General features: G+C 63.2%; 103 protein-coding genes and 1 pseudogene (1 of these 104 cut by a window edge). 68 read left to right on the plus strand and 36 right to left on the minus strand.

The genetic code is table 11. The features are described from left to right. Window positions 1-307: 307 nt before the first annotated feature. Entirely contained in the window at window positions 308-2170 is a 1863-nt protein-coding gene (locus OX460_RS05065) for an amidohydrolase (protein WP_289897890.1), read from the plus strand. A gap of 77 nt (window positions 2171-2247) precedes the next feature. Here OX460_RS05065 and OX460_RS05070 read toward each other — a convergent pair whose 3' ends face one another. The 5 genes from OX460_RS05070 to OX460_RS05090 form a co-directional block, all read right to left on the minus strand. Next, complete coding sequence (locus OX460_RS05070) at window positions 2248-4197, minus strand: cytochrome c/FTR1 family iron permease (protein WP_289897891.1); 1950 nt, start codon at window positions 4195-4197, stop codon at window positions 2248-2250. A 155-nt stretch (window positions 4198-4352) separates the two neighbouring features. Then, window positions 4353-5057 (minus strand): hypothetical protein, encoded by a 705-nt coding sequence (locus OX460_RS05075; RefSeq protein WP_289897892.1) that lies wholly within the window; start codon window positions 5055-5057, stop codon window positions 4353-4355. Between the two features lie 100 nt (window positions 5058-5157). Then, window positions 5158-6192: a zinc-dependent alcohol dehydrogenase gene (locus tag OX460_RS05080; protein ID WP_218965372.1), complete on the minus strand. Its 1035-nt coding sequence runs from the start codon at window positions 6190-6192 to the stop codon at window positions 5158-5160. A gap of 196 nt (window positions 6193-6388) precedes the next feature. Beyond that, window positions 6389-7399, minus strand: a complete 1011-nt coding sequence (locus OX460_RS05085; protein ID WP_289897893.1) for an acetoacetate decarboxylase (ADC) — start codon at window positions 7397-7399, stop codon at window positions 6389-6391. A gap of 38 nt (window positions 7400-7437) precedes the next feature. Continuing rightward, a complete protein-coding gene (locus OX460_RS05090; protein ID WP_289897894.1) occupies window positions 7438-8667 on the minus strand; it encodes an NADH:flavin oxidoreductase/NADH oxidase family protein in 1230 nt (409 codons plus the stop codon). A gap of 252 nt (window positions 8668-8919) precedes the next feature. On the opposite strand from OX460_RS05090, the gene OX460_RS05095 reads away from it, so the two are divergent. From OX460_RS05095 to OX460_RS05115, 5 genes are all read left to right on the plus strand, one after another. After that, the gene (locus OX460_RS05095) at window positions 8920-9729 is read left to right on the plus strand and encodes a type 1 glutamine amidotransferase domain-containing protein (RefSeq protein ID WP_289897895.1); all 810 of its coding nucleotides are present in this window, start codon (window positions 8920-8922) and stop codon (window positions 9727-9729) included. Further along, window positions 9729-10142: a MerR family transcriptional regulator gene (locus tag OX460_RS05100; RefSeq protein ID WP_289897896.1), complete on the plus strand. Its 414-nt coding sequence runs from the start codon at window positions 9729-9731 to the stop codon at window positions 10140-10142. Before OX460_RS05095 ends, OX460_RS05100 begins: the two co-directional genes overlap by 1 nt. A 141-nt stretch (window positions 10143-10283) precedes the next feature. Continuing rightward, entirely contained in the window at window positions 10284-10625 is a 342-nt protein-coding gene (locus tag OX460_RS05105; RefSeq protein ID WP_289897897.1) for a hypothetical protein, read from the plus strand. A gap of 40 nt (window positions 10626-10665) precedes the next feature. Further along, entirely contained in the window at window positions 10666-10947 is a 282-nt protein-coding gene (locus tag OX460_RS05110; RefSeq protein ID WP_289897898.1) for a hypothetical protein, read from the plus strand. A gap of 65 nt (window positions 10948-11012) precedes the next feature. Further along, on the plus strand, window positions 11013-11882 hold the full coding sequence (locus OX460_RS05115; protein WP_289897899.1) for a hypothetical protein: 870 nt from the start codon (window positions 11013-11015) through the stop codon (window positions 11880-11882). A gap of 129 nt (window positions 11883-12011) precedes the next feature. On the opposite strand, the gene OX460_RS05120 is transcribed toward OX460_RS05115, so the two are convergent. Next, entirely contained in the window at window positions 12012-12680 is a 669-nt protein-coding gene (locus OX460_RS05120) for an NAD(P)H-binding protein (protein WP_289897900.1), read from the minus strand. A 46-nt stretch (window positions 12681-12726) separates the two neighbouring features. On the opposite strand from OX460_RS05120, the gene OX460_RS05125 reads away from it, so the two are divergent. Together OX460_RS05125 and OX460_RS05130 are read left to right on the plus strand one after the other, a co-directional pair. Continuing rightward, window positions 12727-14277 carry a PA domain protein gene (locus OX460_RS05125; protein ID WP_289897901.1) on the plus strand — a complete coding sequence of 517 codons (1551 nt, stop codon included), beginning with the start codon at window positions 12727-12729 and terminating at the stop codon, window positions 14275-14277. A gap of 263 nt (window positions 14278-14540) precedes the next feature. Next, window positions 14541-15887: a glycosyl hydrolase family 18 protein gene (locus tag OX460_RS05130; RefSeq protein WP_289897902.1), complete on the plus strand. Its 1347-nt coding sequence runs from the start codon at window positions 14541-14543 to the stop codon at window positions 15885-15887. A 36-nt stretch (window positions 15888-15923) separates the two neighbouring features. On the opposite strand, the gene OX460_RS05135 is transcribed toward OX460_RS05130, so the two are convergent. After that, window positions 15924-16508, minus strand: a complete 585-nt coding sequence (locus OX460_RS05135; protein ID WP_289897903.1) for a TetR family transcriptional regulator — start codon at window positions 16506-16508, stop codon at window positions 15924-15926. Between the two features lie 92 nt (window positions 16509-16600). On the opposite strand from OX460_RS05135, the gene OX460_RS05140 reads away from it, so the two are divergent. Both OX460_RS05140 and OX460_RS05145 read left to right on the plus strand, forming a co-directional pair. Next, window positions 16601-16999 (plus strand): nuclear transport factor 2 family protein, encoded by a 399-nt coding sequence (locus OX460_RS05140; RefSeq protein ID WP_289897904.1) that lies wholly within the window; start codon window positions 16601-16603, stop codon window positions 16997-16999. A gap of 164 nt (window positions 17000-17163) precedes the next feature. Then, window positions 17164-17586: a DUF2061 domain-containing protein gene (locus tag OX460_RS05145; protein ID WP_289897905.1), complete on the plus strand. Its 423-nt coding sequence runs from the start codon at window positions 17164-17166 to the stop codon at window positions 17584-17586. Window positions 17587-17606: 20 nt separating this feature from the next. On the opposite strand, the gene OX460_RS05150 is transcribed toward OX460_RS05145, so the two are convergent. Then, window positions 17607-19052, minus strand: a complete 1446-nt coding sequence (locus OX460_RS05150) for an amidase (protein WP_289897906.1) — start codon at window positions 19050-19052, stop codon at window positions 17607-17609. 101 nt (window positions 19053-19153) lie between these two features. Between OX460_RS05150 and OX460_RS05155 the strand changes: the two genes are divergently transcribed. The 7 genes from OX460_RS05155 (at window position 19154) to OX460_RS05185 (ending at window position 27634) form a co-directional block, all read left to right on the plus strand. Continuing rightward, entirely contained in the window at window positions 19154-20077 is a 924-nt protein-coding gene (locus tag OX460_RS05155) for a LysR family transcriptional regulator (protein ID WP_289897907.1), read from the plus strand. Window positions 20078-20207: 130 nt separating this feature from the next. Beyond that, on the plus strand, window positions 20208-21557 hold the full coding sequence (locus tag OX460_RS05160) for an MFS transporter (RefSeq protein WP_289897908.1): 1350 nt from the start codon (window positions 20208-20210) through the stop codon (window positions 21555-21557). Further along, window positions 21550-22062: a MarR family transcriptional regulator gene (locus OX460_RS05165; protein WP_289897909.1), complete on the plus strand. Its 513-nt coding sequence runs from the start codon at window positions 21550-21552 to the stop codon at window positions 22060-22062. Before OX460_RS05160 ends, OX460_RS05165 begins: the two co-directional genes overlap by 8 nt. Then, complete coding sequence (locus OX460_RS05170) at window positions 22059-23258, plus strand: FAD-dependent monooxygenase (RefSeq protein WP_289897910.1); 1200 nt, start codon at window positions 22059-22061, stop codon at window positions 23256-23258. Before OX460_RS05165 ends, OX460_RS05170 begins: the two co-directional genes overlap by 4 nt. Window positions 23259-23492: 234 nt before the next feature. Continuing rightward, entirely contained in the window at window positions 23493-25490 is a 1998-nt protein-coding gene (locus OX460_RS05175) for a c-type cytochrome (RefSeq protein WP_289898413.1), read from the plus strand. 59 nt (window positions 25491-25549) lie between these two features. Then, window positions 25550-26326 (plus strand): class I SAM-dependent methyltransferase, encoded by a 777-nt coding sequence (locus tag OX460_RS05180; protein ID WP_289897911.1) that lies wholly within the window; start codon window positions 25550-25552, stop codon window positions 26324-26326. After that, the gene (locus OX460_RS05185; RefSeq protein WP_289897912.1) at window positions 26327-27634 is read left to right on the plus strand and encodes a divalent metal cation transporter; all 1308 of its coding nucleotides are present in this window, start codon (window positions 26327-26329) and stop codon (window positions 27632-27634) included. A gap of 6 nt (window positions 27635-27640) precedes the next feature. On the opposite strand, the gene OX460_RS05190 is transcribed toward OX460_RS05185, so the two are convergent. Further along, a complete protein-coding gene (locus OX460_RS05190; RefSeq protein ID WP_289897913.1) occupies window positions 27641-28432 on the minus strand; it encodes an SDR family oxidoreductase in 792 nt (263 codons plus the stop codon). 190 nt (window positions 28433-28622) lie between these two features. Between OX460_RS05190 and OX460_RS05195 the strand changes: the two genes are divergently transcribed. The 7 genes from OX460_RS05195 to OX460_RS05225 all read left to right on the plus strand — a co-directional run bounded on the left by OX460_RS05195 (window position 28623) and on the right by OX460_RS05225 (window position 33587). After that, a complete protein-coding gene (locus OX460_RS05195; protein WP_251348745.1) occupies window positions 28623-29030 on the plus strand; it encodes a MerR family transcriptional regulator in 408 nt (135 codons plus the stop codon). Further along, a complete protein-coding gene (locus OX460_RS05200) occupies window positions 29027-29680 on the plus strand; it encodes an SMI1/KNR4 family protein (protein WP_289897914.1) in 654 nt (217 codons plus the stop codon). The genes OX460_RS05195 and OX460_RS05200 overlap by 4 nt, the downstream gene beginning before the upstream one ends. A gap of 100 nt (window positions 29681-29780) precedes the next feature. After that, on the plus strand, window positions 29781-30332 hold the full coding sequence (locus OX460_RS05205; protein WP_289897915.1) for a DUF4142 domain-containing protein: 552 nt from the start codon (window positions 29781-29783) through the stop codon (window positions 30330-30332). Window positions 30333-30435: 103 nt separating this feature from the next. After that, window positions 30436-30816, plus strand: a complete 381-nt coding sequence (locus tag OX460_RS05210; protein ID WP_099667984.1) for a hypothetical protein — start codon at window positions 30436-30438, stop codon at window positions 30814-30816. A gap of 13 nt (window positions 30817-30829) precedes the next feature. After that, window positions 30830-31267, plus strand: coding sequence for a hypothetical protein (locus OX460_RS05215; protein ID WP_289897916.1), 438 nt, complete (start codon window positions 30830-30832; stop codon window positions 31265-31267). A 240-nt stretch (window positions 31268-31507) separates the two neighbouring features. Beyond that, complete coding sequence (locus tag OX460_RS05220) at window positions 31508-31975, plus strand: cache domain-containing protein (protein WP_289897917.1); 468 nt, start codon at window positions 31508-31510, stop codon at window positions 31973-31975. A gap of 79 nt (window positions 31976-32054) precedes the next feature. Further along, window positions 32055-33587, plus strand: coding sequence for a methyl-accepting chemotaxis protein (locus OX460_RS05225; RefSeq protein WP_289898414.1), 1533 nt, complete (start codon window positions 32055-32057; stop codon window positions 33585-33587). On the opposite strand, the gene OX460_RS05230 is transcribed toward OX460_RS05225, so the two are convergent. Both OX460_RS05230 and cadR read right to left on the minus strand, forming a co-directional pair. After that, window positions 33584-34666: a hypothetical protein gene (locus tag OX460_RS05230; protein ID WP_289897918.1), complete on the minus strand. Its 1083-nt coding sequence runs from the start codon at window positions 34664-34666 to the stop codon at window positions 33584-33586. The genes OX460_RS05225 and OX460_RS05230 overlap by 4 nt on opposite strands. Before the next feature lie 10 nt (window positions 34667-34676). After that, the gene (cadR, locus tag OX460_RS05235; RefSeq protein ID WP_086136775.1) at window positions 34677-35108 is read right to left on the minus strand and encodes a Cd(II)/Pb(II)-responsive transcriptional regulator; all 432 of its coding nucleotides are present in this window, start codon (window positions 35106-35108) and stop codon (window positions 34677-34679) included. A 100-nt stretch (window positions 35109-35208) separates the two neighbouring features. Here cadR and OX460_RS05240 point away from each other — a divergent pair, with 100 nt between their 5' ends. From OX460_RS05240 to OX460_RS05250, 3 genes are all read left to right on the plus strand, one after another. Next, a complete protein-coding gene (locus tag OX460_RS05240; protein ID WP_289897919.1) occupies window positions 35209-37494 on the plus strand; it encodes a heavy metal translocating P-type ATPase in 2286 nt (761 codons plus the stop codon). A gap of 85 nt (window positions 37495-37579) precedes the next feature. Next, a complete protein-coding gene (locus tag OX460_RS05245) occupies window positions 37580-39043 on the plus strand; it encodes an alpha/beta fold hydrolase (protein ID WP_289897920.1) in 1464 nt (487 codons plus the stop codon). 9 nt (window positions 39044-39052) lie between these two features. After that, window positions 39053-40102: an alpha/beta hydrolase gene (locus tag OX460_RS05250; protein WP_289897921.1), complete on the plus strand. Its 1050-nt coding sequence runs from the start codon at window positions 39053-39055 to the stop codon at window positions 40100-40102. 19 nt (window positions 40103-40121) lie between these two features. On the opposite strand, the gene OX460_RS05255 is transcribed toward OX460_RS05250, so the two are convergent. Next, the gene (locus tag OX460_RS05255; RefSeq protein ID WP_289897922.1) at window positions 40122-40940 is read right to left on the minus strand and encodes an anti-sigma factor; all 819 of its coding nucleotides are present in this window, start codon (window positions 40938-40940) and stop codon (window positions 40122-40124) included. Continuing rightward, complete coding sequence (locus OX460_RS05260; RefSeq protein ID WP_289897923.1) at window positions 40927-41418, minus strand: sigma-70 family RNA polymerase sigma factor; 492 nt, start codon at window positions 41416-41418, stop codon at window positions 40927-40929. The genes OX460_RS05255 and OX460_RS05260 overlap by 14 nt, the downstream gene beginning before the upstream one ends. 234 nt (window positions 41419-41652) lie before the next feature. On the opposite strand from OX460_RS05260, the gene OX460_RS05265 reads away from it, so the two are divergent. From OX460_RS05265 to OX460_RS05275, 3 genes are read left to right on the plus strand one after another with little or no spacing between them, the layout of a single operon-like run. After that, window positions 41653-42051, plus strand: a complete 399-nt coding sequence (locus OX460_RS05265) for a c-type cytochrome (protein ID WP_289897924.1) — start codon at window positions 41653-41655, stop codon at window positions 42049-42051. 58 nt (window positions 42052-42109) lie between these two features. Further along, window positions 42110-43003, plus strand: coding sequence for a metallophosphoesterase (locus tag OX460_RS05270; protein WP_289898415.1), 894 nt, complete (start codon window positions 42110-42112; stop codon window positions 43001-43003). Between the two features lie 3 nt (window positions 43004-43006). Then, window positions 43007-43390, plus strand: coding sequence for a cupredoxin domain-containing protein (locus tag OX460_RS05275; protein ID WP_289897925.1), 384 nt, complete (start codon window positions 43007-43009; stop codon window positions 43388-43390). A gap of 125 nt (window positions 43391-43515) precedes the next feature. Here the strand turns inward: OX460_RS05275 and OX460_RS05280 are convergent, their stop codons facing one another. The 3 genes from OX460_RS05280 to OX460_RS05290 all read right to left on the minus strand — a co-directional run bounded on the left by OX460_RS05280 (window position 43516) and on the right by OX460_RS05290 (window position 47172). Next, window positions 43516-44595 (minus strand): suppressor of fused domain protein, encoded by a 1080-nt coding sequence (locus tag OX460_RS05280; RefSeq protein WP_289897926.1) that lies wholly within the window; start codon window positions 44593-44595, stop codon window positions 43516-43518. A 385-nt stretch (window positions 44596-44980) separates the two neighbouring features. Next, window positions 44981-46459 carry an MFS transporter gene (locus OX460_RS05285; RefSeq protein WP_285817064.1) on the minus strand — a complete coding sequence of 493 codons (1479 nt, stop codon included), beginning with the start codon at window positions 46457-46459 and terminating at the stop codon, window positions 44981-44983. A gap of 128 nt (window positions 46460-46587) precedes the next feature. Then, on the minus strand, window positions 46588-47172 hold the full coding sequence (locus OX460_RS05290; protein WP_289897927.1) for a GNAT family N-acetyltransferase: 585 nt from the start codon (window positions 47170-47172) through the stop codon (window positions 46588-46590). A gap of 97 nt (window positions 47173-47269) precedes the next feature. Between OX460_RS05290 and OX460_RS05295 the strand changes: the two genes are divergently transcribed. The 6 genes from OX460_RS05295 to OX460_RS05320 all read left to right on the plus strand — a co-directional run bounded on the left by OX460_RS05295 (window position 47270) and on the right by OX460_RS05320 (window position 52206). Next, window positions 47270-48151, plus strand: coding sequence for a LysR family transcriptional regulator (locus tag OX460_RS05295; protein ID WP_251348762.1), 882 nt, complete (start codon window positions 47270-47272; stop codon window positions 48149-48151). Window positions 48152-48449: 298 nt separating this feature from the next. Beyond that, entirely contained in the window at window positions 48450-49667 is a 1218-nt protein-coding gene (locus OX460_RS05300) for a hypothetical protein (RefSeq protein ID WP_289897928.1), read from the plus strand. A 68-nt stretch (window positions 49668-49735) separates the two neighbouring features. After that, complete coding sequence (locus tag OX460_RS05305; protein WP_289897929.1) at window positions 49736-50107, plus strand: hypothetical protein; 372 nt, start codon at window positions 49736-49738, stop codon at window positions 50105-50107. A gap of 481 nt (window positions 50108-50588) precedes the next feature. Beyond that, window positions 50589-51008 carry an NTF2 fold immunity protein gene (locus OX460_RS05310; protein WP_289897930.1) on the plus strand — a complete coding sequence of 140 codons (420 nt, stop codon included), beginning with the start codon at window positions 50589-50591 and terminating at the stop codon, window positions 51006-51008. A 117-nt stretch (window positions 51009-51125) separates the two neighbouring features. Beyond that, window positions 51126-51743, plus strand: a complete 618-nt coding sequence (locus OX460_RS05315) for a hypothetical protein (protein ID WP_289897931.1) — start codon at window positions 51126-51128, stop codon at window positions 51741-51743. Window positions 51744-51747: 4 nt separating this feature from the next. Further along, window positions 51748-52206: a hypothetical protein gene (locus OX460_RS05320; protein ID WP_289897932.1), complete on the plus strand. Its 459-nt coding sequence runs from the start codon at window positions 51748-51750 to the stop codon at window positions 52204-52206. 31 nt (window positions 52207-52237) lie between these two features. Here the strand turns inward: OX460_RS05320 and OX460_RS05325 are convergent, their stop codons facing one another. Together OX460_RS05325 and OX460_RS05330 are read right to left on the minus strand one after the other, a co-directional pair. After that, window positions 52238-53290, minus strand: a complete 1053-nt coding sequence (locus OX460_RS05325; protein ID WP_289897933.1) for an FAD-binding oxidoreductase — start codon at window positions 53288-53290, stop codon at window positions 52238-52240. Between the two features lie 22 nt (window positions 53291-53312). Beyond that, on the minus strand, window positions 53313-53855 hold the full coding sequence (locus tag OX460_RS05330) for a GNAT family N-acetyltransferase (RefSeq protein ID WP_289897934.1): 543 nt from the start codon (window positions 53853-53855) through the stop codon (window positions 53313-53315). 76 nt (window positions 53856-53931) lie between these two features. On the opposite strand from OX460_RS05330, the gene OX460_RS05335 reads away from it, so the two are divergent. The 7 genes from OX460_RS05335 to OX460_RS05365 all read left to right on the plus strand — a co-directional run bounded on the left by OX460_RS05335 (window position 53932) and on the right by OX460_RS05365 (window position 58205). Further along, on the plus strand, window positions 53932-55128 hold the full coding sequence (locus OX460_RS05335) for a citrate synthase (protein WP_289897935.1): 1197 nt from the start codon (window positions 53932-53934) through the stop codon (window positions 55126-55128). A gap of 45 nt (window positions 55129-55173) precedes the next feature. Continuing rightward, window positions 55174-55665: a MarR family winged helix-turn-helix transcriptional regulator gene (locus tag OX460_RS05340; RefSeq protein ID WP_289897936.1), complete on the plus strand. Its 492-nt coding sequence runs from the start codon at window positions 55174-55176 to the stop codon at window positions 55663-55665. 43 nt (window positions 55666-55708) lie between these two features. Beyond that, window positions 55709-56167 (plus strand): PaaI family thioesterase, encoded by a 459-nt coding sequence (locus tag OX460_RS05345; protein WP_099668007.1) that lies wholly within the window; start codon window positions 55709-55711, stop codon window positions 56165-56167. Continuing rightward, window positions 56164-56601: a GNAT family N-acetyltransferase gene (locus OX460_RS05350; RefSeq protein ID WP_289897937.1), complete on the plus strand. Its 438-nt coding sequence runs from the start codon at window positions 56164-56166 to the stop codon at window positions 56599-56601. The genes OX460_RS05345 and OX460_RS05350 overlap by 4 nt, the downstream gene beginning before the upstream one ends. Before the next feature lie 38 nt (window positions 56602-56639). Next, on the plus strand, window positions 56640-57263 hold the full coding sequence (locus OX460_RS05355) for a hypothetical protein (RefSeq protein ID WP_289897938.1): 624 nt from the start codon (window positions 56640-56642) through the stop codon (window positions 57261-57263). Window positions 57264-57337: 74 nt separating this feature from the next. After that, window positions 57338-57751 (plus strand): hypothetical protein, encoded by a 414-nt coding sequence (locus OX460_RS05360; RefSeq protein WP_289897939.1) that lies wholly within the window; start codon window positions 57338-57340, stop codon window positions 57749-57751. 82 nt (window positions 57752-57833) lie between these two features. Continuing rightward, window positions 57834-58205, plus strand: a complete 372-nt coding sequence (locus tag OX460_RS05365; protein WP_289897940.1) for a hypothetical protein — start codon at window positions 57834-57836, stop codon at window positions 58203-58205. 67 nt (window positions 58206-58272) lie between these two features. On the opposite strand, the gene OX460_RS05370 is transcribed toward OX460_RS05365, so the two are convergent. Further along, the gene (locus tag OX460_RS05370) at window positions 58273-59229 is read right to left on the minus strand and encodes a tyrosine-type recombinase/integrase (protein ID WP_289897941.1); all 957 of its coding nucleotides are present in this window, start codon (window positions 59227-59229) and stop codon (window positions 58273-58275) included. A 284-nt stretch (window positions 59230-59513) separates the two neighbouring features. Between OX460_RS05370 and OX460_RS05375 the strand changes: the two genes are divergently transcribed. Further along, window positions 59514-60536 (plus strand): DNA-binding protein, encoded by a 1023-nt coding sequence (locus OX460_RS05375; protein WP_289897942.1) that lies wholly within the window; start codon window positions 59514-59516, stop codon window positions 60534-60536. A 155-nt stretch (window positions 60537-60691) separates the two neighbouring features. On the opposite strand, the gene OX460_RS05380 is transcribed toward OX460_RS05375, so the two are convergent. The 5 genes from OX460_RS05380 to OX460_RS05400 form a co-directional block, all read right to left on the minus strand. After that, window positions 60692-61225, minus strand: a complete 534-nt coding sequence (locus OX460_RS05380; protein ID WP_289897943.1) for a DUF3592 domain-containing protein — start codon at window positions 61223-61225, stop codon at window positions 60692-60694. Next, window positions 61222-61671 (minus strand): GNAT family N-acetyltransferase, encoded by a 450-nt coding sequence (locus tag OX460_RS05385; RefSeq protein WP_289897944.1) that lies wholly within the window; start codon window positions 61669-61671, stop codon window positions 61222-61224. The genes OX460_RS05380 and OX460_RS05385 overlap by 4 nt, the downstream gene beginning before the upstream one ends. An 88-nt stretch (window positions 61672-61759) precedes the next feature. Then, window positions 61760-62320 carry a hypothetical protein gene (locus tag OX460_RS05390; protein WP_289897945.1) on the minus strand — a complete coding sequence of 187 codons (561 nt, stop codon included), beginning with the start codon at window positions 62318-62320 and terminating at the stop codon, window positions 61760-61762. Further along, complete coding sequence (locus OX460_RS05395) at window positions 62317-62751, minus strand: DUF1801 domain-containing protein (protein WP_099668017.1); 435 nt, start codon at window positions 62749-62751, stop codon at window positions 62317-62319. Before OX460_RS05395 ends, OX460_RS05390 begins: the two co-directional genes overlap by 4 nt. Before the next feature lie 47 nt (window positions 62752-62798). Further along, a complete protein-coding gene (locus OX460_RS05400; RefSeq protein WP_289897946.1) occupies window positions 62799-63407 on the minus strand; it encodes a hypothetical protein in 609 nt (202 codons plus the stop codon). Window positions 63408-63596: 189 nt separating this feature from the next. On the opposite strand from OX460_RS05400, the gene OX460_RS05405 reads away from it, so the two are divergent. Further along, complete coding sequence (locus OX460_RS05405; protein ID WP_289897947.1) at window positions 63597-64505, plus strand: DUF535 family protein; 909 nt, start codon at window positions 63597-63599, stop codon at window positions 64503-64505. 137 nt (window positions 64506-64642) lie between these two features. Continuing rightward, window positions 64643-65995 carry a serine hydrolase gene (locus OX460_RS05410; protein WP_289897948.1) on the plus strand — a complete coding sequence of 451 codons (1353 nt, stop codon included), beginning with the start codon at window positions 64643-64645 and terminating at the stop codon, window positions 65993-65995. Window positions 65996-66165: 170 nt separating this feature from the next. On the opposite strand, the gene OX460_RS05415 is transcribed toward OX460_RS05410, so the two are convergent. The 4 genes and pseudogenes from OX460_RS05415 to OX460_RS05430 form a co-directional block, all read right to left on the minus strand. Next, complete coding sequence (locus OX460_RS05415) at window positions 66166-67881, minus strand: DUF262 domain-containing protein (RefSeq protein ID WP_289897949.1); 1716 nt, start codon at window positions 67879-67881, stop codon at window positions 66166-66168. Between the two features lie 57 nt (window positions 67882-67938). Then, on the minus strand, window positions 67939-68307 hold the full coding sequence (locus OX460_RS05420) for a hypothetical protein (protein WP_143451577.1): 369 nt from the start codon (window positions 68305-68307) through the stop codon (window positions 67939-67941). Then, entirely contained in the window at window positions 68304-69872 is a 1569-nt protein-coding gene (locus OX460_RS05425; RefSeq protein ID WP_289897950.1) for an EAL domain-containing protein, read from the minus strand. Before OX460_RS05425 ends, OX460_RS05420 begins: the two co-directional genes overlap by 4 nt. Window positions 69873-70090: 218 nt before the next feature. Next, window positions 70091-71590: pseudogene (locus tag OX460_RS05430) on the minus strand (MFS transporter); the annotation flags it as partial. A gap of 81 nt (window positions 71591-71671) precedes the next feature. Here OX460_RS05430 and OX460_RS05435 point away from each other — a divergent pair. Next, window positions 71672-72547, plus strand: coding sequence for a LysR substrate-binding domain-containing protein (locus OX460_RS05435; protein WP_289897951.1), 876 nt, complete (start codon window positions 71672-71674; stop codon window positions 72545-72547). A 2-nt stretch (window positions 72548-72549) separates the two neighbouring features. Here the strand turns inward: OX460_RS05435 and OX460_RS05440 are convergent, their stop codons facing one another. After that, a complete protein-coding gene (locus OX460_RS05440; RefSeq protein WP_289897952.1) occupies window positions 72550-73119 on the minus strand; it encodes an XRE family transcriptional regulator in 570 nt (189 codons plus the stop codon). Between the two features lie 80 nt (window positions 73120-73199). Here OX460_RS05440 and OX460_RS05445 point away from each other — a divergent pair, with 80 nt between their 5' ends. Further along, complete coding sequence (locus OX460_RS05445; RefSeq protein ID WP_289897953.1) at window positions 73200-73736, plus strand: GNAT family N-acetyltransferase; 537 nt, start codon at window positions 73200-73202, stop codon at window positions 73734-73736. A gap of 8 nt (window positions 73737-73744) precedes the next feature. Here the strand turns inward: OX460_RS05445 and OX460_RS05450 are convergent, their stop codons facing one another. Next, window positions 73745-74935 carry a low temperature requirement protein A gene (locus tag OX460_RS05450; protein WP_289897954.1) on the minus strand — a complete coding sequence of 397 codons (1191 nt, stop codon included), beginning with the start codon at window positions 74933-74935 and terminating at the stop codon, window positions 73745-73747. A gap of 168 nt (window positions 74936-75103) precedes the next feature. Here OX460_RS05450 and OX460_RS05455 point away from each other — a divergent pair, with 168 nt between their 5' ends. The 5 genes from OX460_RS05455 (at window position 75104) to OX460_RS05475 (ending at window position 92351) form a co-directional block, all read left to right on the plus strand. Next, window positions 75104-75562: a hypothetical protein gene (locus OX460_RS05455; protein ID WP_289897955.1), complete on the plus strand. Its 459-nt coding sequence runs from the start codon at window positions 75104-75106 to the stop codon at window positions 75560-75562. Between the two features lie 460 nt (window positions 75563-76022). After that, window positions 76023-76400 (plus strand): hypothetical protein, encoded by a 378-nt coding sequence (locus tag OX460_RS05460; protein WP_251348792.1) that lies wholly within the window; start codon window positions 76023-76025, stop codon window positions 76398-76400. Window positions 76401-76580: 180 nt separating this feature from the next. Beyond that, window positions 76581-80249, plus strand: coding sequence for a hypothetical protein (locus OX460_RS05465; RefSeq protein WP_289897956.1), 3669 nt, complete (start codon window positions 76581-76583; stop codon window positions 80247-80249). After that, on the plus strand, window positions 80246-81745 hold the full coding sequence (locus OX460_RS05470) for a hypothetical protein (RefSeq protein WP_289897957.1): 1500 nt from the start codon (window positions 80246-80248) through the stop codon (window positions 81743-81745). Before OX460_RS05465 ends, OX460_RS05470 begins: the two co-directional genes overlap by 4 nt. A gap of 67 nt (window positions 81746-81812) precedes the next feature. Then, window positions 81813-92351: a LysM peptidoglycan-binding domain-containing protein gene (locus OX460_RS05475; protein WP_289897958.1), complete on the plus strand. Its 10539-nt coding sequence runs from the start codon at window positions 81813-81815 to the stop codon at window positions 92349-92351. Between the two features lie 15 nt (window positions 92352-92366). Here the strand turns inward: OX460_RS05475 and OX460_RS05480 are convergent, their stop codons facing one another. Both OX460_RS05480 and OX460_RS05485 read right to left on the minus strand, forming a co-directional pair. Continuing rightward, window positions 92367-93317: a 2-hydroxyacid dehydrogenase gene (locus OX460_RS05480; protein ID WP_289897959.1), complete on the minus strand. Its 951-nt coding sequence runs from the start codon at window positions 93315-93317 to the stop codon at window positions 92367-92369. 111 nt (window positions 93318-93428) lie between these two features. Beyond that, the gene (locus OX460_RS05485; protein WP_289897960.1) at window positions 93429-94118 is read right to left on the minus strand and encodes a hypothetical protein; all 690 of its coding nucleotides are present in this window, start codon (window positions 94116-94118) and stop codon (window positions 93429-93431) included. Between the two features lie 234 nt (window positions 94119-94352). Here OX460_RS05485 and OX460_RS05490 point away from each other — a divergent pair, with 234 nt between their 5' ends. The 10 genes from OX460_RS05490 to OX460_RS05535 all read left to right on the plus strand — a co-directional run bounded on the left by OX460_RS05490 (window position 94353) and on the right by OX460_RS05535 (window position 106296). Further along, window positions 94353-96560 carry a TonB-dependent receptor gene (locus tag OX460_RS05490; RefSeq protein WP_289897961.1) on the plus strand — a complete coding sequence of 736 codons (2208 nt, stop codon included), beginning with the start codon at window positions 94353-94355 and terminating at the stop codon, window positions 96558-96560. Window positions 96561-96658: 98 nt separating this feature from the next. Next, complete coding sequence (locus OX460_RS05495; protein WP_289897962.1) at window positions 96659-97534, plus strand: hypothetical protein; 876 nt, start codon at window positions 96659-96661, stop codon at window positions 97532-97534. Window positions 97535-97602: 68 nt separating this feature from the next. Continuing rightward, complete coding sequence (locus tag OX460_RS05500) at window positions 97603-98760, plus strand: HAMP domain-containing sensor histidine kinase (RefSeq protein WP_289897963.1); 1158 nt, start codon at window positions 97603-97605, stop codon at window positions 98758-98760. 128 nt (window positions 98761-98888) lie between these two features. Then, on the plus strand, window positions 98889-100343 hold the full coding sequence (locus OX460_RS05505) for a circularly permuted type 2 ATP-grasp protein (protein WP_289897964.1): 1455 nt from the start codon (window positions 98889-98891) through the stop codon (window positions 100341-100343). Further along, a complete protein-coding gene (locus tag OX460_RS05510) occupies window positions 100337-101281 on the plus strand; it encodes an alpha-E domain-containing protein (protein WP_034787425.1) in 945 nt (314 codons plus the stop codon). Before OX460_RS05505 ends, OX460_RS05510 begins: the two co-directional genes overlap by 7 nt. Next, a complete protein-coding gene (locus tag OX460_RS05515; protein ID WP_289897965.1) occupies window positions 101281-102090 on the plus strand; it encodes a transglutaminase family protein in 810 nt (269 codons plus the stop codon). Before OX460_RS05510 ends, OX460_RS05515 begins: the two co-directional genes overlap by 1 nt. Before the next feature lie 91 nt (window positions 102091-102181). After that, on the plus strand, window positions 102182-103060 hold the full coding sequence (locus OX460_RS05520) for a peptidase (protein ID WP_289897966.1): 879 nt from the start codon (window positions 102182-102184) through the stop codon (window positions 103058-103060). A gap of 242 nt (window positions 103061-103302) precedes the next feature. Beyond that, on the plus strand, window positions 103303-104280 hold the full coding sequence (locus OX460_RS05525) for a hypothetical protein (RefSeq protein ID WP_251348802.1): 978 nt from the start codon (window positions 103303-103305) through the stop codon (window positions 104278-104280). Between the two features lie 156 nt (window positions 104281-104436). After that, a complete protein-coding gene (locus OX460_RS05530) occupies window positions 104437-105768 on the plus strand; it encodes an alpha/beta hydrolase (protein ID WP_289897967.1) in 1332 nt (443 codons plus the stop codon). A gap of 102 nt (window positions 105769-105870) precedes the next feature. Then, window positions 105871-106296, plus strand: a complete 426-nt coding sequence (locus OX460_RS05535; RefSeq protein ID WP_034787417.1) for a transcriptional repressor — start codon at window positions 105871-105873, stop codon at window positions 106294-106296. 27 nt (window positions 106297-106323) lie between these two features. Here the strand turns inward: OX460_RS05535 and OX460_RS05540 are convergent, their stop codons facing one another. Genes OX460_RS05540 through zigA form a run of 4 tightly spaced genes read right to left on the minus strand, consistent with a single transcriptional unit; the run spans window position 106324 to window position 109922 of the window. Then, the gene (locus OX460_RS05540; protein ID WP_289897968.1) at window positions 106324-106842 is read right to left on the minus strand and encodes a GNAT family N-acetyltransferase; all 519 of its coding nucleotides are present in this window, start codon (window positions 106840-106842) and stop codon (window positions 106324-106326) included. Between the two features lie 44 nt (window positions 106843-106886). Beyond that, on the minus strand, window positions 106887-107675 hold the full coding sequence (locus tag OX460_RS05545) for a hypothetical protein (protein WP_099668041.1): 789 nt from the start codon (window positions 107673-107675) through the stop codon (window positions 106887-106889). Next, window positions 107672-108676 (minus strand): GTP-binding protein, encoded by a 1005-nt coding sequence (locus OX460_RS05550; RefSeq protein ID WP_289897969.1) that lies wholly within the window; start codon window positions 108674-108676, stop codon window positions 107672-107674. Before OX460_RS05550 ends, OX460_RS05545 begins: the two co-directional genes overlap by 4 nt. 19 nt (window positions 108677-108695) lie before the next feature. Next, window positions 108696-109922: a zinc metallochaperone GTPase ZigA gene (gene zigA / locus OX460_RS05555; protein ID WP_289897970.1), complete on the minus strand. Its 1227-nt coding sequence runs from the start codon at window positions 109920-109922 to the stop codon at window positions 108696-108698. Window positions 109923-110076: 154 nt separating this feature from the next. Between zigA and OX460_RS05560 the strand changes: the two genes are divergently transcribed. The 5 genes from OX460_RS05560 to OX460_RS05580 all read left to right on the plus strand — a co-directional run. Next, window positions 110077-110733: an ATP-binding cassette domain-containing protein gene (locus tag OX460_RS05560; protein WP_289897971.1), complete on the plus strand. Its 657-nt coding sequence runs from the start codon at window positions 110077-110079 to the stop codon at window positions 110731-110733. Beyond that, window positions 110730-111926 carry an FtsX-like permease family protein gene (locus OX460_RS05565; protein WP_289897972.1) on the plus strand — a complete coding sequence of 399 codons (1197 nt, stop codon included), beginning with the start codon at window positions 110730-110732 and terminating at the stop codon, window positions 111924-111926. Before OX460_RS05560 ends, OX460_RS05565 begins: the two co-directional genes overlap by 4 nt. Window positions 111927-111936: 10 nt before the next feature. After that, the gene (locus OX460_RS05570) at window positions 111937-112404 is read left to right on the plus strand and encodes a DUF3299 domain-containing protein (RefSeq protein WP_289897973.1); all 468 of its coding nucleotides are present in this window, start codon (window positions 111937-111939) and stop codon (window positions 112402-112404) included. Continuing rightward, window positions 112401-112856: a TlpA disulfide reductase family protein gene (locus tag OX460_RS05575; RefSeq protein WP_289897974.1), complete on the plus strand. Its 456-nt coding sequence runs from the start codon at window positions 112401-112403 to the stop codon at window positions 112854-112856. Before OX460_RS05570 ends, OX460_RS05575 begins: the two co-directional genes overlap by 4 nt. An 83-nt stretch (window positions 112857-112939) precedes the next feature. After that, on the plus strand, window positions 112940-114416 hold the 5' portion of the coding sequence (locus OX460_RS05580; protein WP_289897975.1) for a bifunctional 2',3'-cyclic-nucleotide 2'-phosphodiesterase/3'-nucleotidase. 620 nt of this gene lie beyond the right edge of the window; only the first 1477 of its 2097 coding nucleotides appear in the window; its start codon is at window positions 112940-112942; its stop codon lies off the right edge, out of view.

A 114416-nucleotide genomic window follows, 5' to 3' on the forward strand; every position in this document is an offset into this window, starting at 1 on the left:
AAATTACTATTCAATTGTCACTCTTCGATAAATAACAATATATTTACTTCAGGGAAACTATATGGGATGCATTGCAAAAAATAAATGCAAAGCAAGGAATGGAAAGCAGCCGCGCCGCCATTTACATTGACGTGACAATGTTTGAGTTTTTTTGATCGGCAATTCGTTATGCTTCGAAGAAGTTACTGGCAACAAGCAAGCCAGTCCAGGCGTCGCGTTTTCCCGATATTCTGTTGTTGGGTATATTCGAGCCGGAATAAAGGATGACTTCATTGATTTAAATCATTAACCTCTGATAGGAATCTGCATGAGCCATGACCACCTCGGTTGCGCCTGCTGCAACCTGCCACACCTGCCTACGCTGACAAGCGGCCTGTTGACGGGAACCGCACTCAGCGGCGAACTGGACGCGGCGTTCCAGCAGGCATATCCCCAGCACGCCCAGAAACTGACGCCGCAAGCGACGATTTTCCATAACGGTAACATTCATACCATGGCCGCGGATGGCAGCGACCAGGTGGCGGCGCTGGGTATCGCCAGCGGCACCATCATTGCCACCGGCACGCTGCACGAGGTGCGCCAGGCCATGCAGTCGCACCAGGCAAGCGAGGTGGACCTGGACGGCCGCACCTTGCTGCCGGGCTTCGTCGAACCCCATATGCACATCCTGCCCAGCGCGCTGTACAAGAGCTGGCTGTCGCTCACGCCGTTCCTGAGCGCACCCCGGCAGCAGGAACTGGATCCGGAATACAGTTTCAAGAGCATCAGTTGGCGAATTGGCGCGGCGCTGGGGCAGCCGGATCAGCTGCCGAAAGACAAGAAAGGCAACCCTTGGGTGCTGGGTTTCGGCGTCGATCCCTCGCTGATGCAGTCGTGGGAAGACATCACCGCCAGCGAGCTCGATAAGCTGAGCAGCACGGTGCCCATCCTGCTGATGAACTCGTCCGGCCACCTGGCCTATCTCAATACCGCGGCACTGAAGGCGGCGAACATCGAGGACAGCCCTTCCGGCGTGCTGACCGAAATCAGGATCGCCAAGGCGCTGCTGGTTGCGCCGCTGCCCAAGCTGCCGGAATTTATCGCTTGCCTGAAGCAGGTGCTGGACAACGCCTCGGCCATGGGCTTTACCAGCGTCTTCGACGCGGGCCTGGGCGCTACCGATGCGCCGTTGGTGGAAATCGGCTTGCTCAAGCTGGCGGCCCATCTCGGTCCCGTGCGCATCGGCGCCGCGCTGTTCACCAAACCCGACGAAAAAGCACTGGACAATTGGCTCGATCATTACAAGCCGGACCTGGACAATCACGGCGACCAGCGTTTCAGCATCAAGGCGATCAAGCTGATCGCGGACGGTTCCAACCAGGGCTTGACCGGTTACCAGAGCCAGCCCTATGCCTGCTCGCATGACCATTCGATACCTGAGGTGCCGCCCACCGGTTTGAGCAATTACCCCGACACATCCGTGTTTTCCCGCATGCTGGACAAGGCGGTGGGGCGCGGCTGGCCCGTGCTGGTGCACGCCAACGGCGACAAGGCGGTGGAATATGTGCTGCACAGCTACGACAAGGTACTGACGCCACGGCCAGGCGGCATCAGCGAAGAGGAAGCGAAAAAGCGGCGCCAGCTGCGCCTGCGCGTCGAGCACGCCTCGCTGCTGAATGACGAGGCCATCACGAAAATGGCGACACTGCAGCTGAACCCCAGTTTCCTCATCGGCCATGTCGGCTATTGGGGACACACCTTCCAGCAGACCATCTTTGGCCGGGAGCGTGCCCAGTTGCTGGACCGTTGCCACTCGGCATTGAATGCGGGCATGCACATCAGCTTGCACTCGGACCATTTCGTCTCGCCGCTGGGTCCCTTGCGCATGATGGAGCAGGCGGTGTTCCGCACCATGGAAGGTGCGCCAGGGAAAGAGGTGCTGAATCCGGATGAGCGCATCAGCCGCATGGCGGGATTGCGCGCCGTCACGCTCGATGCCGCCTGGCATTGCCACATGGATCATCTGGTGGGCTCGCTGGAAGCCGGCAAGCGGGCCGACCTGGTGATCCTGGCGCAAGACCCGCTGGACGAGAACGTGCGCAAGCTGCGCGACATCGTCGTGGAGGAAACCTGGCTGGCAGGGGTGAAAGTGCACAGCGCTGCCACATCCGCAGGGGCCGTGACGCGCTAGGCGGCTGTAAACGTAACAGCCCCCGATAGCTGCAGGCAGCTATCGGGGGCTTTCAGTTACTGCGGGGCGTCACGGGGTCAGGCCAGCTTGTGCTTGCCTGCCGAGAAACGGTTCCAGCCATAGCCGGCGACGATGATGGCCAGGATGGCGGCCTGCGCCAGCAAGGTTTCCAGGGTCGGCAGGATGCCCAGCAAGTCGATACGCATGAAATCGACGGGAGTGACGCCGACCCAGCCCGCCTCCTGCAGCGCGGCCACGCCTTTGCCCATCAAAATCACGGCCAGCACGGCCACGAAGGCGGACGTCCACGAGAAGAATTTGCCGATCGGCATGCGGGCGCTCGTGCGCAGCAAGGCCCAGGCGATCACGACCAGCAGCACGATGGCCACGAGGAAGCCGCCCAGCAGGGCGCCGCCATTGCCGTCCGCCGCCAGGGCGGAATAGAACAGCACGGTTTCAAAGACTTCGCGGTAGACGGCGATGAAGGCCAGCGCGAACAGGCCCCAGGCGGAGCGCCGCGACATCGCCGCCGTGAGTTTTTCGTGCAGGTATTCCTGCCAGCGGCCGGCGCTGCTCTTCTGGTGCATCCACAAGCCCACGCTGAGCAGGACCAGGGCCGCAAACACGGAACCGAGTCCTTCGCTCACTTCACGGCTGGCGCCGCTGATGGTCACCAGATACGTTGCCGCCACCCATGTCAGGCCGCCTGCCACCAGCGCGCTGGCCCAGCCCGCATGCACGTAGGGCAGCACATCGTTGCGCTTGGCCTTGCGCAGGAAGGCGATGATGCCGATCACGATCAGCAGCGCTTCCACGCCTTCGCGCAGCAGGATCGTCAGGGCGCCGACAAAGGTCGTCATCGGCTCGGCCTTGGCGTCGCCCAGCTCCGCTTCCACGTGGGTAAACAGTTGCTGCAGCTTTTCTCCCGCCGCCTCGGCCTCGGCCACCGTGCCTTTGGCCACGGCGGAACGGTACGCCAGCATGGCGTTTTCCACGGCCAGCAGCAAGGATTTGTTGCGCGCGCCGACCATCGGCTCGATCGGCTCGAAGCCGTCCAGGTAGGCGGACAGGCCCAGGCGCGTGGCGCCCGCGCGGTCGCCCGCATGCATGGCGGCCAGGCTTTCCGCCAGGCGCAAGCGGGACAGGGCCAGGCCGGCCGGCTTGTGCGCCTCGGCCTTGTCCGGGTGGCTGCGCAGGTAGGCCGTCAGCGCCTGCGCTTCGTCCGCGCCCAGCTTGGCGGCCACGGCTTCCTGCGTCAGGGTCGTCACGGCAGCCAGGTCGGCGTACAGTTTTTTGCTGCGCGGATCGTCCTGCCACAGCTTTTCGCCGCGCGCGCTTGCCGCCGCGTCGTGCGACATGCCGCCGATATAGAACGCCAGGTCCCAGCGTTCGTTGTCGGACAACTGGCCGAAACTGGCCATCGAGGTGCCGGACACGCCTTGCGAAATGACCTGGTACAGGGCCATCAGGCTGCGCGACTGCGCCCGCTCGGCATCCGTGAAGGCGATCGGTTTCGGTTCCAGGCTGGCCGCCAGGGGGCCGTCGCCGCCGCCGGCCACGCCGTGGCAAGACGCGCACTGGGCCGCGTACAGGGCCGCGCCGCGCGCCAGGTTGGGCAGCACTTTCGGCGCCACGGGAATCGGGTAGGCGGCAATCAGCAATCCGTTCGCGTGGTGCGCCAGGCGCTTGACTTCCACGCCGTCCGCCTTGGCGACGACGGCCGCGCGCAGGTCGGCGATGGCGGCGGCAATGGCCGCCTGCGAGGCGTGGGCGGGCAGGGCGGCGATCTGCGTCGTCGCGTTGTCTGTGAAATCGAGCATTTCCGCGTATTCCGCTTCGCTGACCACTTTGCCGTGCTCGACGGCGCCGCTGTAATCGACGGCAACATAATCGATCAATTGCCACAGCTGCTTGGCGCCGGCGCCCTGGTCGGCCACTTGCGCTTGCGCGCCGCCTGCCAGTAAGAGGCTGAGGCTGGCGGCCACGAGCGGATAGCACACGAGCCATTTCTTGATAGAAGTGAACATGATTCTCATTCTCATTTGTCGTTAACCCGGCGACTATAGGACAGACAGTGCGGGGTGTCAACGGCGCACGGGCGTGCGCGGGCGCAAACAGCGTCGTCCGGGTCAATGTTCTTGACCCGGACAAGCCGAGAGGAGAATGAAACGAGGGGGGAAGGTTATTGCTTCGATGCCGCTTTCGCGTACAGGCCCCTAGCCAGTCCGTTGTCCGCATCGTCGACCTTCAGGCCGCCCTTGACGACGCGCAATGCCAGCTTCTGGAAGGCCTGGCCCCGCAACCACTGGGGATCGGTGACGGCGAACGCGGCGATGCGCTCCTGCGCGCGCTCGGCCGGCACGGCCAGCCATTGATAGTCGGCTTTTGAACCCTGGCGGCGCAAGCCGGCGCGCACCCAGCGTTCCGATGCCGGCATGCGGACGATGGCGTCACCGTTCGCCACGCTGACGGCCGTGGCCGTCTTGCCGCTTTGCGCTTCGAACTTCACTTCCACGCCGGGCATCGGCCCTACTTGGGGGTAGCCGACGATGGCCACCCACACGCCCGCTTCGGCGGGTTTCTGGATGCGCATTTCCGCTTCCTCGAACACGCGAAACTGCGGCTCCTTGCCGCCGTCGCCCGCTTCCAGGGTCACCAGGTCACCGGCAACGTGCCACTCGCCGCTGGCTTGCTCGTCGGTATTGCCATAACTGAGCATCCATTCGAAGGTGCCGTCCTTTTTCAGCAGCAGTTCGGAGCCCGTTTCCATGACGCCTTGCAGGTAATAGTGTCCGGGCAGCGTAGCCGGGGCCGGCTCGGCCGCGCTGGCCGAAAACGACCAGGCGAGGGCGGCGCAGGCCAGCAGGCGGGAGAGGGATTTCTTCATCGGTGTATCCTCGGTGTGTCTTTTAGGAAATGCCATCATAGCAACATCAATCGCATTGCCGTCGCACGACACACCGCGCAGCCTGCCGGCGGCGTGCCGCTCAGCTGCCGCTGAAATCGAGCACCACGCGCGAGGCAACCTGGCCATGTTCCAGCCGGCTGAAGATCTCGTTGATGGCCGACAGCGGCTGCAATTCCACGCCGGCCTTGACCTTGCCCGTGGCGGCGAAGGCGAGCGCCTCGGCCATGTCCTGGCGCGTGCCCACAAAAGAGCCGCGTATCGTCACGCAATTGGCGACCACGTCGAACAGCGGCGTGGGGAAGTCGCCCGGCGGCAAGCCGACCAATACGCAGGTGCCGCGCTTGCGCGTCATCGCCACGCCTTGCTGGAAGGCATCGATCGACGGCGCCGTGATCAGCACGCCGTGGGCGCCGCCCCCGGTCGCTTCGCGCAAGGCCGCGACCGGGTCGCCCTGGCGCGCATTGATGGTCACTTCGGCACCCAGGGCGCGCGCGTGCTCCAGCTTGCCTTCATCGATGTCGACGGCCGCCACGCGCAAGCCCATGGCCACCGCATATTCGATGGCCAGGTGGCCCAGTCCGCCGATGCCGGACACGGCCAGCCACTGGCCCGGCCGCGCGCCCGTTTCCTTGATGCCCTTGTAACTGGTCACGCCGGCGCAGATGATGGGCGCCGCCTGCACGGCGGACAAGCCGGCCGGAATGTGCGCGACGTAGCGCGGGTCGGCCAGGATGTATTCGGCGAAGCCGCCATTCTTGGTGTAGCCGCCGAACTGCGCCTCGGCGCACACGGTTTCCCAGGCTGCCAGGCAATGTTCGCAATGGCCGCAAGCCGAGTACAGCCAGGGCACGCCGACCCGGTCGCCCAGCTGCACTTCCGTCACGCCCGTGCCCATGGCCACCACGAGGCCGATGCCTTCGTGGCCGGGAATGAACGGCGGCGTCGGCTTGACGGGCCAGTCGCCGCGCGCCGCATGCAAGTCCGTGTGGCACACGCCGCACGCTTCCGTCTTGACGAGGATCTGGCCGGGGCCGGGCACCGGCACGGCGACGTCGCGCAGCACCAGCGGTTGACCCAGCTGTTCGACAACGGCGGCTTTCATGGTGGTGGGGATCATGTTATTCCTTATGTAGTGGCAAATGCAGGACGCAGGCGCTCTGCCATGGTCTGTTCAACAGAGGCTTGCGAATGATCATATTCTGCTGCACACAATAGGAAAATTGATTGATCTACATCAACATATACCGGGAGGGGAGGCGATAAAAAAAGCACCTGGAACGGTGCTTTTTCGCTGGCTGCTGTTTAGCCAATCACTTGCCGGCACCGAGGGTTGCCAGCGGCTGCGGGGCATACAGCGCATTCTGGAAGGCTGGCACGTATTCATAGCTCATCATCTTCCCCAATTTCAATGATTTCATATACGTGGAAAAACTGCCGTCGCCCAGTTTCAGGTCGACCGATTCCGCGCGCGTGCTCGATGCATGGCTCAGCAGGCGGGAAACGGCATAGCCATACGTCAGCTTGCCGGCGCCATCCTTGTTGGTGAAGCTGTTGCTCACCACCTCGGCCTCGTGCGACAGGTCGCCCAGCTTTTTGCCTTCGAAAACAAAATCCAGCTTGCCCGTCGCGCTGTCCGTGACGGCAAAGGAAACGCTTGCTTCAGTTTCCTGTATGTCGATACCGGTCAGCCACTTGGGCAAGTTGTAGCCAACTACGCCACGCACCCTGGCCAGTTCCGTATTGACGGGAAGCTTGAGCACATAGCCCCAGAAATCATGGGACAGCGATTGGCCCAGCAAGGTCAAGGGGCCAAAACTGGTGGAGCCGGGCTTGTTGGTCACAATCGCCAATGAAATTTCATTGTAGCTGTCGTTGTCGCAGTATTCATAGGCGTAGGCCGTCAACGCCACGGCCCCCCGGCCTGGCCACACTTGCAGCGGCTGGACTGCCTTCAATATGTCTTCCGGCATCAATTCCTTCAAGCGGGCAAGATCGGCCGTAAATACCGCCGTGATCTTGCGGTTCTTGTAATAGAAATTCGGCGAATACGAGGCAAAGCCGATGTCGACCTTTTCTTTCCGCATGCCCTTGAACCAGCTCAGGTCAAGGTCCGGCGCTTCCGACGCAATGACCGATAAGGGCGGATTCGAGCGGAAGCGCTCGTACAGGCCGCCAGCCGCCACGGGGACGGCATGGCCGGCGATATCGATGATGACGGGCGTGTTTTCGGCAGGATTTTCGGCCCGCGCCGGGCTTGCGGCTAGAGTCAGCATCAATGTCGATACTGAGGCGGCTGCTGCCGCGGCAATTTTCATGTTCATGGCTTGCACCTTCAATGTTGGATGTGGAAAAATTCAGTTCAAATCCCGCTATTCATCCTGCGGCGATACTGCCGGCTCCTGATGGCGGTTTCCCATTGCTGCATCAGCAGCGCAAGGGCGGGCGCCACCTGCGGCCTGGTATGCTTGCCCTGGCTCAGGCGCCGCAACTGATACTTGACCATCGCCATGTAGGCGATGGACGACAGCACCTTGTTTTTCCACGTGATGGCCCTGAGCAGGGGGCTCGCCGACGGATCGGCGCGCCATGCCTTGGGCAATTGCGGATCGATCGCCAGCGCCGTTCCCATGCCGGCCATGGCGATGCCGCTGTCGAGCACTTGCTCGACCACCTGGTAGCGGCGTATGCCGCCCGTCACCATCAGGGGCATGCTGGCCACCGTGGCGATCTCCTTGGCGAACTCCAGGAAATAGGCTTCGCGGGCCAGCGTGCGGCCATCGCGGGTCTGGCCATGCATGGCAGGCGCTTCATAACTGCCGCCGGATAACTCAATCAAGTCCACGCCCAGGGTGTTGAGCATGGAAACGACCCCCTTGGCATCTTCCGAACTGAAGCCGCCTTTCTGGAAATCCGCCGAATTGAGCTTCACCGCGACGGCAAAGCCCTTGCCGACGGCTTGCCGCACCCCGTTGACGATGTCGACCAGCAAGCGCGCCCGGTTTTCCAGCGATCCGCCCCAGCGGTCCGTGCGTTGATTGGTCAACGGGGAGAGGAATTGGCTGATCAGGTAACCGTGCGCCGCATGGATTTGCACGCCCGTAAAACCAAACCGCTCGGCCAGCCGGGCGCTGTTGACAAAGCGCTGCTTCACGTCGGCAATATCGGCCTCCGTCATCTCGCGCGGCGCCGAAAATTGCCTGGAAAAGTTGCCCATATCCATAGGCACAGGAGAAGGCGCGATGGTTTCCTGTCCCAGGGCGGCGGGCATCTGGCGCCCTGGATGGTTGATCTGCATCCAGATCTGCGCCCCGCGTGACCGTGCGGTGCGGGACCACTGCTCGAAGCGGGCGCCAAATTGCTCGGACTCAAGCACCACGCCTCCGGGGCCCGTCATGGCGCGGCGGTCGATCATCACGTTTCCGGTGATCATCAGGCCAACGCCGCCGTCCGCCCACGACTGGTACAGGCGGATCAGTTCTTTTGACGGCGCGTGGTCCTGGTCAGCCATGTTTTCTTCCATGGCGGCTTTGGCGAGGCGGTTCGGAATGACTGTCCCATTGGGCAATGTCAGTGCGGTAAAGGGTTTCATGCTGATCTCCAAGGTTGCGATAGCCTCACGATAAGCTTTAAGCTAACTTGAAGGTCAAGCCCTGAAATGAAAAAAAATCGCACTGTCGCGTTCGGGACACTGGTTGGAAGAAGGGTCGCTCCCCTCGAACCACAAAAATCCCGTGGCAGCCGATCTGCCGCTTGACATTCAAGTTGGCTTTAAGCTTATAGTTGATTACGCTGTGTTCGGCGGACATGGCCCAGACTACTCAACTATTCGGAGGACGATCCCATGTCTGTTTTCAAGAAACTGCTCCTGGCTGTCATGCCCTTGCTGTTCCTGCAGATGGTTGCTGCTGAACCGGTGTCCCCCATGCGCGATCCGGCCATGGGAAAAGTGCTGATAGTCATGACCAATCATTCCCGATATCCGAGCAGAAACGACCATACGGGGCTGTGGCTCACGGAATTGACGCATGTGTATGATGTGCTGAAGGAGGCCGGGTATGGCATCGACTTCGTCAGTCCCAGCGGCGGTGTGGTGCCGCTGGATGAACGCAGCCAGGGATGGCTGTACATGGATGAGGCAGCAAAAAGTCACCTGAGTGATCCTGCTTTCATGGCATTGCTGCAATCGACAAAAGCGGCGGCCGACATCGATCCCGCTGCCTATGGGGCTGTTTTCTACACGGGCGGCCATGGAACGATGTGGGATTTCAAGGGCAACAAGGACCTCAAACGCATTGCCGAGGCCATCTACCGCAACGGCGGCGTCGTTTCCTCCGTGTGCCATGGCGCCGCTGGCTTGCTGGATCTGGAGGACGAGAAGGGCGAGCCACTGATAAAAGGGCGCAGCGTGACAGGATTTTCCAACTTGGAAGAATCGCTTACCGGCATTAAGGATCAGGTTCCCTACCTTTTGCAAAGCGAGGTAGAGAGCAAAGGGGCGCTGTATGCCAAAGGCTTTTTCCCGTTTGGCAGCTTCGTGCTGACGGACGGCCGCCTCGTCACCGGCCAGAACCCTGGTTCCAGCAAGGAAGTGGCGCAAGCTTTGCTCAAGGCTTTAGAGAATAACAAACTACAACTTCAGCGGGAAAAATAATGAAAATTGGCGAATTGGCCAAGCGCAGCGGCTTGGCGGCGTCCACGATCCGGTTCTACGAATCCAAGGGCTTGTTGAAAGCCGTGAGCCGCCAATCGAACGGCTACCGCGACTATCCGCTGGAAGCGGTGGCGGTACTGTCCATTATCAGCGACGCGCAGCAGGCGGGCTTTTCCCTCGACGAAATCAAGCAAGTCTTGCCAGAGGACAGTTCATCATGGAAACATGATGAATTGATGGCTGCGCTCAAGAAGAAGATAGCCGATATCGAATCGCTGGAAGTACGCCTGGCGCAAAACAAGGCCCATCTTTTGTCGTTGATTCAATTGATCGATGCAAAACCGGAGGATGTGGACTGCAAGGACAATGCCGCCAGGGTCATGGAAAGCTTGGGTATTGCCAGTAAAAATTAATACAAGGCGGCTGCCTGCAAGGGCGCGTCGCCCAGGAAGTGTCCCAGTTGCTCGCCGGTCAGCTCCCCCTGTAGCTGAAATCAACATTTTTCCGCTATCCACAAACTGCACTTCTTTCTGCGCGGTCCGAACGGCGAACAGATGGGCCAAGTCCACGTGCGCGATCCGCACCGTTTCGGCTTCGGCGTGGCCGGGGCGCACAAGATCGCCAGTTACATAGCGAAATACTGCGGCAAAGAAATGCAGTGCAGGGCGCTTGACCAGAAACGCTACTTCCGCTCCAGAGGCATCGTGGTGCCGGAAGTCGATGTATGGCGGGTGCCGTTTTGTACAAACATGCTGCGCGCTGCGCAGGTCGCATTCCAGGCGCTTTCTGGCCATTGCATAGACGGCTTGCAGAGCTGGTGCAACAACAATCTCGGCGTTGTGTACCTGGCGACCGCACCGGGACTGCCACAGGTGGTGGACGATTGTGCATTCTGACAGTTACTCCACCTTATTTGATGTGGAGGAGGGACGTGATATGGCAAAATTTGACGACAATTCACTGCGGATACTTGAGCAAATTGAGGATGAGTTCCGCAATCAGTACTGGATCATCCGCAATTCCAGGCGGACCAATTGGCGGGCAGTGAACCGAACGAGGATGCTTGGCGATTTTATGTACATGCTTGGGGTGCCGAAATGGGCGGTGCAACAGGCGCGGTACTGCCTAAAACTACGGGTCTGCGAGCGCTGTTTTAAGGATGAATTTCGTTATCATGGGCTATGCGAGCGGGCAAGGCGTGGAGACTTTGATGTGTGAACATGGTATTGTGCATATGGTTCTCCTGTTAATCTAATTTTCTATTTAACCTTCCGAAATATCATATGCAATCATATTATCTTAGAAGAGTAGTTATCGATGATGCGCGAGTTGTAATTAATATTGCAGAAAAGGATTTCATTGCTTTAAGATTATCAATGGATTGTCTTGTTAATATATTATATATTGAGGAGAAATATGATTTTATTGTTAAAAATAAAATTGCTCTTGACTCAGCATTAGAGTATCCAAATGAAATTGATCGGAATATGCAATCGCACAGGTATGCAAAGAGTGAAATTAATCGACATTTTGCAAACGTCTTAACTACTACGCGTTTATATGTCGATCAGGGACTGCGGTATGGGAAAAAGCTTGATCGGCTATTCGGTGAGCCGTTAGTCAGCTTCGGGGCGTGGTTCGCTCAGGAATACGACGCTAGATTGGGGTATCGAGTAATGGAAGCCTTACGCAATTATGTACAGCATCGTGGCGATGCAATCCATCATGCATCATTTGGCACATACAAAGAGTACATTGAAGACCGAATGGTAATTGTAAGACGTATTGACACGTATCTCGATCCATCGGAGCTACGCAAGGAGAAAAAATTTAAGGCATCAGTTCTTGATGAGTTAGATGCTCAGGAAATTCGCATAACTGCTCAAAGTTTTTTGAGTGACTATCTCGAAGGGCTTCAGGAGGTTCATGAAAAGTTTCGTGCTGCGACTAAAGCAAAGTATATCGAGGCTACGGACTGTATATCCGACGCATTCATTCGCTATAGTGGAAGTGCTGAAGATGTAATTGGTTTGCAGGCTGTTGAGGAGTATGGTTCCGGACAAGTGAAACGCTCGTTCTCGGTTCTTAGAGCCCCGATTTACATGCGAGATTTTTATGAGTCAAAAAATCCTACTCGGATGGCAATCGGATAGAAGAGATGATTCAGTGGGGGAAATTGGTGTTTTCTTCACTTTTTAAGATAGAGACGCCTGCCCATGTGGCGATACTAAAAGTATCGCTATCCCCCGTTCTTCATTTGACATAATATAAATTATGCGAAGTTATGGATGAATTTGAGAAAACCTCCAGTTTGCCAGTTCCCCAATCGCAAATGCGATTTCCCCCCTCTGCGCGCCGCTGTCGCTGATGCTGCGCCGCCGCGCTTGAACGAGCTGCATGAAATACGGCTTGTCCCCGTCCGTGTGCGGTTTGTTCACGTCCAGATTCGCGTGCAGGTGCAAGTCTGGCGCTGCGATGATGTTGGCGATCAGGTCTGGCAGGCTCCTGCGAGACACCACGGTGCCGTTGAGTGGCGCGCGGCGCGTCGTTCGTTCGTCGCCGACTTCGTCTTCGTTCGTCATCCAGGCTGGACGCACGATCATGTATGCGAAGCCCGGTGCTTCGATGGCGTCGGCGGCGCGGCGGAATGGTTTCAGGTGTTGCGCCAGCCTGGCGTTGTTCCGTTCGCCGAATGTGCCAGGAACTTCACCGTAGATGCCCATCGACAGCATGAAAACCAGGCGTTCGACACCGGAGGCCCGCATGGCGGCAATGATGCTGTTGGCCTGGTTTTTCATGTCGTTGCCCAGCAGATTGGCGTGAACCAGGACATGGAATCCGGTGAGGCGTGCCGGCCTGGCGCCTTGTCTCGTGGTAAATTGCCGTCCGTGAGAAGTATCTCCAATACCTACAATATCAATGAAATCAGGCGTTTGCCGACTATTTTGCATGAGAAGTCTCAAGATCCGCATGACCCGGCAGCCTTCACGCACGGCGTTGCTTTTACCGCCTTGCCGGCGCTTCCTGTCCTTTGCCGGCGCGCTGGCCATCGCGGCCACCTTGTGCGGCTGTGCCAGCAAGCCTGGGCCCTGGCCTGCGCGCGCCCTGCCGGCGTCGGCTGCCGTGACGGTCGATGCCACGCAGTTCCTGTCCAGAAAACAACTGGTGGACTGGCAAGTCGACCTGGACGAACGCCGCCTGCGCGCCACGGGTTCGCCCCGGCATGAAGCGTATATCGACGTCCTGCATGAACGCCTGGCGCGCGCCGGTGTCAAACAACTGCGCTTCGAGCCGGTCAGTTTCCGGCAATGGTCGGTGCAGCCGGAAGACTGGGGCCTGGAAGTGGTCCACGACGACAGGTCTGGCGTGCTGCCCACGGCTGGCTACATTCCGTATTCGGGCGTGACGCCGCCGTCCGGCATTACGGGGCGCATCGCCTATCTGGCGCCGGGGGCCAGTCCCGATGCCAGCCTGGCCGGCAAGCTGGTGCTCGTCGACATGCCCGCCGTGGCGTGGACGGGCAAGGTCTTTCATCGGTCCGCCGTGCATGTCCACGATCCGGACCACGCCATGGGACCGGACACGCCGTATGCGCGCCAGTTCCAGATGCTGGGGCCGTTCATCACCCTGCTGGACAGCCTGCAGGCGGCCGGTGCGGCGGGCGTGATCGTCATTCTCGATACGCCGCCCATGTCGATGAACGGCTTGTATGCGCCTTACGACGGCAAAGTGCGCCAGCTGCCCGGCATGTTTATCGACCGTGACCGGGGGCGGCGCCTGCGCGAGAGCGTGCTGGCAGGCACGGCGCCTGTCTTGCGGCTGACCATGGCTGCCACTGTGCGGCAGGTGCAGACGCGCAACCTGGTCGGCATCATTCCCGGCAAGTCCGCGGAATTGATGGTGCTGGGCAGCCACACGGATGGCACGAACGCGCTGGAAGACAATGGACCGAACGCCATCGTCGACATGGCCCAGTACCTGGCGCGCCTGCCGCAGGACAGCTTGCCGCGAAGCGTCATGCTGCTGTTGACGAGCGGCCATTACGCGGGCGGCGTGGGCATGAAGCAGTTTATGGATCGCCACCAGGACGATGGCTTGATGCAAGGTATCGCCACGATGCTCACCATCGGGAACCTGGGCGCGCTGGAAGTGCTGCCTGACAGCAATGGTTACTTGCGCCTCACGGGCAGGTTCGAGCCAGCCGCCGTGTTTTCACCGCGCACACCTGTCCTGATGGACGCCTCCTACGCCATGCTGAAGCAGGCCGATGCGGCGCCCGCGTTCGTGCTGCCAGCCTCCAGTCCTGCGGGCGATGGCGATCCGAAGAATGCCGCCTGGCCTGGCGCAGGCCGGTATTTATGGGAGGCGCAGCACATTCCCACGGTGCATTACGTCACGCAACCGACCTATTTGCTCTACTATGGCATCGACAGCGTGACCCGGGTGGATTACCGGCTGATGCAGCGCCAGACCGTGGCCTTGACGCAAATGCTGCTGGACCTGTCGCGCGTGCCGTATGCCGATTTGCGCAAGGAAACGGTGCCATAGACCTTGCCTGGCGTCCACCTCCCTTCCCCGCCCTGCTTCCGGCGCCATTCCGGACACCATACCAGCGCACTGGAAAACAGGCGCTGGTATGGCCCGCATCGCCCATCTCCTGGGGTAATGCCGTAACTGGTATTGTGATCTTGCGCAAAGAATAAAACCAGTTGACTACCACCTGCAATGCTTGCACTCTGAAAAATCGGACGGTGTCCAGCCGCCCGGCCATGCTAAAAAATACACAAGGAGATGCAATGAACCGGACAGTCATGAATACCCTCATCCTTACCCTCTTCGGCGGCACCCTGGCGGCCTGCGGCGGCGGCAGCGGCGACGGATCCAGCGGGGGCGCGAGCCAGCTGCTGGCCGGCGCGACCGCAGCAGTGGCCTGCTACACGCCGTGGAATAGCGGCACTGCCTACAACGGCGGCGGTCAGGCCAGTTACAACAACGTCAATTACACGGCCAACTGGTGGACACAAGGCAATAACCCATCGACCAGCAGCGGCGGCGCCGGCAGCGGCCAGCCCTGGACGGCGGTGGGAGACTGCGGCACGCCGACGCCGACTCCTACCCCAACGCCGACTCCCACCCCAACTCCGACGCCAACCCCAACGCCGACACCTACCCCGACTCCAACACCGACTCCAACACCGACGCCGACGCCCACCGGCCTGGCCAAGCACGCGCTGATCGGCTACTGGCACAACTTCACCAACCCCAGCGGCGCCACGTATCCGATCAGCCAGGTCAGCGATGACTGGGACGTGATCGTCGTCTCGTTCGGCGACAACGCGGGCGGCGGCAATGTCAGCCTGACCATCGATCCGGGTGCGGGCACGGAAGCGCAATTCATTGCCGACGTGGCGGCCAAGCGGGCCAAGGGCAAGAAAGTCATCCTGTCGCTGGGCGGGCAAAACGGTTCCGTTTCCGTCGGCAACACGGCCGAAGCGACGAATTTCACCAACAGCCTGTACGCCATCATCACGAAATATGGTTTCGACGGCATCGATCTGGACCTGGAAAACGGCGTGGCGCAAGGCGCGGCCATCCAGACCTATCTGCCGATCGCCGTGAAAAACCTGAAAACCAAGGTCGGCAGCAGCTTTTACCTGTCGATGGCGCCCGAATGGGTGTATGTGGAAGGGGGATACACGAGCTATGGCAGCATCTGGGGCGCCTACATTCCCATCATCAACGCCTTGCGCAGCGAGCTGACGGTGCTGCACCCGCAGTACTACAACAATGGCGATATTTACACGCCGTACGCGACGGGCGCCATCAAGGCGGGTTCGGCCGACCAGTTGGTGGCCACGGCGCGCATGTTGATCGAGGGGTTCAATTATGGCGGCAATACCTTCGCCGGCCTGCGTCCGGACCAGGTGGGCTTCGGCGTGCCGTCGGGGCGAAGCTCGGCCGGTTCGGGCTTTACGACGAATGCCGACGTCAGCAATGCCCTGAATTGCCTGACGCGCCTGCTCAATTGCGGCACCATCAAGCCGCTGCAGGCGTATCCGGACTTCCGCGGCGTGATGACGTGGTCGATCAACTGGGACCGCCACGACAACTATAATTTCTCCGTGCCGACGAAGAATGTGCTGAAGACCCTGCCGTAACGGCCCAGGCCCGACTGCGCATGCGAGCTTCGCCGCTCACATGCGCAGCAGCGCCGCACCCAGCAAGCGCATGTGCAGCGCCACGCCCTGGCGCAACGCCTCCCCTCCCCCTTGCGCATGCTTGATGCCATCCATGGCGGCCACCAGCAAGCCGGCCACCTGCGCGGCGGTCGCGTCCACCCGGCGCAGCGCGATATCGCCCGCCGCCTCGGCCTGTTCCAGCGCGCCGGCCAGCGACGCCACCAGCGTTGCCCGCGCCGTCAAGGTGATGTCGGCGGCCAGGGTCATATTGGCGTCGAACAATTCCTGCCCATGGGCGCTGGCGGAAATTTCCGCCATCAAGCCTTGCTGGAATGCCAGCAGCGCCGTTTCGATGCGCGTGAAGACGGGGCCGGGTTCGGCCAGCGCCGCTGCCACTTGCGCCATGACGGTGGCATGGGCCCGTTCGGAACCGGCGCGGAACACGTCTTCCTTGTTCTTGAAGTGCAGGTACAGCGCGGCGCGCGACATATCGGCCGCCTGTGCGATGTCGAGCATCGATGTCTTGCGGTAGCCATAGCGGCAAAACACGGCCAGGGCCGCGTCGAGTATGCGCTGGGTCTTGAGGGTGTGGGGTGACATGCTGGCATATTGACATTTTATATATATAGTGTCAACATGGCTTTTGGACAAATTACGTCAAAGTGTCAATCTCCACAGCGAAGGATGAAATCATGCAAGAACAGCACCCTGGCTCCGAGGCGGCCATGCAGGAACAATTGCGCGACATCGAACGCGGCCGCCTGCGCGCGCTCGTCGACGGCGACGTGGCGCTGGCGCGCACCCTGCACGCCGACGATTTTCAGCTGGTCACGCCCATCGGCAGCCTGCTGTCGCGGGAAGAATACCTGGGCGCCATCGCGGCTGGCCACATGCGCTATCTGAGCTGGGAACCGGGCGAGATCGCCGTGCGCGTGCATGGCGATGCGGCCGTGCTGCGCTACCAGGCCCAGCTTGAAATCCATTTCGCCGGCCAGGCCGTGCCCCGCTCGCGCTACTGGCATATCGATAGCTATGAGCGGCGCGCTGGGCGCTGGCAAGCCGTGTGGTCGCAGGCGACGGCGATACGCTGACGGCCATGGCGGCTGCGGGAGGTGTGCTCAGCAGGGGCAATTGATATTTCTCAAACCATAGCCTCAATCTATGGGTTCGGTTGAAATATTTTACTTCCTTTTGTAAATGAGAATCGTTACTATCTAAATCAAGGATAAGCGAATTCAACAGAAAGGAGCATCCCTTGTTCACAGCCATCAAAACATTCAGCCAGGTCTGCACGCACATGTCGATCGCCTTCGGCCTCGCCTACTTGCTGACGGGGTCCCTGGCGCTCGGTGGCTTGGCCGCGATCATCGAACCGATTATCAACGTTGCCCTGTTGCCGTGGCATGAAAAAGCCTGGCACGCGATTCGCCGCCGCTACGCCGCCAGCCGCCTGGGCATTGCCGCCCTGGCCGGCGAAAAGCTCAGCCAGACGACCCTGCACATGGGCGTGGCCTTCGGCGTCATGTACTGGGCCACGGGGTCCATGGCCTTCGGCGGCTTGCTGGCCGTGGTCGAGCCGATCTGCAATGTGATCGTCCTGCCCTTCCACGACCGGCTGTGGGAAAAAGCCCGCTTTCGCCTGGAAAGCCGCGGTTCGGCCCGCCTCGCCGTCCTGTAGTCTTCCTCTTCTCCCCCTTCCTAGTTCCCTGCCCACACGGGCGGCCGACGTTGCACCCACGGCGCCGCCCGCTCCAGCTGGCCCGCCAGACGCAGCAGCACGTCATCGCTGGCGTAGCCGGCCATGAATTGCATGCCGATCGGCACACCCTCATTTGACATACCCAGCGGCACGGACATGGCCGGCAAGCCCGCCACGTTCGCCAGCGGCGTGTACGGCGAATGTTCGAACAGGCGCGCCGTCCAGCCAACACCGTCAAGCTGGTCCTCCTTTTCGCCATAGCGGCCCAGTTGCCACGGCATATCCGGCAAGGTGGGCGTCAGCAGCACGTCGTACTGGCCGAACAAGACACCGGCCTGGCGCGTGACCGTGTTGCGCACGTCGAGGGCCGCCACGAAGTCGACCGCCGAGACCGTTTTGCCATGGCGGTAACAGGCCAGGGTCGCCGCTTCCAGGGTCTCCAGCGACACGGTGCGCCCGCTCTCCTGCGCCAGGCCATCGATCCACGGCACCAGGTTGGCGCACCAGATGCCGGCATTCGCGTGCACGAATGCTTCCCACGATACGCCCAGCGCGGGCGCCACTTCTTCCACGTGGTGGCCCAGGCTTTCCAGCAGGCGCACGGTGGCGTCCAGCACGGCATCGATGGCGGGCACGGGCCGGGCGCCATTGCAGGCGGCGCGCTGCACGCCGATGCGCAGCTTGCCCGGCGCCACACCCACCTGCGACAGCCAGCTGTGGCCGGGCGGATTCGTCACATACGGCTCGCCTGCCATCACGCCCTGCACGCAATCGAGCAAGGCGGCGCTGTCGCGCACGGTGCGGCTCACGCCCAGCTGCACGCCCAGGCCGCTGAAGATTTCATCCATGGCGGGGCCGTTCGAGACCCGGCCACGGCTCGGTTTCAGGCCGAACAGGCCCGTCGAGGCGGCCGGCACGCGGATGGAGCCGGCCGCATCCGTCGCATGGGCCAGCGGCACGATGCCGGCCGCCACGGCCGCCGCCGCGCCGCCGCTGGAGCCGCCCGCGCTCAAGGCCAGGTTCCAGGGATTGCGCGTGGCGCCGTAGAGCACGGGTTCCGTGGTGGTGGCAAACGCCATTTCCGGCGTGCTCGTGCGGCCGAACGTCGCCAGGCCGGCTGCGCGGAACTGCGTCATCAGGTGGGAGTCAAATGCGGCGACATGGCCGGCGCCCAGGCGGCTGCCCGCTTCGCTGCGGCGGCCCGCCATCGTGACGGCCACGTCCTTGATCAGGAAGGGCACGCCGGCGAACGGCGCAGTGCTGACTGTGCTGTCGATGGCAGTCAAATCCGCCGGCCACAGCTCGACCACGGCATTGATCAGCGGGTTGACGGCGGCGCAGGCGCGCGCGGCCGCGTCGTGCAATTCGGCGGCCGAGATGTCGCCGTCGCGTAGCAGCTGGGCCAGTCCCAGACCATCAAAGCTTGTATATTCATGGAGTTGCATCAGTTTATTCCTGTAATGGATGAAGAGTGGATATCACAGGAACTACTCTAGGGCTTGCGCTATCATAGTGGAAATGAATAGTTGATATACAAGGTATAGCCATGAACAATTTTCATAAGCTGGATTTGCACAAGCTGGACTTGAACCTGCTGCTGACCCTGAACGCCCTGTTGATTGAACGCAACGTCACGCGGGCGGCGGCGCGGCTGCACCTGAGCCAGCCGTCCGTCAGCGTGCAGCTGGGCAAGCTGCGTGCCGCCTTCGACGATCCGCTGCTGTTGCCCGGCCCGCGCGGCATGCTGCCCACGGCGCGGGCGCTGGCCCTGTTCGCGCCGCTGCAAGCCGTGCTGGCCCAGCTGGAGCAAGTCTTGCAGCCGGAACAGGCGTTCGAGCCGGCCACGGCCGAGGTGCGCTGGAATCTGGCGGCGGCCGACGCCACCGAATATGCGATTTTGTTGCCCATGCTGCCGTCCCTGCGCGCGCAGGCGCCCCTGTCGCGCATGGCCGTCTTCGAAGCCGTGCCGGCGCGCATGGCGCACGCGCTGGAAAACGGCCAGGTCGACCTGGGCTTTTTGGCGCAGGAAGAGGCGCCGCCCGGCTTGCGCCACCGCACCCTGTTCACCGAACATTATGTGCTGGCGGGCCGCCGCGACCACCCGCTGCTGCAGGCGCCGCCCGACCTCGAGCGGTTTTGCTCGCTGGAATTCATCGTCGTCTCGCCCAACGGCGGCGGTTTCCGCAGCAACGTCGATACGGCGCTGGAAACGCTGGGACGGACGCGCAAAGTGGTGCTGTCCGTGCCGCATTTCCTCATCGTCCCTCCCCTGCTGGCCGCGTCCGACATGGTGGCCCTGCTGCCGTCGCGCCTGCTAAAAAACGCCCTGGGCGACCTGCGCACGTGGGAGCCGCCCGTCACCCTGCCCGATTACGAGATGGCGATGGTGTGGCACGAGCGCATGCACCTGGACCCGGCGCACCGCTGGCTGCGCGAACGCATCATGGCGTGGAACGAAAAGCCCGCTTGAACCATTGACAAAGAGCATCAGGCCGCATACTGTCTCGTTTTATTACTAACTAAGTTAGCTATTGCTTCGCATGAAGACTGCTGCACTGCCTCGCTGGCCCATTTTACTGGTCATGATCGTTTCCGAGATCATGGACCTTGCCGCATCCACCATCGTCAACGTCGGCGGACCTGCCCTGATCGAGTCGCTGGGCGCCAGTTCCGCCCAGATGCAATGGGTCATCGGCGGCTATGCGCTGGCCCTGGGCGCCGGCCTGGTGCTCGGCGGCAGGCTGGGCGACCGCTACGGGCGGCGCGCCATGTTTTTATGCGGCCTGGCCGCCTTTACCATCGCCTCGCTGCTGTGCGCCGTGGCGCCGACCATCGCATTGTTGATCGTCTTTCGCCTGCTGCAAGGGCTGGCCGGCGCGATGCTGTTGCCGCAAGGCTTGGGCTTGCTGCGTGAAAACTACCAGGGACCGGCCCTGGCCAAGGTGTTTGGCATCTTCGGCCCCATCCTGGGCCTGGCGGGCATACTCGGCCCCGTGCTGGGCGGGATGCTGCTCGAAGCGAACGTGTTCGGCCTGGGCTGGAGAGCCATGTTCCTGATCAATATTCCGATCGGCATCGCCTGCTTCCTGGTGGCGCGCCGTTACCTGCCCCACCGTCCGGGAGACCGCTCCGTCCACATCGATGTCCCCGGCGCCAGCCTGCTGGTGCTGTCGTCCGTGTTCCTCGTCTTGCCGCTGGGCGAGGCGGGAGCGTGGCCGGCGTGGGGATGGCCGATGCTGGCGATGGCCGTGCTGGGTTTCGGCCTGTTCGGCCTGCGCCAGTCCGCGATGGTGCGCGCCGGGCAGACGCCGCTCATCATGACGTCGATCTTCCAGCGCTCCGCCTACACGGCCGGGCTGGCCGGCATTGCCCTGTTCTTTTGTTCGCTCGTCGGCATGCAGCTGGTGCTGACGCTTTTCTTGCAAATTGGACATGGCTTGACGGCGGGAGAAGCAAGTATTGCCAATCTGCCATTCGCTGTGGGCACGGCGTGCGGCGCCACCCTGAGCGGCGCCGTCCTGGCGGCCCGTTTCGGGCGCAAGGTGCTGCAACTGGGCGCCGGTGTCCAGCTTGCCGGCGTGGCGCTGCTGCAATTTGAACTGGGCAATACGGCGGCATTTTCTGCATGGCATGTCGTTCCCGGCATGCTGGTCTGCGGCATCGGGGCCGGCCTCGTGATCGCAGCCTTGTTCAGCATCATTCTGGCGTCGCTGGACAACAAGCAGATCGGCTCCGGTTCCGGCGTGTTGTCTGCCGTGCAATCGATCGCCGCATCGATCGGCGTGGCCCTGTTCAGCGGCGCATTTTTTGCCGCGCATCCCGCCCTGACGCCGGACCGGGCGCTCAGCGCCGCATTGACGATCCAAACCGGCATACTCATCGCCTTCATGGGCGTGACGTTCTTCTTTCCCACTGCTGCAAAATCTGAACTTGAGGTAAATCATGCATGACCAGCCAACACACAATCAAGCATTCGCGGCCGACGATCCCCGTGGCATGCACATCGCGGGCGACGTCATCGGCCGCCAGTTGCAGGATATCGCGATCCTGACCCGTGAAACGGCGTTGCACCTGAGCAACGCGATGGGCATCAACCAGACCGACCTGGCCCTGATGGAGCAGTTGATCACGCACGGTCCTTTGTCTCCGAATGAACTGGCTGCGCGCCTGTCCGTCACGACGGCGGGCGTCACGCTCGTCATCGACCGCCTGGAACGGGCCGGCCACGTGACGCGCGTACGCCAGCAAGACGACAAGCGCCGCGTGCTCGTCCATCCCGTGCCAGCCTCGGTGGCGCAAACCTACACGCATATCGCGCCGATGCTCAACGGACTGGACGCGGTGCTGAGCGGCTTGTCCGCCGGCGAACGGACGACGATAGAACACTTTCTCCAGCAAGTGATCACGGTTTACCAGACCACTTTGCCAACCACAGCAGAAAAGAAAATCAAATGACGATCAAACGAAAAATCCTGATCACGGGGGCCAGCGTTGCCGGCCCGACCCTGGCTTACTGGCTGTCGCGCCTGAGCATGGACGTCACCGTTGTCGAGCGGGCGCCCGAGTTTCGCGATGGCGGACAAACGATCGACGTGCGCGGCGCAGGCAAGCTGGTGGCGCAGCGCATGGGACTCGAGAGCGCCATCCGCGCCAAGACCACGCATGAGGATGGACTCCGGTTTGTCGACGCGCAAGACCGCACGCAGGCGGAATTCGGCATCGGGGCCTTTGGCGGCAACGGTCCCGTGGCCGAGCTGGAAATTTTGCGGGGGGAACTGGCCAAGCTGCTGATCGGGCATGGCCGCGACGCGGTCGACTACCGCTTTGGCGACAGCATCGCCGCGCTGGAAGAATTGCCGCATGGCGTCAAGGTGCGCTTCGAACAGGGCGGCGAAGCAGTGTTCGATCTCGTCATCGGCGCCGAAGGCGTCGGTTCGCATACGCGCAAACTCGTGTTCGGGGATGAAGTCCAACGCCGCTCGTTCAAGCTCTATACGGCCTATTTCACCATCCCGCGCGCGCCGGGCGACGAACGCCAGATGCGCTGGTTCAACGCCCCGGGCGGCTTGAGCGTGTGCCTGCGTCCCGATAACCTGGGCACCACGCGCGCCCTGCTGTCGTTCCAGGAAGCGCCCAGCGCCTATGAAAAACTGCCGATTGCCGAACAAAAAGCCCTGCTGAAGCAGAAATTCGGCGCCCTGAAATGGGAGACGCCGCGCATCCTGGCGGCCCTGGATGACGCCACCGACCTGTATTTCGACCAGATTTCCCAGGTCAAGATGCCGCGCTGGTCAAAGGGACGGATTGCCCTCGTCGGCGACGCCGCCTATTGCGCCTCGCCCATCAGCGGCATGGGCACGAGCCTGGGCATGTGCGGCGCCTACGTGCTGGCGGGGGAACTGGGACGCCATGACGATCACGCGCAAGCCTTTGCCGCGTATGAAGCGATCATGCGCCCGTATGTTGACCAGGCGCAAAGCGTGCCCACCTTCGCACCGCGCCTGGCCTCGCCGCACTCGCGCGTGGGGATCGCCATCGGCCATGCGATGTTGCGCATGTCAAACGTGCCAATTATCAAGACGATACTGGCCAGGTTCCTGACGCCCAAGGCGGATGCCATCGCGCTGCCCGAGTATGCGAACATGGCCTGAGGCAGGCGGGCGGCGGGCGTTGGCATACACGAATTGTTGCCGCAATGCACTAGGCAAAATTACCTAGTCGATCGAAAGAAACTCCCAATTTTCGCCTTGGGCAGGAATGCGTAAGCTTGGCCCGAATAATAAAGGGTCACCATGAACGCCATTTCCATCCTGCATCGCGGCTCGCGCCGCCATCCTGCTTCCTCCCCCTCGCTGTTTGGCCGGCTTGCCATCATGCTCCTGGGCATGCTGGCCTTTTGCGCCAGCGCCGTGGCCGCACCTGCGCCCACGGCCTCGGCCGAGCTGATCAAGCGCGGCGAGTATGTCGCCCGCCTGGGCGACTGCGTGGCCTGCCACACGAGCCCGAACGGCGCCGCCATGGCCGGCGGCCTGGAATTGAAAACGCCGTTCGGCACCATCTACAGCACGAATATCACGCCGGATGCGAAGACGGGCCTGGGCACGTACACCTTCGCGCAATTCGACCGCGCCATGCGCAAGGGCGTGGCGGCCGATGGGCACAACCTGTATCCGGCCATGCCCTACCCTTCCTACGCGAAGATCACGCCCGACGACATGCAGGCCCTGTACGCGTATTTGCAGCGGGGCGTGGCGCCCGTGGCGCAGCAAAACCGTGAAACAGACATGAAATGGCCGTTCAGCATGCGCTGGGGCTTATCGTTGTGGAACGCCGTCTTCCTCGACGACGCGCCATTCAAGCCCGACAGCGCCAAGTCGGCCATGTGGAACCGGGGCAGCTATCTGGCCCAGGGGCTAGGCCATTGCGGCTCGTGCCACACGCCGCGTGGCGTGGCTTTCCAGGAAAAAACCATGGGCCAGGATGGCGGCAGCGGCAAGCATTATCTGTCCGGCTTCACCTTCGACGGCTGGCATGCCGTCAATTTGCGCAATCTGTGGACGCCGGCCGACATCGTGCAATTGCTGAAAACGGGCCGCAACAGCTTCGGCACGGCGGCCGGCAGCATGACGGAAGTTATCACGCACAGCACGCAATACTTCACGGACGGCGACCTCGATGCGCTGGCGCATTACCTGCACGGCTTGCCGGCCAAGCCGGGCGCGGCAGTGCAGCAGAGCAAACCGGCGCCGGCTGTCGCGGCCAGCAACGACGCGCTGTACAACACGCGCGGCGGCCTCGGCTACCTGCAGTTTTGCGCCACCTGCCACCGCCGCGACGGCCGCGGCGTGGAAAACATCTTCCCGCCGCTGGCGCAGAATGATTCGGTGCAGTCGAAGGACGCCACTTCCGTCATCCATATCGCATTGACCGGCTGGCAGTCGGCCGTCACGCAGCAGTCGCCCCGTTCCTTCGGCATGCCCGCGTATGACCGCCTGTCCGACACGGAACTGGCGGAAATCCTCACCTTCGTGCGCGGCAAGTGGGGCAACCACGGCGCGCCCGTCACGCCCGCCCACATCGCCAAGGTGCGCAAGGAGCTCAAGCTCAAGGCGCCGGATGCGGGCGGCTTCGTCACGCCCCGCTTCGCCGCCCTGACGGCCGACCCGAATGCCAATCAATTGATTCACGGCATGCAGCTGATGACGGAAACGCGCGCCCGCCTGCCGCAAAACGTGGGCAACGACCTCAATTGCAGCAGTTGCCACCTGAATGGCGGCACCGTGGCCAACGGTTCGCCCTTCCTCGGCATTTCCGCCTTCTTCCCGGCGGAAGCGCCGCGCGCCGGCAAGGTCATCAGCCTGGGCGAGCGCATCAACGGCTGCTTCCGCCGCTCCATGCACGGCAAGCCCCTGCCCGTGGACGGCCCCGACCTGCAGGCCATGGTCGCCTATATCGACTGGATGAAGGGCGCCACGCAGGCGAACGACAAGGTGCCGGGACGGGGCGTGGCGAAGATCGACCGCAACCTGCTGCCTGACCCCGTGCATGGTAAAAAAGTGTATGCCGAGCAATGCGCCGTCTGCCATGGCGCGAATGGCGAAGGCATCCGCGGCGCCAACGGCGTGGTGGCTTTCCCGCCGCTGTGGGGCGACCGCTCGTTCAATATCGGCGCCGGCATGGCCCGCACCTACACGGCGGCCGGCTTCGTCAAGGCGAACATGGTGATGGGCCACGGCCAGAAATTCCCGCTGGGCCAGGGCAACCTGTCCGATCAGGACGCCGTCGACGTGGCCGAATATTTTACGCACATGCCGCGTCCGGACTTCCCCGACAAGGTCAAGGATTGGCCGAAGGGCGGCAAGCCCAAGGATGCGCGCTACTGACGCCCCATCGCGTTCGTAATCTGCTACGCTCATGCCACGACCACGCCAAGGAGTCTTGCATGAGCAGCAATATCCACCACGCGGCAGCCGGCGGTTATGCCACGGCGGCCGCCAGCTACGTCAAGGGCCGGCCCGATTACCTCCCCGCAGTGTCGGCCTGGTTGCAGGATAGCCTGGGCCTGGGGCCGGGCGCCACCGTGCTGGACCTGGGCGCCGGGACGGGCAAGTTCACGCCGCGCCTGTTGGACACGGGCGCCACGGTGATTGCCGTGGAACCCGTGCCTGCCATGCTGGCAAGACTGGCCGCGGCCTTGCCGCAAGTCCAGGCGCTGGCGGGTACGGCAACGGCCATTCCCCTGCCCGACGCCTCGGTCGACGCCGTGGTCTGCGCGCAAGCGTTTCACTGGTTCGCCACCCCTCAGGCGCTCGATGAAATCTGGCGCGTGCTCAAGCCGGGCGGCAGGCTGGGCCTGGTGTGGAATCTGCGCGACGCCAGCGTGCCCTGGGTGGCAAGACTGGACGCCATCGTCAACCAGGCGGAAGGCGATACGCCCCGCTACTACACGGGCGCCTGGCGCCGGGCCTTCCCCCATGCGGGTTTTGCACCATTGCAGGAAACACAATTTTCCCAGGAGCACACGGGATCGCCCGAAGACGTGCTGTTCAACCGCGTGCGCTCCACCAGTTTTATCGCCGCCTTGCCGCCGCAGGCGCGCCAGCGCATCGATGACGAGATTGGCCTGCTGGTCGCGTCGGAGCCGGCCTTGCGCGGGCGGGACAGCATCAGCGTGCCCTACCGGACGGCCGCCTTCGTGGCACAAAAACAGGCCATATAGATGTCTAGTGAACAAGACACAGAACCGCAGCAGGCCGCCAGCCAGGCGGCGGCCCCGTCCGACACCTGGCTGGGCAAGCTGGGCCCCGGCCTGATCACGGGCGCGGCCGACGACGACCCCAGCGGCATCGCCACGTATTCGCAGGCGGGCGCCCAGTTCGGCTTCGGCATGCTGTGGACCGTCTGCCTGACCTTCCCTTTGATGCTGGGCATCCAGGTGATCAGCGCCAAGATCGGCCGGGTCAGCGGGCATGGGCTGGCGACGAATATCCGCCGCCACTATCCGAAATCCTTGCTGTACGCCATCGTCGGCTTGCTGCTGCTGGCCAATGTCATCAATATCGCCGCCGACGTGGCCGCCATGGGCGATGCCTTGACCCTGATCATCGGCGGTCCCACCCACCTGTACGCCATGGGCTTCGGGCTGCTGTCCATGCTGCTGCAAGTGTTTATTCCCTACCAACAATATGTACGCATCCTGAAATGGCTGACCCTGGGCTTGCTGGCCTATGTGGCCACCGTGCTGACCGTGCAGATTCCCTGGGGCGAAGTGGCGCTGCGCACCGTCCGGCCCCAGTTCGCCTGGTCGGCCGCCTCGGTAACCATGATCGTGGCCGTGTTCGGCACGACGATCAGCCCCTACTTGTTCTTTTGGCAGGCGTCGCAGGAAGTGGAAGACTTGCAGGCGGATGCCGGCGCGCAAGCCCTGCGCCGGGCGCCGGAACAGGCGCCGCGGCAATTCCAGCGGATCAAGATAGACACGGCCATCGGCATGGGCTTTTCCAACCTGGTGGCCTTCTTCATCATGCTGACGACGGCCGTCACCCTGGGCGCGCAAGGCATCACGCATATCGACACGTCGGCGCAAGCGGCGTCCGCCCTGCGCCCCATCGCCGGCGAGTTCGCGTTTGCCCTGTTCAGCCTGGGCATCATCGGCACGGGCTTGCTGGCCATTCCCGTGCTGGCCGGCTCGGCCGCCTACGCCATGGCGGGCGCCTTCCACTGGAAAAACAGCCTGGAACTGGCGCCCCGTGCCGCCAAGAAGTTCTACGGCATCATCGTCACGGCCACCGTGATCGGCGCCGCCCTGTGCTTTTCGCCGCTCGACCCCATCAAGGCCCTGTACTGGAGCGCCGTCATCAATGGCGTCATTTCCGTGCCCATCATGGCCCTGATGATGGTGATGGCCTCGCGCCCCGCCATCATGGGCACGCTCACCATTTCAAGACGCCTGCGGGCGCTTGGATGGCTGGCCACCTTCGTCATGGCGACGGCCGTGCTGGCCATGTTTGCCACCATGGCGTTTTGATGCGCATCAAGTCCGTGGCTTGAGCATCCCTTCCACGATGCCCAGCACGGTCTGGCGGGGCAGCAGCCGCGGCAGCCAGGCCAGCAGCCGGTTGGGCCGGCCCGCCACATGGCTGCTGCGGCCCCGGTCCAGCGCGCGCAGCGCTTCATCGACGACGGCTTGCGGCGCCATGCGCTTGCCCACGGCCGCTTCGGGCGCGGCCACCACGTCGAAGAAGGCCGTGTCCGTGGCGCCAGGGCATAGGGCCAGCACGCGCACGCCGCACTGGCGGTTTTCCGCCCACAGTGCTTCCGAAAACGACAGCACGAACGCCTTGCTGGCGCCGTAGATCGCCATGTAGGGATCGGGCTGCAGGGCCGCCGTGGACGCCACGTTGATGACGGCGCCCCGCCCCTGAGCCAGCATGTGGGGCAAGGCGCAGTGCGTCAATTCCATGAGGGCCGTGCAATTGACGGTGACTTCGGCCGCCTGGCGCGCCAGGTCGATGCTCTCGAACCTGCCATGCGTGGCGAAACCCGCGTTATTGATCAGCACGTCGGGCGGCATGCCCAAGGCGCAAGCCTGTGCATGGGCGTCTTGCGCGGCGCCGGGCAAGCCCAGGTCGGCCACCAGCGCGTGCGCGCGGATGCCGTGGCGCCGGGACAGTTCGGCCGCCAGCGCATCGAGCACGGCGCCGGAACGGGCCAGCAGCAGCAAGTGCGCGCCGCGCGCGGCCAGGGTTTGCGCAAAGACGCGGCCGATGCCGGACGAGGCGCCCGTGATCAGCACGGTTTGGTTGGTGTAGTCGTATGGGAGCATGGCAAACGTGTCGTAGTTGAGAGTGTTTCTAATGTAAACTGTAGACTTTAGTCCACGGTCAAGCGTGGAACGCAAAAAAGTGCGCATGGCCGCGTTGCATAGTCTTGCCGTACTAGCGTACTGTCTGCGCCTATACGCCTTGCCCTGCACATTTTTCACGTTCCACAAATGAGTAGAAAGTCAAAAAACTATGCGCATCGGTGAAATCACCCGCCTGACGGGCGTCAGCAAGGATACGGTGCGCTTTTACGAGCGCCAGGGCTTGCTGGAGGAAGCGCCGCAGCCGGGCATGACGAATAACTACAAGGAATACTCGGCGCAAGCGTTGCGGCGCATCGAGCTGATCGGCCACGCCAAGGCGCTGGGCTTTACCTTGAAGGAAATCGCCGAAGTCATTGCCGTCTGGCAGGAAAACGCACTCGATGCGCTGACCAAACGGACCATGCTGGAAACGAAAATTGCCCAGATCGATGACAAGGCCCGTTCGATGGCCGTGCTGCGCGCCGGCCTCGTCGATGCACTGGCCAAGGTGGAGACGGGTTGCGACGATGCGGCGCCAGTACATATGAACAAGAATAACGACAAGGAGTCTCAATGAGCAACCATTACACGCAGTACCGCCACCTGGCGCTCGAGGGCGCCAAGCCTGCCCCCACGGCGCAGCAGATCACCGCCATCGAAACCTTGCTGGAAGCGCCCTTGCCGCCCGCCTTCCTGGCATTCTTGCGGGTCGCCAACGGCGCCTGGTTCGATTACACGTGCGATGTGCCGGACGGTAATGGCGGCGTGGAAAAAATGGGCTTCAATACCTTTTTCAGCGCCGACGAAGGCGATTTCTGCGATGAAACACTGGTCGGCGAAATCCGCGCCGCGCGCAAGCATACGGACATGCCGGTGCGCATCCTGCCGTTCGCCCGCGATGGCGGCAATTCCATGCTCTACCTGGACTTGACGGAAGAAGGCGGCGGCCGGGTACTGGCCTATGTGCAGGAATTGCCGGAGTGGACGGGCAAGCGCGCCCACGGCCTGATGGAGCTGGCGCCCTCGTTCGACGCCTGGCTGGACAGCCTGTATATCGACCGCGACACGGTGCTGGAGGAACTCGAACACAGCGTTTCTGAACCCTCGCACCTGGAAGCGATGGCGCAGTGGCTCGATATCGGCATGCCCGCCTGGCGCCGCGATGCGGGTATCGCCGCTTTATTTGCTATTAAACAAGTCGAACTGTGCGCTAACGAACAGGACTAGTCCTACGGGCATGGCCGCGCCTGTCCTATGGGTGTGCGCAGGCTGCGGGCTTAACATTGTCATCAGCTTGCATAAAACGCCATATTCGAAAGGATTTCCCATGCCTATCTCCACCACCAGTTCCCGTACCCCTTCCCTGAAAAGCGTGGCCATCGGCGCGGCCGTGGCGCTGTTGAGCGGGATCGCCATCAACAGCATCGCCGCCGCCGCGCCGGGCGCGTACGACAAGCGATTCCTCAGCAAGGCCGCCGATGCGGGCAGCACGGAAATCGCCGCCAGCAAGGTGGCGCAAAGCAAGAGCAGCAATGCAGAAGTGAAGCGATTCGCCGACGCCATGGTCGGCGCCCACACGACAGTGGCCGACGCGCTGAAACAGTTGGCCAGCAGCAAGCAGATTGAGGTCAGCGACCAGCCCGGCGCGAAACACAAGGCGCAGATCGACCGGCTGGGCCGCCTGGAAGGCCAGGCCTTCGACAGGGAATATGCGGCCACCATCGGCGTGGCGGCGCACAAGGAGGCCGTGAAGCTGTTCACGGATGCCAGCCAGAAGGCGAGCGATCCCGACATCAAGGCCTTTGCGGCCAAGACCTTGCCAGCGTTGCAACATCACCTGGAAATGGCGCATGCGCTGCACGCGGCATTGGCGAAATAGAGCGCCATACGCGGGGAAATACTTGCAGTACGTGCTGTACAGCAAGTATTTCTGCTCTTGACATACAATGCGGCAACTTCGTTTTCGGCCATGCCATGACCTCATGCAGCTACTCAAGAAAACCGGCTTGATCGCCGCCGCCTTCCTGTTCCTCATCCTGCTGGCAGGCTGGCTCTTCATCAAGGTGAGCGCGGCGCGCAATGCCACCGTGTATGCCCAGCAGTGGAACGACCAGGGCACGTGCGTGATCAAGACCTATGTGCCGCACTACGGCAACGGTGTGCCGAACAACATCGTGCGCGCGTTCAGCACGTCCACCTTCTTCCGCGTGTACCACAAGGATGGCACCATGCTGGAAAGCACGGAATGGGTGCTGGACATGCATGAAGACGGCATCCTCGACCACGCCCACTGGGGCCAGAACCGCGCCATCTACCCGACCGACCTGGGGTATGAAGGCTGGACCTTGCCTGAGTGCGCGTGAACGGAAAATCATCATGCAAGAACTGAAACAAAAGGGGTTGCGCGGCCCCTGGAGCGACGCCCCCTACCTTCCCACCTTGCACCATTTCCTCGGTCCCTTCGACGTGTATGACCGCGAAGAAACCCTGGGCGTGGAGCTGGATGCCTGGAACATGAACGATCCAGCCCAGCGCGCGGCGCTGATACGGCGCGACATCACGTCCCAATACAAGGAACTGAGCTACCGCCACCGCCATGCGCTGGTGGCCGTGCTGGCGCAGGCCTTGCAAGACCCTGATTACGATTTCCAGGCCATACTCGAACATGACCCCGAAAGCACGCACGCGCTGCCGGCCCTGTGGGACGAAATGGACGACCCGCGCGCCTTCTTTGCCGATATCTACCGCCTGGTGCGGCAAGACTGGCGCGAGGACCTGGCGCGCGCGGCGGCGGAAGACCCGGCCAGCTGGTAGCGCGGCGCACGCGCCACACTATCGACACGATAGGCTGCGCCCTCCTTTCCCCTATGAAATATCCATTGCGGCAATGTGCACGCGCCGTTGCAAAAACGCCCGTCTGAAAAAATATCTGTTGCACCAGCGCATGCCCACTGGCATCGCGCTACCATGAGCCGTCGGCACTTCGATAGGCGCCGCCTTACCGCGCCGGTTCCCCCGCCGGCTTCCCCCAGCCGCAATGTGAAGGAGATTCTCATGCCCAAGTTCGCCCCTGCCATGTGCTTGTCGCTCATGCTTGCCGCCGCTACCCTGTCCGGTATCGCCAGCGCTGCCGAGGGCGGCGCCACGCGCGCCGACGCCGAAGCCATGGTCAAGAAAGGCGTGGCCTACATCAAGAGCGCCGGCGACGCCAAGGCGTATGGCGAGATCACGGCCAAGTCGCCGCAATTCATCCTGCACGACTTATACCTGGTCGTGTACAAGCTCGACGGCACGGTCGCCGCGCATGGCGCCAACCCGAAAATGGTGGGCAAGAACTTGATCGACTTGAAAGATATCGATGGCAAGGCCTTCGTCAAGGAGCGCGTCGACCTGGCCAAGAGCAAGGGCACGTTCTGGCAGGAATACAAATTCACGAATCCGGAAACCAAGAAGATCGAGCCGAAGGTAATGTATTGCGAAAAGCTGGCCGAGACCGTCGTCTGCGGCGGCATCTACCTGTAGCCAGCCGCCGCGCCGCCGGCGCCGGGATGGTTGTCCGCTCTCTTGACGATAGGGGCTGCATGTGAAAATCGCACAGAAGATGTTGATCGTCCCGGTGGTCGCGCTGGCTTGCCTGCTGGCCATGGGGGCCTTGTCCTACTTCGCCATGCAGCAGAACGAGCAGCGCATGCGCGAACTGAAAGACGTCACCCTGACGGCCGAGCGGCTTGCGAACCAGCAAGCTATTGCCCTGGGCCAGGTGCACGCCGACGTGTATGCGAAGATCGCCATCGCGGCCAGCCTGTCGGATGAGCAGTTCAAGCAATTCGGCGCGCAAACGGATGGCCAGCTGAACGCCATCGCGCAAGGCTTGCAGCAATTGCAGACATTCTCGGGCGCCGCCACGGAGGCGGGCCAGGCTCTGCCGGGTATCGAACGCTACCGTGCCAGCGTGGCGCAGGCGCTGGACCTGGCGTCCATGGACCCGAATACGGGCGTGGCGGCGATGCAAAATGCCGCCACGCATTACCAGCAAGTGCGCGGGCAGTTGCGCCAGGTGTTGCTCAATCTCGACCACCGCACTGTCGATGCCTTGCAGGATACCAAGAATGCGGGCCAGCGCGCCGGCTGGCTGTCGCTCGGCACCATGGCCATCGGCTTTGCCTTGCTGGCCCTGATCGCCACCTGGGTGGCGCGCTCCGTGGTGGGCCCCATCGACGAAGCTTGCCGCGCCGCCGAATCGCTGGCCGCCGGCGACTTGACCACGCGCATCGATGCCCGGGGCGACGACGAGGTGGGCAAGCTGGCGCGGGCCCTGGCCACGGTGCTGAAAAACTGGAACACTTTATTGGGCGACATACGCCAGGCAGGCTCCACCATCACGGTGGAAGCGAGTGAAATCGCGCTGGGCAATGCGGACTTGTCGGCCCGCACGGAATCGCAAGCCCATTCCTTGCAGGAAACGGCGTCGTCCATGCATGCCTTGACGGATACCGTGCGCGAAAACGCCAGCCATGCGCACCAGGCCAACCAGATGGTGCTGTCGACGTCGAACGTGGCGCTCGAGGGCGGCCGCGTGGTGGGCCAGGTGGTCGAGACGATGGGCTCGATCATGGCCAGTTCCGGGCGCATCGTCGACATCATCGCCGTCATCGACGGCATTGCCTTCCAGACCAATATCCTCGCCTTGAACGCGGCCGTGGAAGCGGCGCGCGCGGGCGAACAGGGACGCGGCTTTGCCGTCGTCGCCACGGAAGTGCGGGGCCTGGCGCAGCGCTCGGCCACGGCGGCGCGCGAAATCAAGCAATTGATCGAGGATTCCGTGGCCAGGATAGAAACGGGCAGCGAGCTGGCCGACAGCGCCGGGCGCACCATGGGCGATATCGTCGCCTCCGTCCAGCAAGTGACGGAAATCATGAACGACATCACGGCGGCCAGCCAGCGCCAGAGCAAGGGCATCGAGGAAGTCAACAACGCCATCACGGAAATGGACGAATTGACCCAGCGCAATGCCGCCCTCGTCGAACAGTCGGCCGCCGCCGCGCAAAGCATGCAGGACCAGGCGCATGATCTATTGCGCGTGGTCGACGCCTTCCGCCTGGGCGAAGGCGGCGCGCCGTTGCTGGCGCCTTAGCGCCGGTGCGGCATGGCGGCCCGGGCGCAGGCTTGCATGGCCTTGCCTGCCTCTACCAGCGCGGGGTTCGCGTCCCGCAGCAGGACATTGCCCATGCGGTATTGCTGATGGTAATCACCCAGCAGGGCTGAATACAGGAAAACCTGGTCTTGCCTGCGCCAGGCGGCGTGGTAGTTGCTGCCTGGCGTAGCCGGAATGGCGGCGCTGAAGTAGCTGTACAGGCCACCCACCTTCTTCTTGTGCAGCCATTCCATCAATTGCACGATGCGGTACTGTTCCAGCAAGCTCAATTCGCTGACATTGACGCCGGACAAGGCGTAATACAGCTCCAGGCGGGCCATCCAGTTGCCCTTCCCGCCTGCCGTCGCCAGCGCATCCCAGGCTGGGCCGGCACGCACCTTGCGCGCGTCGTCCGGCAATGCCATCCACGCTTCCACAAAGGCCTGGTCCGGCACGGGGCCGTAGTCGGCGGGCGCGCGGCAGACGAACTGGCGCGCATCGGGCCCGTCCTGCGGGACTTCGTCGGCGATGTATCTGGCGATCTTGTCGCCGACGCCCAGCAGGCGCTTGCCATACCCTTCCAGGGTCCAGCTCGCAGGCAAACGCCCCAGCCAGGCCAGCGCATCGTCGTTGGCACGGGCCTCCACCGCGTAGGCGGCGATCCTGGCCTGCATCCTGGCTTCCTTCTGCTGCTCCGCCAGCTTGAGCGCCTCTTGCTCCTCGTCATAGCGGCTCGTGGTCTTGGCCAGTTGCACGCAATCCAGGAAGGCCTCCGGCGCGCCCTGCCAGCACTTGGCCGGCACCTTCAGCTGCCAGCGCATGCTGACGGTTTTCAGCACATAGTTTTCCTCGCCCTCTTCGCCCTTGAGATAGGCGCGGCCATCCGCCTTCGTCACGCCTTTCGCCAGCAGCTTGCCGCCGGCCGTGCTCCAGGTGTACGGGTCATCGTCTTGCGGCACGCCCGGCGCGGCGTACAGGGTCAGGTAGTGTCCGGCTGCGGGCGGCGCATCGGCGGCATGGCTCAGCGGCGACAGCAGGGATAAGGTCAGTAAAGTTCTTTTAGGTAACAGTTTCAGCATGCAGCAATCGTCAATGAAGTTCGGTATGGCAGGCGCAGTCGTGGCCGCTGGCCGCCTCGGACAGGTTTTGCAGGATGGCGCAGTCTTGCGACGGCTGCGGCCGGTCGCACTGGTGGCGCAGGGTCACCAGTTGCTGCTGCAAGGTTTGCAGGTTCGCCATTTGTTCGGCAATGCGCAGGATGTGGTGGTCGAGCAATTCATTGACGCTCTGACAACCTTCGGCCGGGTTGTTCTTAAATTCCAGCAAGGCGCGGATATCCGTCAAGCCGATCTGCAGCGAACGGCAATGGCGGATGAATTGCAGCCGTTCCTGGTGTTCTTCCCGGTACTCGCGGTAGCCGGCGCTGTTGCGGCCCGGTTCCTGCAGCAAGCCCGCCTTTTCATAGTAACGCACGGTTTCCACGTCACAATCTGTCCGTTTGGCCAATTCTCCGATACGCATGGCACCCCCTTTTTTCATTCCAACTTGCAAATTCCGCTTGACCCTGTAGCCGCTACAGGGTTTCTAATGGAAGCATACACGAAACCGGAAGGACGATGCGATGCCGCACGATAGCCATAACCATACCCATGCGCACGACCACAAGCATGCGCACGAACCCAGCCCTGCGCCCAAGGCGGCCAGCTGCTGTTCCAGCCAGCATGCGTGCTCGTCCACGCCTGCCGCCGCGTCCGGTCCAGCGCTGCCCAGCGCCGCCATCGCCGGCGCCAATACGGCCAAATACCGCATCGCCAACATGGATTGCCCCACGGAAGAGCGCTTGATCCGCAACAAGCTGGCCACCATGGCCGGCGTCGTGGGCCTCGATTTCAACCTGATGAACCGCGTGCTCGACGTGCACCACACCCTGCCCTCGCTGGCCACGGTGGAAGCGGCCCTGCACGGCATCGGCATGCAAGCCATTCCCCTGGAGACGGACGCCGCCGTTTCCCGTAACCCGGACGAAGGCAGCCTGAGCGGCATGCAAAAGGGCTTGCTGGTCGTCTCCGGCCTGGCGGCGGCGGGCGCCGAAGCGCTGGCGTGGACCACGCATGCGGACAGTTCGCCGCTCGTCATCGCCCTGGCCCTGCTGTCGATCGCCGCGGGCGGCTGGCCGACCCTGAAAAAGGGCTGGATCGCCCTGAAAACGTTCACCCTGAACATCAATTTCCTGATGAGCCTGGCGGTGTTCGGCGCCATCGCCATCGGCCAGTGGCCGGAAGCGGCCATGGTCATCTTCCTGTTCGCCATTGCCGAGCTGATCGAAGGCTTGTCCTTGAACCGCGCGCGCAATGCCGTGCAAAGCCTGATGCAGCTGGCGCCCGACACGGCGAGCGTTGCCGACGCCAGCGGTGCCTGGAGCCAGGTGAACGTTGCCACGGTGGCCATCGGCACGTTGATGCGCGTCAAGCCGGGCGAGCGCATCGCGCTGGACGGCATCGTGCAAAGCGGCGTATCGTCCGTCAACCAGGCGCCGATCACGGGTGAAAGCATGCCGGTGGATAAGGCAGTGGGCGACGTCGTGTATGCGGGCACCATCAATGAACGGGGCTTGCTCGACGTCACCGTGACGGCCAACAGCGGCAACAGCACCCTGGCGAAAATCGTCAAGGTGATCGAGGAAACCCAGGGAAAACAGGCGCCCACGCAGCGCTTCGTCGACAATTTCGCCCGCTATTACACGCCGGCCGTCGTCGTGTTCGCCATCCTCGTGGCCGTGCTGCCGCCGCTGCTCTTCGGCGCGCCCTTCATGGCCTGGATCTACAAGGCGCTGGTGATGCTGGTGATCGCCTGCCCGTGCGCGCTCGTCATTTCCACACCCGTCACCGTCGTCAGCGGCCTGACGGCGGCCGCGCGGCGCGGCATACTGGTGAAAGGCGGACAATTCCTGGAAACGGGTTACCGCATCAAGGCCATCGCCGTCGACAAGACGGGTACCTTGACCATGGGCAAACCGGCCGTCACCGACGTGGTGGCCCTGGAAGGCAGCGACCGCGACGCCATCCTGCTGCTGGCCGCCAGCCTGGACGCCAATTCCGCCCACCCGCTGGCCGCCGCCATCGTCAAGGCGGGCCCGCCCGCGAGCAGCCACTTGCCCGTCACCCAGTTTGCCGCCCTGCATGGGCGCGGCGTGCGCGGCAGCATCGATGGACAAACGTATTACCTGGGCAATGCGCGCCTGATGACGGAATTGAACGCCCTGACGCCGGCATTGCAAGCCATCCTGGCGCGGCTGGAACAGCAAGCCTACACGGCCATGGTGCTGGCCACCTCGGCCGGCGCGCTGGGCGTCATCGCCGTGGCCGACGTGTTGCGCCCGACGGCGGCGTCCGCCATCGCCCGCCTGAATGCGCTGGGCGTGACCACCGTGATGTTGACGGGAGACAACTTGCTGACGGCGCAGCGCATCGGCGATGAAGTCGGTGTCAGCCTGGTCAAGGCGGAATTGCTGCCAGAGAATAAACTGGATGAAATCAAGGCATTGCAGCAGCAGTTCGGCGTGGTCGCCATGCTGGGCGACGGCGTCAACGACGCCCCCGCCCTGGCGCAGGCCGACATCGGCTTTGCCATGGGCGCGGCCGGCAGCGACACGGCCATCGAGACCGCGGACGTGGCCCTGATGGACGATGAACTGGGTAAATTGCCCGAATTCATCAGCCTGAGCCAGCGCACGCGCAGCATCCTCGTGCAAAACATCAGCTTTGCCATCGGCATCAAGGCCGTGTTCTTCGGCCTGGCCCTGGCCGGCATGGCGACCCTGTGGATGGCCGTGTTCGCCGACGTGGGCGCCAGCCTGCTGGTGGTGGCCAACGGTTTGAGATTGTTGCGCAATAGCAAGCAAACATAGTCCCACGCAGAAATATTTCCATCTGGACAATTGCTGTAAAAAACGCTACTTTGGCGCTTGATCTCCACCTTCGCCAAAGTAGCCGATGACCGTCCTGCCCCGCTTCCCCCTGTTGGCCACCTTGCTGGCTGCTGCCTCCCTGCATGCCGAACCGATGTACTTCACCCCTTGCTCCGATATGGCCGTGCCCGGCAGTCTGTGCTCGGGTTTGAACGTGCCCGGCAGCTACGATGCCCAGGGCCGCGCCGTGGGCGAGCCGGACGCCATGCACGTCTTCGTGCGCAAGATTGCCGCCGACGTGCCTGCCGGCAAGCCCGCCAAGGGCACCCTGTGGCTGGTGGCGGGCGGCCCCGGCGAATCGGGCGCCTCGTTCTACAGCTTGCTGCCCACCTTGCGCCGCAGCTTTCCCGGCTTTGAATTCCTCATCCCCGACCACCGCGGCACGGGGCATTCGTCGCGCCTGTGCAAGGTGGAAGAGTCGGAACGGAGTCCCGGCGGCCGCGCGCTGGCTGGCGCCGAATGGGGCAGCTGCTTTGCCGGCATCAACTTGATGCCGGAATACGCGGGCCAATTTTCCATCACCACGGCGGCTCGCGACTTGCAAGCCTTGATCGCAGGCGAACGCCAGGCCAAAGGCAAACAGCCGCCCGTATATGTATACGGTGTGTCGTACGGCACGCAACTGGTCTTGCGCACCTTGCAACTGGGACCGCTGCCCGTCAAGGGCGTCATCCTCGACTCGCTGGTACCGCCGCAGACGGATGCGCGCTGGGACTTGAGCCAGCGCTCGCACGTGGTGAACACGGTCGGCATGCAAGTGCTGGCCCGCTGCGATGCAGATGCCGCTTGCCACGCGGCACTGGGCGAGCCGGCAACAACCCTGTACCGCCGCGTGCTGGACAAGGCGCAAGCCGATCCCGCGCTGCTGGCGAAGATCCCCGGCAAGAACCTGAAGCACTTCCTGGGCGGCATGCTCGACGTTCCGGCCGCCCGCGCCCGCATTCCCTACCTGCTGCGCGAGCTGGACCAGGGCAAGGATGGGGAGCTGGCGTCCGTGCGCGCCACGTTGACGCAGGCGGCGGCCGGCCTGGGCAGCTATCCCCAGTCACCGCTGTCGATACCGCTGGTCAATATCATCAGCAATTCGGAAAACAATCTGCAAGCTTCGCTGCGCCCCGGCTGGGCCGCTACCGACATCGACCGCGACGAGGCGGACTTGCTGTTTACCAGTCCCCTGCCCCGCATCCTGCTGGGCGGCGGCTTGCCCACCTACCCGCGCGACGCCTATTTTGGCGCATTGCCGGCGAAAGTGCCGCCCACTTTGGTACTGCAGGGCACCCTGGACCCGAAGACGCCCTACGCGGGCGCGCAGGCGCAAGTGCAGGCCTTGACGCAGAACAAGGCCGGCAAGGTGGCCCTGTCCACCGTGCACAACGCCCCGCATTTCATCCTGTGGACGGCGCCCACCTGTTTTGAACAGGCCAGCACCCGCTTTATCGCCGGCAAGCCGGCGCAGGATTGCACGCTGCAATTCCCACCAACTAACTAAGAGGACGATATGCGCATCACAGGCCTGGCATTGCTGCTGTTATCTTGTTTCGGCGCGGCACAAGCGGCGCTGCCCGCTTCGCCATCCATCTGCGCTTCGCCCGCACAGTCCGTTCGCGAACAGGGCTACGTGCCCATCAATGGCATCGAGCAATGGATCACGGTCACGGGCACCGCCTGCGGCAATCCCGTGATCCTGTTCATCCACGGCGGCCCCGGCAATGCGCTGAGTCCCTACGCGGACGCCATCTATGCGGGCTGGGAACGCCACTACACGCTGGTGCAGTGGGACCAGCGCGGCGCGGGCATGACGTATGGCAAACAGCGCCCATCGGAAGAGCTGCCCTTGACGCTGGAACAGATGCGCGACGACGGCATCGCCGTGGCCCGCTATATCGGGCAGCATCTGGGCCAGCGGAAAGTCATTTTGATGGGCAGTTCCTGGGGCTCGATCCTCGGTGTGCACATGGCCAAGGCGCAGCCAGAGCTGTTCCACGCGTATATCGGCACGGCGCAGGTGGTCAATGCGCGGGCCAACGAAACCGGCATGTACCGGGAAGTGCTTGCGCTGGCGCAAGCGGCCGGCGATACCGCCACGGTGGAGAAGCTGACGGCGCTCGGCGCACCGCCCTGGCGCGATCCGCGCAACTTCGGCATCCTGCGCCGCTTCGACCGCAAATATGAGGGATTGGCAACGGATGCGCCGCCCAAGCACTGGTGGCAGCCGGCGCCGTTCTATGCCACGCCGCAAGCGCTGGCCGATGCCGAGGCGGCCGATGACTACTCGTACATCCAGTTCATCGGCCTGCACGGCGACGGCATGTTCGCCAAGGTCGACCTGCCCGCGATGGGCACGCGCTTCGACTTGCCCGTGTTTTTCATCATGGGCGAAGCGGACTTGCTGACCTCGCCCGCCATCGCGCGCAGCTACTTCGACAGCATCACGGCGCCGGCCAAGGATTTTACCGTAGTGAAACGGGCCGGACACGACCCCAACCAGGCCGTGCACGACGCCCAATGGACGGTCTTGCGCGACAAGGTGGCGCCGCTGCTGAAGTAAAGCGCGCGGCGCGGCGCATTCACGGCACACTTTCCTTGTCGATTTGCACCGTGAGCTGGCGCTCGAAGTCCATCAGTTCCGCCACATTCAGATCCGAGATGAGCTGATAATGCATGCCGGAGCGGCTCCAGCGTAGCAAATGATAGCCTTGCCTGACAGCCAGGCGCGGCGGCGCATCGCGCTGTGCCCCATCGGGCCAGACATACAGGTTCAGCACATGCTGATGCCGACGGTACGCGAGAGCGGCGACGGGACGCGCGTTGATATAGTCGAGGCGCCCGCCGATCAAGGGAAAACCTTCTTGCGCCAGATCAACCACGGGTGGAGAAAAGTCGAGCTTGCCGCTGAACCATGGCTTGACCGTGTGCTGGTCGGATGACGCCACGTCGGCCAGATGATTGGGCATCAGCGAACGGAAATGACTGGCGACGATCTCCTGGTCGAGCCGTTCCGCGTCCGAGGGTACAGACAGATACAGCGCCAGGGTGACGGCCAGGGCCGCCGTGCTGGCGCTTGCCACGCCAAAATTGATCCATGCCCACGGCAATTGCGCCCATTTTCTGCCGCGCAAGGGTTTCTTTACCTGCCTCTTCTCCTGCGCTTCTTCCTGCAACGCCTGGCGCAGGCGCTGCTGCAGGAAAGCGGGCGCGGCATGGCCGACGGCATGCTGTTTCACCGCCACGCGCAGGGCAAACAGCTGTTCGCAAGCCCTGGCGCAGTCCGGGCACTGGGCCAGATGCTGCGCCAGTTGCGCCATGGCCGAGGCATCGAGCTCGCCATCGGCATAGGCGGACAGCTTGTCTTGTGATTCCTTGCACTCCATGTCAGCTCTCACCATCAGATTGTTTCAGGCGCGCCAGCAGCAGCTTGCGTCCGCGCGCCAGGCGCGACATCACCGTGCCGATCGGGATGCCGACGATGTCCGCAATCTCCTTGTAGGATAAATCGTCGATCTCCTTCAGCACCAGCACTTCCCTGAATGGCTGCGGCAGCGTATCCAGGGCATGGTTGACCGCCTCCTTCGCATCGGCGCGGGCCAGGATGTCTTCCGGGTTGCCGCATCCATCCTCATCGTGGCCATGGAGTTCCTCGTCAAAGCCGATGTTAGCGTGTTCTGCGCGACCATCGCGCAGCGACGTGTAATACGTGTTGCGCACGATCGTCAGCAGCCAGGCGCGCGCGCCGTCGCCATGGTAGCCGTCCATGTAGCGGTAAGCGCGCAGGAAAGCCGTCTGCACCAGGTCCTGGGCATCCTGGTCATTGCGCGTGAGCCAGCGTGCCAGCTTGTAGGCGGCGTCCAGGTGAGGCAAGGCCATTTTTTCAAAGAACCGGGTTTTATCGATGTCGTTCAAATCAACACCCATCCGCCTGTCTGGCGTCTCAACTCCCAAGACTCGCTTTGCCTGCCGTTTATTCCCGATATGGCGGTTTTTTTACAGCAGAAAATAAACCGGCACAGGCGGGAATATTTGCCGCGCCTTCGCAGTTATAGCATGTGCAGGCCCCGATTGCATCGGGGCCTGGCAACCGCAAAGCGAAAGGAGTTCAACATGCAACACCCCTGCTTCCTCCCTGGCCTGGCCGCGGCCACGCTGATGGCGTTCAGCGGCGTCGCCACCGCCGGCGACGCCATGCACGGCCAGGTGCTTTACAAAACCATGTGCATATCCTGCCACTCGATCGACTACAACGGCGTGGGACCCGCGCACAAGGGCGTGTTCGGCAGGAAAGCCGGCAGTGTCGCCGACTACAACTATTCGCCCGCCGTGAAGGCGTCCGCCATCGTGTGGGGCGAGAAAACGCTGGACCAATGGCTGTCGGGTCCGGAAAAACTGATTCCCGGCCAAAAAATGGGCTACCTGGTGCCGTCCGCGCAGGACCGCGCCGACCTGATCGCTTATTTGAAGCAAGAATCCGCACGGGCCAGCGGGGCCCAGGCCACCAAATAGAGACAGTTGTGCCACCGCCTGCCAGCCATTGCCAGGCATTTCAAGGAGAAACATCATGATGGATCGCAGAAGCTTCATGAAACTGGCCGCCGTCGGCGGCGGCGCCGTGTTCATGTCCGGACTCTACGGGCATGCGCCGGCGGCAGCCGGAAAGACGGCAGCCGCTCCCTACGAGGATTTCTATTTCGTCCAGCTGTCCGACGTGCACTGGGGTTTCACGGGCGCCGCCAACCCCGATGCCCTCCACACCTTCAGGAAGGCCGTCGCCACCGTGAATGCGCTGGAAGTGCAGCCCGATTTCATCATCTTTACGGGCGACCTCACGCATACGACGGACGACCCGAAGGAACGCCGCCAGCGCATGGCCGAATTCAAGGACATCGCGGCGGGCTTGACAGTGAAAAACGTGCGTTTCATCCCCGGCGAGCATGACGCGTCGCTCGACAACGGCGGCGCCTACAAGGAAAACTTCGGCCCGTCCAACTACACGTTCGAACACAAGGGCGTGCATTTCATTGCCCTCGATAACGTTTCCGATCCCGGCGCGCGCATCGGCGACACGCAGCTGGAGTGGCTGAAGGACGACCTGGACAAGCAGGCCAAGGATGCGCGCATCGTCGTCTTCACCCACCGCCCCCTGTTCGACCTCGTGCCCAAATGGGACTGGGCCACGCGCGACGGCGACAAGGCGATGGCGCTATTGATGCCGTACAGCAATGTGACCGTGTTCTATGGTCATATCCACCAGGAACATCACCACATGACGGAGCACATCGCGCACCACGCCGCCAAATCCCTGATTTTTCCCTTGCCGGCGCCAGGATCGCAGGAAAAGCGCACGCCCCTGCCCTGGGACCCGGCCGCGCCGAACAAGGGCCTGGGCTTGCGCGAGGTGGAGGCGGAAGCAAACAAGGACTACAAGCTCACGGAATTTCCCGTCACAAGGAGCTGAGCCATGGACCGTGCAAGAAGACAGCTATGTGCAAGGTTGGCCTGCGGTATCGGCGCGCTGCTGACGGTAGCCGCCATCGACGCCCAGGGTGTGAAAAAAATTACCGGAAAGGAAAGAGTCATCGCCATCCAGGCGAAGAAATTCGTCTACACGCCGAACGAGATCACCTTGAAGAAGGATGAAGCGGTCGTGCTGGCGTTCACGGCCATCGATTTCATCCATGGTTTTTTCATCCCGGACATGCGCATCCGCGCCGACCTGCTGCCGGGCCAGGTCACCGAAGTGAGGCTGACGCCCGGCAAGGCCGGTGAATACGCCTTTCTATGCGACAACTTTTGCGGCAGCGGCCACGAGGAGATGAATGGGAAGATCATCGTCACGGAATAAGGTGGACGAACCATACAGTTTGACGCAAGCCCGCCATGAGGCGAGCGACTTCGACGCGCCGCGCGTGCAAACACTTTCGCCCTGCAACTACCGGCCGCCAAGGCTTGCTCTGCATGGCGCAGCGCTCAGCCGATGGTGGTGACGATATTGCCGTCGGCGTCGCAGATGGAAGTCTGTTGCACGATCCACGACACGGTCGGCAGCAGGTCCAACTGGTAGCGGCCGGCCTGCGGACGCATGGTGCGGGCGAAGTCCTGCGCGCATGCGGGCGTCATGGTGATCGCAACGCTACCGTCGCGCATGGTGACGCTGCACGCTTCGCCGGGCTCGAGTTGCAGCTGCCAGTCGCGCCCGGCCAGCGTGAAGGGCCGTCCGAATGGAATCCGCAGCGGCAGCAGGGAGCACAGTTCATCTACCTGGCGCGCGCCAAGCGTCACTTCGGTCAGCGGCGCGCGTAGCAGGCGCTTGTGTTGCTCAACGCCCAACACCTCCGTGTACATGAAGCCGTTCCCGGAGCCGTCTCGCTCCATCCCGGCCTTCATTTGTGCGGCCAGGGCCGGGTCGTCCATCAGCGAACCGCGCTCCAAGTCGGTAATCCACAGCGGCATGCGGGGCAGGAAGGTATCCAGCACATGCTGCGGCGACCACAGCTTCGCCGCAGACTCTTCTTCCAAAGTGAGGCCAACCACCTGGATGAACTCGAGGTGTCCGTTCGGCGTTTCCAGGGCAGGTAGCTCCGGGTCGCGCGTCATTGCTATGGAGCAAATCCTGGTGGCAGTGCCGAGAGCGATCGGGCCGTTGGCCGTCATCCATTCGCCCGGCCTGAAGACGTTTCCGGTCTTGAAGACATAGCGCGCAAGATTTTGCAGCATTGAGAACACCCACTTCGGCGCCTCGGTGGCGCCCTCTATCGCCCGCAAGCGGAAAGTCAGTTCGAAACCATAGCCGCTCAACTGTTCGTCTTCCTGCACTTTTTCATACAGTTCCGACAAGCCGAATGTCACGTAATGCCAATGCGGCACCGGATGCGCGCGGTAATAGGCGCTGATACCGTCCAGCGGGTCCGGCCCGCCCAGGCGATAGTTAATAAGCGGGCCCATATGCTGGGGCTTCTGCTCGCCATACAGCGACGCGAGGCTGGCGTCGATGGCGGACCAGCCAGCTGAGTCGTCATCGTCCAGGGAGTTGACCGGATATTCGTTCACAGCTGCGCCACGTGGTAGTCGGAATGAAAAACAACCCTTGAACGGTCCCGGGTCGACCTCATTTCCTCATCGCCTGGTGGGCAAAAGGGAGCGTTTTCTGTAGGCATATGCTGATTTTCTTTGTGGATTTAGACTGTGCAACGACGAAGGATCGCTTCTCGCCGCCGGCGGCCCGTGAGCATAACGAATTACCCAGCGTGAAAAGTCACACATTGTCACGTCAACGCGAATGACTGCTTCTGACTACGGATTCAATCGGTCAACGCAACACACTGTACACATCGTTGGGCCGGTGTTTGGTAATGTTGCGTCTGACTATTCTTCCAGAACCGAATCCTGCTGGCGCCGCCGCTCATGGCGACGCCAGCACCCAAGGGGCGGTCGATCAGACCGCGCGGCGTGCCCGCAGATGCAGGTGGCGGATGGTGGCTGCGGCCGCCATCAGGATGGCGGAAGCCGTGGCCAGCACGACAATGAACGCCTTGTCGAAGGCCGAGCGGGCCAGTTCCGACACTTGCAAGCCCAGTTCGGCCGGCAATTGCTCGGCGGCCAGCAGCGCCGCGTCGAGCGTGTCATGGGCATTCGGCAGCAGGCCCGCGCTTTCCGGGATCACCAGGGTGGCGCTGTAGACGGCCGACAAGATGGTGCCCAGCACCGTCACGCCGATCACGGCGCCCAGTTCATACGACACTTCCTCGATCGAGGCGGCCATGCCGGCCTGTTGCGGGGCCACGTTCAGCATCACGGCGCTGGACGCGGCCGTCATGACGGCGCCCAGGCCCAGGCCCAGGATCACCAGGCTGGCCACTTGGGCCGAGACGGCGGCGTCATGCAGCAGCAGATAAGACGCCATGCCGATGCCGGACACCAGCAAGGAACCCCACAAGACCTTGGCCTTGTCGGCGCGCGGCAACATGAAACCCGTCAACGGGCCGGCAAACACGGATGCCAGCGGCAACGGCAACAGCAGCAAGCCCGCTTCCAGCGGCGACAGTTCCCGCACCAGCTGCATGTGCTGGCTTAGTGCCAGTTCCATGCCGATCAGGGCGGCGGAAGCCACCATGGCGGCGGCCACGGCGCTGGAAAACGGCAGTTCGCGGAACAGGGCGAAGTCGATCAGCGGCCTGGCTTGCCGCTTCTGGCGGCGCACGAACTTCAGCATGAAGAAGGCGCCCACGGCGAACGAGGCGGCGGCCAGCGCATACGACGGCTGCGACTTGCCCAGCTCCTTGATCGCATACACGCCACCAAGCAGGCCCATCATGACTTGCAGCGAACCCTTCAAGTCCCACGGCTTGTCGCGGTTACCGGCCCGCTTCGGCAGGACGATGGCGGCCAGCACCAGGGTCAGCAGGACGATGGGCACGTTGATCAGGAAAACGGAACCCCACCAGTAATGTTCCATCAGGAAACCGCCCAGCACGGGGCCGAACGCGGCGCCGCCCGAGGCGATGGCCGCCCACACGCCGATGGCGAAGGAGCGCTCGCGGTTATCCGTAAAGGTCAGGCGGATGATGGACAAGGTGGCCGGCATCATCAGCGCGGCGCCGATGGCCAGCAGCACGCGGGCAAAGATCAGCCACTCCGGCGCGGGCGAAAACGCGGCGCACAGCGAGGCGATGCCGAACACGGCCAGGCCAGCGAGGAAGACGGGTTTGTGGCTCAAGCGGTCACCGAGGGTGCCGAGGCCGGGCAACAGGCCGGAGACGACCAGCGCGTACACGTTGATGATCCACAGTTTTTGCGAGGAAGTGGCCTGCAAGTCGCGCGTCAGCGCGGGCAAGGCGGTGTAGAGCACGGTCATGTCGACCACGATGAGGAACAAGGCGCTGGAGACGATGGCCAGCGTCAGCCATTTTTTCATTGGATGCATAAACAACTCATGGATTTTAGTGTATTCTTTAACAACTATCGGTATGGATGAATTTGGTGCTGCGCAAATATTTACGTTCCAGGCTGCCACGGGCCTGGGCTGGTCGGGGGCGGCGGGCGTCAGCCACGGTCGCCATCCTTGTCATCCACGGCGGCCGTCACTTCCGGCGCGTCGAGTTCGCGCAGCATGACGACGGACACTTGCTTGAAGCCGCGTCCCTGGAAGAAGGTCTGCGCCGTCAGGTTGTGCGCGCCGCATTCGAGGAACAAACGGGCGATGCCGTGGCTGCGCAATTCGCTCGCTACCCACTCCACCAGCTGGCTGCCGATGCCGCTGCCGCGCACGGAAGGCTGCAAGACCAGGTCGTCCAGCGCGGCGAACGATTTCGAGGCGCGCTGGCGCGTGTCGATGGAAACGAGGGCCATGCCGACGATGGCCTCGCCCGACGTGGCGACGGCCAGCAGGGTCGAATCGCCATGCGCCCAGTCATGCGACAGGGCGGCGCGGATTTCGCCGCGTATGACCTCAGGCAAGTCCGCGCGCCAGTTGCCGGGCGCATCGGCACGCTCGCCCTGCAGCTCCGAATGGGAGATGTAGTCGGCGCTGACGTTGTCGAGGTAGAGCTGGCACAGCGCATCTTCGGCAGTGGCGTCGTGGCACCAGCTGAAGCTGATGGCGGGGGTACTGGCTTGAGCGTTTTTCATGGCGGATCTCGTGTTATTGAAAATGTAAATGCATTTTATGTCGCCCCTGAATGGCATTCAAGTTAAAATCCATCTGTAAAACAGATAGGTGGATGCGATGCAATGGACTTTGGAACAAATGCGCTACTTCGAGGCGGCCGTTGCGGCCGGCTCTTTCTCGGGCGCGGCGCGCCGGCTGGGCCGCGCGCAATCGGTGGTCAGCACCTCGATCGGTCTGCTGGAAGCGGAATTCGGCGTGGAACTGTTCGACCGTTCGCGCCGCAGCGCCGTGCTGACGGAAGCGGGCAAGGTGATGCACCTGGAAGCGTGCGAACTGCTGCGCCAGGCCGAACGCCTGCAATTGCGCGCCCAGTTGCTGAGCGAGGCGCCGGAAGCGCAGCTGACCCTGGCCCTGGACGAAGCCCTGCCCTACCTGGCCATCAGCACCCTGGTGAAGGAACTGGCGGCGCGCTACCCGGCGCTGGAACTGGTGATGCTCAACGCCACGGCGTCGGAAGTGGCGCAATACGTGGAGCAGCAGCAAGCGGATGTGGCGTTTCACTTCGACCGCGGCCCCATCTCGCCCGTGCTGGAACAGCAGCACATCGGCAGCGTGGCGCAAGGCGTATTCGTGGCCAAAGGCCACGCCATGGCGCACGGCCAGGAAGTGAGCCGCAACGAGCTGACCCGCTACCGCCAGCTGATCATGGATTCAGAACTGAACCGCGAACACGCGTTCAGCCCCGCCGTCTGGTTTTCCGACAGTTTCTACAGCATCGCGGAAATGGTCGCGGACGAGCTGGGCTGGGCGATTCTGCCGCTGAACATCGCCAATTACGACAACTACAAGGGATATCTGCAGGAAGTGCCCTGCCCTGCGCTGGCCCTGTCGCGCTTGCCCGTGCGGCGCTTATCGATCCACGGCAAGAAGCTCAGCGAGACGAGTTTGTGGCTGACGACCAGATTGGCGGAGTTGTTGCTGGATGGGCCGCGGGGGTGAGGTCATGTAGTTAATACAGAACATTGGAAGCGCAAGCACCCGATAGACTTGCGTCCACATCGCCACTCGCCCCAAAACATCAAAGATGCTTTGGCTGGAAAGTTGCTACGAAGTTTTTAAGCAGTCACTGAGTTTATTTGTGCAACAAAGTCACTATTGATCGACAAATTCACTGGCCTTGGTCATGACAATATAATTTGAATTTATCCCGTTTATTGAAAGAACAGTGCGCATTACAATCATTGTTAATCACGATTATAATCCGCCATGATCTTTTTATCTTTCAATTAAAAATTCCATGAATCTACTCGATTTTTTCCGAACGCGTCCCTCACCAGATTCTTTTGCCTCCCTAGTCATGCGCCAAGCGCGCGCCGACGGCCAGGTACAGAAATTGATTTACGATGCGGAGCAGTTTCGCATTCTAATGGGTGAAAACAGTCAGCATATCTTCAATCTGGATAATGCCTATCACGATTATTGCGCCGCGCCGCGCAAGATGCGTGCGCAAGTGCTGCAAAACTATCTGGCCAGCATGGTCGTGCCCGGCCTGCCTGCCAGCTTTGCCGAAGCCAAACCCTGCCTGATGCCGGTGGTACGCAGCCGGGCACAAGGCGACTACTTGCGCCTGGTGGCGCTGACCCAGCCAGAGCGCCAGCAAGTGAACGATGCCTACCGCTCACTGGACGACGATACGATCATCATGCTGGCCTACAACACAGACTCGCACATGGCAATCGTCGGCCAGGCCGTCTTGGCGCAATGGGGCGTGACGTTCGATGCAGCGCTGACGGCGGCCATGGACAATCTGCGCGAATGCACGCCGTACAGCTTTACGGATCTGGGCGATGGATTGCTGATGGGCGAATGGCAGGACGACTATGATTCATCGCGCCTGCTGCTGCCTGACTTGCTGAGTCGCGTCTGCAAAGACGCCGAACCGCTGGCGATGATTCCCTCGCGTGGACGTTTCCTGCTGGCATCGTCACATAATGTAGCGGGGCAATTGCGCATGATCTCCCTGGCCGACCAGCTGGTGCAGGACGAGGGACGCCTGGTCTCGGCCACCATGTATCGCATTGAACAGGGAAAAATCGTCGTGTTCCAGCCATCGGACGCGGCCGTGGCCGGAGCCTTGGCGCACTTTCAACAGTTAATGCGCGCACATCACTACGAGCTGCAGAAAGAGCAGTGGGATCGGGTCAACGACAGCATTGGAGAGGATATTTTCGTGGCCACTTGCATGTTGATAAAGTCAAAAGATGGCCAGCGCGTTACATCTGCAGCAAGCTGGACCCGCGGTGTCAACACGCTGCTGCCGCGCACTGATGTAGTGGCCATGGTGGAGCTTGACGATGCCGGCGGCGAAAGCACCACCAAGATGCTGGCATGGAATGATGCATTGGCCATCTGCGGTGAACTGATGCAGGAAGTCGATTGCTATCCAGTGCGCTATCGGGTACAGGCATTCCCTGCCGCGCAGCATCTTGAGTCGGCGCCAGCCTTTGAGTTGTAGCATTTTATTCAAGCCATTGATATTAGCCAAAGTGATTTAAAATTAAATTTACAGCAGGACATGAAATAATGAAAATAGACTGCGACCATGCAAGAAAAGTTGAAATAGCGGTGGAATTTCCAATTTCAATACTATGCAAATATAATGGTCCTGACAATTTGGATGTGACGCTGGACGATAATATAACATACCTGATTAATGAAGCATTGAGAAAAGCCGGAGCATATGTAAAAAACAAGGCAATGAAAACGTATTACTCCGCGGAGAATGAGGAAATCCTAAGTTATCAACTGACATTGATCGTTCAACCACCTGGTGTTAACTTGCACTGCATTGTGGATGATCTGACTCAGGAGAATTTCCATCAAGGATTATGCATTAAAATGCAATCTCAGCATCATGGTTTTAGAATGGTCTATCCGCAATCCGCAGTCGGGTGAAGCTGAGCTGAGCATTGATGTACTTCCCAGGCCTGAATTCAAGAATTACTTTTCGACGGAGTACGCTTTGCAGTCGCAGTCATCGCAAGCCCGATTCAGCCGAGAATTTTGCTGTGAATCAGCGGGAAGCCACAACTCAGGAAGTCCCCTGGCCTTGTCGCGCCTGCCCGTGCGGCGCTTATCGATCCACGGCAAGAAGCTCAGCGAGACGAGTTTGTGGCTGACGACCAGGTTGGCAGAGTTGCTATTGGATGGGCCGAGGGGGTGAGTGCATGCAAGTCAGTGCAGGAATGTTGAGGCTTTTATGATAAATAGAAGCCAGTTCCTGAGTGCTGATCCGGCACGGCAAGGAGGCGGAGCTTCAAGGTCGAGGTGTGGCACAATCCGGAATGGTCTGAACTTGAATGATCAAAGATGGCAGCATGAAATGACGGGCGCTGGCATCTTTATTGACACTAGCGACATTTGCTAGCCAAGGGAAATGATGAGTATTGAAATAGTTGATGTGGAAAATGTATTGAAGGATTTTATTCTGGCCATGAATGGTTGGGAACTTCATTACTACCCCGAGGTGCGAGAGAAAGGGCTGATTACTCTCAAAGAAAAAATGAAGCAGGATATTGATGCTATTTTTGATTGCTTTTGCACCAAAAAAGAAAGAAAACAAGGTCGCCAGATGTCATTGCTCTGCAGCGATCCTCCTGAATACTCACCCACCGAAATATTTTTAAATTCATGCATCTCAGGAAGTAAAGCTGTCATTTCCACGCAGCATACTTCGGGATTCAAGAATAGATACAGATATACATTTGGTCTTAAAAACCAGCAATGGTTTATTGATAAAAAAGAATGGCTTGATGAAGAGGAAGGCATGGAGCGTTGGCGACCGGCGTATCTTTAGTCGCGTTCGCTCAAGCTTGCGCCAATGCGGGCCACGCGACGACGATCAACGCATTCCCCGCTTCCGAGAGACGCCAGCAATCATAACGAGCGCGGTATCGTCCGCACCAGGAAAAGAATGAGTATTAACACCAAACTGAAAAAACTTGAAGATAAGGCCATGGCCAAAGGCGAGTATGCGGTCGCCGCAGCTGCAGCCCATCTGTTGCAGGATATTGGCTGCGTGGACAAGCAGATTAACCTGGTCGGCGCGCTGCACGAAGTCGGCTACCTGCAGAATTCGTTTGCTCCATACTGGAAAGAATTCAGAACTGATGAATTGGCATGGATAGAACGCTGTTTGGCCAGGCTTGTCACTGCTGACCATGACTATTGGGCGCTTGCCGCGCTTCTGGGCTGCAATGGTCCAACGACCATCAGCATCGCCATTGACCAGGGTTTTAAATCCGCTGCAACAAGGCTTTACGAACGTTTTGACAAACCCAAGGTCCATGTCGATACTTTATATTTGACAGCCAATGGAGAAGTGCTGCATCCCGTATTGGAAGTCGGCTATGACATCAAAGACATGAAAACTGTCGACATGGGAAGAGCACGGGCACTTAATCTGAAGAATAAACAATGGAAGCCAGGCGATCGTATGGGCGACGGCGGACTGTCACTTTCCATGCAGGCCAAACTTCCGCATGGCGCATGGCGCTCGGTATGGACGGCTTTTAAAACATGGGATGCATGACGACATGATGAATTGCAGGACAGTCAATGCATGGCTGGAAATGGCGCAAGACGATGAAGTGTTCATTGATGCCGACGACATCAACCGCGAAGCGATGGAGAACATGTGGAGCTTTTCGCCCACGGACGAGGAAACGCCGCACATAGAAGCGGCGGATATCGTTGCATTCATCGGCGAATTGATCGCGGCACGCAGCGGCGCGCTCGCCGGCGAGCAGATGCTGTTCTATTGCTGGCACGATGCGCAATGCCGCCAGTTGCGCTTCAGCCTGGTGTCGCGCTCGCATGGCCGGCTGCCGTTTCGCCGCGAGGTGCGCGAAACGCAGGATCTGGCGCTGATCGCCGACCAAGTGGTGAACGGGGACTGGCGCAACGAGCATTTCATGCAGGCCCCGTCGGAGGAAGGCGATGCGCAAGAGGCGCCGCCGTTCATCCTGCCCGTATTTGTCGTGCCCGTGCCGTAGGAATCGGCGCGGCGCCGGGTCTTCACGTCATTTACGCCAGGAAACGCGCGGGCCGGCAAGCTTCCAGGGCTGACGCTGGCTGAACGTCGACGATTTCCCCGCTGGCAAGCTGACCCACGATGCCTGCCAGCACGACGCCCGGATGCATGGCGCACACGTACGCGCCTTCGACCTGCGGCAAGTAGCCGATGACGGGCACGCCATCGACGGGCATGGGGCGCAGGCCGATGCAGGCGTACTCCGGCGTGATGGCCTCGGCGCCCTCAAGTTCACTGCGGATCGCGCTGGCCGTGCGCTGCGCCATGGCGGCCGGCTGGTTCTCCGGGGTGTCGTCCACGTAATCTTCCGCCGCCAGCATGGCGCCATCTTCGTCTTGCCGCACTTCCATTGCATGGCTGGAAATAATGCCGCGCACCACGCCGGGCGGCGCCTGGTAGCGCAGGAAGATGGCGGGTGAGGCGTGAATGGGCAGGCTGGCGCCCAGCTGCTTCGCCAACGCGGCGGTGGCGGTGCCGGCCGCCAGCACGATCACGTCCGCATCGATGACGCCAGCGGCCGTTTCCACGCCCCTCACCTTCGCGTCCTGGATGGCAAAGCCCAGCACGGGCGTGTGCGTGCGGACCGTCGCACCGAGCGCCCGGGCCGCTGCCAGCAAGGCGTGCGTCGCGGCGACGGCGTCGAGGGCGCCCTGCTCCGGCTCGTACAGCGCCTGTTGCGGCGGTTGCCGCAGCTGCGGTTCCAGCTGGGCGATGCGGGTGCGGTCGATCACCATGCACGAGGGAGAAACGCGCCCATCCTGCGTGCCGTATGACAAGGCGCCATGCCAGCGCACCGCCAAGCCGGGCACCTGCGTTTCCAGCCGGCGCCAGGCGGCGATGGCGCCGCCGCGCAGGGGCGCGATGGGATCCATCCCCGCGCAGGACGCGTTAAGCCAGGCAAACGAGGTGCCCGTCACGCCGGAAGCGATGCCGCCCGCCTCGACGACGGTGACTTGCGCCCCCTTGCTGGCCAGGTGGTAGGCGAGCGACGCGCCGACGATGCCGGCGCCGATGACGACGATGCGTTTTGAGGTTTTTTGATTCATATCTGGCAACTTTGCATATTTATCATAGGGCAGAGTCTACCCCAGCCGCCCGCAATTCCAGCGCAAACCGGTGGCCATCGACGACGTTGCCTTCCACGATGGCAATATCGGGCACGGCCATTCCCTGCGCGAAACCGCAGCGTTCCAGCACGCGGATCGACGCCGCATTGCCGTCGATGGCGTAAGCGCACAGGCTGGCCAGCCGCCATTCGTCTTGCGCCAGGGCAATCAGGTACTGCAGCGCGGCCGTGGCCAGGCCCTTGCCCGCCTGCTGTTCCCCGATGCGGTAACCGACTTCGGCTACGCCTTGCTCCCGGTCAATGTCCTTGAGGTTGGCGCGCCCGATCAACTGCCCGTGTTCGTCCACGATGACGCAGGGATGCATGCGTCCCTGTGCGTGCTCATCCAGGAATTGCGCGACGTGCGCGCGAATGCCGTCGATGCTGTAAAAAGCGTCCGGACGCCGGTCGATATGGCGCTCGAACCACGCCCGGTTGGCTTGTTCGAAGGCCAGCAAGGGCGCGGCGTCGTCCGGGCGCAGGGTGCGTATGGCAAAGGTGCTCATGGAAACTCCTGGAAAGGCATGAGTCTAGTGACGCGTGGCCCGGCCCGTCAATCTTGATTCCATGAATCAATATAAAGTGACAAACGCTACAATGGCCGCCATGAACAACGATCTGTCCGCTCCTGACGCGGCGCGCCTGCTGGGCGTCAGCCTGCCCACCCTGTATTCCTATGTGAGCCGGGGCTTGCTCGCTTCCGTCAGCAACGGTGCGTCGCGCCGCAAGCGCTATCCGCAGGAAGACGTGCTGCGCCTGGCGGCCCGTAAAAACGACGCCAAGCGCGGTGGCCAGACGGCCGTGGCCGCCATGCACTGGGGCTTGCCCGTGCTGGAGACGCGCATTTCCCACATCCTCGACGGCCGCTTGCTGTATCGCGGCTGCGATGCGGCGGCGCTGGCGCGGCACGCGACGCTGGAAATGACCGCCAGCCTGCTGTGGGACGACGGTGCGAGTGACTATTTTCAGCAAGACGCGCCTGCCCAGCCGACAGGATTGACCCGCGCGCCGGACGCGCCGCCGCTGGCGCGCGCCATGCTGGCCATGGCCATGCTGACGACAGCGGACATGCCGCACTCGCTGCAATCCGGCCCCGCAGCGATGCGCATCCTGGCCGCCGCCCTGCTGCAAACGGCGCCGTCCGCCATGCCGCTGCACCAGCAGCTGGCCCAGGCGTGGCAAGCGGACGCGCAGCAGTCTGCATTGCTGCGCGCCGCCCTCGTGCTGCTGGCCGACCATGAATTGAATGCGTCGACGTTTGCCGTGCGCTGCGTCGCCTCGACGGGCGCCAGCCTGCCGGCGGCGCTGGGTGCGGGCTTGGCGGCCTTGTGCGGAGACAAGCACGGCGGCGGCAGCGCGGCGGCCAGGTGCATGCTGACGCAGGCGCTGGCCGCGCCTGACGCCGGTGCTGCCATCGCTACCTTTTACACAACCATCGCGCCGGAATTCGCCGGTTTCGGCCACCCGCTGTATCCGCTGGGCGACCCGCGCGCCGCGTATCTGCTGGGAAGCCTGTCCGCGATGTCGCGCGGGTACCCGCAACTGCACGCCATCCTGGCCGCGTGCGCCAAGGCGGCCGAGTTGCTCGAAGTAAAACCGAACGCCGACCTGGCGCTGGCGGCCATGGAACTGGCGTTCGGCTGGCCCGAGGGCGCGGGCATGAGCGTGTTTGCGCTGGCCCGCTCGGCCGGCTGGATCGCCCATGCCATCGAGCAGGCAGACAGCGCGGTTCTGATACGGCCACGCGCACGCTACATCGGACGCCACCAGCGCGACTGACAATCGACACTTGATTTATTACGCATACGTAGTAGTATACTCCGCATGCGTACCAATACCTCCCCCACCCCAGACCTACCCGATGCCGCCGCCTGCCCGCTGGGCAAGCGCTCGCCGCGCCTGTTCAATCTGCTCAATCTGGCGCGCCAGAACCTGTTTCGCTCGGCCGATGCCGTGTTTACCAGCGAACTGGGGTTTTCCGGCACGCAAGTGGTCGCCTTGTTTGCCCTGAAAGGCGAGGAAGGCTGCCAATTGAAGGATCTGGGGCGGGCGCTGCAGCTGAAAAACTCGGCCGTCACGGGCCTGGTGACGCGCATGGAAGAAAATGGCCTCATCGTGCGCGGCCAGTCGGCGCTCGACGCGCGCGCCGGCACCCTGCACATGTCGCCCAAAGGCGGCGAGGTGCTGGCCGCCGCCCTGCCCCTGCTCGACAGCCTGAATGAACAACTGAAGCAAGGTTTCAGCGAAGAGGAACTGGCCGTCGTCGCCCGCTTCCTGCTGCATGCCTCGCGCCTGCGTTTCCAGCAAGACGTTTAATCGGCAAGACGTTTAACCCAACCTTCACCCCACAGGAGTTACCATGCACCCCAACGACATGACCGGCTTGCAACTGATGCAAGCTTTCGCGCAAGGCCTGTTTCCCCGGCCCGGCATTTCCAAGACCATGCCCATGGACGCCCACACGATCGAGCACGGCAGGGTCATCTTCACGGCGACGGCGAATGAAAACCACACCAATCCCATGGGCGGCGTGCACGGCGGTTTTGCCGCCACCGTGCTCGACACGGTCACGGGTTGCGCCACGCACACGGTCTTGCCGGCCGGCGAAAGCTACGGCACGACGGACCTGAACATCAAGATGTGCCGCCCCCTGCCCTTCAACGTGACGGTCTACGCGGAAGGCAAAGTCATCAATGCGGGACGCAACCTGGTCATTTCCGAAGGCACGATCCGCGACGAAGCCGGTAAAGTGTATGCGCACGCGACGGCCACCTGCATGATCATCCGTCCGGCCCAGCGGGAACAAGCGGCCGCATGATCCGTATTGGCAACATCGAGGAAGCCTGGCAGGTGCTGCAGGCCATCCCAGAGTTCGACCAAGAGCGCAGTCTGGCGCAGTTGCAGGACCGGCTGCCCGCCGGCGCGCTGGTGCTGATCGCGGAAGCGGACGGCCAGCCCGTCGGCTGTAAGCTGGGCTATGCCGCCGAGGATGGCTCCTTGTATAGCTGGCTCGGCGGCGTGCTGCCCGCGCACCGCAAGACGGGCCTGGCGCAGCGCCTGCTGGAAGCCCAGGAAGCCTGGGCCAGCGAGCACGGCTTTGCGGCCATCACCGTAAAATCGATGAACCGCTATCCGGCCATGCTGCGCTTGCTGATCCGCAATGGCTATCAAATAAGAGCCGTGGAGCACTTTGGCGACCCGGCCAGGGAGCGCATTCATTTCATCAAAGCATTGTCCAAGAACGCTTCGTAAAATCACTTTCCTGTCTTTTGCTTTTCAAAAGAGCAACAATGCCATACACTGCGCCATTCTGGCTGTCCGCTATCGGCCAGGATTCGGCCAAAAGCAGCCGTTTTTCTCGCCTAAAAATGTTGAGATCCAAAGGTAACATGAAGAGTATTGCTCAACTCGAAACCCTGTATTTCAAACTGCGTCATGGCTTTGTCAACGGTGCTGTGTGTGCCGCATGTGTCGATTGGGCAGTGGAGCGCCTGGACTTGGACGAAGAGGACGATGACTTAGAGATAATCTTGCTGGCAAGTGCAAGAGGACTTGATGAGGTGCTGCCATTGGTAGCAGTGATCGTTGAGCGATATCTAGGTTCTGAGCGGCTCGATGACCAGCTGGCGGCGGGAAAATATATTGTAGAGCTCAGGAACGCTTATCTCCAAGGCAAGGAAACGATCTGGACAATCGACATGAAGCTGACACAGCTCTATTCGAAATTGGGATACCCAAATTGGCTAGGAATGCTGAGTCGGAATTGCGAATACGCGACAGACGTAAGCGCTTTCGAAGAGCCGTTCGAACTTGAATTCCACTACATTTCGACGCTATGGGGGAGTGTCTCCAGCCGCGCGGAGTTTGAGCAACATTATTGCGCCGAAATCTCCCAGGGACATGATGTCAAATAAAGGTCCGCAATGGGGCGATAGTCGCCAGCGACCGCAGCCGACCTGAAGCGGCCCCGAGCAATCACTGAAACTTAATGCAAATGTTGAATAAGAGACTTTTTGATGCTATTGCATCTGCGGTGGACCTGGATGACCCTGCGGAACAATTTTTAGCTCAGCGATTCATGATTGAGGCGATAGGAAGAGTGACTTCACAATTGCCTGAGGCTGCTAAATCAGCCGCAGCTGTGGCGAATCGATACGTCACCGGCGCGGCAATGGCAGAGGAAGTCATTGCTGAGCGTGTACGCCTCTGGCGGGCCATTGAAGGGCGCGATCAATCGGACGAGCCCGACGTTTTGAAAATAAGAGCTGCCATCTGCGTCTTGCATCCTATGGATATTGGCGCTTCTGCCGAAACATTGGAGTATTTTTTTGAGTTTTGGCGGCGAGGAGGCTTGTCGCAGGCTGAGCTGAAGGCCGCTGTTCACAACAAGTATGGCATTTGAGGTAGCTTCAGCCGGCCAGGAGCGGGCGTCCATAAGTGACATGACAAGAGATCATCTATTTTAAATTTACACCAGAGGTTGCATGCGCAATTGTCAAAGTGGAAGCTACTTTACGGCTTGTCTGAACATTCGGCCAACGCTGTCCTTCGAATCCACGGTTGTCGTTCTGGCTGCGGCACTGGGTATCAGATTCTCGCCTGACGAGGAAGGGAAATACGAGGAATATCCGGCGTATCGCGCCTTCGCGCTTGGACTGGAAATCGCGCTATTGGCGCCTCCGCCGCCGGATCTGGACACGCGGGAGATGCGCGACAACTGTTTTCAGCTAATTATCGATACCTGCGCGGACGTATCCGATGGCGGTGCGGACGTGGATATGAGCGCTCTCATTGCGGCGCAATTAAGCTCCGCCACCGAGCTGGAAATTGAGCGTGTCGACGTAGCCCCTGCTTAATCCCCCACGGCGCTGCGCCCGCATGGGCATCCGCTGACTGGCCGCTGCAAGATCTTGCAGGGCGCCCTCACCCCGCCGGCTTCCTCTTCGCCTTCAATAAACTCCCCGCCGCATTTTCCTCGAAGCGGCCCGCCTCTTCTATATAGCCATGCACGGTGCCGTCGTGGCGCCAGCCGCCCTGGCGCTTGATGGCCTGGAAATCGGCGCCCGCCCGGTGGGCGCTGGTGGCCATGCCGCGGCGCAGGCTGTGGCTCGACAGTTCCGGCACGTAATCGAGCTCAGCCAGCCTGGCGCAGCTTTCCAGTATGGTATTGATGCTGCTCGCGTGCAGCGCTTTCGCGCTCACGTGGCCCCATTGATTGACGGGGCGCAATAGCGGCCCAGTGCGGATGTGCGCCGCGGCCAGCCAGGCGCGCAAGGCCGTGGCCGGGCAGCAGACGCCGTCGCCGAATGGGATCGCCTTGACGATGCCCTCCCCCAGTTGATCCGTTTTCGAGCGGGGCACGGTGATCACCATGCCCTGCGGCTCCCAGCTCACGTCTTCCAGGGTCAATCCCGCCAGTTCGCTGCGCCGGAAACCGCCAAAAAAGCCCAGTTGCAGCAAGGCGCTGTCGCGCAAGGCCTTGACGCTGCCCAGCGCGGCCAGCCTGGCGACGATCAGCTCCAGGTCTTCCAGCGGCAGGGCCTTGGCCTTTTTCTTTGGCTTGCCATGCAGGCGCGCGATGCCGGCCAGGGTCTTGCGCACGGTGGGCGTGGATGCGGGGTCGGTAAAGCCCTGGTACACATGCCATTGCGACAGGGCCGTCAGGCGCAGGGCCAGGGTGCGCGCGTTCAGGCTGTCCGCATACGCCAGCAGGTAGCGGATGACGGTGGACTCGTCGGCGGGCAGCGCCCCGCCCCAGACCTGGAAGTGGCGGATGGCGGAACGGTAGGTGCGGCGCGTGTTGTCGGACGTGGCGGCGGCAAGAAACGCCTGGTGGCGCGCGGCAAGCTCGGCATCGATCAGGGCGCCGTGTAACGGCACAGGAGCCAGGGCGGCGCTTTTGGGCGCGGCGACACGGCGTTTGGAAAGGGGCAAATCGGGCATGGAATCGCTGAAATCGGGCTGGTGTACTGGGAAATACGCAGAATACCATGCAAACCACCCCCATAACCCGCGATAAGCGATCTTATCGCGATATATATTTTTCAAAAACGATTAAAATTTATATCGTAATATTATGCGATATTACGTATCATGTAATACGTTACTAAATTTCGCTCATAGGTGATTTCATGGCCCGTACCGGCATTCTGTACTCTGATGTTATGAAAGCAGCCCAAATCGTCGCTGCCGATGGGCGCAATCCCACGGTCGACAGCGTGCGCGAAGCGCTGGGCAGCACGGGCAGCAAAAGCACCATCGCTCCCCTGCTGAAACGCTGGAAGGAAGAGTTCCAGGGCGTGGGCGCCGTGAAAACGGAATCAGGCTTGCCGGCCGAACTGATGGAAGCGATGCGCGGCGTGTACGACAAGCAGCAGCGCGACGTGGCGCAGCAGCTGGAAACGGGCATGCGGGAAAATCGCGCCGAACTCGACGCGGCTTTGGCGCAGCTGAAGAAGACGGAAACGGAGCGCTTGAAACTGACGGAGGCGCGCGCCGCCCTCACCCAGGAATTGCGCGCCACGCAGCACGCGCTGGCGCAATTGAAGGAAGAACACCATTTCCGCGCCGTCACCCTGGCCACCTTGCACAGCGATAACGCGGGCTTGACGCAGCGCCTGGCCGACCGGGGCGAGGAAATCGCCGCCCTGAACCGCCAGCTGGCGCAGGTGCGTTCGCAGTTCGACCATTACCAGGAAGCGGCGGCCACGCAGCGCAGCGAGGAACGGGCCCAGGCGCAGCAACGGATCAGTCGCCTGGAACAGGACAACGCCCAGCTGCAGCAGCGCCTGCAAGGCCAGCAAGCCACGCTGGTGCAGCAAGACATGCGCCTGGCGCAGCTGCAGGCGGAGCAAACGACGCTGGCGGCCCAGGCCGCGGCAGACCGCGAAGCCCTGGCTACCGTGCGTCCCGAGCGCGACCAGTTCGAATTTCAGTATCTGCAGGCGGCCGCGTCCGCCGACGCGCTGCTGGCCAAGCTCGACACGGCCTTGCTGGCGCTGAACGACGCCAAGGTGGCGCTGGCCGCGCAAGACCGGCAACTCGACATGCTGGCGGAAAACGGACAACTATCGCAGCAGAAAATGGAAGCATTGGCGCAGGAGCGCGACGGCTTGCTGCGCGACAATGCCGGCATGGCGGCCAGGCTGGCCCTGCTAACCGACAACAAGGAGCAACGCCGGGTTTGAGTGCTGATGGCCTGGGATAGCTACGACTGCCCCAGGACGGGCATCGCCCGCCATCAGGGCTAGCCCCGCTATTTCGTCTGCCCGATGACGGCCGACGGGGGCGAATATGCGCCGCATTTCACGTTGACGCCGATCGGCGCGCCGCCCGAGCAAAACTATGACCGTGCTGCCATGGATGCCACGTTTGGCAAAGCGGACCCGGCTGGCGGCGCCTGCTTGCGCGCTTCCGACACGCCCAGCACGAACAGGACGACCCACAGCACGACGCCAAAATAATCGAGGAAATCGAGGCTGGCGAGGAACACGGCGGTATCGTTCGGGTCGCGCGGCCGGTAATGCACGCGGATGTGCGCGCCGGGCGCCATGCTGGTCAGGCGCCAGGCCGTGACGGCCTGATCTCGGTGGCAGCCGGCGTTGCCTATCCGCGAGACGCCGATGCGCGAGCTGCGGTAGGCCTTGCCATCCACGCTGTAGCGGTAGCTGAGCTTGACGCACCAGTCCTGCGATTTGCCCGTGCGCTGATACATGCTGCTGCGCACGATCTCGGCGCTGGTCACGGGCCAGGCTGGCGAGGCGAGCTTGTCATACGCGCGCCAGAAGGAAAAATACGCGGTGGGAAGGGCGAGCAGGATCAGGAACCAGCCCATCATTCTCGCCAGGGCGGGGTCGATGGCGCCAGGGTCTTTCATCGGCCGGGCGGTGCGGCGCGGTAGCGCACCCGTATCCACGCGCCGAGGATGTCCACGCCGCCGTCGCCGGCGTCTTCGACCCAGCCCGCGCGCGCATACAAGCGCCGCGCGCCCGTATTGGCCAGCTGCGTCTTGAGGCTCAGGCGGGGACCGAAGCGCGCCGCCACGGCGGCCAGCAGCTGTGTGCCAATGCCCAGTCCGCTATGCGCCGGGTGCACGTACAAATGGTGCAGGAAATGCTCGGGCGCGTCGCCCGTGTGTACGGCCGCAAAGCCGGCGACGATGCCGTCACGCTCGGCAACGAGGATTTCTTCGCCCTGCGTCGCTGCCGTGAAAGCGGCGGCGCTGGCGACAGGGCCGAAGGTGTCGCGCCCCGCCAGCGCCAGGATGGCGGCGCAGGAAGGCGTGTCCGCCAGCGCGAATGGCCGAAGCGTGGCTGGCGTCATGCGGCGGCGCGCAAGCGAGGCGATGCTGTGGCGAAATGAGGACGAAGCATGGCGGGCGCGTATCAGTTATCGGAATGCCATTATACGGTCACAAACGGCGGTTCAGCACGCTGTCGATATCGTGGGTTTTCAATTCCACTTCGAGCGTGCCGTCTTGCAGCCAGTAACCGTCGCCCCCCTGGCGTAGCGCAGTCAGGTCGAGCGTGCCCAGCGCTGGCGGGATGGCGCCAGCGAGAACAGCCGCTGCATCGTCCCAGGCCGCATACAACAGTTTCAGGTACCAGCCGTCGTCGTGGGCAAAGGCGAGGAAGCGGTTTTGCAGGGCGGCCAGCCCCGTGCGCCGCGACGCGGCGGCGTGATAGGCCAGCGCCGCGGCCACGTCCGCATCCTGGGGCGGCGGCGCCGCGCCCCGCCAGTCGGCCCAGGCATGGCTGCCGCAGGCGTGCAGGTCTTCCCGGGCCAGGGCCGGCAACTGTTGCCGCGCCAGGGTCTGGTAGCCGGCCGGCTTCCTGGCCGTCCCGGCGCTGCCCTTGCGCAGCACGATGCCGCCAGCCTCGCCGAGGCTGGGGAGAAAATCCTTGAATTCGATGCCGGAAGCGACCAGCATGCGCTCGGCCGGGTCGTGCCACAGATACAGATAATGTCTCAAGTCGGAGTCCGTTTGGGTTTCGGTGTCGTATTCAGCGCCACGGCGGCGCGTATCAGCGCCTTGAACGCCGCCGTATCGAGGTGCGCGCCTTCGTGCAGGTCGATGGCCCGGCGCGTGTTGCCGTCCAGGCTGGCATTGAACAGGCCGGCCGGATCGGGCAAGGCGGCGCCCTTGGCGAAGGTGAGTTTCACGGCCAGTTTATAGGTTTCGCCCGTGCAAATCATGCCCGCGTGCGACCAGACGGGCACGCCGCGCCATTTGACTTCCTCGACCACGTCCGGGTCCGCCTGGCGTATCAGTGCGCGCACCGTGGCCAGCGTCTTGCCGCGCCAGTCGGCCAGCGCGGCGATTTTCGCGTCGATCAGGCGAGCAGCGGACTCGGCGCTCACCGCGCCATCCTGGGACTGCGTAGTTGGCTCTGCTTTTTTCATGGCGGTGATCTCCTTTCCTGGCTTGCCTGTGCCTGTGTGCGCCTGCCTTACGGCGCGGGATCGGCCATGCAAGCGGCCAGCGAGCTGATGAACTGGTCGCGCAAGGCCTGGTACTGCGCATCCGTCGCGAATTCCTGTTTGTCCGCCGGCTGGTTGAGCAGATAGGCGGTGGCGACCGTCCCGCTGGCGGCATGCAGCAAGGTATATAAACTGATGATGCCCGCCGATTGCGTGACATTGGGATTGTTCAATCCTAGCACTTCCACGCCCTGGCGCGTGTCCGTTTCCAGCGACACCAATTGGGGCGCCTTGCTGTTGGCGGCCATCTGCTGCATCTGCGCCACGATGGTGTCGCGGTCGGCGGCAAACCTGCCTTCGGCGCTGCGTTCGATTTTCAGGTTCACCAGGGGCAAGCTGCCCTTGCGGAACAGCATCAGCCGATAGCCATCGGCCGTCGATACCTGCCCCTCTCCCGTCGCCAGCTTGACGCTGCGCGTCGTCACGTGCGCGGGCAAGCGGTCCTGCTGCCGGAACTGGAACTCGCTGCGGTTGATGCATTGCGCCAACGGCCCCAGGGGATCGGCCGTGCGGTCTTGCGCCTGGACAGCCAGGGCGGCAACGAGCATGGAGATGGCAAGCAATGGGCGGCGATTCATGAGCGGCATCAGTCCAGGAGTGAAGGTGCCGCGAGCATAACCGTCCATATTGCCAGAAGGCAAATGTTTAGTTGCCATCCTCTAAATGCCCGCGTGCATGGCTTCTTAATAGGAAATTCACCTGGCCCGCGTAGCATTCAGATTGGCAAGGCTCTCATTGTGCAGCGCCTGCCCTTTTCCGGCTGAATCATGAATGACATCGCTTTACCCCTGCACCACGGCGCCGCCGTGCCGCACCCTGCCAGCGGCCACCGCCTGAAAGCGGCGCTGGGCGCCCTCTTCTTTCCCCGCCAGCGCACGCGCTGGCAAGCTTTCCTGGGCAGCATGCCCGGCCTGAATTCGCTGGCGCAGCTGCATCCTTGCTTGCGCTTCAAGATTTACCGCCCTTACGCCTCGCGCCGGCTCGGTTGCGCGGACAGACTGGCCTTGCTGGAAGGCCATTACCGTTTCCTGTGGCAAGCGGGGGCGCGCGCCCTGGTCGAGCGGGCCGCGCGCCAGCCCGTGGTGCTGGCCGCGTTCGAAGGCAAGGATGGGGCGCTGTACCGCTTGCAGCTGACGGCCATCCACGACAGCTACCGCGAAGGTGAACTGTGCCTGCGCCTGACGCGCGACGGCCAGCCGTTCTACCTGGCCAGCTTCCTGTTCCTGCCGCGCGCCGATGGCGTGTCCCTGCAACTGGGCGCGCTGCAAGGCTTGCGCTCGGAAGCGGGCGCGCAAGCCGTGAAGGCGGCCACGCGGGCGCTGCACGGTTGCCGCCCGAAAAACCTGATGGTGACGGCGCTGCGCGATTTCGGCGATTTTTTTGCCTGCAATAACCTGTTTTTGATCAGCAATGACAACCGCATCGCCCTGAATGCGCGGCGCCGGCGCCATATCGCCGCCGATTACGACCTGGCGTGGCAGGAATTGCATGCCTTGCGCATGCGCGACGGTAATTATCACTTGCCCTGCGCACCCTACCGGGCGCCGGACCTGGCCGACGTGCCATCGAAGAAACGGGCCGATGCGCGCCGGCGCGGTGAATTGCTGCAGTGCATGTCTACCGACATGCGCGCGCAGCTGGCGTGCCTGCTGGAAGCGCCGATGGCTGAACATTGAGCAAACGCAAGCCTTGCCATACCGGCAAGCATAAAACTCAGGCAACCTTCATGTTGGGCCCGTATCCTTCACCAGGCATGCCAGCCACCTTCCCCATGCGCCGGCGTGCCTTCGATCCACTCTGGACAAGGTTACCCATGACACCCACTTTCGCCCTCCTCCCCCTTTGCCTCGCCGGCAGCGCTGCACTGGCCGCCCCCGCGCTGGACGACGCCGTGCGCCAGCGCGCGGAAGAACTCACGCGCACGGGCTTGCACGCCAGCATCGTCATCGCCGTGATCGAAGGCAAGGACAGCGCCGTGTATGGCTTTGGCAGCAGTCAGGCAGGCAAGAGCGCCAAGCCTGGCGCCGACACCGTCTACCAGATCGGCTCCGTCACCAAGACCATGACGGCCTTGCTGCTGGCCAACGCCGTCGTCGATGGCAAGGCCAAGCTCGACGAGCCCGTGGCGGCCTTGTTGCCGGGCTATACCGTGCCTGCCTTCGATGGAAAAACGATCAGCCTGCTCGACCTGGCCACGCATTACTCCTCGCTGCCGCGCCTGCCCGACAACTTCGCGCCCAAGGACCCGGCCAACCCGTATGCCGATTACACGGAAGCGAAGCAGCGGCAGTTTCTTGCCGCCTACCACCTGCCGCGCGCGCCAGGCACGGCCTTTGACTACTCGAACATCGGCTACGCCGTGCTGGGCACGGCCCTGGCGGCCCAGGCCGGCACCAGCTATGAAGCGCTGCTGCAAAAGCGTATCGCCGTGCCGCTCGGCATGCGTTCCACCTCGAACAAGCCCACGCACGGCATGCTGGCGCGCCTGGCGCCCGGCCATCTGCTGTCGGGCGAAGCCACGCCCGCCTGGGATTTGAATGTGGTGGCGCCGGCCGGCGGCGTGTATTCCAGCGCCCGCGACATGGTCGCCTACCTGCAGGCATATATGTTCAAGCCGCTGCGCCCGTATGCGCTGGCGATCCAGCCGCAGCGTCCGGTGGCGTCCGGCGACGACACGAAAATCGGCCTGTCCTGGCTGCTGGAACAGCGGCAGGGCCAGGCCTACGCCTGGCACAGCGGCCAGACGGGCGGCTACAGCAGCTATGCGGCGTTCACGACGGACGGCAAGCGGGGCGTGGTGGTGCTGACGAATACGGCGCGCGACGTCGATGCGCTGGGCTTGTCCACCTTGCTGCCCGGTACGCCCCTGCCGCCGCTGAAAAAGCCGCAAGCGGCCATCGACGTGCCGCGCGCCGCGCTCGCCGAGTACGTTGGCGAATATCCACTGGACAAGGATTTCACCTTGACGGTGAGCCTGGGCAAGCAAGGCCTGGAAGCGGCCGGCACGGGCATGGGATCCGCCCCCTTGTTTGCCAGCGCGAAAGACCAATTCTTCTTCCGCGCCATCGACGCGGAACTGGCGTTTACGCGCGATGCGGCGGGCAAGATCGCCAGTGCCGTGCTCAAGCAAAGCGGGCAGGACACGGTCTTGCCGCGCAAGGAGTAATAAGACCAAGCCTCGTCTGTAGGCTTGATCTTGCGTCTGCAATTTTTAATCAATTCCCACGTTAATGCATAAATACTAGATAGAAATTACTTCCTACGCACCGCTTAAGAAAATAAAATATCTTGCCACAATGGAAAATAATTCATACAACCGCATAAAAAAAGAAAGTTCTATAGTTGAACACTATTATAAAGATGTTGGGCAATACTTCTTGCCCTATCTTGAACTCCAGAACTTTCGGGAAATTTCTCTCCAACTAAAGCCTTGGCCAATGGATAACCCTTTCCCTCTAATTTCTTAATTTTCTCAGAAACTGTTAAGTTCATAAGTTCTTCTGAATTTGTTTTTTCATCAACCAGTAATAAATTTCCTATGCTGCTAACAACATCAGAACTTAACCCATCCTTCATGGTTGATTCTGAAATTATATGCTCAATACTCATTGCATCATGATTTATGTCAATTCCACCAAACTTGTCGCCAAATTGTTTTGAAAGACAATACTTAATAATGCCCTTATTTTTTGTCTTACTAGATAAGTAAGATAACTCTAAAAACTTCACCTCAAATTCCTCATATTGCGGTAATTTTGTCCTCAGGGAATTAAAGAGACTAGATATAATGGCCTGAATGTCATCATTTCCTTTCGCTCCGGTTAGGGAAATCGCATGACTCGAATACGTTGTAGCAATAACACCTGACGATCTCTGCGAAGTAATAGCATTAAATACAAAATGAAAATATTCTAGCTTCCTCAGGCACGCCTTTAAATTTCTTAAGGTGAGTCGCTTTTCATAATAGGCTCGCAATAGAGCCAGTGTCATAGATGATTGTTGCTTCACCTTAAATAGTCTTAATGCCTTAAGAGACTCTCTGACATCAGTTTCTTCCCTGCTCCACTCATGGGCACCAGGATCGATCAATTTGCAATAAATAGCTGCTGCATGATTTAATTTCTTAAGTAAATCATTCGCATTCTTTTCATCCTCGGATACATATTTTGAAATTGCTGAAAATAATTTCTTGTCAGTAGTGTAGTTGTATTCAGAGATCCAAAAATGCAAAAGAAATGAGTCAATTATTTCCGACTCACTTGCATCATCGAATTTCCTAATCAATGAATTCCAAGATTCTTTCGCCGAATCCAATTTCGCGTTACCTTCCTTTATCTTGCTTAACAATAGATTTTTCACTAAATCCGATGTACGCAAATCACGTCCTCGAGCATTTAAGGTTTCAAATATCAGATGCGCATCACTTTTATTGTCTAGCTGAATAAAAACAAGCTTCAAGGATAGCACCTTATCCCGAATTTCCTTCAACTTTAGAATGGGGTCTGGAACATCTACCGGAAACATACTTATTTGACCACCACTTTCGGAATTGGAGGTTGGAACCTCATCCTCCAATCGCGCACAAATAATCTCAAATGCATTTTTTAACTTTTGTTCCTCAATTCCCACATCGCAATCTATTTTTAAGCCATTGAAAGATTGAATGTGATCTTGGAGGTAAGGGAATGATGTATCGGCATCTAATATGAACTCAGCCTCATTATCTATGTTCGGTTGCTCAACAAATTTATGTACACCTTTTGCCAGATTATCTTCACCCAGTCTTAAAAAGGAATTCCTTATTGCAGACAGCATAAGAGTAATAGTCGTTAATCTCTGTTGACCATCGACAATTCCAAAATATGGCTTTCTTTCCTGGTACACGACCATCGATCCAATGAAATAATTTTCTGAAACATCATTAATTATATCGTTCCAAAAATTTTCCACTTCATCTCTTTCCCAAGAGTAAGGGCGTTGGAAGCGTGGTATCTGGAAATATCCTAGTGAGAAAATGTCTTGTATTTGCTTATCGTGGGCTTCAATTTTCATCTGAATTTAACTTGAAATTTAATAAATTTTAGGGTGATAAGAAAGAATATTTCTCGTTTACAATGATGTCTTTGAGATTTCACCATCAAGCATATAGTTTTCGATTACTTTTATCAATTCAAGTCGGGATTTTGTTCTAAATTCTCCCAGAAATACTTCAGAATTCATTTTTTTCTTATCTTGACGATCAAATGCCACTTTGCAAAATTCAACAACGAACTCGCCATCGGGATCGTCTTCCGGCTCGAAGTGCGAATTGAAACAGTAACCGCTGTCGCGGCAGCTGCCCCACAGCAGCAATGCGCTGCTGAACCATTCCATGGTGTCCGGCCCCGGCTCCACTTCGAACAGGGTGTTGACGGTGATGTGCCAGCCTCCCGGTACGCGCAGCGGCTGCAAGGGATAGGGAAAGCGTGGCGGTTTCACGGGGACGGTGGCGCGCGGCGCGTTTGATAAAAGGCGAGGAATTGCGCTGCCGGCAGCGCTTTGGCGAACAGCCAGCCCTGGCCGAATTCGACTTTGCGTTCCAGCAAATAATCGGCTTGCTGCTGCGTTTCGATGCCTTCGGCCACGATCAGCATGTTCAGGGTGCGGGCCATGGCGATGATGTGCGGCGTGACGCTGCTGGTGGCGGCGTCCGTGCCGATGGTGTCGACGAACGATTTGTCGATTTTCAAGGCGTCGAGCGGCAGGTTTTGCAGGCTCGACAGGCTGGAATAGCCGGTGCCGAAGTCATCGATGGCCACGGCGTGGCCGCGCGCCCTGGCCTTTTCGATGGTGGCGCGCGCCGCTTCCACGTTGATGAAACCCCGTTCCGTCGCTTCCAGCCAGATCTGCTGCGCCTCGATGCCCGTGCCGGCCAGCGCCCGCTCCAGCACGTCGAGCACGCGGCCCGTTTCGATATCGCTGGCGCACAGGTTGATGGCGATGTGCAGGTCGCGGTCGGCCAGCAGCGCGGCGCGCATGTCGGCGATGACGCAATCGATCACCTGGTCGGTGATGGGTAGAATCAGATCGCCTTCCTCGGCCACGGGGATGAACAGGTCGGGCCGTATCATGCTGCCATCGGGACGGCGCCAGCGTATCAGCGCCTCGGCGCCCACGCACACGCCCGTGTCGAGGGCGATGATCGGTTGATAATGGACAAAGAATTCGCGCCGGTCGATGGCGATGCGCAACTCTCCCATCAGCGACAAACGACGGCGCGACAGCCACACGACGATGCCGACGAGGAAGGCGGCCATCAGCAGGCCCAGCGGCAAGAGCAGCAGCTGTTCGCGCCGCAGCCTGTCGTTCAGCTTGCTGCGCGGTTCGATCATGACGGCCGTCAAGCCGTCGCGATACAGCATGGCATGGATGCTGCCGTCCGGTACGGCGCCGGCCGCCGCCGGCTGGCCGGCCAGCAAGGCTTGCACCAGCGCCGGGTCCGGATGGTGCAAGGTGTCGAGCACGCCCCGCTTGCCGATGGCCACGGCCATCTGGATGTCGCTGTCGACGATGACGTCGGAAAAGCGCACGGGATCGATCAGCACCTTGTAGGCGCGATACGACAGCCCCACCATGCGCTTGCCGCCGCTGACGACGGGGCGCAGGTCGAAATCGAGGCCCATGCCATTGTCCAGGGTAAAGTCAGCGGGCGTGACGGCGATGCGCTCTTCCTCGATGCCCGTGGACGTGCATTTGAGCAAGCCGTTTTCCACATAGCCGATATCGTCGATGCTGCGGGTAGTGATGGTGATGCGGCGCAATTGCTGGACATGGGCTTCCGAACACGGCGCCAGCTCCAGCGCATCGGCGCTGCGCAGGGCCATGCTGGCCGAGGCGATCGAACGGTGGGCGCGCTCGAGCGCGTAACCGGCCAGCAGGCGCAGGCGTTCCTGCTCGCCCTGCTCGGCCCGCACGGACGACAGGTAAAAGGCCAGGCTCAGGGGAGCGGCCACGCCGATGACGGCCACCAGCACGCTGGTGATGATAATGCGTTTCCTGCGCATGCGATTCTCCGCACCGAACATAAGCTACTGCGCGTCGCGATTTGCGGCTTCCGATGCTCACTGTGCATTCGCACAGCTCCGCTTCTCAGCCACAACTCACTGCCGCTCGCTACGCTTCTGTTCGGCGCTCTTGATTGGTCGTGTTATATGATTGCCATGTATTTCCTGATGGCATCATATTACAAGCAGAGGCCGCGCACGCAGAACTTGCTGAACAGTTACACTTTTTCCAGCGGCCTTGCCAGCACGAACACCAGCGCCGCCACCACGGCCGCCAGTCCGCCAGCCAGGTACAGCACGCTGGCAAAGCCGTCGATGAAGGCGTGCCGCGCCGCTTCCTGCGCCACGGATTGCAGGGCGGGCGGCAGCTGGCCGAAGGCGTCGGACGCATTGCCTGCGACGATGCGCCCGATCATTTCCGGCGAAGCCTTCAAGCCGTGCAGCCACGCCAGCTTCTCGAACGAGGCGGCCGTGCGCATGGCCAGCACGGCGCCCAGCGCGCCCACGGCCAGCACGATGCCGACGAAGCGCGTGGTGGTGCTGATGCCGGAGCCCATGCCCGTGCGTTCGCGGGGGATGCAGGCGAGGATGGCCTTTTGCGTGGTGCCGTTGAGCAATCCGGCCCCCGCCCCCGTGACGACCATGCCGGCCGCCACCCAGCCGTACTGCAGGCTGGCGGCGGCCAGGGCCGTGGCCACGTTGCCCGCGGCGACGATCAACAGCCCCGTCACGAGGATGCCGCGGTCGTCCAGGTAATGCATGGCGCGCGGGGCCAGGCGCGACAGCACGACCATGGCGACGGCAAACGGCAGCATGGCGCAGCCGGCCAGCACGGCGGAAAAGCCGAAGGCGTTCTGCAAATACAGGGGCAGGAACGTCATCATCACCTGCGCGGCGATGGCGTAGCCGAACATGCCCAACACGGCGCCGACGAACACGCGCCGGCCAAACAGGGATAAATCGACCATGGGCGCGCGCTGGCGCCGCTCCACCAGCACGAATACCAGCAGCAGCGCCGCGCCGGCGGCAAAGCGCAGCAGGGTGGCGCGGCTGGACCAGCCCGCCACGCTGGCGTCGATCAAGCCCCAGATGATGCAGAACAGGCCGGCGGAAAACAGCAGCGCGCCCGCCGGGTCGAAGCTGGCGTTGGACGCATCCTTCGATTCATCCACGTGCCTGCTAACCAGCCACATCAAGATGGCCACGACGGGCAAGTTCAGGTAGAAAATCCAGCGCCAGTTGATGGCGCTCGTGATCAGGCCACCCAACAGCGGCGCCACCGTCATGGCCACGCCCATGGCCGCGCCCCACACGGACCAGGCCCGCGCCCGCTCCTTTTCCGCATGAAACGTGTGGCCGATGACGGCCAGCGCGGAGGTGAGCAGCAGCGCAGCGCCAAGGCCCTTGACGGCGCGCGCCACGTTGAGCACGAACGGCGTCCAGGCCAGGCCGCACAGCAGGGACGCCAGCGCGAACACGGCCAGGCCAAACAGCATCACCCTGCGCCGTCCCAGGCGGTCGGCGATGCTGCCGGCTGGCAACAGGAATGAGGCGAACGCCAGCATGTAGGCGCTGACCACCCATTCCACGTCGACGAAGCTGGCGTTGAGCGAGCGGGCGATCGACGGCAGGGAAACGGCCACCACGTTGGTGTCGAGCATGATCAGCGCGCACACGCCCGAGCACGTATATAAGGTCCAGTTGGTATTCTTCATGCCCCGATTGTAAGCACGCTTGTATTATTTCCTGTTATAAGATGATCGCCTTATAATTCACTGATGGTGAATACAGACAAAGACATGGAATTACGGCATTTCCGCTGCGTGCTGGCCGTCGCGCACAGCCTGCACTTCGCGCGGGCCGCCGCGGAACTCGGCATTTCGCCGCCCGCGCTGACCAAGCAGGTGCAGGAAACGGAAAGCTTGCTCGGCACGCGCCTGTTCCAGCGCAGCAAGCGCGCCGTGGCCCTGACGGCGGCCGGCGAACTGTTCGTCATCGAAGCCACCCGCGCGCTGGGGCAGCTGGCGCAGGCGCAGGAAGTGGCGCGGCGGGCGGGACGGGGCGAGCTGGGACGGCTGGAAATCGGCTACGTGGCCTCGGCCGCCTACTCAGGCGTGCTGCAAGACCAGTTCGCCCGCTTTCGCGCCAGCCACCCCGGCATCCACATCGGTGCGCGCGAATACGCGATGGATGCCCTGCCCGGCTTGCTGGACCAGGGCCGGGTGGACCTGGCCTTCGTGCGCCCGCCCCTGCACTTGCCGGATGGACTCGACAGCGTGGTCTTGCTGCGCGACCGCTTCGTGCTGGCCGTGCAGGCCGACAGCCCGCTGGCCCGCCTCGGCGTGGCGGGACCGGCGGCGCTGGCGCAGCAGGCGTTCATCGTGCCGGAACAGGAATTGGGCACCCTGGAGGCGAGCCGGCGCGGCGGCTTTGCGGCGCAGGTGGTGTCGCGCCCGGGCAGCCTGGTGGCCGTGCTGACGGAAGTGTCGCTGGGCGTGGGCTGCGCCATCGTGCCCCACTCGGTGATGGCCAGCGTGCAATTGCCCGGTGTGGTATTCCGCGAGCTGGAAGGGCCGCAGATCAGCTCGGAAATCGCCGTGGCCTTCCGCCGCCACGAACAGGCGCCCGCCGCGCGCGCCTTCATCGCCCAGCTGCGCGCGGCGGCGCTGACTTAAGGTCAAACCCCTTTCAATACGGCCACGGCGTAGGTGCAGGCCGTGGCCGTTTCATTCCTGAACACGCAGTCGGCCGGCGGGCCCAGTTCCAGGCAGTCGCCCTCGTCCAGCACGTGGCGGCTCTCCCCTTCGATGAAGACGAGGCTGCCGCTGAGCGACCAGATGAGTTGCCGCCGCGACGCATAGGCGGCGGCCGGCATGGCCACCACGGCGCCGGGCGGCAAGGTAATATGCACGAGGTCGAGCGGCATGTCGGACGCGGGCGACACGTGGCGCCGCACATAGCCGCTCTGCGGGTCGATCCACACGGGCTGCTCAGCCTGGCGCAGCAAGCGCCCTGCGCGCATTTCGGCGCGGGCGATCAATTCGGACATGCTCAGGTCGAAGGCGCCCGACAGGCGCGCCAGCAAGGTGGCCGTGGGGCTGCAATCGCCCCGCTCCACCTTGTGCACCATCGCGCGCGACACGCCGGAGCGGGCCGCCAGCTCCGTCAGCGACCAGCCCAGGCTTTCCCGCTCGAGGCGTACCCTGGCGCCGATGCGCTGGTTCAATTCGTCTGGTTTAGTGGACATAATCAGGATTTATTGGACAAAAGCGTTGGCGGCAATCTATGATTTGTCCATTATAGTAGACGCCTAGCAAGGAGAGCAACATGCAGATACGCGATGCCCACGCGGGCGACATCGAGGCCATCACGGCCATCTACAACGATGCCGTCAGCAATACCCTGGCCATCTGGAATGAACGGACGGTCGATGCGGCCAACCGCGCCGCCTGGCTGGCCGACCGCGAAAAGGCCGGCTATCCCGTGCTCGTCGCCATCGATGCGGAAGAAAATGTGGCCGGCTACGCCTCGTTCGGCGACTGGCGCCCGTTCGAAGGTTTTCGGCATACGGTCGAGCATTCCGTGTACGTGCGCGCCGATCGCCGCGGCGCCGGGGTCGGCAAGGCCTTGATGAGGGAATTGATCGCGCGGGCGCGCGGCCTGGGCAAGCACATGATGGTGGCGGGCATCGAAGCAGGCAATGCCGGCTCGATCGCCCTGCACAAGCAGCTGGGTTTCGAAGAGGTGGGATTGATGCGCCAGGTGGGCACCAAGTTCGGCGCCTGGCTGGACCTGGCGTTCCTGCAGCTGCAACTCGACACGCGCAGCGATCCGGACGGCATTGCGCCGCCCGGTCAAGGGTAAAACAGACGTCAGGGATCGATCTCCGGCGGCGGGCGACGCAGCGCCATATGTTCCCACACGGCCACCAATACCAGCACGCAGCTGGTGATGCAGGCCAGGGTCAGGGGCGAATACAGCCGGCCATACGCCATCGGGATCAGCGCCAGGATGATCAAGATGCCCAGCAGATGCGACAGCGGCGGCGTGGCGCGGTCGTTGCTGACCCATTTAAACAAGGCATTGCCCAGCAGATACAGGATCGGGCCGCCCAGCAAGGCGCTGATGCCGGCGAAGCTCGCCTCGTCCGGATGCACGAGGGCCAGTTCGTCGGCCACGGCGGAAACAATCACGCCGCCCACGATCAGCACGTGGATATACGTGTAAGCCTTGCGGGCGATGCGGCCCGGGTCCTTCGAGTGGGCGATGCGGTGGTGGCCCGCCTCGGCGCCCGTGTCGAAATAGATCCACCACATGGCGATGCTGCCGACCAGGGCCGACAAAAAGCCCAGCCAGTTGGCGGCCGTCCATTCCAGGCCGGCGAAGGTGGCGCCCGTCACCAGCAGCGATTCGCCCAGGGCGATGATGACGAACAGCGCGCAGCGCTCGGCCATGTGGCCGCCGTCGACATCCCAGTCGGCCGTCGAGGAACGGCCCAGGCCCGGCGTGCCGAACTGCATCCAGGGACCGGCCAGGTCGATCAGCAGGGCCGCGCCCCACCAGAAGATGCGCTGCTCGGGCGACGCGATGCCGCCGGCGATCCAGAAGATGCCGGATAGCACGGCCCACAGGGCGATGCGCTGGAAATTGCGGCGGCGCGACAGTTCCTCATGGCGTACGGCCCACCAGGCGAACAGGGGGCGGCCCACCTGCATGGCGACGTAGGCGCCCGCAAAACCGAGGCCCCGCGTGCCGAACGCTTCGGGAATCGAGGCCGACATGAGCAAGCCGCCCAGCATCATGGCGAACAGGCTGATGCGCACGGGAATGCGTTCGGGATCGAGCCAGTTGGTGATCCACGAGGTAAAGATCCACACCCACCAGACGGCCATCAGCAGCAGGCCCGTCTGCAGCCAGCCCATGGCGCTCAGGTGCGCCAGCAAGCCATGCGACAGTTGCGTGACGGCAAATACGAACACGAGGTCGAAGAACAGCTCGATCATGCCCACCTTGCCGCTGTCCTGCACGCCGCGCTGGCGCAGCAGGGAAATGCGATTATTCATTTTTTTCCTTGCATAAATACCGGACCGGCGCCCGCGGCGCTGGCCAAAACGGCACGATGATAGCAGATGGGGATGGCGGCCATGGCGACGTGCTGCGGTCGGCATGCGTTTGCTCTTCCGGCCGAATTTCGTTACGATGGGCCGCATGCGCGGGACACCACCTCCACCATGTATCAGCTGAATTGGCGCGGCCCCTGGCTGGCTGCCGTGCTGCTGCTATCGCTCGGCGGCGACGCCCCGGCGCTGGCGCGCCAGCTGGCCGAACCGGCCCCCGCGTGCCGGGCGCCGCAAACCATGGCGCTGACGGTCAACAGCGACGCCATCGCCACGGCCAGCAACGATATCAATGACAACACCCTGGTGGCGCTGCGCGCCAACGGCACCGCGTACTGGACGGTTTTATTGTCGACAGCGAATATCCTGCTGCAGCTGGGCGCCGACCGCGGCGATACCATCGTGACGTTTCAGAAAGGACTGACCCTGCGTTTCCAGGCGCTCGGTCCGCAACAATATCAAATCCTCATCGATGGCCCCATCCTCGATGACGGCACGCAATACACACTGACTGGCAAGGTGGTAGCCGTTTTTGAACGCTGTCCGGCCCTGCCCGCGCCAGCCGCGCAATAAAGCCGCGCAGGCCATCTATTTAAATCAATAAACCGTTTATATTCAATTGCATTTCCTATCCCGCTTGCCTGCCGCCGCGCAAAATGGCCGGCGGCACATTCCCGCGCCGCGTCCGGAAGCCGCATTATTCTTGCCTTCGCGACAATTCGAGAGAATCGCGCAAAAAAATAGGCATAGAATCGCTACTCGTCATGCGCAAGAGCCGGCATGGTTATATTACGAATAGCCGGAAACTACTTTTTTGAATAAGCAAATACGAAATATATTAATCAATTCCGGATTGATTAATATCAAATGTCTTGTCTTTATTTGAAATTGCGTATTGTCCCGCCATATTTTTATGGCATGGTCGCAAAGCCGTCGCAACACCATTTCTACCGACTTACCCAACTGCCCCGAACCTGTCGGCCACGGGGCGCCCACCGCAAGTGCAGGCCGATATCACCTCATGGAGAATGTCATGTCTAACTTACCTCGCGTCGAAGTCACCAACCATACGCTGGCCTCCGGCCAAAGCGTCACCACCAACACCACGCCGAACAGCATCGCGCTGTCCATCGCCAGCGGCGACAGCAACAACCAGACCGGCATCGCCTTCCAGTTCCAGGGCCGCACCACGTACTGGAATCCCAGCGTCACCACGGGTTTTACCACGGCCAAGCTGGCCAGCGACACGGGCAACGGCGTCGTCACGTGGAAAGCCGGCCTGACGGTCACCTACTCGCCGCAAAGCACGGGCCTGTATAACGTGCTGCTCTCCGGCGACATCGTCGACAGCGGCACCTTGTATAGCTACACGGGCTTCGTGCTGGCCACCTTTACCTCCAACTCGCAGTAAGCGGCGGTTCCGCGCCCGCCTGCGGGCGGGCGCTCCGGATGGCCGCCCGCCACCGCATCCAGGCAAGCCGCCTGGCCATCCGACGCCCTTCCGGGCCCACCCGTTGTAAACGATTGCGTTGCCGCGCGGCAGCCATGCCGCCGCATCGCAGCCCGAGTCGCGTCTTGAGTGGAGGTTGTCATGGGTTTCAGTTTCGTCGCCACCGATCCCGCCAGCAAGGTCAGCCTGTATGAATCGCCGCCGCAGGCGGAGCATGCGTGGGCCGGCTACCTGCTGCCGCCCGTCGCGCCGCCGGCCACGCCCCCGGACAGCATCAGCTATGCCGACAGCCTGTCGCCGCAGCGCATGGGCAGCTACGTGTTTGCCAGCGCCCGTCCGGCGGCGCTGGACGCGGCGCCCGGCCCCTTCATCGCCGCCCTCGTCGCGTATATCGACCTGCAGTCATCGGCGCCGGGACTGAACCTGAACGCACTGCTGTGGCTGCGCGACACCGATGCAGCGCCGACTGATTCCTTCAAGAACTACGGCTGCAGCTACACCTATAACCAGCTGACAAAAGGCTTTGCCACCAGCAGCAACGTCAACTTCCGGCTGGGACAGGACCTGCTGTTCAACGTGCTGTCCGGCGTCGGCCTGTCCATCGACGCGGCCAGCGGCAGTCTGCGGCTGGCCGCGCCGCTGGCTACGCCGCCGGCGCTGGCCTTCCAGCGCAATGCCAGCGATATCGGCATACGCGTCACGGGCAGCGGCAGCACGATCCGCACGTTCGTGCCTTTGGCGGGCGCGAATGCGGGCTGCCTGACGTTTACGGCCACCGTCAACCCTCCCGTCACCTTCGGCCCAAGCGGCCTGGCCGTCGGCTTCCCCATGACCGCGCGCGACACGGCCAGCGGCCAGCTGCAGCAGCTGTTCTACCCGGCGCTGAGCGCGCCCGCCAAGCTGTCGGCCAGCCTGGCCTGGGTCGGCACGGTCGACCCGCTCGATCCCTACAATCAGAAGCTGTCCGCCAAGGCGAGGCTGGAAGGCGTATTGCGCTGCGGCTTGCTGCCGGCCGACCGGCCCGCCTTGCCGTCCACCTACCGCACGGCGCTGGGCCATGCGACGATCTTGCGGCCGCTGGGCGCCGCCAGCGGGCAGCCGCCCGTGATCGGCCTGCAGTCGGGCGCCCTGGCCTTCGGCTGCGCCGCGCAGTCGCCTTCCCAGCCCGCCACCAGCAAGGCGCTGCTGACGCCGGCCGGGCGCTTCGGCCTGAGCGCCATCGGCCAGGCTGACGGGGCGCAGACAAACTTGTTATGCGGCATCTTCGGCTCGGAACAGCTGAGCATGACCACCTATGATGGCGACGCGCCGGAAAATGACAGCCTGCTGTTCGTGCCCGCCTCGCCCGCCTACGCGTCCGTCTTTCCGTTCCAGGCCGCGACCCTGGACTTGCCCGATTCCGGTAACGTGGCCACGCCGCTGACGGCCGTTTACCTCGGTTGCTGGGCCAGCGTGCTCAAGGGCGGCGCGGCCACGCCGCAATACCATGCGGAGCCGGCGGGCAGTCCCATGTACGGCCTGCCGCCGGCCGCCCGGGCCGCCGCCTTGCTGCGCGCCGTGGCCGCCGATACCGTGCTCGCCTCGACCCCGCCCTCGCTGCCCGTGCCGCAGGGCGCCGCGCACGCCTTTCCCCTGCTGCCGTATGGCGGCGCCGTCAGCGGCGGCCCGCTGGATGTCAGCGCCGCCCTGCTGTCGAGCTTTGAAAGCAGCATCGTGGCCGCCACCCGCAAGGCCGTCATTTCCAGCGGCGCCAGCGCCACCTGGCAGGCGCGTGCGGCCGCCAGCCACCGCGTGCGCGGACTGGCCGCCGGCGACGCGGTGGCGGAAGCGCCGCACTACCGCACCACGCCGCAGGGAGCGGTCGCCACCGTGTCCAGCCAGGCGCAGGACCAGGACGCCTTCCTGTCAGTGACCCTGGGTCAGACCCTGGGCGGCGGCGGCCAGGTCTTGCCGTTCGGCTTCCGCTTCCCGGACGCGACCTTGCAGGATGCCTTGCAGACCAACCAGCTGTTCCTCGTGGCCGTCAACGCGGCCCACCTGTCGGACGGCGCCGCGCACTTCGACAATACCGTGGGCATCGCGGGCTGGACCATGCAAGCGCAGGTGGGCGTCGGCGTGACGCCCACGTCCTACCGCAACGTGATGCTGCTCAAGTATTGCAGCGGCAGCGTCAGGGAACGCGTCGCCAATCCGAACGCCTGGTCGGGCGCGCCCGATTTTTCGCTGGCCGCCGGCGCCGGCCCCGACGTCCAGGGCATCGCCTACACGGGGCTGTCGCAATGGCTGCAGGATGTCATCGAAGCGGCCGAGGTGCTGGCGGAGGACAAGCCCGAATCGCCGTACCGGCATTTCCTGGAACTGGTCAGCGATCCCTCCTGGACGGGCGTGCTGGTGCTGCAGGCGGACCTGGATCCGTCCAGCCTGCCGCCGGGTCTGCAAGGCATCGCGGCCGGCCTCGACCTGACGCGCTTCGTCGCCCACCATTTCGGCTTCACGGCCAGCCGCGTGACGGTGCATGGCGACGGCAGCATCACCCTCGACGGCAATTCCAGCACCTTCGGCCTGGTCGACTACCAGGATCCGGCCTTCGCCGCCGGCCAGCGCAACGGCTTGCCGCCCGATACCCCCATCGCCCTGCCCGACACCGACAACTATGCATTCCGCGTGCTGCAATTGCAGGTGCTGTTCGACAATGCCGTCATCAAGACCTTCAAGAGCTACGTGCAGCTGGCCGTCAACGGCCTGCTCGGCTCGCGCGTGACGGCCACCACCTTCGGCGGCAATGCGATGCCGAACAACGGCGTGGTACTCGACGGCAGCTATATCGACCAGAATGGCACCGGCATCTACATCTTCGAGCAAGCCACGCCGTCGATATTCAGCCTCGACAGCAACCTGCTGCGCCACGTGGCGTTCCTGCGCATCCAGTTCAACTGCCTGGGCACCACCGACGCGGGCGCGACCGTGCTGAACCGTTTTTCCGTCTGGGGCACGCTGGACTTCGCCAGCCTGGACGACCGCACGGGCGCCGTGCTGGACCTGCTGTCGTTCGGCGCGCTGGCGCCGGACCTGCCGCCGGACGGCGCAGGCCTGGCGTTTTCCAACCTGGTGATCGACATGCGCTATCCGCAGACGACGCCGTCGGCCGTGCGCTTCGACGAGGTGACGGCCAACCTGGCCTACGACCTCGACGCCAGCCAGGCCAGGCCGGACAGCCTGTTCAAGGGCTTCGGCCTGGAACTGTCGGGCTTTATCGCCGCCGCCGACGGGCAAAAGCCGGCCGATTTCGGTTTCCTGCCCGTCAGCACGGCGCTGAACCTGGGCACGCTCGACGGGCCATGGCACGGCATCGTGTATGACGTCACCATGGGCGGGCCGGGCGCGCTCGTCTCGGCCGCCGGCTTCCATTCGACCCTGCTGCTGGCCTGGTCGCCCGCCAGCACGGCCGACGACGACGAGCAAGCCGTCTTCGTCGGCCTGTCGCTGCCCGGCGCGGCGCCGGGCGCCAGGCTGATCAGCCTGCAAGGCATCTTCAAGCTGGCCATCGACAATATCGGGCTGATGCGGCAAAAAGTGCCCGACGGCGACTCCTATTATTACTGCCTGCGGCTCGACAATATCGCCATCAAGTTCCTCGGCATTGCCAAGCTGCCGCCCGACGCGAACATCCAGTTCTTCCTGTTTGGCGACCCGAAAAATACGGGCAGCCTGGGCTGGTATGCCGCGTACATCGCCGATGCGGCCGCCCGCCAGGAGCAGGCACTGGCCGCGCTGCCATTGCCGGCCATTTCACTGGGGAGCGCAGCATGACCAACGTCGTGTACTGGAATATCGAGAACTTCGGCATCAACAAGGTCAACAATCCCAGCCGCAAGCGGCCCCGCTATGGCGAAGGCGGCCGCTGCGGCGGCAACCTGCCGGCCGTGGCCGCGCTGCAGCGCCGCAACCACATCCTGACCATCCTGCGCGCCACGCAGCCCGATATCTTCGTCCTGATCGAGGTGTCGGCCAGCGCGGCCGGCGCCGGCGACCTGGCGCCCGACACGGGCGGCCTGCAGGGCGCGATCTTCCTGCTGCAACAGCTGCGCACGGACCCCGCCGACCCCAACCGCGCCGCCTGGCGCATGGTGCCGCCGCTGAAAGTGGGCACGGGCGGGCGCACGGAATCGGTCGCCGTGCTGTACCGCGGCATATCGGGCACGGTTGGCACGCCCACGGAAGTGCGGCGCTATTTCACGGGGCCGAACGTGTGGACGGGCGGCGGCGTGTCGGCCGTGGCGGCCGGCGCCGTGCCAGCCGCCTACCCGGCCGGGGGCGCCGGCGCAGCCGACATCCAGGATTTGCTCAATCCGCAAGGCCAGCCGGCGCGCACCATCCCGGCCGGCGCGCAGTACAACGGCGGCCTGGCCGAGGGCATGGCGGCGGCGCGCATCGCCTTCGCCCCCGCGCCGGCGCCGGCCGTGCCGCCCGTCGTTGGCGGCCTGGTCAACTTCAACGGCTTGCGCCAGCCCTTCATGGTCACTTTCGTGGAAACCAACCGGACCGACGTCATCACGCGCAACCTGACCCTGTTTGCCGTGCATGCGCCGCCCAACCACGGCGGCGCCACCAATTTCATCAATATCCTGCTGCGCGGCGTGCTCGACGTGGCGGCGCCGCCCGCCGGCGCGCCGCACAATGAAGTCAAGATGATCTGCGGCGACTTCAACCTGAACGCCATCTACGCGCAGCCGCCCGGCGCGGGCGGGCGGACGACGGCCTACGACCAGTTGCGCGCGATCAACTACATACCGCTGCTGGACCCGCCGCCCGCCATGCCGGTGGCGCCGAACCTGACGCTGGACGCGTACCAGGGTTACCTGGCCACGCATATCCGCCCCAAGCGCACCAAACAGCAGCTGACGCAGCAATCGCGCTTCCTGTGGTCCGACAATACGGCCGGCGGCGCGCTGGTGGCGGCGCCGTATCCCGGCTACAACTATATCGGCAGCGATATGGTGAGCAACTTTTTCTCGATCGACAATATGCTCGTCAACCCGCTGGTGCCGGCGAATAACTACCAGTTTACGGTGATGAACCCCGTGTCGGGCACGCCGTTCACGGTGGCGGGCGGCATGCCCGCGGGCGTGCCCATCGGCACGCGCCCGCTGCCCGCGCAATTTCCGAACGTGCCTGCCGGCATGGCCTGGCCGCAATCGCCGGCGGCCGTGTATGCCGTAGGCCAGGCGCGCACTCTGAACGGCTGGGCCAATTACGGCTACCTGCGCAGCACCAGCGACCACCTGGCGCTGTTTGCCGTGCTGTAGACAGAGCGTCCGGGCGGGTGCGAGCGTCCGCCCCGGACATCATGACTGATTCAAGGAGCAAGTTCGTATGGCCACCACCGATACCGCGCTGGAAAACCTGCAGCAAGCCATCGTCAACGCCGCCAGTAGTGGCCCGTTCGCCCTCGATGCCGCCTTCCTGGAAGCGGGCCTGGCCGACCCGGACGTCGCGCCGCCCGAAAAATTCGACGCCATCATCGGCCAGGCATTCCAGATCGACGCGGCGCAGTTCCTGATCAGCTGCGCGGCAGCCGACGTGGGCGCCGTGAGCGACGGCGTGTTTACGGTCAGCAAGGCCAGCCTGCCCTTCATCGGCGGCCTGCTGCAAACCCCGGCCACGCTGGTGTTTTCCACGCAGCCTGCCGCCGCGCGCACGCCGGGCGAGGACGGGGATGACGGCGGGGATGACGCGGCCGTGCTGGTGGTGCAGGTGGCCGCCAGTCCCGCCGACTGGAACTGGGACAGCAGCTTTCCCTTCATGGGCGGCTGGCCGTTCAGCGAGTTGCCGCTGTCGGGCGCGCTGCTGGTGTTTTCCAGCGCCGACGGCGTCTATCCATGGGGCGGCGACAGCGCGCTGTCCGTCACGGGCGGCGCCAAGCAGAACCTCAGCGCCAGTGTGGCCCTGCCCGCCTTCGTGACGCCGTTTCTGGAACTGTTTTCCGACCTGGCGGCGCCGCCGGGCAAGCTGCAGATCGGCGGCTACCTGGACATGGCGCTGTACGACGGCAAGACGTTCGAACTGGGCGGCCTGATGCCCAGCGGCGTGCTGTCGGCCACGCTTAGCGAGCTCGACTGCACGTTCGCCGGCTACCTGCGCGTGGCGGCGCCCAGCCTGACCGTGACGATCCCGCCGCCCGTCGATGCGCCGCCGCCCGACGCCCTGCTGCTCGACGGCGGCATGCAGCTGCAGCTGCGCGGCGCCGGCGAAGCGGACGACGAGGAAGCGGCCGACGGCGACCAGGCCGCCACGCTGGCCCTGACGGCCACGCTCAGCGTGGAAGGCGCCGGCGCCGCCGACTACACGCTGTCGCTGCTGCTGCAGCCATCGAACGCCGACGGCGACGGCAACTACGCGGTCAGCCTGGAAGCGGGCAGCGACGGGCCGCCCCTCAGTCCCGCCGCCGCCATCGGCCTGATCGGCGGGGGCGCCAGCTATTTCCGCGCCACCCCGGCCGTGCTGCAGGAGTTCCTGACGTCGTTCGGCCTCGGCGGCATGACCATCAGCGGCAGCATCCCGCCCAAGGCGGCGCCCACGGTGGACCAGGTCACGCTGCAGCTGCGCAGCGTGCGCGATCTCAGCTGGCAGCCCATCCCGGCGCCCACGCCCGCGCTGAGCTTTACCATCACCTCGTTCTTCCTCGACTGGACGGCTTACCAGCCGCTGGCGAGCAAGGCCAGCGGCAAGTCGCGCTATGAATACCTGTTCGGCACCACCTTCACCCTGTTGCCCACGGTATTTCGCAACCTCGACGGCACGCCGGGCGGCGAATTCGACGTGCAGTTCAACTCGGCGCAGCTGTTCCAGGCCAGTTTTCCCGGCAAGGCCACGCTGTCGGACTTCCTGTCCGTCGTCTCGAACGGCCTCGTCAGCCTGCCCGACACCATCCAGGCCGAGGTGTCGAATATCGCGCTGAGCATAGACGGCGCGGCCCAGTCCTTCGCGTTTTCCAGCGACTACGCCATCAGCCTGTCCTTCCTGACGGTGGGCGGCGCGCCCATCCTGAGCATTTCGGATGGCCAGATCAGCCTGTCGGGCATCAGCGCCACGGTGGCCGCGGACAAGCAGGAAGGCGCGCTGGCCCTTGTCGAGGCCGGCAAGGCCGGCGCCGGCACGGCCTGGGCCGGTTCCATTTCCGGCTTGCTGGGCGTGGGCGCCAGCCTGCAGGCGGCCGTCAGCGTGGCTTACAGCAGCCAGGAAACGCCGCCCCGCTGGACCCTCTCCGCCTCGCTCGCGCAGGAACTCGACGTGGGCGAGATGATCAAGCAATTCTTTGCCGCCGGCGGCATCTATGATTTCCCGGTCTTCTTGCCGGGCAACCTGAAGATTTCCGCGTTCGCCATCGACGCGGTCATTCCCAGCGGCAAGCCCAGCACGGACCTGGCCACCAGCTACACGGTCGACACCACCTTTACCTGGCTGTTCATGCTTGGCCAGCAACAGATCGGCTTGCAGAAAGCCACCCTCTCGGTGCAGTATGACGGCGCCAAGCCGGCCGCGCAGCAATTCTCGGGCAAGGCCGATGCCGTATGGATCTATACCGCCATCAATCTGAAGCTGGGCTTCGGCTATGCGTTCCAGCCGACGGACAAGGGGCCGAACCACACGCTGTACGTGAGCTGGGAAGGCTTCACGGCAACCTATACCAGCGGCAACGAGATGCTCAGCTTCACTCTCGCGGGCTGGTCCCTGGGCAGCCTGATCCAGGCGCTCGTGCGCACGCTGGGCGATCCGTATTTCGTGCTGCCGTCGCCGTGGGACTTGCTGAACCAGGTCACGCTGGACGGCCTGTCCGTCAACGTGTCGCTGAAAACCGGCGAAAAGAACCGCCTCAGCGCCACCTACACGCTCAGTTCACCCCTCAACCTGGGCTTCATCGTCATCCGCAGCATCGTCTTCAAGCGCAATACGGACGGCAAGGTGACCCTGGCGCTGGACGCCACCGTGCCGCCATTGCTCAAAGGCAGCATGGGCGACTTGCTGGACCCGGACAAGGGACAGGACGTGGAAGAGATGCCCAGCGTGCCGGGCGCCGGTTCCAGCTATTTCAAGGTCTTCCTGCTGATGCTGGGCCAGCGCGTTGCCATCAACGGCGCGTCCGACTTCAGCTCGACCAAGGCCGTCATCGATGCGCTGGCGGGCGTGCCGCCCACCACGGGCAAGAACAATCCCGTCAACCCGGGCAGCGGCGTGCACGGCCAACCGTATTACCAGCCGGACAGCAACTGGCTGATCGCCGCGCATTTCGGCGTGCTGCAGACGGCCGGCGTGTGGGCCGTCGACGTCCAGATCGTCTTCAACGATCCCAACCTGTACGGCTTGCGCCTGACCCTGGGCAGCCCCAAGATGGGCGGCCTGGCCGGCCTGGTGGTCGATATCCTGTACAAGAAAATCAGCGACGACGTGGGCCTGTTCCAGATCGACTTCACCTTCCCCGACAGCATACGCAACCTGAACTTCGGCGCCGTCAGCGTGGTGCTGCCGATGATAGGCATCAAGATCTACACGAATGGCGACTTCCTGATCGACATCGGCTTTCCCTACAATATGGACTTTACGCGCTCGTTCAGCTTCAGCGCCATCGTCTACGGCGTGCCGGTGCTGGGCTCGGGCGGCGTGTATTTCGGCAAGCTGTCGGGCGCGACGGCGACGCAGGTGCCGAAAACCGATCTCGGGTATTTCAATCCCGTCATCGTCTTCGGCCTGGGTCTGCAGCTGGGCCTGGGCTACAACTTCGTCAAGGGGCCGCTGAAAGCCGGCTTCGCGCTGACCGTGTTCGGCATCATCGAAGGCGTGATCGCCACCTACCATCCGTACGACCGCAGCAACGCCGTCGCCCTGGCCAACGCCGGCGCCTCCGGCAGCGTCCAGGAAAGCAGCTACTTCAAGCTGACGGGCACGTTCGGCGTGATCGGCATGCTGTACGGCGAAGTGGACTTGAAGATCATCAGCGCTTCGCTGCTCGTCAATATCACCGTGTCGGTGCAGATCGGCTACGAATCCTACCGCGCCATCCCCCTGTCCGTGACGGCCTCGGTACGCATCAGCCTGCGCGTCAAGATCGACCTGGGCATCTTCAGCTTCACCATTTCCGTGGGCTTTTCCGCCACCGTCAGCGCGCAATTCCGCATCGGCGACGACAGCCGCGCGCCGTGGGACGGCGGCGGCGCGCTGCGCCTGGACAGCCTGGCGCGCGGCCGCGCGCACACCCTGCCGATGGAATTGCAGGCCGCCATGCTGCGCGCCGCGCCGCGCCGCCAGCCGCGACGCGTGCTGCGCACCGATGCCAAGCCGGTGCTGCAACTGGTGACGGCGCCGCAATTCACGGTGCTGGCGCCGCAGGGCGCCACGGCCAGCAGCGCGCAGCAAGGCGCGTTCGTCTGCCTGTTCGCCATGGATGCGCCGGACCCAGCCGCCGGCGGCGCGGGCACCGGCACGACCTCGTTCGACCTGCTGTGCAAGGCGTATTTCCCGTGGCTGCTCGACGCCTTGCAGCCGGCGATGCGGGCCGACGCCGAGGCGCTGGACCTGGCTGCCGCCGCGACCGCCAGCGTCACGCTGGCGCAGCTGGTGGCGGGCATCCAGGTGCTGGCCGACCCCGCCATGCAGCCATTCGGCATGGGCGACCTGCTGCACTTCCTCGCCGACAGCTTCATCGTGAACATCAGCGCGCCGGGAGCCAATATGGACGGCGCCACGCTCTTCCCGCTGTTCGACGGGCTGCGGCTGGACGTCCCCGACCCGCAAGGCGGCGCCGGCACGCAGGCGATCGACCTCGAGACCTACGCGACGGCGACGGAACAGTACCGCAGCACGGTGGCCGGCGTGCTGCGCCAGGTCGCCGCCAAGGTGGGCAAGGCGCCCGCCAAGCCCGCGCTGCTGGCGCAGGACGACGCCGAGCCCGAATCGATGGCGGCCTTCATCTTCGTCGACGTCTTCAGCCTGATCGGCCGCGCGCTGCTGCAATCGGCCATCGATGCCTTCGACAATTACAGCTATGCGCTGCAGCCGGGCGACAGCATCGCCGGCATCGTCGCCGCCTTCAACCGGGCCGGCAACGCCATCGACGCGGACGACGTGTCGCTGCCGAATGCCGCGTATCCGCTGAACGGCGCGCTGCCGCTGCAGGTCGGCGGCCTGTCCGCCGTGATCCAGGCCGGCGATACGCTGGCGGCCATCGCCGCCCGCTACACGGATCCGGCCGGCGCCGGCGGGCGCTGGCACACCACCGCCGCCCAGCTCATCGGCGCGAATGCCGAACCGCGCGCGCTGCGCACGGGCGTGACGCTGGTCTTCGACTTCGGCGCCGGCGCCGTCAGCCACGTCACCGCGCCCGGCGACAGCTTCGGCGCCATCGCCGCCGCGCTGGGCGTGCCGCTGGCCACCCTGGCGCAGCAGGCATCGCTGTATGCGCGCGCCGACCTGCTGCTGCCGACGGCCATCCTCGCCGTGCCGCCGCTGGCCTATACTTCCGCCGCCGGCGATACCCTGGCCGGCATCGCCAGCCGCTTCGCCGCCACGACGGCCGCGCTGGGGCGCGACAATGCCGGCGTCGCCAATCTGTTCGCCGCGGCCCCGGGCCGGCTGGCCATCGCCCACCTCGATGCCTTGCCGCTGGAGCAGCTGTGGAGCGGCGTGCAGGCGAGCGGCGCCGTGGCCCAGGCCGCAGGCCAGGTCGCGCGCTTCATCACCTACGGCTTGCGCCTGCCGGTGGCGGCGGGCCTGAGCCTGTCGCCATCCTTCCTGTATAGCAAGACGCAGACCGACTACGCGCTGTACCAGCTGACGGGCCAGCAATTCCCCACGCCCGCCAGCGCCGCCGGCGGCTACCGCATCGGCCTGGGACGCAATGCCGTTTCGCATGGCGTCGCCCTCGATTTCATCACCTTCGCCGGCGCGCCCGGCACCAGCCTGCCCATCGACCTGGGCGCCGCGTACGGCTTGCTGTCGGGCGTGCTGGCGTATGCGCAGGCGGGCCACTTCGTGCCGTCGCCTGCGCTGCACATCCTGCCGCTGGCCTCCTTGCAGCCGCGGCAGTTCCCTGCGGCAGGCTATGCCGCCTGGATCACCGCCGACCTGGCGCGCCTGACGGCCGTGACGTCCGGCGCCGCGCCAGGTGCGCGCGCCGCCGCCAGCCAGGCCGCGCCCGCGCCGTATCTGTGGCAATTGCCCGACGCCATGCTGGCCAGCATCACCCAGCGCCAGGATACGCTGCAAACGCTGTACCCCCAGGCGCCATACGCGGACATACTGGCCCTGATGCCCGCCTATCGTCCCCGCATCGGCAACACGCCGCCCAACAGCAGCAGCACGGTGTTCCAGGACTTGAGCGGCTATGCCTATGCCACGCGCGTGGACTTCCAGATCACGCGCATGCCGGCCGCCACCGTGGCCACCAACGACGCCAGCGGCACCGCGCTGGCCAGCGCCGCCACCCTGGCCCACGTATACGAGCTGGTGGGACCGTCGGCCGCCGATGCCCAGCGCCTGGAATACTTGCTGAGCGGCATGGCCGCCGTGGGCGAAACCCTGGTGGCCGGCCTGTTCCTGCTGTATAGCGAAGGCGGAAGCGACCAGGTGGCGCTGACGGGCCAGGCCGATGCCGACTACCTGTGCTTCCTGACGCAAACCAATCTGTCCACGGAAAGCCATCCGCCGGCCAGCCGCATGCTGCTGGACGCGGCGGGGACGGTCTTGCCGCGCGGCATAGCCAACAGCCCCTCGCAATTCATCAAGCTGCTGTGGGAGCAATCGGTGGTGCGCGGCGGCGGCTACTATCTGTATTTCGAGGACATGGTGTCGGGCGCCGGCTTGCCCCCATCCGTCTTCGATGCCACGGGCACGGCCACGCTGACCCTGGTGGTGCCGCTGGCGCGCCAGGCGGCGGGCGCCGCCGACACCGTGCCGAACTTCGTCAACGCCCTGCTGACGACGCAAGCGATCGATCCGCAGCAAGACGTGCTGGTGTTCGAATCGCTGAGCAAGCCGGCCAAGAGCCAGCCTTTGGCCCTGGCCGCCACAACCACATTGACCGCCGTGGCCGCCACGTACGGCATGGGCGTGGGACAGCTGGCCCGGCAAAACGCCGTGCGGCCGCTGCGCGCCGGCGCCAGCGTGCCCGTGGCCGGCATCCTGCACCAGCTGAACCAGCAAGACATGGCCGCGCCCGCGCAAGCGCTGGAGCAGCTGGCTGCGTACTACTCGGCCGGCGCCACCCCGCTGAGCGCGGCGCAGATTGCCGCCTACAATCCCGGCGTGACGGTGGCGCTGGGCGCGACCATGCGCATTCCGCCGCTCGTCTACCGCGTGCCCACCGCCTCTGGCGGTCCCGGCAATACCTTCGCCGCCCTGGCCGCCTACTACGGCTTGTCGGTGGACGCCCTGGCCTTGGGCGCAGCCGACACCGAAGGCCTGTATGCCGAAGGCGCCGTGCTCGACGTCGACAGCCTGGCCCTCGATGCGCAAGCGACCTTGGCGCCGGGCAACCTGTCGTTCCAGCTCAAGCGCACCAACGACGGCGTGCCCGTGCTGCCGCCCAATCCCACGCCGCAGCAACAGCAGCAATATGCGCAGGCGACCCTGTCCGCGCTGTACAACACGCTGTCGGCCGGCCTGGGCCGCAACCCGTTTTTCCTGCCCAGTCCCTACAGTCTGCCCTTCGGACCGCAGGACCATGCGAACGACAGCGATGGCGGCGACGATAGCGACGATGGCGAAACCCACCGCCGGCGCTATGCGGCCGCGGCGCTGGCCGATTACGACTACCGCCAGGCGCTGGGCTACCTGGGCAACAACAGCCAGGGACGGCCGTTCGCCACGCTCAATGCGGCGCCGGCCAATCCGCCGGCCGGCCTGCCGCTCGCCGCCGACAATCCCTACCTGGGCGTGGGCGGCCATGCGTCGCTGGCCCTGCGCTGGCAAGACCTGTTCGGCAACACCACCGTCACGCCGTTCGAGGCGCCGCCGGCCGGCTACACGGGTGCGCTGGACCAGGCCCCCGCCCCGCTGCGCTACACGGATCGCCTGCTGGGCCTGTCCGCCTGGCCGAAAGTCCAGGCCAGCTACCTGTATGGCACGGATGGGGGCGGCGCGCCCGCGCTGCTGCTGACCTTGCGCATGGATGGCCTGGCCTACGCCACGCCAGCCGACGCGGCGCAAGACTTGCCTTTCTATCAACGTCTTTACTTCCAGCTGCACCAGGACTATACGGGCCTGGGCGTGCCCGGACTGAGCGGCAATGCGGTGAGCATTTCCCTCAGCAACTCGCTCTTGGCCACGCCGCTGCAGCCGCTGGACGAGGCCCGGTCGCGGCAGGTGCGCGACTTCGCCGCCGCCTGCGCCATCTACTTGCAAGCCCTGGCCAACGGCGGCAGTGCCACGGCGCCCGCCGCCACGCTGTCGGTGCCGGTGCCGCTGGCGCAACTGGCCAGCGCCAACCGCATCGCGCTCGACGTGGCGCTGGTGCTGACGCGCCAGGCCATCCTGCTCGATCCCGCGCTGGCGGCCCTGCCGGACGGCGCCAGCGTGGTCAGCGCCGTGCTGCCGCAGGCCGACACGAACGGCGGCGCGTCCAGCTTCACCACGTTTGCCAAGGCGCTCGAAGCGTGCCTGAAGACACCGCAATGGTCGATGCGCGCGGGCGCGGGGCTGACGCGCGTGGGCAGCGCCGGACAGCAGACGCAGCAGTTGTTCGCCGTGCGTTTCAGCGACACGCCCGGCCAGGGCATCCATTTCCGCCTGGGCCAGCAAGCCAGCTACTACGCGCCGTTGCCCGTCGCCAATTCGCTGGAAAGCCGCACGGTCAGCATCGACGCCTATCCGACCAATACGCCGCATGCGCTGACGCTCAATAGCGTCGACCTGAACCTGTGGCTGCAAAGCTGTCTCGACGCCATCGACAAGTTCCTCTCGGCCACCTATGCGCCGCCCGCCTACATCCTCGATCGCCTCAACGGCGTCGCCGATCCGCTGCAGAGCGGCCAGCTGGGCCTCGTACTCAAGGCGAAACAGACGCTGGCCGACGTCATCAGCGCCACGGTCAGCCCCGTGCTCAGCAGCAGCGCCGCGGACGAAGCCACGCGCGTCAGCGCGGCCGCCACCATGCGGCAGCAGTTGCTGACCACCCTGGGGCCGGCCTTTGCCGCCGGCGCCGTGGTGGTGTACGGCGTGGACCAGGTCACGGGCGCGGACGACGAAGACGAGGGCGCGCCGCCAGCGCTGTACGGCCAGCCCGCCGGCGCAGGCACAGCCGACGGCGCGGCCGGCGACGGCAACCAGAACTACACCTTGTTCCCGACCCGGCTGCCTTTGCTAGGCACGGCCGCGCAGGACCAGAGCCGGCTGTCATTCAACTTCATCTCGAAGAACGTCGAAGGCCAGGCCTATGTGCCGCTGGACTTGCGCTATCAGATCACGCACATGGAATTCGACCAGCGCCCCGTGCCCGGCATCGAAAACTACCTGCAAAGCCAGTGGCTGCTGTTCATCACCGGTCCGTTCGAGGTACCGCTGGGCAATGGCACGCAATATATCCCCGTGCTGAACCGCGCCCTGCCCGTGCCGCCCACGGTCAACCGGCAGACCGCCACCGCGTCCGCCGCGCCGCAGGGCGGCCGCATGCGCCTGGCCGCCGGTGGCTTGCAACCGGCCCAGCTGGCCCAGTGGGATTACGGCTTCAGTTATACCTACCGCCAGGCGGCGCAGGATGCCGTGCACGTCAGCGTCGTGCTCAACGTGCCGTCGCAGGTTGCCAGGCTGTCCGCGGCGACCGGTCCCGACCTGTTCACGGCGCTGGCCGCCTTCGTCAGCAACTATCCGCTGATCTCGGCTGACCTCGACGCCTTCCTCGCGCCCCTCGACGGCAAGCAGGACACGCCCGATAGTGTCGCCAAGGCAACACTGGCCACCACCACCTTCCAGCAGCTGGTGACCCAGGTGGCAACCAGCTATGGCCAGCATTTCGGCACGGCGCGGCTGGCGGCGGCGCAAGGCGAGACCAGCGTGGCCGTGGAATTCGACGCGCGCCTGGAAGACCATGGCGGCGACGCCTGGTATGCGCTGCTCAATGTTACCGTCGGCGGCGCACCCGCCACCTACGACCCGCTGTCCGGCACCCTGAGCAACGGTATCGTCAGCGTGCCCGTGCCCGTGCTCGACATCGATGCGCAGCAGTACCGGGCCACGCCGGCCACGCCCACGCCGCCCGATGCGCTGCTGGCCTACCGCTACGCGGCCATCGCCGCCGACGCGCCCGACCTGTCGTTTGCCGCCGCGCTGGCCAATACCGGCCGCGAGGTGCGCATGCCGGGGCTGAACGTGATGGTGTACAAGAACGCCCAGGCTTCGCTGTACGTGCAGCGCAACCGCTACCTGTGCCCGCCCAGCCAGACGCAGGTGTCGACCATGCACGCCTTCCTGTACCAGACGCCGGTCGTCAAGTTCAGCGACCCCATCCTGCCACGCCTGAGCTGGCAAGGTTATGATTTGCGGCAAGTCGCACCGGTGGGCGGCAGCGACGTGGCGGCCTATATGCGAGGCTTCTTCAACGCCCTCTTCACGGGCGCCTCGGGCAGCGTGCGCATCGCCATGGATGGCAGCTATTCCTACAGCGTGATGCCGGCCGTGGCGGGCTTTCCCCGCACTTCGCTGCCGGTCAGCCTGCTGCCGGCCGTGCTCGCGCCCATCGATGCGGCCCAGCCTCCCGCCGCGCCCATGGCCCTGGTGGCCCAGGTGCAGCAATGGTATGACACGCAGCAGCCGACGACGGATGGCGGCGCCGCCATGGATTTCCGCCTGAACTTCTTTACGGACGGCGCGCCCGAGCAACTGTTGCTGTCGCTCGAAGACGTGCGCTGGGTGGTGCGGCCCTGACGCGGCGGCGCAGCGTCAAGGCACGGGCGTGAGCAGCGGCAAGCCGGCAAAGTGGGCTTGCAGATTATCCAGCACCAGCTGGCCCATGGCGTGCCGCGTTTCCACGGTCAGGCTGCCCACGTGCGGCGTGAGCACCACGTTCGGCAAGGCGCGCAAGGCGGCTGGTACGCGCGGTTCGTCCGCGAACACGTCGAGGCCGGCCGCGCCCAGGCGGCCATCCTGCAAGGCGGCGATCAGCGCATCTTCGTCGATCAGCGCGCCACGGGCGATATTGATCAGCGTGCCTTGCGGGCCGAGCGCGTCGAGCACGCTGCGCTCGACGATCTTGCGCGTGGCCGGCGTGCCCGGCGCACAGACGATCAGATAGTCGCTTTCCTGCGCCAGGGCCAGCAAGGATGCGGCGCGCGGCGCGCTCGCGCCGGCAATGGCGCGCGGCTGGAAGTAGCGCACCTTGACGCCAAACGCGGCCAGGCGCAGGGCGATAGCTTGCCCGATCTGGCCGAAACCGAAGATGCCGGCCGTCTTGCCGCGCAGGCTGGATGCGGGGACGATGGCCTCGCGGCGTTCCCAGCCGCCGTCGCGCACGAAACGGTCGAGCGCCACGATATGCCGCGCGCTGGCCAGCAGCAAGGCCAGCGCCACGTCGGCCACGTCATCGGTCAGCACGTTCGGCGTGGTGGTGACGACGATGCCCCGTTCGCGCGCCACGTCCAGCGCCACGCCGTCGAGGCCCACGCCATTGACGGCGACGATTTCCAGCTTCGGCAACAAGGCCATGTCGGCGGCGTTCAAGCCCAGCGCGCCCGTCGTGACGACCCCGCGGATGACCGGCGCCCGTTCGGCCAGCCAGGCGTGGCGCTCGTCCGCCGGCACTTGCCAGGCGTGATGGCAGGTGTAGTGCTGTTCCAGCTGCGCGTTGACGGCGGCCGAAGGGCTGGGAGCGAGGATGAGGAGTTCGGGGTGCATGGGCGTCCAAGTTGGTGTCGACAGGATTAGCAGACGCAACTTAGCATATTTGGGAACCGGCCGGGGCTGAGCGCCCCGTATGCCGTGAAAACCGTGTACTGCGCGGAAACTTTAGCCCGGGCAAGGCACGCGTTTGACCTTGCCGCCCGTCCTGGCCGGGTCGGCGCCCGAGCCCGGGTTCTCGGCCATGCCAAAGCACGTGGCGCCGCCGGCGCTGACGACGCGCGTGGCGGGCCGGCCGTCGGCCGTCAGGTAGTCCTCCACGCGGATGACGGGGCCGCCGCGCCAGGCGGAGGCGACCAGTTTCTGGAAGCTGCTTTCGCTTTTGAGGTCGGCAGCGGCCAGCCACGGCTGGTCTTGCCTGCGTTCGCCGCGCAGGGCCTTGTCGGCGGCGCCCGCCGCCAGCCGGGCGCGCGTGAGCAAGTCGGCCGTGGCAGGCGCCGTGGCTGGCGCGGCGGGAAATTCCTCGGCCGGTACGGTGATCGCTTCGGCCGCCACGGGCGGCGGCGCGAAGAAGACGGGCGGCGCGGCGGGCGGCGCGACAGCCCGCGTGCGCGGCGCAGGAGCCGGCATGGGCATCGGCAAGGCCATCGGCGGCGTCTGCGGCAGCGCACGGGGCGGCAGCAAGGTCATGAATGCCACTTCCGTGTATTGCTTGAGTTGCCGCGCCGGCAAGAGCAGGAAATACAGGCCCAGCACGTGCATGGCCAGGATCAGCGCGACGGCCGCGCCTTTCAGGCTCAAGCCGTCCCGTATGCGCATGCGCATGGAAGCGGACGGTAAGTGGTGAAGCAATGGCATGCGGTGTCCTGTGGGCGCGGGGCGCGATGGCATATTCTAGCGAAACTTGAATATGCACATTAATAAATCCACAAGGTATCGCCTGGCGCGCCTTTTTCCGCCAGATTCCAGCACCCTGGCTTGCCCGGTGTTGTACGAATGGCGACTTTTTTGCCCGCCTTCTCACACTTTCCCACGCGCTGCGCCACGCTGGAATATAATGATAATCATTCTCATTAATATCCAGATAACTCCATGCGCAGCTTCCACCTCGTCCCTACCCCGTTCGCCCTGGCCGCCTTGCTGCTGGCCAGCGCCGCCGCCCACGCCCAAGCCACCACCACCGCGCCGGCCGGCGACGCGCAAACCATGCCCACGGTAGTCGTCAATGCCTCGGCCGATGCGTCGGCGGAAGGGTTGTCGAAGGCGTATGCGGGTGGCCAGGTGGCGCGCGGCGGGCGCATGGGCATCCTCGGTGCCGTGGACATGATGGATTCGCCATTCGGCAGCACCAGTTACACGCAGCAATTCATTGCCGATCAGCAAGCGCGCAGCGTGGGCGACCTGCTGCAGAGCGATCCGGCCGTGCGCATGTCGCGCGGCTATGGCAATTTCCAGGAAGTGTATGTGATCCGCGGCTTCGCCCTCGATTCCGACGATGTGGCGTACAACGGCCTGTACGGCGTGCTGCCCCGTCAATATGTCTCGCCGGAATTGCTCGAGCGCGTGGAAGTGTTCCGTGGCGCCAGCGCCTTCCTGAATGGCGCGGCGCCGGGCGGCAGCGGCATCGGCGGCGCCATCAACCTGATGCCCAAGCGCGCCGGCAATGCGCCGCTGACGGAATTGACGGTGGGCGTGGAATCGGGCGGCCACGCCTATGCAGCCATCGACGTGGCGCGCCGCTTTGGCGAGCGCCAGGAATTCGGCGTGCGCGTCAACGCCGCCAAGCGCCAGGGCGAGACCGGCATCCAGCGCGAAGACCACGACGTGGGCATGTTCTCGGTCGGCCTCGACTACCGCGGCAGCGGCTACCGCCTGTCGGCCGACGCCGGTTACCAGAATTTCGACCTGACATCGCCGCGCCCGTCCGTCGGCATTGGCAGCGTGGCCGTGCTGCCCTCCGCACCCGATGCGTCGAAGAACTTTGCCCAGCCGTGGAGCTATTCCAAGGAACACGATGTGTTCGGCACGGCGCGCGCCGAAGTGGACCTGGCCAAGGATGTCGTGGCCTGGGCCGCATTTGGTTCCCGCTCGACCAAGGAAGCCAACAGCCTGGCCGAGCCGACGTTGATTTCGATCAATGGCGACGCCACGGTGTCGCGCTTCGACAATGCGCGCAAGCAAGAAATCCGCACGGGCGAACTGGGCATTCGCGGCAAGCTCGTTACGGGCGCCGTCAAGCACACCCTGGTGGCCAGCTGGTCCGGGCACTGGAATGAAGCGAAGAACGCATTTGCGATCGGCGACAAGTTTGCCACCAACATTTACGCCCCGGTCAACGTGACGGCGCCGCCGGCGCCCTACACGGGCGGCATCATGAGCGACCCGCGCATCACCCAGAAAACCATCCTCAACAGCTACGCCCTGGCCGACACCATGGCCTTCCTCGACGACAAGCTGCTGCTGACCGTGGGCTTGCGCCGCCAGCAGATCAAGGATGCCGGTTACGACTACAACACCTCGGCGCCGCAAGGCAAGGCCTATGACGAAAGCGCCACGACGCCCGTGGCCGGCATCGTCTTCAAGGCCGGCAAGGACGTGTCGCTGTACGCCAACTACATCGAGGCGCTGGTCAAGGGACCGGCGGCCACGGGAACGTATCTGGAAAACGGCCAGCAGGTCAATGTCGAGAACATGGGCGAGGTGTTTGCGCCGTATAAATCGAAGCAAAAGGAAATCGGCGTCAAGTATGACGGAGGCAAGCTGGGCATGAGCGCGGCCCTGTTCACGACAAGCAAGCCTTTGCTGGCCGTGCTCGGCAAGCGGGCCGAACTTGATGGCGAGCAACGCAACCGCGGCCTGGAATTGTCGATTTTCGGCACGCCGATGCAGGGCGTGCGCCTGCTGGGCGGCTTGACCTGGCTCGATGCAAAGCTCAGCAATACCGGCGTGGCCGCCAACAATGGCAAGAAACCCATCGGCGCACCGGAAACGCAGATGAGCGTGGGCGGCGAATGGGACGTGCCCGGCGCGCCAGGCCTGACCCTGAACGCCCGCACCATCTACACCTCGACGCAATATGCGGACCTGGCCAACACCCGGCAACTGCCATCGTGGACCCGCCTCGACATCGGCGCGCGCTACCTGACGCAAGTGGCGGGCCGTGACGTGACCTTGCGCGCCCGCGTGGACAACGTGACGGACCGCAATTACTGGTCGTCAGCCGTGTCGTCCTTCAATATCGGCTCGCTGGTGCTGGCCGCGCCGCGCACCGTGGTCGTGTCGGCCAGCGTGGCGTTTTAAAGACCGCGCGCCTGCCGCACGATGAAAAGCTGCCTTCGGGCAGCTTTTTTTCATGTGTGCGCCTGTGCCGCAAGGCGCGCTTCGGCGACAATGCCGACATGAAACGACTCCCTGCCCTGCTGCTGTTGCTTTGCCTGTCCCTGCCGGCCGCTGCCCAAAAACAAGCCGCCTGCCCGTACGCCGCCTGGAAAAGCGGCTTCAAGGGCGATGCGCTGGCGCAAGCCACGTGTTTGCTGCGTCCCGTCAAACTGTATGCGCGCCTGGGCGACAGCGCGCCGCTGCCGGACTTCCTGGCCGCCCGCATCGGCCAGCGCGCGGGTATCGCGCCGGCCCGCCTGCGCGCCTGGCTGGCGGAACAGGGCATCGCCGAGGCGGACGTGGGCGGCGCCGTCGACGCGCCCCTGTCGCGCGCCGTGGGCCGGCTGGCTGCGCCGATGGCGCGCTATTTCGTCATCCACGACACCAGCTACCCGAATTTCTTGTTAGAAACCATTCCCGACCACATCAACGACGCCAGCTGGGATTTCAACGACTTCAGCTTGCGCAATCCGGCGCTGGGCGGCGGTCCGAAGGGCCATGTCTACGTGAACCGCCTGGGCGGCTCCTTGCAGGTGCGCGATTTCGGCACGGCCAGCTATGCCAGCAAGCTGGAAAAGGACAAGCCTTCGCTGACGGGCCTGTTCCTGCACGTGGAACTGGTGCAGCCGCGCAACTCCGTACCCGGCGGCGGCAAGGGCAACGATGGCCTGGCGCCCGATCCCGGCTTTACGCCGGCCCAATACGACCGCCTGGCCCTGCTGTATATCGCCGCCAGCGTGCGCAAGGGAACGTGGCTGATTCCCGCCTTCCACGCCGTGCTCGATACAGGGTTTGCGAATGGTCATGATGACCCACAGAACTTTTCGCTGACCGAGTGGTCAGCCTCGCTTTCCCGCCTGTATGCGGCCGTGAGCCAGGCCGAGACTGGACAATAAAGCGTTTCCCCGCCGGCTGATTAGGCGCATACTATTGCAAGCATAGTCACTGCGGTCAGGGAGGCCAGGTGAGCATCAGCACAGATCATCACGCGGGTCGCCAGGCCGGCGCGCACCAGCCATTGCAGCGTGCGCAGCGCATCTTCGCCATGCGCGACGCCGTCCTCGAGGCCTGGGAACAGCGCGTGCGCGCCAGCGTGCGCGGCGCAGACCAGCTGCTCACGCCCATACTCATCAATACCTTGCCGGCCTTTTTCGACAACCTGGCCGAAGCCCTCACCCCCGGCCACCCGCGCGACAACGCCGCCAGCAACAGCAACGTGCCCGCCGTGCATGGCAACGAACGGGCGCGCATGACCAATTACGGCCCGGAACAGGTGATCCAGGAATACCAGATCTTCCGCGACTGCTTCGCCGCCACTGCGCATGAGTCCGGCATTACCCTGCGCAGCAAGGATTGGCAAGTGATCAACAAGTCGATCGACGTGGGCATCCGCGAATCGATACGCGAATTTACCAGCATGCATGAAAGCTTCCGGCGCCGCGTCGCGGCCGGCCTGTCGCACGACATGCGCAATCCCCTGGCCGTCATCAGCACCAGCGCCCAGCTGTTGTTCAGGCCAGCCGACCCGGAGCGGGTGGTATTGCTGGCGCACAAGATTGTCGAGCACAGCAAGCGGCTCGACAGCATGATCGAGGAATTGCTCGATGGCCTCAGCTACCACCAGGGCCAGCAGTTGCCGCTGGTGCTGAGCCAATTCGACGTGCTGCCGCTGGTACACGCCGTGGCCGGCCAGGTCAACTTGCAGCGGCCGGACAAATGCCGGGTCAGCGGGCAAGCCGTCACCGGCTGGTGGTGCGAGAACTCGCTGCGGCGCGCGCTGGAAAACCTGCTCGGCAATGCCCTCAAGTATGGCGACGACACGCCCATCAGCGTGCACGTGGAAGCGGTCCACGAACGCCTGATGGTCACCGTCCACAATGGCGGCCAGGCCATCGCGCCGGAACAGGCTGCGCGCATCTTCGACTACTTGCGCCGCGAAAACGACAACCCCGCGCCAGGCTGGGGCATCGGCCTGCCCTTCGTGCAAAGCGTGGCGGAAAGCCACGGCGGCAGCATCGCCGTCGACAGCGCGTCCGAAACGGGCACCAGCTTCATCTTCGACGTGCCCGTCGATTGCCGCCCCTTCGTCCCGTCCGCCGACGTCCCCAAGAGTGGCGCCTAGCGCACCGAATTGGTGCAAGGAATGGCGCGACGCCACAAAAGTGGTCATCTTTACACCTGTTCACGCCCGCCCCGTTGGCACGCTTCCTGCTGAGCTATACCCAGACACGGCTCAAGGGAAATCACAACATGGCAAATTTTTTCAATGAAATGACTGCAAATGAAGTGGGTACGGACAGCAAGGTACGTGAACACTATCGTGAATTCAGCAATTGGCTGGAACAGCAATCGCCCGAGACCATCGCCCGCAAGCGGGCCGAAGCCGACCTCACGTTCCGCCGGGTCGGCATCACGTTCGCCGTGTATGGCGACGATGCCGGCACGGAACGCCTGATTCCGTTCGACACCATCCCCCGCATCATCCCCGCCGCCGAATGGGCGCAGATGCAGACGGGCCTGGTGCAGCGCGTGCAAGCCTTGAACATGTTCATCCATGATATTTATCATGAACAAAACATCATCAGGGCGGGCATCATTCCCGCCGAGCAAATCTACAAGAATGCCCAGTACCGACCGGAAATGCAGGGTATATCCGTCGCTTCCGACATCTACGCCCACATCGCGGGCGTCGACATCGTGCGCGCCGGCCAGGGCGAATTCTATGTACTGGAAGACAATTTGCGCGTGCCCTCCGGCGTGTCCTACATGCTGGAAGACCGCAAGATGATGATGCGGCTGTTCCCGGAACTGTTCGCCCGCAACCGTATCGCCCCCGTCGACCATTACCCGGACATGCTGCTCGACAACCTGCGTTCCGTCGCGCCCATGGGCGTGGACGACCCGACCGTCGTCGTCATGACACCCGGCATGTACAACTCCGCCTACTTCGAACATGCGTTCCTGGCCCAGCAAATGGGCGTGGAACTGGTCGAAGGCAAGGATCTGTTTGTCAACGACAACTCGGTGTACATGCGCACGACGCGCGGGCCGAAGAGGGTCGACGTCATCTACCGCCGCGTGGACGACGATTTCCTCGACCCGCTGGCTTTCCGTTCCGACTCGTCGCTGGGCGTGCCGGGCCTGCTCTCCGTGTACCGCGCGGGCCGCGTGACCCTGGCGAACGCCATCGGCACGGGCGTGGCCGACGACAAGTCGATCTATCCGTTCGTGCCCGACATGATCAAGTTTTATTTGTCGCAGGAACCGATCCTCAACAACGTACCGACGTACCAGTGCCGCAAACCGGCCGATTTATCCTACGTGCTGGCGAATTTGCCGACACTGGTCGTCAAGGAAGTGCATGGCGCGGGCGGCTACGGCATGCTGGTGGGGCCGGCGTCCAGCCTGGCGCAGATCGAGGATTTCCGCCAGCGCCTGCTGGCCAATCCGGGCGGCTACATTGCCCAGCCGACACTTGCCCTGTCCGCCTGCCCCACGTATGTCGAGGCCGGCATTGCGCCGCGCCACATCGATTTGCGGCCGTTCGTGCTGTCCGGCAAGACAATTTCCATGGTGCCGGGCGGCCTGACCCGCGTGGCGCTCGGTGAAGGCTCGCTGGTGGTCAATTCCTCGCAAGGGGGCGGCACCAAGGATACCTGGGTATTGGAAGCCACATCCGCTTTTGCAGGAGAGAAAACATGCTGAGCCGCACCGCCGATCATTTGTTCTGGATGGCCCGCTACACGGAGCGGGCGGAAAACACGGCGCGCATGCTGGACGTCAACATGCAGACGTCGATGCTGCCGCAATCGGAGCAGGACGCGGAGCAAGGCTGGCGCGCCACCCTGGGCATTTCCGAGCTGCAAAGCGCCTACGACCACAAATATGGCCGCTTCCACACGCGCGACGTGCTCGATTTCATGGTGCGCGACCCGAACAACCCGTCTTCCATCCTGGCCTGCCTGACGGGCGCGCGCGAAAACGCCCGCGCCGTGCGGGGCACCCTGACGACGGAAGTGTGGGAAATCCAGAACGCCACCTGGCTCGACATGCAAAAGCGCCTGAAGAGCAATCTGCTGGAAACGGACCCCAGCCAGTTCTTCGAATGGGTGAAATACCGCTCGCATTTGTCGCGCGGCGTGACCCTGGGCACCATGCTCAAGGATGAAGCCATCCACTTCATCCGCCTGGGTACCTTCCTGGAGCGGGCCGACAACACGGCGCGCATCCTCGACGTGAAGTTCCACGGCGCGCGCGACACGTCGAAAGACATCACCCAGCGCGATTTCTACTACTGGGCGGCCCTGCTGCGCTCCGTTTCCGGCTTCGAGATCTACCGCAAGGTCTACCGCGACGTGATCACCCCGGCACGGGTGGCGGAATTGCTGATGCTGCGCGGCGACATGCCCAGGTCGCTCTTGGCCTGCATGGATGACGTGGTGGAAAACCTGAAACATATCCGCAACGACGTGTCCGCCGATACGGAGCGTTTCGCCGGCAAATTGCATGCGGAACTGAAATTCGGCCATATCGACGACATCATGAAGGCGGGCCTGCACCATACATTGACGGAATTTCTGGAAAACATCTATGACCTGGGCAACCGGGTCAGCCGCGACTTCCTCGTTCCCTTGGCGGCCTGATGCAGCTCACCATCCGCCACGAAACCCATTACGCCTATAGTGCGCCGCTGGCCTACACCATCCAGCAGTTGCACCTGACGCCGCGTATCGAGCCGCAGCAGCGCGCCCTGTCCTGGCATATTTCCACGCCGGGCCGGTGCCACGCCTACACGGATGCCTACGGCAATCTGTCGCACATGCTGACGATTAACGGCAGCCATCAGTCGCTGAGCCTGGTGGCGCACGGCGTGGTGGAAACCATCTACCCGCACAAGGGACGGCTGAACCTGGTCGACACCCTGTCGCCGCTATTGTTTACCATGCCGACGCCGCTGACCCAGGCCAACCCGGCCATCCTCGAACTGACGGCCGCCAGCCTGCCGGACCGGCGCGTGACGGCCGGCACGGGCCATCTGCTGCGCCTGGCCGAGCACATCGTCGGCAAGGTCGCGTATGAAAGCGGCGCCACCATGGTCACCACCACGGCCGGCGACGCCCTGGCCCTGGGGCGCGGCGTGTGCCAGGACCACGCCCATCTGTTCCTGGCGTGCTGCCACGCCTGGGGCATCCCGGCCCGTTACGTGTCCGGCTATATCGATCCGGGCACGACGGGCCACGCGGCCAGCCATGCCTGGGTCGACGCCTGGGCGGAAGACACGGATTTCGCGGGCTGGGTCAGCATCGACGTCACGCATGCGCGGCTGATGACGGATGCGTATTGCCGCCTGGCCATCGGACGCGACTACGATTCGGCCGCGCCCGTGCGGGGCGTGCGCCAGGGTGGCGGCACGGAAACATTACGAGTCGATGTGCAGATCGTGCCCGTGTAAACGGGCAGGAATGAGGCTGGCCGGGCCTTGCAGGCGGTAGGCCGGGCCCGGCTGGTGTAAAATGCTTCCCCTTTTGATTTGATTTACGACGATGACTTATTGCATAGGCATGCGCCTGAACGAAGGCCTGGTCTTCCTGTCCGACTCCCGCACCAACGCCGGCGTGGACCAGGTGGGCACCTTCCGCAAGATGAGCGTGTTCGAAAACCCGGGCGACCGCATGCTGGTCTTGATGACGGCCGGCAACTTGTCGATCTCGCAGGCGATCCGCCAGATCGTGTCCGAACACGTGGATGCGGACGGGCGCAGCATCTGGAACGTGGCCAGCATGTACGACGCGGCCCGCATCGTGGGTGAAGCCGTGCGCACCGTGCACCTGCGCGAAGCGAAGGCGCTGGCCGACTGCGGCATCGATTTCAATGTCAGCATCATTCTCGGGGGCCAGATAGGCGCCGAGCGCTGCCGCTTGTTCCAGGTGTATTCGGCCGGCAATTTCATCGAATCGCACGATGAAAACACGTATTTCCAGATCGGCGAAGCGAAATACGGCAAGCCCATCATCGACCGGGTCATCAATCCGTTCACGCGCCTGGACGAGGCTGCCAAGTGCGCGCTCATTTCCATGGATTCCACTTTGCGCTCGAACATTTCCGTCGGCTTGCCGCTCGACTTGCTCGTCTACGAGACGGGCAGCCTGGCCGTCACGCGCTTCGTCACCATCGATGAAAAGAACCAGTATTTCCGCATGATCCGCGATACGTGGGGCGAACAATTGAAGCATGTGTTCGAAGGCATCGTCGATCCCGTGTGGAATGCGGCGCCGGAAACGACGACGAACGTGCTGTCATCGACCAACATGCAAAGCAAGCCCGTGCGCGTGGCCATCCCCGAGCACGTGAGCCGCGGCGGCCTGACCGTGGCGCCCCTGCAATCCCTGGCGCAGCAGTTCAGCGACGACAAGCAGCATTGATCTGTGGTTGACAGCGCCTGTCGTGACAGGCATTGCCTCGTCGCATGCAAAACGCTTCACAGATTACGTGCAAATATTGCTTTATTGATATGCCTATAGGGGTGCAATCTATATCGAACAACAAGAAAATAAAAATTTTCATTCTCAACATTGCCTCTTAATTTCATGTCACTATTTAAACTGGCGCCTTTCGATTCCGGAAGGCGCTATTTTTCAATATTGCAATATAAAAGGAAGCAGCAATGAACTTTCAAAAGGCACGGGTAGATAAACATAATTGCTGGCCTACGGCTATGCTATTTAAGGCGGAACAGGAATTTGCTGATTTGCTGGTGATGAAGCACCATCCTCAGGTATTTGAACCCGTGCACCTACAATTTAGCAGCGATGCTAATTTCCAAGTACTGGTGGGGCACCTGATTGATGGCATAGAATGCCTGCCTACCCGTCCAGACTATCTGTTTGATCATTGCTTTCGTGTCATAGACAAGGGCGCAACTCCGCTGTTTTCCAAAGGTGGCAAGGCCATAGTTCAAGGATTGGGGGGGAAGCTGACCCTAGCCAACCAAAAAGGTTGGAATGACATACTCAAGCTACTGGCCGATGCAATGCCGTTTGGTTCATATAAATATGTGGCCAAGCGCATTTGCTACGCACATGTACAACCTGGCATTCAGAACGAATTTATCAGAGGACGCGCCAAAGATTTTTTTGGCGAAGTGCGCTATGACGAATTTATGGATAAATTCGCGGTGCCGCCACCGGTCGCGCCTCAAACGGTTGGAGCAAAACTGAAAGGGAAGCCAAAACTTTCAAATCCACCGCCTGTCGATGCCAAGAAAATCGATCTGTGTGCGAGTTTTCTCAAACTCTACATATCGGGTTCGTTTGGCGGCAAGCCGAAAAATCCTGCTACGCATACTGCACTGGATATGACTAGGGTGCAAAACCAGCCCAAGGATAAGAAAAGAATCGAGTTTTTTCTATCTTTACTATTATTCACTTCTCGCAATGAGCGCGCGCATGGCAGTATGTTAAGCCCGTTCCGCACCAGTAAGGCGGATGTTGAACGCTATGAGCGTTTTTATTTTTCGGCCTTGGTTGCATATATCTTTGCGCTTGGTGTTATTGATCTTCAAGGTGCGATAGCAATTCCTGTTGCCGACATCAAGGCTATCTGCGCACGCAATTTACAGCTCCAGAAGTATCTGTTCACATAGGCGGTTGTGGTGGCCGCGGCCAGGCCAGAGTCGGAAGAACAATGGCTCTATCCGAGCAGCTTGACAGATCTTCCATGCGTTGCGAACCCCTCTGGACAAGTTCATGACATCGTGCTTATATGGCAATATCAATAATTGCACAGGAAGGTGGGCAGCATGGACTTGATCACTTCCGCCGTCGTGGCAGCCATCGGGCATGGCGCGCCCGGCCATGCTCCCGAAGCCGTTGCCAGCCACTATGAACGCCTCAAGCAAGCCATCGCCAAGTTCGACAGCGCCGCCGCCATCCTGGCCGCCGTCGCCGCGCTGGAAACCGAACCTGCCGATACCCGGCTGCAACTGGCCCTGTCCGCCGCCCTGTCCGCCGCGAAAGTGCCGGACGACATGGAAACCCTGTTTGCCGCGCAAGGCTTGCTCGATGCGGTGCAGCCCCCGCTGCGTCCATTTCCCCCGTCGCCCGCCCCTGCCGACCAGGGCGCCGTCGTGTCGAACTATGCGGTGGTGAAAGTGTATTTCGCCACGGACCGCCAGCGCGACGTGGGCAAGCCGCCGGCCCAGCGCTTCAGCGGCGAACGCAACATCATGGGCGGCAATGGCCCCCTCAGCTATGGCAGCTGCGACATCAGCATCCCCCGCGACCATCGCATGGGGCAGCTGGAATCGCCGTCGCTGTGGCGCCTGGAATTTCGCGACGACCCGGCCAAGCACGTGGTGGTGCTGTCGGCCGACGTGCAAGACCGCGGCAACTTCTTTGCCGCCTTGAAGACCCAGATCCGCGCCTCGGCCGGCAAGAGCGCCTTTATCTTCGTGCATGGCTATAACGTGAGTTTCGAGGATGCGGCGCGGCGCACGGGACAGATGGCCTACGACCTGGGCTTTGACGGCGCGCCCGTGTTCTACAGCTGGCCGTCGCGCGGCGAGGTGGCCGGCTACACCATCGATGAAAACAATATCGAGTGGAGCACGCCCCATCTCGCCAGCTTCCTGGCCGACTTTCTTGCCAGCACGGAGGCGGCGCAAGTGTATCTGGTCGGACACAGCATGGGCAGCCGCGGCCTGGCGCGGGCCGTGGCCGACTTGCTGGCCGCGCAGCCGCAGCTGACGCAAAAGATTACGGAAATCATCCTGTCCGCGCCCGATATCGACGCCGCCATCTTCAAGCACGATATCGCGCCGAAACTGGCCGCCGCGCGCAACCCCGTCACCCTGTATGCCTCGTCGCAAGACCTGGCCCTGGCCGCCTCGAAAGCCGTGCACGGCTACCCGCGCGCGGGCGACAGCGGCGCCGGCATGCTGATCGTGGCGGGCGTGGAAACCATCGACGCCACCGGGGTCGACACCAGCTTCATGAAGCACTCTTACTTTGCGGAAAAGCGCTCGGCCCTGTCCGACATGTTTTATCTGATACGCAACCAGGCGCGCGCCGACCAGCGTTTTCTCGACCCCGTCGATACGGTGGCCGGGCGCTATTGGACATTCAAACCGTGACGCCGTTCCATCGAGTACGGCACGCATGCTAAGATACGGCCCATAGGGTGGCAAAGGCACGGCGATGACGCCGCCAGCCGATCCCCCGCAAGCAGGCCTATCATGTTGACATCATCTTCTACACCGCAAGCCGAATCGCTGATCCGCAACACCAACGCCCGCGTCACCAAGACGCGCGTGAAGGTGCTCGACTTTTTAATGGCGCAAAGCCGTTCGCTGACCCACCATGAAATCCAGCAAGCGCTGTCGCAGGACAGCGACATCGATTCCGTCACCCTGTACCGGGTGCTGGAATGGCTGACGGAAAATGAACTGGTGCACCGCATCGCGGGCGCCGACCAGGTGTGGCGCTTCAGCGCGGGCGCCGGCCACCAGGCGCACGAACACGCGCATTTCCAGTGCACGAAATGCGCGAACGTCACCTGCTTCAATGAAGTCAAGCTGCCCCCGCCCGTGCTCTTGCCGGAAGGTTTCAGCGGCGGCGAAGTCGATTACCTGATCAAGGGCTTGTGCCCGCGCTGCAAGTAAACGGTACCGGCAGCGGTACCGGCGGCATTACCTGATCAATAAAGCCAGGTGATGCTCGTCATAGAACAGCTCGCCCACGCGCATCGAGCGCGGTTCCGTGCCATACGCGATAAATCCCAGCGATTCATACAGCCCCAGGGCGACATTGTTTTCCGCATTCACGCTCAAATGCACTTGCATGACGGCGGGGTCCGCTTCGGCCTGGGCGATGCAGGCGTTCACGAGGCGCCGCGCCACACCCTTGCCCCGCTGCGCCACATCGACAAACACGCCCCACAGCAAGGCCTTGTGCGACAGTTGCCGCATGGATTCACGCCGCAAGCCCGCAAAGCCGACCAGGCGTTCGCCATCGAAGGCGCCGAACGCCCGGTGCAGCGGGCCGTCGGCGATGCGCTGAACGTGTTCTTCGGGCGTGCGCGCCAGCTCGTCCTCGCGCGACGAGGAAAACGAGCTGGGCGAATCGAGGATGGCGCGCAGGCGCAGCGCGCAAAAGGCGGCGGTGTCGGCCGGCGTCAGCAGGCGGATGACGATTTCAGGTGCGGGCATGGTGGAATCCGGCAGTTTTTTTCCATTATACCCACGCCCCCGCCTCAGGCACGCACGCGGCGCAAACCCAGCAAGGTCCAGCCGTACAGGGCCGCCATCAGCAGCACCATGGCCGCGCCGAGGGCCGCCGTCCAGCTTTCCGGCAGCGACCATGCCGGGTCGAGCTTGCCGGCCGCCATGCAAGCGGCCATGGCCACGCAGATGGCGACGATGGGCCAGCCCAGGCGGCGCCGGAAGGCGCGCACGAGGTCAATCTGGCCGGTGCGCATGACTTTTGCCGTGACCCAGCCATCGAAGGTATCCGTCACGCCCATGCCGACGGCGAATACCAGGCCCGTGAGCAAGGCCGGCTGCATGCCGCCCAGCGCGACGGCCGCATAGCCCCAGGCGGCCGCCTGCAAGGCCGTGTCGAAGACCAGCGCGAACAGCATGCCGACGAGAATGGCGGCGAGCGGCCCGGATGCGCCCCGCAGCCAGCGCGGCAGCAGCCGGCCGCGCACCTCGGCCAGCTGGGCGCCGGCCAGCAAGCTGCGCGCATTCAGGGCCGCAATCAGCAGCAGCAAGGCGATGGGCAACCATTCCAGCCAGCCGAACACGGTTTCCGACGGTGAAAATTGCTGCGACGCCACGGCGGCCACGGCCACGATGGCCAGCACGGTGACGCCATGGCCCAGCGCAAACAGCGCGCCCATCCACGGCGTCCAGCGGGGCGCCGCGGCCTGGCTGCGCAGGGTCAGGCCATCGACGGCGGCCAGGTGGTCCGGTTCCAGCCCATGCCGCATGCCCAGCAAAAAGATCAGCGCCAGGGCGGGCAAGCCCGCTTCCACGCTCACGCCGCCACCTCGGCCGGGCTGTCCGCCTTGGCCACGCAGCGGTCCAGGCCACGGGTCAGCATATCCTGCGGCAAGTCGCGGCCGATGAAGATCATCTTGCTGGCGCGCGTTTCCCCGTCGTTCCACGGTGCGCCCAGTTCCGAGCCCATCAGCATGTGCACGCCCTGGAAGACGGCGCGGCACGGCACGTCGGCCACGTACAGGATGCCCTTGTAGCGCATCAGCTGGCTGCCGAACAGCTGCACCACGGCATCGAGAAAATTCTCCACCTGCAACAGATCGAGAGGCCGGGACTGGTGATAGACGAACGATTGCACGCCGTCGCCATGGCGGTGGCCCAGTTCTCCCAGGAAATCCGGCTCCAGCTCGACGATGGCGTTCAAATTGAAACCGCGGATGTTCAGGATGTCGCGCAAGGGCACATTGCCAAAGCGCACTTTCTGGATGCTGGCGCGGCCATTGATGGCAACCAGGCGCTGGCGCAGCGCGGCCAGCTCGTCCTTGCCGACCAGATCCGTCTTCGACAGCAGGATGCGGTCGGCGAAGCCCACCTGCTCCTGCGCTTCCTTGTGCGCCGTCAATTGCTGCTGCGCATGACGCGCATCGACCACCGTCAGGATGGCGTCAAGCATGTAGTACTCGCTGACGGATGGCTCCGCAAAGAAGGTTTGCGCCACGGGGCCGGGCGCGGCCAGGCCCGTCGTTTCGATGATCACGTGGTCGAAGGCGATGGTGCCCGATGCGCGCCTGGCGTGCAATTCCCCCAAGATGCGGATCAGGTCGCCGCGCACGCTGCAGCAGATGCAGCCATTGTTCATTTCCACGATCTGCTCGTCGCTGTCCTGCACCAGCAAGCCATGGTCGATGCTTTCGGCGGCGAATTCGTTTTCGATCACGGCAATGCGTACGCCGTGATCGCCCTGCAATATGCGCTTGAGCAAGGTGGTTTTCCCGCTGCCGAGAAAACCCGTGATGATGGTGACGGGGATCAATTCTGTCATATGTCTTTCCTCTCGATGGTTAATCTTCCAGTTCTTCCATGCGCTGCCACTGCGGAAACGGGTCCGGCAGCTTGCGCCAGGCGGCCATGCCCTGGCGCGTTTCCGTGTAGTTGAGTTGGCATTTCTTCAAGTCCGCCTCGATGGCGGCCTGGTCCATGTCCTGGCCGATGAAGACGAGCTCCTGGTAGCGGTCGCCATACGTTTCGCTCCAGCCCGCCTTGACTTCCGCCAGCGAGGCCGCATCCGTGGGCCAGCGTTCCTTCGGCACGGACGCCCACCACAGGCCCACGGGTTCGATATTCATCAGCTTGCCCGCGCCGGACAGGCTGGCCACCCATTCGGGCCGGCTGGCCAGCCAGAAATATCCCTTGCTGCGCACCACGCCCTTGATCGGCTGGGCGATGTAATCGTGCAGGCGCTGCGCGTGGAACGGCTCCTTCGCGCGATAGACGAAGCTGCCGATGCCATACGTTTCCGTCTCCGGCGCATGCACGCCGGCCAGCTCCTGGGCCCAGCCCGGCATGCCGGCCGCCTGTTCCAGGTCGAACAAGTTCGTGCCCAGGATGGCGTCCAGCGGCACGACGGACTGGTTCGTTTCGATGATGCGCGCGCCGGGATTCAAGGCTTTTAAAATGGCCAGCACGCGCAGGCGCTCGTCCGCCGCCACCATGTCGACCTTATTGAGGACGATGACATTGGCAAATTCGATCTGTTCCGTGAGCAAATTGGCCAGCTGGCGGTCGTCGCCCTCGCCCGCGATTTCGCCCCGCTGCTCCAGGTTGTCTTCGCTGTGGAAATCGTTGAGCAGGTTGGCGCAGTCGACGACGGTGACCATGCAGTCGATGCGCGCCACGTCGTTCAGGCTGTCGCCGTGCTCATCCTCGAAGTCGAAGGTGGCGGCCACGGGCATCGGTTCGCCCACGCCCGTCGATTCGATCAGCAGATAGTCGAAGCGGTCTTCCGCGGCCAGGCGCCGCACTTCCAGCAGCAAATCGTCGCGCAGGGTGCAGCAGATGCAGCCGTTGGACATTTCCACGAGTTTTTCTTCCGTGCGCGACAGGGCCGCGCCGGCCGCCGCCGCGCTGTCTTTCACCAGCGAAGCGTCGATATTGACTTCGCTCATGTCGTTGACGATGACGGCCACGCGCTTGCCTTCGCGGTTGCGCAGTATGTGGTTGAGCAAGGTGGTCTTGCCGGCGCCGAGAAAGCCGGACAGGACGGTGACGGGGAGTTTGCGCTGGGTCATGGATATCTTTCGGATGGGGTGATCGGGTTGTCAAGCAAGGGGGAAATGGACGGTCGCATTTTAAATGCAACTCTATTGCGTTTGAATTATAATGCAGCTCAGTTGCATTTGTGCGGCAATCTTTGCCTGCCGGCCAGTTACCCGAAAGAACTTCATGCTCCACCTCGATTCACTCACCTACGGCTATGACCCCGCCCGCCCCGTGCTGGACATCGCCGCCTTCCACTTGCCCGCCGGGCGCCACGCCCTGCTGCTGGGACCATCCGGTTCCGGCAAATCGACCTTGCTGCATTTGCTGGCCGGCATCCTGGCGCCCCAGGCGGGCCGCCTCGACGTGGCGGGCACGTCCCTGCCCGGCCTGACGCCGCGCCAGCGCGACAGCTGGCGCGGCCGCGCCGTCGGCTTGCTGCCCCAGCAACTGGCGCTGGTGCCCAGCTTGAACGTGCTCGACAATGTCTTGCTGCCCGCCTACGCCAGCGGCCAGCGGCCCGATCCGGCCCGCGCGGCCAGCCTGCTGGGCCAGTTGGGCCTGGCCGACAAGCTCGACGCCTACCCGCATGCCCTGAGCGGCGGCGAACGGCAGCGGGCCGCCATCGCGCGCGCCGTCGTCATGCGCCCGCAACTGATCCTGGCCGACGAGCCGACGGATAACCTCGACGACGAGGCTTGCGCGGCCGTCGTCGCGCTGATGGCCAGCCAGGCCGCGCAAGTGGGCGCCTCGCTGGTGATCGCCAGCCACGACGCCAGGGTGCTGGCCGCCTTGCCGCACGCCGTCGTGCTGCGCCTGCCGCGCGCCAGGGTGGCGGCATGAACGCGGCCACCCTCGCCTGGCGCGCCCTGCGCCACAAGCCGCTGGCGTCCAGCCTGAACCTGCTGCTGGTGGCCATCGGCATCGCCATGATGACCTTCATACTCGGCGTCTCCGCCCAGCTGGAAGAGCACGCGGAGCGCGATGCGCAAGGCATCGACCTGGTGGTGGGCGCGAAAGGTTCTCCACTGCAACTGATCCTGTCGTCCGTGTATCACGCCGATATTCCGACCGGCAATATCCCCGACACGGCGCTGGCGGCGCTGGCCGCGCAGCCGCTGGTGAAAGCGGCGATCCCGCTCGCGCTGGGCGACAATTTCCACGGTTTCCGCATCGTCGGCAGCACCACGGCGCTGCTCGACCATTACGGCGCGCGCCTGGCGCAGGGAAAGCCGTTCGCGCAGCCGATGCAAGCCGTGTTCGGCGCCAGGGCGGCGCGCGAAACGGGCGCCATCCTGGGCGCCCGCTTTGCCGGTTCGCACGGGCTGTTGGCGGGCGGCGAAGTGCACCAGCACGCGCCCTACACGGTGACGGGCATCCTGGCGCCCACGGGCACGGTGCTGGACCGGCTGATCCTCACGCCCGTCGCTTCCGTGTGGCGAGTGCATGAAACGGACCCCGATGAACAGCCGGCCGTGCCAGCCGCCGCGCCCGAGCGCGAACTGACGGCCGTGCTGGTGCAATACGCGTCGCCCCTGGCCGCCCTCAGCCTGCCCCGCTGGGTAAACAGTCAGGCCCGGCTGCAGGCGGCGCAGCCCGCTTTCGAGGCGGCGCGGCTGTTCAACCTGCTGGGCGTGGGCATCGCCGTGCTGCGGGCGATCGCCGCCGGCGTGCTGCTGGTGGCGGCCCTGTCGCTGTTCGTCGCCCTGTACGGCGCGCTGGAAGAGCGCAAGACCGACCTGGCCATCCTGCGCACCCTGGGCGCCTCGCCCGCCAAACTGCTGCGCTTGCTATTGGCGCAAGGCTTGCTGCTGTCATTGACGGGCGCGGCGCTGGGTTGGTTGCTGGGCCATGCAGCCGTCGGCTTGCTGGGCTGGCTGGCATCGATGCAGGACCTGAACCTGCAAGCCTGGCGCATCGCGCCCGGCGAAGCGTGGCTGCCCGTGATTTCCGTGGCCGTGGGCTTGCTGGCCGCAGGCCTTCCCGCCGCGCGCGCCTACCGCACCGATATCGCCGCCACCCTGGCGCGTACCTGAAAGGAAAAACATGTTGAAAATCATTGTCTTGATTGCTTGCCTGCTGCTGGCCGGCATCGCGGCGGCGGCCCCCGCCGACGAACCGCCCTCGTTCTTCGCCCCGTTGACGGACTTGCCCGGCGTCGTCTCGTGGAAACTGCTGGGCCAGGCCACCACGGTGAAGGCGAAAAAGGGCCGCATGGTGCCGAAATACACGCCGGAAATCAGCGCGCTCGACAATACTGACGTGAAAGTACAAGGTTTCATGATGCCTTTGGAACCAGGACAAAAGCAGAAACACTTCCTGCTGACCGTCACTTCGGCCAGCTGTCCCTTTTGCCTGCCGGCCGGTCCGGAAGGCGTGGTGGAAATCAAGAGCCGCACCCCCGTGAAATTCAGCTACGCACCCTTCATCGTGCAAGGCAAGCTGAAAGTGCTGGCCAGCGACCCCATGGGCCTGTATTACCGCATGACGGACGCGGCCGTGGTGCCGCAATGATGCGCTGGCCCGCGCTGCTGCTGGCGTTCGCCTGCCAGGCGCACGCCGCGCCGCTATCCTTCGACCTACCCCGCCTGGATGCCGGCGGCAACCTGCGCCTTGATCAATTCCACGGCCGGGCCGTGGTGCTGAATTTCTGGGCCAGCAATTGCCTGCCTTGCATCCAGGAGTTGCCGATATTCAATGCCCACGCCGCCAGCCAGCCGACACTCCCCGTCATCGGCATCGCCATCGATACGCGGGCGGCCGCGCAAGCGTTCCTGCGGCGCCACCCGGCCAGCTATCCGCAGGCCCTGGCCGCGCCCGGCTTGCTGCCCATCTTTGGCAATCAAATCAAGGGCTTGCCGTACACAGTGATTGTAAATTCTGAACATCGGATCTGCATCCGGCGCCTGGGACCCGTCGATGCGGCCTGGCTGGCCACGGCTGCGGCCGCCTGCGCGCCCCCCTGAATCCATGCGCCTTGCACGGCTGTCATCGCCGCGTCATATGGCGGCGTTACAGTCGCGTCCTTTGAATCTTTCCGAGGGCGGTAATGAAAACAAATTGGGTCATGCTGGCGGCGCTGGCAAGTGCAGGTCTCGTCGGTTGCAACGGCAGTTCGAACACGGCGCCGGCCATTCCCGAAGGCACGACGGTCACCGTCGCCTTGCTGGAAACCACGGACATCCACTCGAATGTCCTCAGCTATAACTATTACGCGCTGGCCGAAGACACGAGCCTGGGCCTGGAACGCACGTCGACCCTGATCCAGGCGGCGCGCGCGGAAAATCCGAACAACGTCTTGCTCGACGATGGCGACGTCATCCAGGGCACCTTGCTGGCCGACCTGCAGGCCGTGGCCGCGCCCGTGCCTTGCAGCGGCACCTTGGCCGTGCACAAGGCCATGAACGCGCTGAAATACGATGCGGGCGGCATGGGCAACCACGAATTCAACTACGGCTTGCCTTACCTGAGCCAGATCACCAACACGGATTTCGGCATTCCCGGCGTGGCCAAGCCGACGGGCACGTGCGGCGCGCCCGCCTTCCCTTCCGTGCTGAGCAATGTCGTCGGCGTGTCCAGCGGCAAGCCGATTTTCCAGCCCTACACCCTGCTGCCCCGCGATTTCGCCGCCACGGCGCCCGATGGCAGCAAGCTGACCGTGAAAATCAATGTGGGCGTGCTGAGCTTTGTGCCGCCGCAAATCCTCGAATGGGACCAGAAAGTACTCGCTGGCAAAGTCAGCGTGACGGGCGTGCAGGAAGCGGCGAAACAATACGTGCCGGAATTGCGCAGCAAGGGCGCCGACCTCGTCGTGGCCCTGTCGCACGGCGGTCTGGACACCAGTCCCTACAGCCCGAAGATGGAAAACGGCAGCTACCACTTGACCAGCACGGGCATCGACGCCTTGATGATCGGCCACTCGCACTTGATCTTCCCGAAAGGCAAGGAAACGGGCGCGGCCGCCCTGGACGCCTCGTTTGCCGCCTTCCCCGCCAGCGCCAAGATCGATGCCGAGAAAGGCTTCGTCAATGGCGTGCCCACCGTCATGGCGCAAAGCTGGGGCCGCCGCCTGGGCATCATCAAGCTGACCATGGTCTACCAGGACGGCAAGTGGGTGGTGCAGCCGGCCAAGACGACGGTGGAATCGCGCGGCTTCAAATACACCGATGGCAAGACCCTCGTGAACGCCGACCCGGCCATCGCGCCGCTGGTCGCCACGGAGCACGCGGCCACCATCGCCTACGCCAAGCAACCGCTGGGCATCAGCACGGATTTCGAGATGTCCGCCTATTTCGCGCTGGTGGGCGACGTCAGCGCCATCCAGCTGGTGAACCAGGCGCAGCTCGACTACGTGAAAAATTTCATCGCCACCAGCACGGATGCCACCTTGTCCAGCTACAAGAACATCCCCGTCATTTCCTGCAGCGCGCCATTCAAGGCGGGCCGCAACGGACCGTCGGACTTCACGGACGTGGCCGCTGGCGCTTCCCCTGCCGCGCCGGTCGGCTTGCAAGTGCGCAATCCGG

Source organism: Janthinobacterium sp. SUN033, assembly GCF_030397595.1.
Classification (GTDB): Bacteria; Pseudomonadota; Gammaproteobacteria; order Burkholderiales; family Burkholderiaceae_D; genus Janthinobacterium; species Janthinobacterium kumbetense.

What these genes read in the sequence shown, in the direction of transcription:
- OX460_RS05300 (WP_289897928.1), top strand. Translation starts at nt 48,450, where the DNA reads ATGAATCTACTCGATTTTTTCCGAACGCGTCCCTCACCAGATTCTTTT.
- OX460_RS05320 (WP_289897932.1), top strand. Translation starts at nt 51,748, where the DNA reads ATGATGAATTGCAGGACAGTCAATGCATGGCTGGAAATGGCGCAAGAC.
- OX460_RS05220 (WP_289897917.1), top strand. Translation starts at nt 31,508, where the DNA reads ATGCCCAAGTTCGCCCCTGCCATGTGCTTGTCGCTCATGCTTGCCGCC.
- OX460_RS05150 (WP_289897906.1), bottom strand. Translation starts at nt 19,052, where the DNA reads ATGCAACTCCATGAATATACAAGCTTTGATGGTCTGGGACTGGCCCAG.
- OX460_RS05135 (WP_289897903.1), bottom strand. Translation starts at nt 16,508, where the DNA reads ATGTCACCCCACACCCTCAAGACCCAGCGCATACTCGACGCGGCCCTG.
- OX460_RS05315 (WP_289897931.1), top strand. Translation starts at nt 51,126, where the DNA reads ATGAGTATTAACACCAAACTGAAAAAACTTGAAGATAAGGCCATGGCC.
- OX460_RS05105 (WP_289897897.1), top strand. Translation starts at nt 10,284, where the DNA reads ATGGGCCAAGTCCACGTGCGCGATCCGCACCGTTTCGGCTTCGGCGTG.
- OX460_RS05510 (WP_034787425.1), top strand. Translation starts at nt 100,337, where the DNA reads ATGCTGAGCCGCACCGCCGATCATTTGTTCTGGATGGCCCGCTACACG.
- OX460_RS05250 (WP_289897921.1), top strand. Translation starts at nt 39,053, where the DNA reads ATGCGCATCACAGGCCTGGCATTGCTGCTGTTATCTTGTTTCGGCGCG.
- OX460_RS05405 (WP_289897947.1), top strand. Translation starts at nt 63,597, where the DNA reads ATGAATGACATCGCTTTACCCCTGCACCACGGCGCCGCCGTGCCGCAC.
- OX460_RS05065 (WP_289897890.1), top strand. Translation starts at nt 308, where the DNA reads ATGAGCCATGACCACCTCGGTTGCGCCTGCTGCAACCTGCCACACCTG.
- OX460_RS05195 (WP_251348745.1), top strand. Translation starts at nt 28,623, where the DNA reads ATGCGCATCGGTGAAATCACCCGCCTGACGGGCGTCAGCAAGGATACG.
- OX460_RS05120 (WP_289897900.1), bottom strand. Translation starts at nt 12,680, where the DNA reads ATGCAAAATAGTCGGCAAACGCCTGATTTCATTGATATTGTAGGTATT.
- OX460_RS05090 (WP_289897894.1), bottom strand. Translation starts at nt 8,667, where the DNA reads ATGAAACCCTTTACCGCACTGACATTGCCCAATGGGACAGTCATTCCG.
- OX460_RS05440 (WP_289897952.1), bottom strand. Translation starts at nt 73,119, where the DNA reads ATGTCCACTAAACCAGACGAATTGAACCAGCGCATCGGCGCCAGGGTA.
- OX460_RS05260 (WP_289897923.1), bottom strand. Translation starts at nt 41,418, where the DNA reads ATGGCCTTGCCTCACCTGGACGCCGCCTACAAGCTGGCACGCTGGCTC.
- OX460_RS05115 (WP_289897899.1), top strand. Translation starts at nt 11,013, where the DNA reads ATGCAATCATATTATCTTAGAAGAGTAGTTATCGATGATGCGCGAGTT.
- OX460_RS05170 (WP_289897910.1), top strand. Translation starts at nt 22,059, where the DNA reads ATGACGATCAAACGAAAAATCCTGATCACGGGGGCCAGCGTTGCCGGC.
- OX460_RS05095 (WP_289897895.1), top strand. Translation starts at nt 8,920, where the DNA reads ATGTCTGTTTTCAAGAAACTGCTCCTGGCTGTCATGCCCTTGCTGTTC.
- OX460_RS05110 (WP_289897898.1), top strand. Translation starts at nt 10,666, where the DNA reads ATGGCAAAATTTGACGACAATTCACTGCGGATACTTGAGCAAATTGAG.
- OX460_RS05460 (WP_251348792.1), top strand. Translation starts at nt 76,023, where the DNA reads ATGTCTAACTTACCTCGCGTCGAAGTCACCAACCATACGCTGGCCTCC.
- OX460_RS05255 (WP_289897922.1), bottom strand. Translation starts at nt 40,940, where the DNA reads ATGGTGAGAGCTGACATGGAGTGCAAGGAATCACAAGACAAGCTGTCC.
- OX460_RS05400 (WP_289897946.1), bottom strand. Translation starts at nt 63,407, where the DNA reads ATGAATCGCCGCCCATTGCTTGCCATCTCCATGCTCGTTGCCGCCCTG.
- OX460_RS05515 (WP_289897965.1), top strand. Translation starts at nt 101,281, where the DNA reads ATGCAGCTCACCATCCGCCACGAAACCCATTACGCCTATAGTGCGCCG.
- OX460_RS05325 (WP_289897933.1), bottom strand. Translation starts at nt 53,290, where the DNA reads ATGAATCAAAAAACCTCAAAACGCATCGTCGTCATCGGCGCCGGCATC.
- OX460_RS05140 (WP_289897904.1), top strand. Translation starts at nt 16,601, where the DNA reads ATGCAAGAACAGCACCCTGGCTCCGAGGCGGCCATGCAGGAACAATTG.
- OX460_RS05560 (WP_289897971.1), top strand. Translation starts at nt 110,077, where the DNA reads ATGCTCCACCTCGATTCACTCACCTACGGCTATGACCCCGCCCGCCCC.
- OX460_RS05375 (WP_289897942.1), top strand. Translation starts at nt 59,514, where the DNA reads ATGAAAGCAGCCCAAATCGTCGCTGCCGATGGGCGCAATCCCACGGTC.
- OX460_RS05570 (WP_289897973.1), top strand. Translation starts at nt 111,937, where the DNA reads ATGTTGAAAATCATTGTCTTGATTGCTTGCCTGCTGCTGGCCGGCATC.
- OX460_RS05365 (WP_289897940.1), top strand. Translation starts at nt 57,834, where the DNA reads ATGCGCAATTGTCAAAGTGGAAGCTACTTTACGGCTTGTCTGAACATT.
- OX460_RS05100 (WP_289897896.1), top strand. Translation starts at nt 9,729, where the DNA reads ATGAAAATTGGCGAATTGGCCAAGCGCAGCGGCTTGGCGGCGTCCACG.
- OX460_RS05490 (WP_289897961.1), top strand. Translation starts at nt 94,353, where the DNA reads ATGCGCAGCTTCCACCTCGTCCCTACCCCGTTCGCCCTGGCCGCCTTG.
- OX460_RS05275 (WP_289897925.1), top strand. Translation starts at nt 43,007, where the DNA reads ATGGACCGTGCAAGAAGACAGCTATGTGCAAGGTTGGCCTGCGGTATC.
- OX460_RS05305 (WP_289897929.1), top strand. Translation starts at nt 49,736, where the DNA reads ATGAAAATAGACTGCGACCATGCAAGAAAAGTTGAAATAGCGGTGGAA.
- OX460_RS05200 (WP_289897914.1), top strand. Translation starts at nt 29,027, where the DNA reads ATGAGCAACCATTACACGCAGTACCGCCACCTGGCGCTCGAGGGCGCC.
- OX460_RS05425 (WP_289897950.1), bottom strand. Translation starts at nt 69,872, where the DNA reads ATGCGCAGGAAACGCATTATCATCACCAGCGTGCTGGTGGCCGTCATC.
- OX460_RS05270 (WP_289898415.1), top strand. Translation starts at nt 42,110, where the DNA reads ATGGATCGCAGAAGCTTCATGAAACTGGCCGCCGTCGGCGGCGGCGCC.
- OX460_RS05445 (WP_289897953.1), top strand. Translation starts at nt 73,200, where the DNA reads ATGCAGATACGCGATGCCCACGCGGGCGACATCGAGGCCATCACGGCC.
- OX460_RS05385 (WP_289897944.1), bottom strand. Translation starts at nt 61,671, where the DNA reads ATGACGCCAGCCACGCTTCGGCCATTCGCGCTGGCGGACACGCCTTCC.
- OX460_RS05470 (WP_289897957.1), top strand. Translation starts at nt 80,246, where the DNA reads ATGACCAACGTCGTGTACTGGAATATCGAGAACTTCGGCATCAACAAG.
- zigA (WP_289897970.1), bottom strand. Translation starts at nt 109,922, where the DNA reads ATGACCCAGCGCAAACTCCCCGTCACCGTCCTGTCCGGCTTTCTCGGC.
- OX460_RS05285 (WP_285817064.1), bottom strand. Translation starts at nt 46,459, where the DNA reads ATGAAAAAATGGCTGACGCTGGCCATCGTCTCCAGCGCCTTGTTCCTC.
- OX460_RS05160 (WP_289897908.1), top strand. Translation starts at nt 20,208, where the DNA reads ATGGACCTTGCCGCATCCACCATCGTCAACGTCGGCGGACCTGCCCTG.
- OX460_RS05245 (WP_289897920.1), top strand. Translation starts at nt 37,580, where the DNA reads ATGACCGTCCTGCCCCGCTTCCCCCTGTTGGCCACCTTGCTGGCTGCT.
- OX460_RS05215 (WP_289897916.1), top strand. Translation starts at nt 30,830, where the DNA reads ATGCAAGAACTGAAACAAAAGGGGTTGCGCGGCCCCTGGAGCGACGCC.
- OX460_RS05450 (WP_289897954.1), bottom strand. Translation starts at nt 74,935, where the DNA reads ATGAATAATCGCATTTCCCTGCTGCGCCAGCGCGGCGTGCAGGACAGC.
- OX460_RS05355 (WP_289897938.1), top strand. Translation starts at nt 56,640, where the DNA reads ATGCCATACACTGCGCCATTCTGGCTGTCCGCTATCGGCCAGGATTCG.
- OX460_RS05165 (WP_289897909.1), top strand. Translation starts at nt 21,550, where the DNA reads ATGCATGACCAGCCAACACACAATCAAGCATTCGCGGCCGACGATCCC.
- OX460_RS05070 (WP_289897891.1), bottom strand. Translation starts at nt 4,197, where the DNA reads ATGTTCACTTCTATCAAGAAATGGCTCGTGTGCTATCCGCTCGTGGCC.
- OX460_RS05175 (WP_289898413.1), top strand. Translation starts at nt 23,493, where the DNA reads ATGCTGGCCTTTTGCGCCAGCGCCGTGGCCGCACCTGCGCCCACGGCC.
- OX460_RS05415 (WP_289897949.1), bottom strand. Translation starts at nt 67,881, where the DNA reads ATGAAAATTGAAGCCCACGATAAGCAAATACAAGACATTTTCTCACTA.
- OX460_RS05350 (WP_289897937.1), top strand. Translation starts at nt 56,164, where the DNA reads ATGATCCGTATTGGCAACATCGAGGAAGCCTGGCAGGTGCTGCAGGCC.
- OX460_RS05225 (WP_289898414.1), top strand. Translation starts at nt 32,055, where the DNA reads ATGTTGATCGTCCCGGTGGTCGCGCTGGCTTGCCTGCTGGCCATGGGG.
- OX460_RS05345 (WP_099668007.1), top strand. Translation starts at nt 55,709, where the DNA reads ATGCACCCCAACGACATGACCGGCTTGCAACTGATGCAAGCTTTCGCG.
- OX460_RS05530 (WP_289897967.1), top strand. Translation starts at nt 104,437, where the DNA reads ATGGACTTGATCACTTCCGCCGTCGTGGCAGCCATCGGGCATGGCGCG.
- OX460_RS05155 (WP_289897907.1), top strand. Translation starts at nt 19,154, where the DNA reads ATGAACAATTTTCATAAGCTGGATTTGCACAAGCTGGACTTGAACCTG.
- OX460_RS05395 (WP_099668017.1), bottom strand. Translation starts at nt 62,751, where the DNA reads ATGAAAAAAGCAGAGCCAACTACGCAGTCCCAGGATGGCGCGGTGAGC.
- OX460_RS05340 (WP_289897936.1), top strand. Translation starts at nt 55,174, where the DNA reads ATGCGTACCAATACCTCCCCCACCCCAGACCTACCCGATGCCGCCGCC.
- OX460_RS05535 (WP_034787417.1), top strand. Translation starts at nt 105,871, where the DNA reads ATGTTGACATCATCTTCTACACCGCAAGCCGAATCGCTGATCCGCAAC.
- OX460_RS05330 (WP_289897934.1), bottom strand. Translation starts at nt 53,855, where the DNA reads ATGAGCACCTTTGCCATACGCACCCTGCGCCCGGACGACGCCGCGCCC.
- OX460_RS05205 (WP_289897915.1), top strand. Translation starts at nt 29,781, where the DNA reads ATGCCTATCTCCACCACCAGTTCCCGTACCCCTTCCCTGAAAAGCGTG.
- OX460_RS05540 (WP_289897968.1), bottom strand. Translation starts at nt 106,842, where the DNA reads ATGCCCGCACCTGAAATCGTCATCCGCCTGCTGACGCCGGCCGACACC.
- OX460_RS05180 (WP_289897911.1), top strand. Translation starts at nt 25,550, where the DNA reads ATGAGCAGCAATATCCACCACGCGGCAGCCGGCGGTTATGCCACGGCG.
- OX460_RS05230 (WP_289897918.1), bottom strand. Translation starts at nt 34,666, where the DNA reads ATGCTGAAACTGTTACCTAAAAGAACTTTACTGACCTTATCCCTGCTG.
- OX460_RS05550 (WP_289897969.1), bottom strand. Translation starts at nt 108,676, where the DNA reads ATGACAGAATTGATCCCCGTCACCATCATCACGGGTTTTCTCGGCAGC.
- OX460_RS05480 (WP_289897959.1), bottom strand. Translation starts at nt 93,317, where the DNA reads ATGCACCCCGAACTCCTCATCCTCGCTCCCAGCCCTTCGGCCGCCGTC.
- OX460_RS05085 (WP_289897893.1), bottom strand. Translation starts at nt 7,399, where the DNA reads ATGAACATGAAAATTGCCGCGGCAGCAGCCGCCTCAGTATCGACATTG.
- OX460_RS05495 (WP_289897962.1), top strand. Translation starts at nt 96,659, where the DNA reads ATGAAACGACTCCCTGCCCTGCTGCTGTTGCTTTGCCTGTCCCTGCCG.
- OX460_RS05525 (WP_251348802.1), top strand. Translation starts at nt 103,303, where the DNA reads ATGAACTTTCAAAAGGCACGGGTAGATAAACATAATTGCTGGCCTACG.
- OX460_RS05575 (WP_289897974.1), top strand. Translation starts at nt 112,401, where the DNA reads ATGATGCGCTGGCCCGCGCTGCTGCTGGCGTTCGCCTGCCAGGCGCAC.
- OX460_RS05475 (WP_289897958.1), top strand. Translation starts at nt 81,813, where the DNA reads ATGGCCACCACCGATACCGCGCTGGAAAACCTGCAGCAAGCCATCGTC.
- OX460_RS05290 (WP_289897927.1), bottom strand. Translation starts at nt 47,172, where the DNA reads ATGAAAAACGCTCAAGCCAGTACCCCCGCCATCAGCTTCAGCTGGTGC.
- OX460_RS05210 (WP_099667984.1), top strand. Translation starts at nt 30,436, where the DNA reads ATGCAGCTACTCAAGAAAACCGGCTTGATCGCCGCCGCCTTCCTGTTC.
- OX460_RS05360 (WP_289897939.1), top strand. Translation starts at nt 57,338, where the DNA reads ATGCAAATGTTGAATAAGAGACTTTTTGATGCTATTGCATCTGCGGTG.
- OX460_RS05130 (WP_289897902.1), top strand. Translation starts at nt 14,541, where the DNA reads ATGAATACCCTCATCCTTACCCTCTTCGGCGGCACCCTGGCGGCCTGC.
- OX460_RS05265 (WP_289897924.1), top strand. Translation starts at nt 41,653, where the DNA reads ATGCAACACCCCTGCTTCCTCCCTGGCCTGGCCGCGGCCACGCTGATG.
- OX460_RS05485 (WP_289897960.1), bottom strand. Translation starts at nt 94,118, where the DNA reads ATGCCATTGCTTCACCACTTACCGTCCGCTTCCATGCGCATGCGCATA.
- OX460_RS05190 (WP_289897913.1), bottom strand. Translation starts at nt 28,432, where the DNA reads ATGCTCCCATACGACTACACCAACCAAACCGTGCTGATCACGGGCGCC.
- OX460_RS05240 (WP_289897919.1), top strand. Translation starts at nt 35,209, where the DNA reads ATGCCGCACGATAGCCATAACCATACCCATGCGCACGACCACAAGCAT.
- OX460_RS05185 (WP_289897912.1), top strand. Translation starts at nt 26,327, where the DNA reads ATGTCTAGTGAACAAGACACAGAACCGCAGCAGGCCGCCAGCCAGGCG.
- OX460_RS05435 (WP_289897951.1), top strand. Translation starts at nt 71,672, where the DNA reads ATGGAATTACGGCATTTCCGCTGCGTGCTGGCCGTCGCGCACAGCCTG.
- OX460_RS05075 (WP_289897892.1), bottom strand. Translation starts at nt 5,057, where the DNA reads ATGAAGAAATCCCTCTCCCGCCTGCTGGCCTGCGCCGCCCTCGCCTGG.
- OX460_RS05455 (WP_289897955.1), top strand. Translation starts at nt 75,104, where the DNA reads ATGTATCAGCTGAATTGGCGCGGCCCCTGGCTGGCTGCCGTGCTGCTG.
- OX460_RS05295 (WP_251348762.1), top strand. Translation starts at nt 47,270, where the DNA reads ATGCAATGGACTTTGGAACAAATGCGCTACTTCGAGGCGGCCGTTGCG.
- OX460_RS05310 (WP_289897930.1), top strand. Translation starts at nt 50,589, where the DNA reads ATGATGAGTATTGAAATAGTTGATGTGGAAAATGTATTGAAGGATTTT.
- OX460_RS05380 (WP_289897943.1), bottom strand. Translation starts at nt 61,225, where the DNA reads ATGAAAGACCCTGGCGCCATCGACCCCGCCCTGGCGAGAATGATGGGC.
- OX460_RS05565 (WP_289897972.1), top strand. Translation starts at nt 110,730, where the DNA reads ATGAACGCGGCCACCCTCGCCTGGCGCGCCCTGCGCCACAAGCCGCTG.
- cadR (WP_086136775.1), bottom strand. Translation starts at nt 35,108, where the DNA reads ATGCGTATCGGAGAATTGGCCAAACGGACAGATTGTGACGTGGAAACC.
- OX460_RS05520 (WP_289897966.1), top strand. Translation starts at nt 102,182, where the DNA reads ATGACTTATTGCATAGGCATGCGCCTGAACGAAGGCCTGGTCTTCCTG.
- OX460_RS05465 (WP_289897956.1), top strand. Translation starts at nt 76,581, where the DNA reads ATGGGTTTCAGTTTCGTCGCCACCGATCCCGCCAGCAAGGTCAGCCTG.
- OX460_RS05410 (WP_289897948.1), top strand. Translation starts at nt 64,643, where the DNA reads ATGACACCCACTTTCGCCCTCCTCCCCCTTTGCCTCGCCGGCAGCGCT.
- OX460_RS05505 (WP_289897964.1), top strand. Translation starts at nt 98,889, where the DNA reads ATGGCAAATTTTTTCAATGAAATGACTGCAAATGAAGTGGGTACGGAC.